This window comes from Stenotrophomonas maltophilia, from assembly GCF_013464485.1.
Lineage (GTDB): Bacteria > Pseudomonadota > Gammaproteobacteria > Xanthomonadales > Xanthomonadaceae > Stenotrophomonas > Stenotrophomonas maltophilia_AW.
This window is the reverse complement of record NZ_RAUX01000010.1, coordinates 113,089-228,431: the sequence shown is the minus strand read 5'-3', so window position 1 is coordinate 228,431 and position 115,343 is coordinate 113,089. Positions and strand designations below refer to the sequence as shown.

93 protein-coding genes (2 of these 93 only partly in view) are annotated in these 115,343 nt (G+C 66.7%); 57 read left to right on the top strand and 36 right to left on the bottom strand.

Annotation, left to right across the window (positions count from 1 at the left end; translation table 11 throughout):
- Positions 1–716, top strand: the final stretch of a protein-coding gene (locus D7Y61_RS05345) for a sensor histidine kinase (protein WP_180865408.1). It extends 754 nt beyond the left edge of the window; the window shows 716 of its 1,470 coding nt (coding positions 755–1,470); its start codon lies off the left edge, out of view; its stop codon occupies positions 714–716.
- On the opposite strand, the gene D7Y61_RS05340 is transcribed toward D7Y61_RS05345, so the two are convergent.
- Together D7Y61_RS05340 and D7Y61_RS05335 are read right to left on the bottom strand one after the other, a co-directional pair.
- Entirely contained in the window at positions 713–2,059 is a 1,347-nt protein-coding gene (locus D7Y61_RS05340) for an ATP-binding protein (protein ID WP_180865407.1), read from the bottom strand. The genes D7Y61_RS05345 and D7Y61_RS05340 overlap by 4 nt on opposite strands.
- Positions 2,056–2,745 carry a winged helix-turn-helix domain-containing protein gene (locus D7Y61_RS05335; protein ID WP_180865406.1) on the bottom strand — a complete coding sequence of 230 codons (690 nt, stop codon included), beginning with the start codon at positions 2,743–2,745 and terminating at the stop codon, positions 2,056–2,058. Before D7Y61_RS05335 ends, D7Y61_RS05340 begins: the two co-directional genes overlap by 4 nt.
- 349 nt (positions 2,746–3,094) lie before the next feature.
- Between D7Y61_RS05335 and asnB the strand changes: the two genes are divergently transcribed.
- On the top strand, positions 3,095–4,996 hold the full coding sequence (asnB, locus tag D7Y61_RS05330) for an asparagine synthase (glutamine-hydrolyzing) (protein WP_180865405.1): 1,902 nt from the start codon (positions 3,095–3,097) through the stop codon (positions 4,994–4,996).
- 361 nt (positions 4,997–5,357) lie between these two features.
- Here the strand turns inward: asnB and D7Y61_RS05325 are convergent, their stop codons facing one another.
- Both D7Y61_RS05325 and queD read right to left on the bottom strand, forming a co-directional pair.
- Positions 5,358–5,705 carry a phasin family protein gene (locus D7Y61_RS05325; RefSeq protein WP_180865404.1) on the bottom strand — a complete coding sequence of 116 codons (348 nt, stop codon included), beginning with the start codon at positions 5,703–5,705 and terminating at the stop codon, positions 5,358–5,360.
- Positions 5,706–5,819: 114 nt separating this feature from the next.
- Positions 5,820–6,182, bottom strand: a complete 363-nt coding sequence (gene queD / locus D7Y61_RS05320; protein ID WP_049444904.1) for a 6-carboxytetrahydropterin synthase QueD — start codon at positions 6,180–6,182, stop codon at positions 5,820–5,822.
- 192 nt (positions 6,183–6,374) lie between these two features.
- On the opposite strand from queD, the gene D7Y61_RS05315 reads away from it, so the two are divergent.
- Together D7Y61_RS05315 and D7Y61_RS05310 are read left to right on the top strand one after the other, a co-directional pair.
- Positions 6,375–9,014 carry a TonB-dependent receptor plug domain-containing protein gene (locus tag D7Y61_RS05315; protein WP_180865403.1) on the top strand — a complete coding sequence of 880 codons (2,640 nt, stop codon included), beginning with the start codon at positions 6,375–6,377 and terminating at the stop codon, positions 9,012–9,014.
- Between the two features lie 74 nt (positions 9,015–9,088).
- Positions 9,089–11,683 carry a M14 family zinc carboxypeptidase gene (locus tag D7Y61_RS05310; RefSeq protein ID WP_180865402.1) on the top strand — a complete coding sequence of 865 codons (2,595 nt, stop codon included), beginning with the start codon at positions 9,089–9,091 and terminating at the stop codon, positions 11,681–11,683.
- 519 nt (positions 11,684–12,202) lie between these two features.
- Here the strand turns inward: D7Y61_RS05310 and D7Y61_RS05305 are convergent.
- Complete coding sequence (locus D7Y61_RS05305; RefSeq protein ID WP_180865401.1) at positions 12,203–13,618, bottom strand: DEAD/DEAH box helicase; 1,416 nt, start codon at positions 13,616–13,618, stop codon at positions 12,203–12,205.
- Positions 13,619–14,223: 605 nt separating this feature from the next.
- On the opposite strand from D7Y61_RS05305, the gene D7Y61_RS05300 reads away from it, so the two are divergent.
- Both D7Y61_RS05300 and maiA read left to right on the top strand, forming a co-directional pair.
- Positions 14,224–15,213 (top strand): fumarylacetoacetate hydrolase family protein, encoded by a 990-nt coding sequence (locus tag D7Y61_RS05300; RefSeq protein ID WP_180865400.1) that lies wholly within the window; start codon positions 14,224–14,226, stop codon positions 15,211–15,213.
- A gap of 14 nt (positions 15,214–15,227) precedes the next feature.
- Positions 15,228–15,896 carry a maleylacetoacetate isomerase gene (gene maiA, locus D7Y61_RS05295; RefSeq protein WP_180865399.1) on the top strand — a complete coding sequence of 223 codons (669 nt, stop codon included), beginning with the start codon at positions 15,228–15,230 and terminating at the stop codon, positions 15,894–15,896.
- Positions 15,897–15,976: 80 nt separating this feature from the next.
- Here the strand turns inward: maiA and D7Y61_RS05290 are convergent, their stop codons facing one another.
- Positions 15,977–17,104 carry a PilT/PilU family type 4a pilus ATPase gene (locus D7Y61_RS05290; RefSeq protein ID WP_004154068.1) on the bottom strand — a complete coding sequence of 376 codons (1,128 nt, stop codon included), beginning with the start codon at positions 17,102–17,104 and terminating at the stop codon, positions 15,977–15,979.
- Positions 17,105–17,225: 121 nt separating this feature from the next.
- Between D7Y61_RS05290 and D7Y61_RS05285 the strand changes: the two genes are divergently transcribed.
- From D7Y61_RS05285 to D7Y61_RS05240, 10 genes are all read left to right on the top strand, one after another.
- Positions 17,226–17,591 (top strand): DUF4398 domain-containing protein, encoded by a 366-nt coding sequence (locus tag D7Y61_RS05285; protein ID WP_180865434.1) that lies wholly within the window; start codon positions 17,226–17,228, stop codon positions 17,589–17,591.
- Positions 17,588–18,472, top strand: coding sequence for a hypothetical protein (locus tag D7Y61_RS05280; RefSeq protein WP_180865398.1), 885 nt, complete (start codon positions 17,588–17,590; stop codon positions 18,470–18,472). The genes D7Y61_RS05285 and D7Y61_RS05280 overlap by 4 nt, the downstream gene beginning before the upstream one ends.
- 323 nt (positions 18,473–18,795) lie before the next feature.
- On the top strand, positions 18,796–19,032 hold the full coding sequence (locus D7Y61_RS05275; protein ID WP_180865397.1) for a YdcH family protein: 237 nt from the start codon (positions 18,796–18,798) through the stop codon (positions 19,030–19,032).
- 300 nt (positions 19,033–19,332) lie between these two features.
- Positions 19,333–20,703 carry a pyridoxal-phosphate dependent enzyme gene (locus tag D7Y61_RS05270; RefSeq protein WP_180865396.1) on the top strand — a complete coding sequence of 457 codons (1,371 nt, stop codon included), beginning with the start codon at positions 19,333–19,335 and terminating at the stop codon, positions 20,701–20,703.
- Positions 20,704–20,826: 123 nt separating this feature from the next.
- Complete coding sequence (locus D7Y61_RS05265) at positions 20,827–22,011, top strand: cystathionine gamma-synthase (protein ID WP_180865395.1); 1,185 nt, start codon at positions 20,827–20,829, stop codon at positions 22,009–22,011.
- Positions 22,011–22,805, top strand: a complete 795-nt coding sequence (locus D7Y61_RS05260; RefSeq protein WP_180865394.1) for an ABC transporter permease — start codon at positions 22,011–22,013, stop codon at positions 22,803–22,805. Before D7Y61_RS05265 ends, D7Y61_RS05260 begins: the two co-directional genes overlap by 1 nt.
- The gene (locus tag D7Y61_RS05255) at positions 22,795–24,150 is read left to right on the top strand and encodes an ABC transporter ATP-binding protein (protein ID WP_180865393.1); all 1,356 of its coding nucleotides are present in this window, start codon (positions 22,795–22,797) and stop codon (positions 24,148–24,150) included. Before D7Y61_RS05260 ends, D7Y61_RS05255 begins: the two co-directional genes overlap by 11 nt.
- Entirely contained in the window at positions 24,150–27,506 is a 3,357-nt protein-coding gene (locus tag D7Y61_RS05250; RefSeq protein ID WP_180865392.1) for a glycosyltransferase, read from the top strand. Before D7Y61_RS05255 ends, D7Y61_RS05250 begins: the two co-directional genes overlap by 1 nt.
- A 158-nt stretch (positions 27,507–27,664) precedes the next feature.
- Positions 27,665–28,135 (top strand): hypothetical protein, encoded by a 471-nt coding sequence (locus D7Y61_RS05245; RefSeq protein ID WP_180865391.1) that lies wholly within the window; start codon positions 27,665–27,667, stop codon positions 28,133–28,135.
- Between the two features lie 54 nt (positions 28,136–28,189).
- Entirely contained in the window at positions 28,190–29,185 is a 996-nt protein-coding gene (locus D7Y61_RS05240; RefSeq protein ID WP_345776225.1) for an acyltransferase family protein, read from the top strand.
- An 81-nt stretch (positions 29,186–29,266) separates the two neighbouring features.
- Here D7Y61_RS05240 and D7Y61_RS05235 read toward each other — a convergent pair whose 3' ends face one another.
- The 13 genes from D7Y61_RS05235 to D7Y61_RS05175 form a co-directional block, all read right to left on the bottom strand.
- Positions 29,267–31,180, bottom strand: a complete 1,914-nt coding sequence (locus tag D7Y61_RS05235; protein ID WP_180865389.1) for a hypothetical protein — start codon at positions 31,178–31,180, stop codon at positions 29,267–29,269.
- On the bottom strand, positions 31,177–32,310 hold the full coding sequence (gene rffA / locus D7Y61_RS05230) for a dTDP-4-amino-4,6-dideoxygalactose transaminase (protein WP_180865388.1): 1,134 nt from the start codon (positions 32,308–32,310) through the stop codon (positions 31,177–31,179). The genes D7Y61_RS05235 and rffA overlap by 4 nt, the downstream gene beginning before the upstream one ends.
- A 30-nt stretch (positions 32,311–32,340) precedes the next feature.
- Positions 32,341–32,967, bottom strand: a complete 627-nt coding sequence (locus D7Y61_RS05225) for a class I SAM-dependent methyltransferase (RefSeq protein WP_180865387.1) — start codon at positions 32,965–32,967, stop codon at positions 32,341–32,343.
- A 3-nt stretch (positions 32,968–32,970) separates the two neighbouring features.
- Entirely contained in the window at positions 32,971–33,336 is a 366-nt protein-coding gene (locus D7Y61_RS05220; protein ID WP_010480655.1) for an EamA family transporter, read from the bottom strand.
- Between the two features lie 4 nt (positions 33,337–33,340).
- On the bottom strand, positions 33,341–34,564 hold the full coding sequence (locus D7Y61_RS05215) for an acyl-CoA reductase (protein ID WP_180865386.1): 1,224 nt from the start codon (positions 34,562–34,564) through the stop codon (positions 33,341–33,343).
- A complete protein-coding gene (locus tag D7Y61_RS05210) occupies positions 34,561–35,667 on the bottom strand; it encodes an acyl-protein synthetase (protein WP_180865385.1) in 1,107 nt (368 codons plus the stop codon). Before D7Y61_RS05210 ends, D7Y61_RS05215 begins: the two co-directional genes overlap by 4 nt.
- The gene (locus D7Y61_RS05205) at positions 35,664–37,064 is read right to left on the bottom strand and encodes an AMP-binding protein (protein WP_180865384.1); all 1,401 of its coding nucleotides are present in this window, start codon (positions 37,062–37,064) and stop codon (positions 35,664–35,666) included. The genes D7Y61_RS05210 and D7Y61_RS05205 overlap by 4 nt, the downstream gene beginning before the upstream one ends.
- Positions 37,065–37,808, bottom strand: coding sequence for an SDR family NAD(P)-dependent oxidoreductase (locus D7Y61_RS05200; protein WP_180865383.1), 744 nt, complete (start codon positions 37,806–37,808; stop codon positions 37,065–37,067).
- Positions 37,809–37,810: 2 nt separating this feature from the next.
- Entirely contained in the window at positions 37,811–38,059 is a 249-nt protein-coding gene (locus tag D7Y61_RS05195; protein WP_180865382.1) for an acyl carrier protein, read from the bottom strand.
- Positions 38,056–38,814, bottom strand: a complete 759-nt coding sequence (locus tag D7Y61_RS05190; protein WP_180865381.1) for a GNAT family N-acetyltransferase — start codon at positions 38,812–38,814, stop codon at positions 38,056–38,058. Before D7Y61_RS05190 ends, D7Y61_RS05195 begins: the two co-directional genes overlap by 4 nt.
- Positions 38,811–39,794: a glycosyltransferase family 2 protein gene (locus D7Y61_RS05185; RefSeq protein WP_180865380.1), complete on the bottom strand. Its 984-nt coding sequence runs from the start codon at positions 39,792–39,794 to the stop codon at positions 38,811–38,813. The genes D7Y61_RS05190 and D7Y61_RS05185 overlap by 4 nt, the downstream gene beginning before the upstream one ends.
- A gap of 500 nt (positions 39,795–40,294) precedes the next feature.
- Entirely contained in the window at positions 40,295–41,236 is a 942-nt protein-coding gene (locus D7Y61_RS05180; RefSeq protein ID WP_180865379.1) for an electron transfer flavoprotein subunit alpha/FixB family protein, read from the bottom strand.
- Positions 41,236–41,982 carry an electron transfer flavoprotein subunit beta/FixA family protein gene (locus D7Y61_RS05175; protein ID WP_180865378.1) on the bottom strand — a complete coding sequence of 249 codons (747 nt, stop codon included), beginning with the start codon at positions 41,980–41,982 and terminating at the stop codon, positions 41,236–41,238. The genes D7Y61_RS05180 and D7Y61_RS05175 overlap by 1 nt, the downstream gene beginning before the upstream one ends.
- Before the next feature lie 288 nt (positions 41,983–42,270).
- Here D7Y61_RS05175 and rfbB point away from each other — a divergent pair, with 288 nt between their 5' ends.
- Genes rfbB through rfbD form a run of 4 tightly spaced genes read left to right on the top strand, consistent with a single transcriptional unit; the run spans position 42,271 to position 45,672 of the window.
- Positions 42,271–43,326 (top strand): dTDP-glucose 4,6-dehydratase, encoded by a 1,056-nt coding sequence (gene rfbB / locus D7Y61_RS05170; protein WP_180865377.1) that lies wholly within the window; start codon positions 42,271–42,273, stop codon positions 43,324–43,326.
- A 14-nt stretch (positions 43,327–43,340) separates the two neighbouring features.
- Complete coding sequence (gene rfbA / locus D7Y61_RS05165; protein WP_180865376.1) at positions 43,341–44,228, top strand: glucose-1-phosphate thymidylyltransferase RfbA; 888 nt, start codon at positions 43,341–43,343, stop codon at positions 44,226–44,228.
- Positions 44,225–44,782: a dTDP-4-dehydrorhamnose 3,5-epimerase gene (gene rfbC, locus D7Y61_RS05160; RefSeq protein WP_180865375.1), complete on the top strand. Its 558-nt coding sequence runs from the start codon at positions 44,225–44,227 to the stop codon at positions 44,780–44,782. The genes rfbA and rfbC overlap by 4 nt, the downstream gene beginning before the upstream one ends.
- Complete coding sequence (gene rfbD / locus D7Y61_RS05155; protein WP_180865374.1) at positions 44,779–45,672, top strand: dTDP-4-dehydrorhamnose reductase; 894 nt, start codon at positions 44,779–44,781, stop codon at positions 45,670–45,672. Before rfbC ends, rfbD begins: the two co-directional genes overlap by 4 nt.
- Positions 45,673–45,759: 87 nt before the next feature.
- Here rfbD and D7Y61_RS05150 read toward each other — a convergent pair whose 3' ends face one another.
- From D7Y61_RS05150 to D7Y61_RS05140, 3 genes are all read right to left on the bottom strand, one after another.
- Positions 45,760–47,163, bottom strand: a complete 1,404-nt coding sequence (locus tag D7Y61_RS05150; RefSeq protein WP_180865373.1) for a mannose-1-phosphate guanylyltransferase/mannose-6-phosphate isomerase — start codon at positions 47,161–47,163, stop codon at positions 45,760–45,762.
- 12 nt (positions 47,164–47,175) lie between these two features.
- Positions 47,176–48,522 (bottom strand): phosphomannomutase, encoded by a 1,347-nt coding sequence (locus D7Y61_RS05145; RefSeq protein WP_180865372.1) that lies wholly within the window; start codon positions 48,520–48,522, stop codon positions 47,176–47,178.
- Positions 48,523–48,618: 96 nt separating this feature from the next.
- On the bottom strand, positions 48,619–51,249 hold the full coding sequence (locus D7Y61_RS05140; protein WP_180865433.1) for a DEAD/DEAH box helicase: 2,631 nt from the start codon (positions 51,247–51,249) through the stop codon (positions 48,619–48,621).
- 158 nt (positions 51,250–51,407) lie between these two features.
- Here D7Y61_RS05140 and D7Y61_RS05135 point away from each other — a divergent pair, with 158 nt between their 5' ends.
- Genes D7Y61_RS05135 through D7Y61_RS05125 form a run of 3 tightly spaced genes read left to right on the top strand, consistent with a single transcriptional unit; the run spans position 51,408 to position 53,407 of the window.
- Positions 51,408–52,139 carry a CoA transferase subunit A gene (locus tag D7Y61_RS05135; protein WP_049434964.1) on the top strand — a complete coding sequence of 244 codons (732 nt, stop codon included), beginning with the start codon at positions 51,408–51,410 and terminating at the stop codon, positions 52,137–52,139.
- A gap of 1 nt (position 52,140) precedes the next feature.
- Positions 52,141–52,773, top strand: a complete 633-nt coding sequence (locus D7Y61_RS05130; protein WP_054170964.1) for a CoA transferase subunit B — start codon at positions 52,141–52,143, stop codon at positions 52,771–52,773.
- Between the two features lie 46 nt (positions 52,774–52,819).
- Positions 52,820–53,407, top strand: coding sequence for an alpha-ketoglutarate-dependent dioxygenase AlkB family protein (locus D7Y61_RS05125; RefSeq protein WP_180865371.1), 588 nt, complete (start codon positions 52,820–52,822; stop codon positions 53,405–53,407).
- 4 nt (positions 53,408–53,411) lie between these two features.
- Here D7Y61_RS05125 and D7Y61_RS05120 read toward each other — a convergent pair whose 3' ends face one another.
- The 4 genes from D7Y61_RS05120 to D7Y61_RS05105 are packed head-to-tail and all read right to left on the bottom strand — an operon-like array spanning position 53,412 to position 56,930.
- Positions 53,412–54,053 carry an ABC-type transport auxiliary lipoprotein family protein gene (locus tag D7Y61_RS05120; RefSeq protein ID WP_180865370.1) on the bottom strand — a complete coding sequence of 214 codons (642 nt, stop codon included), beginning with the start codon at positions 54,051–54,053 and terminating at the stop codon, positions 53,412–53,414.
- On the bottom strand, positions 54,050–54,976 hold the full coding sequence (locus tag D7Y61_RS05115; protein WP_180865369.1) for an MlaD family protein: 927 nt from the start codon (positions 54,974–54,976) through the stop codon (positions 54,050–54,052). Before D7Y61_RS05115 ends, D7Y61_RS05120 begins: the two co-directional genes overlap by 4 nt.
- A gap of 3 nt (positions 54,977–54,979) precedes the next feature.
- A complete protein-coding gene (locus D7Y61_RS05110) occupies positions 54,980–55,807 on the bottom strand; it encodes an ABC transporter ATP-binding protein (protein ID WP_180865368.1) in 828 nt (275 codons plus the stop codon).
- A 1-nt stretch (position 55,808) separates the two neighbouring features.
- Positions 55,809–56,930, bottom strand: a complete 1,122-nt coding sequence (locus tag D7Y61_RS05105) for an ABC transporter permease (protein WP_180865367.1) — start codon at positions 56,928–56,930, stop codon at positions 55,809–55,811.
- Positions 56,931–57,023: 93 nt separating this feature from the next.
- Between D7Y61_RS05105 and D7Y61_RS05100 the strand changes: the two genes are divergently transcribed.
- Positions 57,024–58,283 (top strand): threonine/serine ThrE exporter family protein, encoded by a 1,260-nt coding sequence (locus D7Y61_RS05100; RefSeq protein WP_180865366.1) that lies wholly within the window; start codon positions 57,024–57,026, stop codon positions 58,281–58,283.
- 123 nt (positions 58,284–58,406) lie between these two features.
- On the opposite strand, the gene D7Y61_RS05095 is transcribed toward D7Y61_RS05100, so the two are convergent.
- From D7Y61_RS05095 to D7Y61_RS05085, 3 genes are all read right to left on the bottom strand, one after another.
- Positions 58,407–58,790 (bottom strand): H-NS family nucleoid-associated regulatory protein, encoded by a 384-nt coding sequence (locus D7Y61_RS05095; RefSeq protein ID WP_005408004.1) that lies wholly within the window; start codon positions 58,788–58,790, stop codon positions 58,407–58,409.
- 223 nt (positions 58,791–59,013) lie between these two features.
- A complete protein-coding gene (locus D7Y61_RS05090; RefSeq protein ID WP_180865365.1) occupies positions 59,014–60,717 on the bottom strand; it encodes a proline--tRNA ligase in 1,704 nt (567 codons plus the stop codon).
- A 578-nt stretch (positions 60,718–61,295) separates the two neighbouring features.
- The gene (locus tag D7Y61_RS05085; protein WP_180865364.1) at positions 61,296–61,670 is read right to left on the bottom strand and encodes a DUF4124 domain-containing protein; all 375 of its coding nucleotides are present in this window, start codon (positions 61,668–61,670) and stop codon (positions 61,296–61,298) included.
- Between the two features lie 80 nt (positions 61,671–61,750).
- On the opposite strand from D7Y61_RS05085, the gene pssA reads away from it, so the two are divergent.
- Genes pssA through rimI form a run of 3 tightly spaced genes read left to right on the top strand, consistent with a single transcriptional unit; the run spans position 61,751 to position 63,530 of the window.
- Entirely contained in the window at positions 61,751–62,527 is a 777-nt protein-coding gene (pssA, locus tag D7Y61_RS05080; protein WP_046983850.1) for a CDP-diacylglycerol--serine O-phosphatidyltransferase, read from the top strand.
- The gene (locus D7Y61_RS05075; protein WP_180865363.1) at positions 62,524–63,036 is read left to right on the top strand and encodes a hypothetical protein; all 513 of its coding nucleotides are present in this window, start codon (positions 62,524–62,526) and stop codon (positions 63,034–63,036) included. The genes pssA and D7Y61_RS05075 overlap by 4 nt, the downstream gene beginning before the upstream one ends.
- Positions 63,033–63,530, top strand: a complete 498-nt coding sequence (rimI, locus tag D7Y61_RS05070; RefSeq protein WP_180865362.1) for a ribosomal protein S18-alanine N-acetyltransferase — start codon at positions 63,033–63,035, stop codon at positions 63,528–63,530. The genes D7Y61_RS05075 and rimI overlap by 4 nt, the downstream gene beginning before the upstream one ends.
- 104 nt (positions 63,531–63,634) lie before the next feature.
- Here rimI and D7Y61_RS05065 read toward each other — a convergent pair whose 3' ends face one another.
- The 4 genes from D7Y61_RS05065 to D7Y61_RS05050 form a co-directional block, all read right to left on the bottom strand.
- Entirely contained in the window at positions 63,635–64,456 is an 822-nt protein-coding gene (locus D7Y61_RS05065) for an EamA family transporter (protein WP_180865361.1), read from the bottom strand.
- A 150-nt stretch (positions 64,457–64,606) separates the two neighbouring features.
- A complete protein-coding gene (locus D7Y61_RS05060; RefSeq protein WP_180865360.1) occupies positions 64,607–67,435 on the bottom strand; it encodes a valine--tRNA ligase in 2,829 nt (942 codons plus the stop codon).
- 72 nt (positions 67,436–67,507) lie between these two features.
- Complete coding sequence (locus tag D7Y61_RS05055; RefSeq protein ID WP_014645876.1) at positions 67,508–67,933, bottom strand: DNA polymerase III subunit chi; 426 nt, start codon at positions 67,931–67,933, stop codon at positions 67,508–67,510.
- 82 nt (positions 67,934–68,015) lie between these two features.
- Positions 68,016–69,494, bottom strand: a complete 1,479-nt coding sequence (locus tag D7Y61_RS05050) for a leucyl aminopeptidase (RefSeq protein WP_180865359.1) — start codon at positions 69,492–69,494, stop codon at positions 68,016–68,018.
- A gap of 104 nt (positions 69,495–69,598) precedes the next feature.
- On the opposite strand from D7Y61_RS05050, the gene lptF reads away from it, so the two are divergent.
- The 3 genes from lptF (at position 69,599) to D7Y61_RS05035 (ending at position 72,734) form a co-directional block, all read left to right on the top strand.
- Positions 69,599–70,681 (top strand): LPS export ABC transporter permease LptF, encoded by a 1,083-nt coding sequence (lptF, locus tag D7Y61_RS05045; RefSeq protein ID WP_180865358.1) that lies wholly within the window; start codon positions 69,599–69,601, stop codon positions 70,679–70,681.
- Positions 70,678–71,784 carry an LPS export ABC transporter permease LptG gene (gene lptG, locus D7Y61_RS05040; RefSeq protein ID WP_180865357.1) on the top strand — a complete coding sequence of 369 codons (1,107 nt, stop codon included), beginning with the start codon at positions 70,678–70,680 and terminating at the stop codon, positions 71,782–71,784. Before lptF ends, lptG begins: the two co-directional genes overlap by 4 nt.
- Positions 71,785–71,861: 77 nt before the next feature.
- Positions 71,862–72,734 (top strand): hypothetical protein, encoded by an 873-nt coding sequence (locus D7Y61_RS05035; RefSeq protein WP_180865356.1) that lies wholly within the window; start codon positions 71,862–71,864, stop codon positions 72,732–72,734.
- Positions 72,735–72,835: 101 nt separating this feature from the next.
- On the opposite strand, the gene D7Y61_RS05030 is transcribed toward D7Y61_RS05035, so the two are convergent.
- Complete coding sequence (locus tag D7Y61_RS05030) at positions 72,836–73,327, bottom strand: RDD family protein (protein ID WP_180865355.1); 492 nt, start codon at positions 73,325–73,327, stop codon at positions 72,836–72,838.
- A 56-nt stretch (positions 73,328–73,383) separates the two neighbouring features.
- Here D7Y61_RS05030 and xerD point away from each other — a divergent pair, with 56 nt between their 5' ends.
- Both xerD and D7Y61_RS05020 read left to right on the top strand, forming a co-directional pair.
- Positions 73,384–74,361: a site-specific tyrosine recombinase XerD gene (xerD, locus tag D7Y61_RS05025; RefSeq protein WP_180865354.1), complete on the top strand. Its 978-nt coding sequence runs from the start codon at positions 73,384–73,386 to the stop codon at positions 74,359–74,361.
- A gap of 100 nt (positions 74,362–74,461) precedes the next feature.
- Positions 74,462–75,247 (top strand): DsbC family protein, encoded by a 786-nt coding sequence (locus D7Y61_RS05020; protein ID WP_180865353.1) that lies wholly within the window; start codon positions 74,462–74,464, stop codon positions 75,245–75,247.
- Positions 75,248–75,366: 119 nt separating this feature from the next.
- On the opposite strand, the gene D7Y61_RS05015 is transcribed toward D7Y61_RS05020, so the two are convergent.
- Positions 75,367–77,466 (bottom strand): glycosyl hydrolase family 18 protein, encoded by a 2,100-nt coding sequence (locus tag D7Y61_RS05015; protein ID WP_180865352.1) that lies wholly within the window; start codon positions 77,464–77,466, stop codon positions 75,367–75,369.
- 542 nt (positions 77,467–78,008) lie between these two features.
- Between D7Y61_RS05015 and D7Y61_RS05010 the strand changes: the two genes are divergently transcribed.
- The 18 genes from D7Y61_RS05010 (at position 78,009) to pncB (ending at position 106,674) form a co-directional block, all read left to right on the top strand.
- On the top strand, positions 78,009–78,620 hold the full coding sequence (locus D7Y61_RS05010; RefSeq protein WP_180865351.1) for a hypothetical protein: 612 nt from the start codon (positions 78,009–78,011) through the stop codon (positions 78,618–78,620).
- Positions 78,621–78,719: 99 nt separating this feature from the next.
- Positions 78,720–82,604: a phosphoribosylformylglycinamidine synthase gene (gene purL, locus D7Y61_RS05005; RefSeq protein ID WP_180865350.1), complete on the top strand. Its 3,885-nt coding sequence runs from the start codon at positions 78,720–78,722 to the stop codon at positions 82,602–82,604.
- 438 nt (positions 82,605–83,042) lie between these two features.
- On the top strand, positions 83,043–90,209 hold the full coding sequence (locus D7Y61_RS05000; protein WP_180865349.1) for an ESPR-type extended signal peptide-containing protein: 7,167 nt from the start codon (positions 83,043–83,045) through the stop codon (positions 90,207–90,209).
- A 158-nt stretch (positions 90,210–90,367) separates the two neighbouring features.
- Positions 90,368–92,221 (top strand): S8 family serine peptidase, encoded by a 1,854-nt coding sequence (locus D7Y61_RS04995; RefSeq protein ID WP_180865432.1) that lies wholly within the window; start codon positions 90,368–90,370, stop codon positions 92,219–92,221.
- A 136-nt stretch (positions 92,222–92,357) separates the two neighbouring features.
- Positions 92,358–94,079 (top strand): type II secretion system ATPase GspE, encoded by a 1,722-nt coding sequence (gene gspE, locus D7Y61_RS04990; RefSeq protein ID WP_180865348.1) that lies wholly within the window; start codon positions 92,358–92,360, stop codon positions 94,077–94,079.
- Positions 94,080–94,103: 24 nt separating this feature from the next.
- Positions 94,104–95,324 (top strand): type II secretion system protein XpsF, encoded by a 1,221-nt coding sequence (gene xpsF / locus D7Y61_RS04985; protein ID WP_180865347.1) that lies wholly within the window; start codon positions 94,104–94,106, stop codon positions 95,322–95,324.
- Positions 95,325–95,373: 49 nt separating this feature from the next.
- Positions 95,374–95,817 (top strand): type II secretion system major pseudopilin GspG, encoded by a 444-nt coding sequence (gene gspG, locus D7Y61_RS04980; protein ID WP_012479112.1) that lies wholly within the window; start codon positions 95,374–95,376, stop codon positions 95,815–95,817.
- A 6-nt stretch (positions 95,818–95,823) separates the two neighbouring features.
- Complete coding sequence (xpsH, locus tag D7Y61_RS04975; protein ID WP_180865346.1) at positions 95,824–96,318, top strand: type II secretion system protein XpsH; 495 nt, start codon at positions 95,824–95,826, stop codon at positions 96,316–96,318.
- Positions 96,315–96,740: a type II secretion system protein XpsI gene (gene xpsI, locus D7Y61_RS04970; protein WP_180865345.1), complete on the top strand. Its 426-nt coding sequence runs from the start codon at positions 96,315–96,317 to the stop codon at positions 96,738–96,740. Before xpsH ends, xpsI begins: the two co-directional genes overlap by 4 nt.
- Entirely contained in the window at positions 96,737–97,369 is a 633-nt protein-coding gene (locus D7Y61_RS04965; RefSeq protein WP_180865344.1) for a type II secretion system protein J, read from the top strand. The genes xpsI and D7Y61_RS04965 overlap by 4 nt, the downstream gene beginning before the upstream one ends.
- A complete protein-coding gene (locus tag D7Y61_RS04960; protein ID WP_180865343.1) occupies positions 97,366–98,229 on the top strand; it encodes a general secretion pathway protein GspK in 864 nt (287 codons plus the stop codon). Before D7Y61_RS04965 ends, D7Y61_RS04960 begins: the two co-directional genes overlap by 4 nt.
- The gene (locus tag D7Y61_RS04955; RefSeq protein WP_180865342.1) at positions 98,226–99,371 is read left to right on the top strand and encodes a PilN domain-containing protein; all 1,146 of its coding nucleotides are present in this window, start codon (positions 98,226–98,228) and stop codon (positions 99,369–99,371) included. The genes D7Y61_RS04960 and D7Y61_RS04955 overlap by 4 nt, the downstream gene beginning before the upstream one ends.
- On the top strand, positions 99,346–100,065 hold the full coding sequence (gene gspM / locus D7Y61_RS04950) for a type II secretion system protein GspM (protein WP_180865341.1): 720 nt from the start codon (positions 99,346–99,348) through the stop codon (positions 100,063–100,065). The genes D7Y61_RS04955 and gspM overlap by 26 nt, the downstream gene beginning before the upstream one ends.
- Positions 100,055–100,849, top strand: coding sequence for a general secretion pathway protein GspN (locus tag D7Y61_RS04945; protein WP_180865340.1), 795 nt, complete (start codon positions 100,055–100,057; stop codon positions 100,847–100,849). Before gspM ends, D7Y61_RS04945 begins: the two co-directional genes overlap by 11 nt.
- 9 nt (positions 100,850–100,858) lie before the next feature.
- Positions 100,859–103,066, top strand: coding sequence for a type II secretion system secretin GspD (gene gspD / locus D7Y61_RS04940; RefSeq protein ID WP_180865339.1), 2,208 nt, complete (start codon positions 100,859–100,861; stop codon positions 103,064–103,066).
- 664 nt (positions 103,067–103,730) lie between these two features.
- The gene (locus D7Y61_RS04935) at positions 103,731–104,582 is read left to right on the top strand and encodes a glycosyltransferase family 2 protein (protein ID WP_180865338.1); all 852 of its coding nucleotides are present in this window, start codon (positions 103,731–103,733) and stop codon (positions 104,580–104,582) included.
- The gene (locus D7Y61_RS04930; RefSeq protein ID WP_180865337.1) at positions 104,579–105,418 is read left to right on the top strand and encodes a glycosyltransferase family 2 protein; all 840 of its coding nucleotides are present in this window, start codon (positions 104,579–104,581) and stop codon (positions 105,416–105,418) included. Before D7Y61_RS04935 ends, D7Y61_RS04930 begins: the two co-directional genes overlap by 4 nt.
- 74 nt (positions 105,419–105,492) lie before the next feature.
- On the top strand, positions 105,493–106,674 hold the full coding sequence (gene pncB / locus D7Y61_RS04925; protein WP_180865336.1) for a nicotinate phosphoribosyltransferase: 1,182 nt from the start codon (positions 105,493–105,495) through the stop codon (positions 106,672–106,674).
- Between the two features lie 22 nt (positions 106,675–106,696).
- Here pncB and D7Y61_RS04920 read toward each other — a convergent pair whose 3' ends face one another.
- Positions 106,697–107,062, bottom strand: coding sequence for a hypothetical protein (locus D7Y61_RS04920; protein WP_180865335.1), 366 nt, complete (start codon positions 107,060–107,062; stop codon positions 106,697–106,699).
- Between the two features lie 457 nt (positions 107,063–107,519).
- Here D7Y61_RS04920 and D7Y61_RS04915 point away from each other — a divergent pair, with 457 nt between their 5' ends.
- From D7Y61_RS04915 to bcsG, 7 genes are all read left to right on the top strand, one after another.
- The gene (locus D7Y61_RS04915) at positions 107,520–108,059 is read left to right on the top strand and encodes a fimbrial protein (RefSeq protein ID WP_180865334.1); all 540 of its coding nucleotides are present in this window, start codon (positions 107,520–107,522) and stop codon (positions 108,057–108,059) included.
- 85 nt (positions 108,060–108,144) lie between these two features.
- Complete coding sequence (locus tag D7Y61_RS04910; RefSeq protein ID WP_180865333.1) at positions 108,145–108,873, top strand: fimbrial biogenesis chaperone; 729 nt, start codon at positions 108,145–108,147, stop codon at positions 108,871–108,873.
- 92 nt (positions 108,874–108,965) lie between these two features.
- Positions 108,966–111,530: a fimbria/pilus outer membrane usher protein gene (locus D7Y61_RS04905; protein WP_180865431.1), complete on the top strand. Its 2,565-nt coding sequence runs from the start codon at positions 108,966–108,968 to the stop codon at positions 111,528–111,530.
- The gene (locus tag D7Y61_RS04900) at positions 111,521–112,555 is read left to right on the top strand and encodes a fimbrial protein (protein WP_180865332.1); all 1,035 of its coding nucleotides are present in this window, start codon (positions 111,521–111,523) and stop codon (positions 112,553–112,555) included. Before D7Y61_RS04905 ends, D7Y61_RS04900 begins: the two co-directional genes overlap by 10 nt.
- A gap of 213 nt (positions 112,556–112,768) precedes the next feature.
- Positions 112,769–114,307, top strand: a complete 1,539-nt coding sequence (gene bcsE, locus D7Y61_RS04895) for a cellulose biosynthesis protein BcsE (RefSeq protein ID WP_180865331.1) — start codon at positions 112,769–112,771, stop codon at positions 114,305–114,307.
- Positions 114,304–114,483, top strand: a complete 180-nt coding sequence (bcsF, locus tag D7Y61_RS04890) for a cellulose biosynthesis protein BcsF (RefSeq protein WP_033836073.1) — start codon at positions 114,304–114,306, stop codon at positions 114,481–114,483. Before bcsE ends, bcsF begins: the two co-directional genes overlap by 4 nt.
- Positions 114,480–115,343, top strand: partial view of a cellulose biosynthesis protein BcsG gene (gene bcsG, locus D7Y61_RS04885; protein ID WP_258010236.1) — the 5' portion only. It continues 768 nt past the right edge of the window; only the first 864 of its 1,632 coding nucleotides appear in the window; the start codon lies at positions 114,480–114,482; the stop codon falls past the right edge of the window. The genes bcsF and bcsG overlap by 4 nt, the downstream gene beginning before the upstream one ends.

Genomic DNA, 115,343 nt, shown 5'->3' with positions numbered 1-115,343 from the left:
GTGAGCAATGGCAGCAGCTGCGCCAGCAGGACCTGCAGCGGCGCGAGCTGGTCGCCAATATTTCGCACGACCTGCGCACGCCGTTGTCGTCGCTGCATGGCTACCTGGAAACGCTGGCGTTGAAGGATGCCACGCTGTCGCCGGACGAGCGCGGCCGCTATCTCGGCATCGCCCTGGCGCAGAGTGCCAAGGTGGGTCGATTGGCACGCGCGCTGTTCGAGCTGGCGCGGCTGGAGCACGGCGAAGTGCGGCTGGAGTGGGAAGTGTTCGCGCTGCCGGAACTGCTGCAGGACGTACTGCAGAAATTCGAGTTGGCGGCGCAGGCGCGCAATCAGCGCATGCACGCGGATTTCCCGCCGGGCCTGCCGCTGGTGCGGGCCGATCTGGGCCTGCTCGAGCGGGTGCTGACCAACCTGCTCGACAACGCGCTGCGGCATGCGCCCGACGGTGGCCGGATCGAGGTGCGCCTGCGCGCGACGCCGGACAGCGTCGAGGTGAGCGTGGCCGATGATGGTCCTGGTGTTGCCCCTGCACTGCGCACGCAGCTGTTCCAGGCACCGGCCGCGCTGGGGGCGCGGCGTGGCGAGAACGGCGGGCTGGGCCTGCTGATCGTGCAGCGCATCGTGCAGCTGCATGGCCGCCGCATCGAGCTGCGTGACAGTGAGCGTGGCGCGTTGTTCGTGTTTGCGTTGCCGCGCGCGGAACCGGTGGTCTAGCGGGCGGCCTCGCATGCCGCGACACTGCTGCTTTCCAGCGGCAGGTGCAGGCGGATGCAGGCCCCGCCCAGTTCCGAGTCGGTCACCTCGACGTGGCCGCCGTGCTTGTCCGCCACCACCTGCACCAGCGCCAGGCCAAGCCCGAAACCGGGGCTGCCAGGGTCCAGCCGCACGTAAGGCTGCAATACCTGGCCGCGCAGTTCGGGCGCGATGCCGGGGCCGTCGTCCTCCACCAGCAGGCACAGCCAACCGTCGTCGATCGTGCTGGCGATGCGGATCTGCCGCCGTGCATAACGCAGGGCATTGCCGAGCAGGTTGCGCAGCGCCAGTTCCAGCATGTGCCGGTTGACGTTGACCAGGCCCGCCGGCGACAGCGCCTGCTGTACCGGCATTGGCAGCGGTGCGAACTGCGCCACCACGCCGCGTACCAGTGCGGCCAACTGCAGGCGTTGCCGGGTCAGCTGATGGCAGCGGCCGAGGGCGGCGTACTCGACGCCGGCATCGGTCAGATGCTGCAGCCGATCGACGTCGGTACGCAGGCCGCCCAGAGCATCACGCTGGATCTCGTCCAGCGCGGTGTCTTCCAGGTCGGTCAGGCCGAAGCGCATCCGTGCCAGCGGCGTACGCACCTCGTGCGCCACCGCCTGTGCCAGCACCCGCTGGCTTTCCAGCAGCTGCTGCAGCTGCTCGGCCATGTGGTTGAAAGCGTTGGCCAGCGGACGGACCAGCGCGGTGCCGGCGCGTGGCGCACGTGTGTCCAACTGGCCATCGCGCATCTGCCGGGCTGCCTGTGCCAGCTGCGAGACGTCGCGCCACAGCCGGTACACCATCACGTACATCGGCAGCGCCACCGCCACCATCAGGATCAGCAGCAGGATCGCCACGCCGGATACTTCGCTGTCCTGCCAGCCCTCATCGGGCAGCGCTTCGTCCAGTGGCCCCAGCATCACGGCGTAGTCGCTGTCGCCAATCCGCTGCAGGCTGCGCATGTGTTCCAGGTCGATCTGCACACGGCCGTTGTTGAACGGCGGTCGCTGGCTGGACGGCAGTTCCTTCACCGCTTCGGCCAGCGGCACCATGCGCAGCGCGTAGGCGAAGTCGGCATCCAGTTCGCGCGCCAGCGTCGGCCACTGCTCGCGCGGGGTTTCTGCGAAGCGGTGCTGCAGCAGGGCATGGGTGCCCCGCATTTCGGCCTGCAGGCCGGCTTCGGTGCGGTCCTCCAGCAGTGCATCCCAGGCCCACAGGCCGAGCACGATCAGCAGCAGGTGGGCGACCAGGAAGCCGATGCCGTAGCGCAGGAAGTGGAAGGCGTGGCCGCGCATCGCCGAAGGCGTGCGCTTCATCCCCATGCCGATCGGCTGAACAGGTAGCCACGGCCGCGCACGGTCTTGATCCGTTCCGGCTGTTCCGGGTTGTCGCCCAGCTTGCGGCGCAGGCGCGAGATACGGGCATCGATCGAGCGGTCGAGGCCATCGAAGGCGATCCCGCGCAGGCCGCGCAGCAGCGCGTCGCGGTCGAGGATCTGTCCCGCGTTGCTGGCCAGCAGGAACAGCAGGTCGAGCTCGGCGGTGGTCAGCTCCAGCTGGGCGCCCTGCAGGTGCACGTTGCGGGTGGACGGGTCGATGTTCAGTTCGCCGAAGCGCAGGCTGCCATCGCGCGGCTCGACCCGGCGGTGGCGGCGCAGGTGGGCACGCAGCCGGGCCAGCAGTACCCGCGGTTCGATCGGTTTGCCGATGTAGTCGTCGGCGCCCAGCTCCAGCCCCAGCACCTGGTCGATGTTGTCGGTACGGGCGGTCAGCACGCAGATGATGCCGTCATAGTGGGGCCGGATCTGCCGACACACTTCGAAACCATCCTGGTCGGGCAGGCCGACATCAAGTAGCACCAGCGCAGGCTTCTCGGCCAGGATCCGGGCTACCGCGCGCTCGCCGCTGCGCTCATGGGCCACCTGGTAGCCATGCCGTTGCAGATAGTCACTGACCATCGTACCCAGGCGGGCATCGTCTTCAACCAGTACGATATCCAGCACTTTCAAGGCCTCCGTGGGGCATACGTACCGCCACGGCACGAGCGCGGCGATGCTATCCCAGCCTTCAGGCCGCCCGGGTCCCGTGGGCGGGCGCCATTCAGCCGGGGTTGCTGGCGCACGGGCCGAGCCTCAGGCCCGGCAACAACTTGGCGTCCAGCATAGCCTGATGCTGTTACAAAACGTTACCTTTGTGATACGTCCTGTGACCAACGCTGACAGCAGAGCGACTGACGTGGGGCAGGGGGCGGGCCGAGCATGGAGTCTCCTCCGCTCCGCGTGCCGTTCCCATGTCGCTCGCCATCGTCCGTCTGCCGAACCCGTCCCGCCGCAGCCACTGCGGAGGTTCCCGATGAGCGGCGTGGTCGAGGCCTGGCTGCCACCGGCCGAAGATGAGCACCTGCTGCAGCAGCTGGCGCCGATGCTGCGCGCCCTGCAGCAACGCGGCCGGGGCCGCATTGGTTACTGGACCGACGCCGGGGCCGGCCTGGCGCTGGGCCATTGCCGGGCGCCTACGGACATGCCGTTGCAGCCGCTGAGCTCGGACTGCGGCCGCTATGTGCTGTGCCTGGATGGGCGGTTGTACAACCGCAGCGACCTGCAGGCGCAGCTGCGCGATCTGCCGCGTAGCTGCAGCGATGCACGGCTGCTGCTGCAGGCGATCGTCGAATGGGGCGTGGAGCGGACACTGTCCCGCATCGAAGGCGCGTTTGGCTTCAGCGTATGGGACCGCCAGTCGCGTGCGCTGTGGCTGGCACGCGATCCGGTGGGCGAGCGGCCGCTGTACTACGGCTGGTGCCAGGGCCAGTTCCTGTTTGCCTCGGAATTGAAGGCACTGCAGGCCTTCGCCGGCTTCTCCCCGAGCGTCGACCAGGATGCGCTGAGCCTGCTGCTGCGCCATGACTACGTGCCGGCACCACACACCATCTACCGCGGCATCCACAAGTTGGTGGCCGGCGCGGTGCTGCGCGTCGATCGGGATGACCACGCCGCCGGCGGTTCCAGCCAGGCGACGGAAGGGGGAACGCGCTACTGGTGTGCACGCGATGCGATGCAGCGTGCGCTGCAGGAACCCTTGCAGCCGGCGCCGAGCCTGGAGCAGGCCACCGACCAGCTGGAAGCGGTGTTGCAGAAGGCCATTGCTTCACGCATGCACTCGCCGTTGGCGTGTGGCGCGTTCCTGTCCGGCGGCACCGACTCGTCGCTGGTGACGGCGATGATGCAGGCCCAATCGACCTTGCCGATCGAGGCGTGGACGGTCGGTTTCGACGATCCCGGGCATGACGAGAGCGACTGGGCCTCGCAGGTTGCGCGGCATCTGGGCGTGCAGCACCACCTGCACCGCATGGACGCGCGCCAGGGCCTGGACCTGCTGCAGCGTCTGCCGCAGGTCTGGTGCGAGCCGTTCGCCGATGCCTCGCAGCTGCCGACCCTGCTGGCCAGCGAACTGTTGGGTGCGCGCAAGCCGGTGGCGCTGACCGGTGACGGCGGCGATGAACTGTTCTTCGGTCACCCCAGCTACGGCCGCGCGCTGCGCAATGCACGCCTGTGCGGTGGTCTGCCGGACTGGGTGCGTGACCTGGCAAGGCGCAGCGGCAACCGCATGAATGTCGAGCGGGGCCGTCTCGGCGGCTGGCGTGCACTGGTGGCCGAGGTCGCTGCCAACGACGTGGAAGGCCACTACCTGCAGCGCGTGACGCGCTGGCGGCAACCGGCACAGGTAGTGCTGGGCGCGCGCGAGCCGATGACGATCTTCCAGCAGCAGGACACCGCGCTGCCGGCCGAGGCGCGCATCCAGCTGCTGGATTTCCGCATGGATCTGGCCGAAGGCATCCTCGCCAAGGTCGACCGTGCCGGCATGGCGGCGGGCGTGGAAACGCGTGCGCCGTTGCTGGACATGGAGGTGGTGCGCCTTGCCTGGCGCCTGCCGCAACACCTGAAGTACCACGATGGTGAGCACAAGCTGATCCTGAAGCATCTGCTGGCGCGCTACCTGCCCGAACCGCTGGTGTACCGCCCCAAGCGCGGCTTTGGCCCGCCGATGGCGCGATGGCTGGCGGGTCCGCTGCGCGATTGGGCGGAGGCGCTGCTGGACCCGCAGCTGCTGCGCAACCAGGGCTGCTTCGATGCGGCACGGGTGCGCGCCATCTGGGAGGCGTTCCTGCGCGGTGAGCGCAAGTGGCACACGCACTTGTGGAACGTGCTGATGTTCCAGGCGTGGCACCAGCACTGGCACGGTGGCCGCGGGCGCTGAGCTTCCTTCGCGATGGGTTCTGCGTGGCGCAGGGCGGAGGCCCTTGCGTACCAATGTCCTCCGGCGCCTCATTGAAAGGCTGCCGCGAGCACTGCGCTTTACCTGCCGCAAGCCGAGCCTCGTCGGGGCGGGCAGGGGTCTGGGCAAAGTAAAGGAGGAGGGGACGGCCAACGGCCGGCGCCGGGGGACATTTGCCCAGGCCCCTGCCTGCCCCGGCGGGGCCCATCAGTTCGCAGAGAAGTGAGACGAAGAAGTGCCCTGCAATCCAGGCGCCAGGCAAAAAAAGACCCGGCAGAGGGAGGGATCTGCCGGGTCCGGATTGCGTGGGGGGAGGGACCCACGCAATGAGCATTGCGTCGCGTCAGGTGTTGCCCGCGTCCGCCGTTGATTCGTTGTAGCCCTGCACCAGTTCGGACCAGGCCTTGCTGGCCTGCAGGCCAAGACCGACCACGTCCTGCTGGGCCTGGCCCAGCCGCTGCAGGTTGTCCTGCCACAGTTGCGCGCCCTTGGAGAGCGTTCCGGCAGCATCCTCGCCGCGTGCCAGCTCGCCCAGCCAGCCGCCGGTCGCGGTCAGGTTGCGCTCCATCGCCTTCAGCTGCACGCCGAACATGCTTTCCGCGTTCTCCAATGCCAACCGGTTCGCGCGCGTTGCCGCGGCGGCGAGCTGGCGGGTGGCATCACTGAAGCGATCGCTGAAGGCGGCGGCCATGGCATCAGGGAGTGGCTTGATGCATTGCAGCATACGCGCTTGATGTCGCAATGCAACAAAAATAACAAAGGCGCCTCAGGCGCCTTTGGAAACCATTCAAGATCAATGGCTTGATCAGGCGGCCGGGCCGCGGTAACGGCAGCCGGACGTGCAGGTTTCGTGCACGGTGATCTCGCTCAGCGCCGGCAGGCTGGGCTTGAGTTCGTTCCAGATCCACACCGCCAGGTTCTCGCTGGTGGGGTTCTCCAGCCCGGGGATGTCATTGAGGTAGTGGTGGTCCAGGCGGTCATAGATCGGCTGGAAGGCCGCCTTCACGTCGCCGAAGTCCATGATCCAGCCGGTCTGCGCGCCGGGCTCGCCCTCGACCTTCAGTTCCACCCGGAACGAGTGGCCGTGCAGGCGCGCGCACTTGTGCCCCGGCGGCACGTTGGGGAGGCGGTGCGCCGCCTCGAGCATGAAGACTTTGAAGATTTCCATGGTGCGATTGTACGCCGCAGGTGGCCGGCCAGCCTGAGCGGATGTTGGTCTTTCGTGAAGTAAGTCTTTTCATCCGGATGAAGAGATGATAGCTTCTCTTATATCCGCATGAAGAGATGTTATTGGTCGAACCCCGGCCAGGCATGGATTACTGCGGAACTTCGTCGCCCTTTCCACCTCCCCCACATCGTCATGCCCAAGCACACCCTGCTCGTGGCGGCCCTGGCCGTCGCTCTGGCCGCGCCTTTGTCCGCTGCCGCCGAAACCTCCGCCGATGCCAGTGGCGAAGCCAGCACCCTGGCCGCCGTGCGCGTCACCGGTTCCAACATCAAGCGCACCGATACCGAGGCCGCCAACCCGGTACAGGTGATCGGCCGCCAGCAGCTGGAACAGACCGGCAAGGCCACCGTGGCCGACGTGCTGCGTTCGATCTCGGCCAACACCGGCAACGCCAGCAACGAAACCACCAACAACGGCTGGGCCTCCGGCTCGGCCGGCATCGGCCTGCGTGGCCTGTCGCAGAAGAACACACTGGTGCTGCTCAACGGCCGCCGCCTGGCCAACTACGGCTTCCCGGCCGGCGGCCTGTCCGACACCTTCGTCGATCTCAACGCGCTGCCGCTGGTCGCGGTCGAGCGCATCGAAGTGCTCAAGGACGGCGCCTCGGCCGTGTACGGCTCCGATGCCGTGGCCGGCGTGGTCAACATCATCACCCGGCAGAACTTCGAAGGCGCCGAGATTGGCGGCAGCTTCGGCGGTGCCGACCAGGGCGGCCTGCACGAGCAGAACCTGAAGTTCGTCGGCGGCCTCGGTGATCTCGACACCGATGGCTACAACATCCTCTTCAGCCTGCAGGGCTACAACCGCGAGCGCCTCGATCAGGACGAGCGCAACCTGACCAGCAGCGGCATCTACACCGACAAGCCCGGTGGCCGCTGGAACGGCTGGTCGGCCAAGGGCGCGCGATACCTGGTCAACGGCGTGTCGGTACCGATGCTCGATGCCAGCGGCAACTGCCCGGCCGGCACCACCCGCGTTGCCAGCGCACCGATCGATGGACTGGCCGGTGACACCTGCGGTTTCAACCAGGCGCCGTTCACCACGCTGATCCCCTCGACCAAGCGCTACCAGGCCTATGCCAACGGTACCTTCCGCCTGAACGACAACGTCGAAGCCTTCGGCGAAGTGCTGTACAGCCAGATCAAAAGTGCCGCATGGTTCGGCAGCAGCCCGTTCTTCACCCTGGAGAGCGGCCGCTTCGCATTGAACGCGAACAGCGGCCTGGCCGAGCCGGTGTCGTCGCTGCTGCCGGCCAACAATCCGTACAACCCGTACGGCCGTGCGATCCCGATCGAGTACACCTTCTTCGACCTCGGCGGCACGATCAAGACCAACCGCTCCACCGCCTACCGCGGTGTGTTCGGCCTGCGCGGCACCACCGCAAATTGGGACTGGGAAGTGGCCGCATTCGGCGCGCGCAGCAGCGAGCGCGAGAGCGTCTCCGGTGGTTTCGCCAATCGCTGGGCACTGGCCGATGCGCTGGCCTCGGGCAGCTACAACCTGCTGGATCCGGCGACGACGCCGCAGTCGGTGCGCGACTCGATCAACATCGCCACGCTGCGTCCGGCCGAATCCAAGCTGCAGGGCATCGACGCGAAGATTTCCGGCGGCCTGGGCCACACCTGGGCCGGCGAGATCGGCTTCGCTGCGGGTGCCGAGTGGCGCCGCGAGAAGCTCGATTCCAACAACCCGTGGCAGATCGATGCCGGCCTGCAGGTGCGCCCGGCGATCGCCGAAGTGCACGGCAAGCGCCAGGTCAGTGCGGCCTACGCCGAAGTGAACGTGCCGCTGGCCTCGACGCTGGAGCTGTCCGCCGCCGCGCGCGCCGACCACTACGACGATTTCGGCGATGCGTTCTCGCCGAAGATCGGCCTGCGCTGGCAGCCGCTGGACTTCCTGCTGGTGCGTGCGTCGGCCTCGAAGGGCTTCCGTGCACCGTCGCTGTCGGAGAACTCCAACAGCACCAGCATCGCCTACGGCAGCGTGGTCGACCCGCGTGATCCGGACGTGCCGGGTTCGCGCCAGAACCCGACCTTCTTCACCGTCGGCAACAACGAACTGAAGCCCGAGCGCACCAGGAGCGTGAACTTCGGCGTGGTGCTGTCGCCGTGGGCCAACACCAACCTGAGCGTGGACTACTACCGCATCCAGCTGGACAACCTGGTCGGCACCAACAACACCCAGACCCTGGTCAACGACAACGTGGCCGGTGCCGTGCAGCGCGACGAGCGCGGCAAGCTGCAGGCGGTCTACAACCGTTACCAGAACCTGAGCGAACTGAAGACCTCGGGCATCGACGTCGAACTGCGCCAGCGCATCCCGACCACTGCGCTCGGTGACTTCACCGTGTCTTCTGCCTACACCCACGTGCGCGACTACCGTCGCCCGACCGTGGTCGGTGGCCCGCTGGTGGACTACGCCGGCAGCAACCTCGGCGCGACCCTGCCCAAGGACAAGGCCACCACCACGCTGGACTGGAAGTATGGTGATTTCAACGCGGCCGTGACCTGGTACTACACCAGCGGCTACCGCCAGGAAGCGAGCACCGCGGCCAAGGCCGTGCAGACGCGCGTCGGCAGCTACAGCCAGTACGACCTGTACCTGGCCTACACCGGCGTGGACAAGCTGACCGTGTACGCCAAGGTGCAGAACCTGGCCGACAAGACGCCGCCGTACGACGCCTCGTTCCCGGGCATCCGCGCGCCGTACGACTTCAGCCAGTACGACCTGCGTGGCCGCTACTTCACGCTGGGCTTCGATTACCGCTTCTGATCCATCCGCCGCGGCCGGTCACCTGAAGGGACCGGCCGCGCGACTGTCTGCCGTTGTGTTCCAGGGGAGCTACTGTGTCCTTGCATCGCCGTGCCGTTCTTCCGTTGCTGATCGCCGCTGTCACTGTACTGTCCTGCCCGCAGCCAACGCAGGCACAGAGCGCGTACTTTTTCCCGCAGACCACCGAGGAGGCCGCGTTCGAAACGTCCATTCCCACGCCGGAACAGTTCCTTGGCTATCCGATCGGCAGTCGCTACACCCGGCACGACCAGCTGGTGGCGTACTTCCAGGAACTGGCGAAGCGTTCCGACAAAATCAGCGTGCGCGAGATCGGTCGCAGCTATGAAGGTCGCCCGCTGTTGATCGCCACCGTCACCTCGGCGGGCAACCACACGCGGCTGGAACAGCTCCGCCAGCAGCACGCGACCCTGGCCGATCCTGCGCAGCCGCGCAGCGCGGCCGGCGACAGCCCGGTGGTGGTGTGGCTGGGCTACAGCGTGCACGGCAACGAGACCTCCAGCGCTGAAGCAGCGATGCTGACCGCTTACTACCTGGTGGCCAATCGCAGCGCGGAAACCCAGCAATGGCTGCAGCAGGCGGTGGTGCTGTTCGATCCAGCGCAGAATCCGGACGGCCGCGACCGCGCCGCCAACTGGCACAACGCGTGGGCCTCCGATCCGGCTTCGGCCGACCCCGCCGACAAAGAACACGTCGAACCGTTCCCGCAGGGCCGCACCAACCACTACTTCACCGACCTCAACCGCGACTGGCTTGCGCTGACCCAGCAGGACTCGCGGCCGAAGGTGGAGGTGTTCCACCAGTGGTACCCGAACGTACAGATCGATTTCCACGAAATGGGCAAGGACAGCACGTACTACTTCGAGCCCTCGCCGAAGAGCATGCACAGCCCGTTGATCCCGGCGGCATCGTATGAATTCAACAGGACCCTCGCCAAGTACCACGCACAGGCGCTGGATGCGCTGGGTTCGCTTTACTACACCGGCGAGAACTTCGACAACTTCTCGCCGGTGTACGGCTCCACCTATCCGGACTTCCACGGCGCGGTCGGCGTGACCGTCGAGCAGGCCAGTTCGCGTGGCCGCGTGCAGGAATCGGTGAATGGCCTGCTGACGTTCCCGTTCACCATCCGCAACCAGGTCGCCACCGGGCTGGGCACGGTGCGTGGCGCGGTGACCGAGCGCGGTGGCCTGTTCGACCTGCAGAAACAGTTCTTCCAGAGCGCGCTGAAGCAGGCCGCGCAGCATCCTGTGAAGAGTTTCGTGTTTGGTGATGCGCATGACCCGGCGTTGACCCGCCGCCTGCTTGAGTTGTTGCTGTTGCATCGCATCGAGGTGCGCACGCTGGATCGCGCGGTGACCGTGGATGGCCAGCACTTCGCACCGGGCAGTGCCTACGTGGTGCCGGTGCAGCAGGTGCAGTTCCGCCTGGTGCATTCGATCTTTGCCGAGACGCCGCCGATCAAGGGTGATGTGTTCTACGGCAGCACCAGCTATGCGATCGCACCGGCGTATGGCGTGGCATTCATCGGCAGCCGCAGCCGCGTTGATGGTGGTACGCGCGTGACCACGCTGCCTGCGGAACAGGGGGCGGTACGCGGCGGGCAGGCCGGATTCGCCTATGCCATCGACTGGCGCGACTACAACGCCGGGCGCGCGCTGGCCGTGCTACAGCAGAAGGGATTGAACGCGCGTGCCGCCTTCCAGCCGTTCACCACCACGACCGCACAGGGCGAGGTCAGCTTCGCCGCCGGCAGCCTGGTCATTCCGGTCGCGGGGCAGTCGTTGCAGGGTGCGGCGCTGCTTGAGGCAGTGACGTCCGCTGCGCGCGAGGCGGGTGTGCAGGTGCATGCGCTGCCCAGCGGCCGCAGCCGCGAGGGCATTGACCTCGGCAGCGATGGCGTCAAGGCGCTGCGCAAGCCAGCGGTGGCACTGGTGATGGGGGAGGGTGTGGCCGCCACCGAGATCGGCTCGGCCTGGTTCCTGCTCGACCAGCAGCTGCGCCTGCCGGCCAGCAAGCTGGACCCGCAGCAGCTGGGCAAGGTGCCGCTGGACCGCTACACCACGATCGTGTTGTCCGGTGGCACCTACACTGGCGTCGATGCCACGGCGGTGGCTGCGCTGAAGCGCTGGGTGCAGGCCGGTGGTTCGCTGGTGACCTACGGCAGTGCATCGAAGTGGGCGATCGAACAGAAGCTGGCCGACGGCGAGAAGCTCGGCAAGGAAGAGGACGCCACTGACGAAAGCCGCCGCGCATTCGGCGACCAGCGTGACATCGCCGCGGTCGAGCGGGTCAGCGGCAACATCCTCAGCGCTGACGTGGATACCAGCCATCCGCTGGCCTTCGGTGTGCCGCGCCGGCAGCTGGCGATCAACAAGGAAAACACGGTGACGCTGCAGCCGAGCGCGAATCCCTTCTCGACGGTGGTACGCATCGACACACCGCCGCGGGTGAATGGCTATCTGTCCGAGCGCAACCGCGCGCGGGTGGCGGGCAGCGCGTGGCTGTTGGTGTCCGCGCAGGGGCAGGGCAATGTAGTGCTGTTCGCCGATGATCTGGCGCACCGCAAGTACTGGCACGGGACGGACCGGCTGCTGATCAACGCGATCTTCTTCGGGAATCTGGTGAATCCGAGTAAAGCGCGGAGTTGAGGCGTTTGCGCGCCTTTGTTGATGCGTGTGGGGGAGGCCGGGCGGGCAGCGCAGGACACGCTGTAAATACGTCCATGTAAGCTCGATCGGCGCATCCATGCGCCTCACGGTCCTGCGCAGCCCGCCCGGCCTCCCCTTGACAGTTTCCTGCGGGCGCGGACGCATCAAACCCCAAGGCGGGAGCGAGGGCAAAAGCAGCAACACTGGCTTTTGCCTTTGCCTTTGAATTTGAATTTGATCTTTCTTTTCCCGGCTACCCGGCGGGAGAGGAAGGCGCAGGCAATGCTTGAAGCGGATGGGCATGGGGGCAGCGCAGAACCGTTGGCGCCATGGATGGCGCCATCGAGCTTACATGGACGTATTTACGGCGTGTTCTGCGCTGCCCCCATGCCCATCCGCCCTCGGCACTGCCACCGCGTGCTCTATCGCCCGGTAGCCAGCAACAAAAAAGGACGGCGCGTCAGCGCCGTCCTTCGTTAAGCCCCCGCGCATCTGGAAGCAGCAACCATGCGAGCTGGATCAGCCGGCGCGACCGCCGCCGTTGCCACCCTGGCCGCGGCCACGGCCGCCACCATTGCCACCACCGCCACGACGCTGGCCCTGACCCGCACCGGCACGCTGCTGGCCATTGCCACCGCCCTCACGACGGCCGCCACCGGCCTTCTTCGGGCCGGCATGCGCATGGCGCGGTGCATCGCCGTGCGGACGGCGTGCGTGGCTCTTGCGCGGCGCGCGCTCGCCGGTGTCGTGCTCGGCCTTGCCCGGCGCACTGTTGCCCCAGCGGATCGGGGTCTGCAGTTCAAAGCCGGGCACATCACGGATGTCCATGTCGCGGCCGAGCAGGCGCACGATCGCGCGCAGCAGCTTCACTTCATCCTGCGCCACCAGCGAGATCGCTTGGCCGGTCGAACCGTTGCGGCCGGTACGGCCGATGCGGTGCACGTAGTCCTCGGCCACCATCGGCAGGTCGAAGTTGATCACCTTCGGCAGCTCGTTGATGTCGATGCCACGTGCGGCGATGTCGGTGGCCACCAGCACGGTCATGCGGCCGGCCTTGAAATCGCCCAGTGCACGCAGACGCTGGCCCTGGCTCTTGTTGCCGTGGATTGCCGCAGTCTTGATGCCCGACTTTTCCAGGAACGACGCCAGCTTGTCGCTGCCGTGCTTGGTGCGAGCGAACACCAGCGTCTGCTCGCGGCTGTCCTGCGCCAGCAGGTGCAGCAGCAGGTCGCGCTTGCGGCCGGCATCGACCGGGTGCACGCGGTGGGTGATGGTTTCGGCCACGGTGTTCTTCGGCGTCACCTGGATCTGTTCCGGGTTGCGCATGAACTCCAGCGCCAACTGGCGGATGTTGTCCTCGAAGGTGGCCGAGAACAGCAGGGTCTGGCGGTTCTGCTTCGGCAGCTTGGCCAGGATGCGCTTGATCGACGGCAGGAAGCCCATGTCGAGCATGCGGTCGGCTTCGTCCAGCACCAGCAGTTCAATGCCGGACAGGTCGATGCTGCGACGCTCCAGGTGGTCGATCAGGCGGCCCGGGCAGGCCACCAGCAGGTCCACGCCACGGCGCAGGATGTCCAGCTGGTTGCCCATGCCGACGCCGCCGTAGATGCAGGCGCTGGGAATGCGCAGATACTTGCTGTAGCCGCGCAGGCTGTCATGCACCTGGGTGGCCAGTTCGCGGGTCGGGGCCAGGATCAGCGCACGCGGCTTGCGCGGGCCGCTGCGCACTTCCTGCGAGGCGGTGCCCAGGTGCTGCAGCAGCGGCAGGCCGAACGCGGCGGTCTTGCCGGTGCCGGTCTGTGCGCCGGCCAGCAGGTCGCGACCGGCCAGCGCCAGCGGAATCGCCTGCTGCTGGATCGGGGTCGGGTTTTCGTAGCCCTGCTCGGCAAGCGCACGCAGCAGGAAGGGCGCCAGGCCCAGCGATTCAAAAGACATTGAGTTTGCTCCAAGTACAAGAAACGCCTGTCCGATTGGACAGACGGGGGCAGATCAAACTGATCGGCTGACTCGGAGCGTTCCCGTGAACCGCGCTGCGAGAAGTTGGGTGCAGCCGGCACGGAGCGCAGGCTGGAATGCGTGACGAACGGTGTCGGAGTGGGGGCGGGCGACGGGGCGGACCCCGGACGCCGGCGATCCCGAAGGGAAACGGACGGCCGCTGCAGACCCGCCTAGTCTAACCGATGGCTGAGACCTCGCGCAAAAAGCCCCGTTCAGGTAGGGGGCTCTCTCTGCAGGGCTGCGCCCTGCACCTGCAGAGGCCGAAGTAACGTCAACGTCAACGTCAAAAGCGGGTTCCCTGAGGGGGGGCGGGGTGGGTCCGGTGGCGGGAGACGCCGCAATCCGACACCGCCCCGGCAACCCACGGAAAGGCCGCTGTTGCTGTTGCTTCGGCTGTTGCCCTGGCTTGAAGCAGGTGCAGGGTGCAACCCTGCCGAACCCCCCACTACGGTAGGGTGGGCCGATGCCGCGCTGCAGCTTGGCGTCGCCGCAGATTTGATTACACTTGAAACTTGTTTGCCCACGACTCCGGACACCCACCCATGAAGCTTGGTTCTTTGAAGGAAGGCGGCCGCGACGGCACCCTGATCGTCGTCTCGCGTGACCTGCGCCACGGCGTGCGCGCCACCGGTATTGCCGCCACCCTGCAGCAGGCCCTGGAGGACTGGAGCCACATCGCGCCGCGCCTGAACGCGCTGTACGAATCGCTCAATGCCGGCGACGCCGACGGCGTGTTCGATCTGGATGTGCAGGCGCTGGCCGCGCCGATGCCGCGCGCCTATGAATTCGTCGACGGCAGCGCCTACCTGCCGCACGTCGAGCGCGTACGCCGCGCCCGCGGCGCCGAAGTGCCGGAGAGCTTCTACACCGACCCGCTGATGTACCAGGCGACCAGCGCCGGCTTCTACGGCCCGCGCGATGCGGTCAAGGTGGTCAGCGAGGACTACGGCATCGACCTGGAAGCAGAGATCGTGGTGATCACCGACGACGTGCCGATGGCGGCCACCCCTGAACAGGCGGCGGGCCACATCCAGCTGGTCGGCCTGGTCAACGATGTCTCGCTGCGCAACCTGATTCCCGGCGAGCTGGCCAAGGGCTTCGGCTTCCTGCAGTCCAAGCCGCGTTCGGCGCTGTCGCCGGTGTTCGTCACCCCTGACGAGCTGGGCGCTGCCTGGCAGGACAGCAAGGTGCACCTGCCGCTGCTGACCCACATCAACGGGCAGTGGTTCGGTGCGCCGGAAGCCGGCGTGGACATGCAGTTCAACTTCGCCCAGCTGGTCGCGCATGCGGCCAAGACCCGCCCGCTGGGTGCTGGCACCATCGTCGGCTCGGGCACCATCGCCAACGAAGACACCAGCAAGGGTGCATCGTGCTTCGCCGAGCAGCGCGTGGTCGAAACCCTGCGCGATGGCAAGCCGAGCACGCCGTTCATGTCGTTCGGCGATGTGGTGCGTATCGAGATGCTCGATGCCGCCGGCAACAGCATCTTCGGTGCCATCGAACAGCGCATCGAACAGGCGGCCAAGCCCTGAGCATGGAGGTGGCGATGGACATCCTGGTTGACGACGGCATCGTGCTGTACACCTACTGGCGATCCAGTGCCGCCTACCGCGTACGCATCGGCCTGGAGCTGAAGGGCCTGGCCTGGGAGGCCCGGCCGGTGCACCTGGTGCGCGACGGTGGCGAGCAGCACCTTGACGCTTATCGCGCACTCAATCCGCAGCAGCTGGTGCCGACCCTGCTGCACGAGGGGCACACGCTTACCCAGTCGCTGGCGATCGTCGAGTACCTGGACGAGCGCTTCCCTCAGGTGCCGCTGCTGCCGGCCGATGCCGCCGGCCGTGCGCGGGTGCGTACACTGGCCCAACTGGTGGCCTGCGACATCCACCCGATCAACAACCTGAGGGTGATGCAGTACCTGGAGCGCAGCCTGCAGCTGCCGGCCGATGCCCGCACGCAGTGGACCCTGCACTGGATCGCCGAGGGCTTCGCGGCGATGGAGACGATGCTGGCCAACAGCCGCGACACCGGCGCCTTCTGCCACGGCGACCGCCCCGGTCTGGCCGACCTCTGTCTGTTGCCGCAGCTCTACAACGCACACCGCTTCGGTCTGGACCTGACGCCTTATCCAACGCTGCGCCGGATAGAAGCAGCGTGCCAGGCGCTGGATGCCTTCGAACACGCGCGCCCGGAAAACCAGCTCGACGCCGCGTAAACCAAAAAAAAGGGGACGGAGGGGATTAAGTCGTTTGTGCCATAAACGACTTAATCCCCTCCGTCCCCTTTTTCGTGCTGTCAGAAGCCGTGGGTGATGCTGGGCGCGCCAGCAGAGAAATCGGCGTACGGGTCGTGCTCGCCGCTGCTGCCTTCGGACAGGCGGAACTTCAGGGCCAGGCCATCGCGTGAGTCGGCCGCGCGCAGCGCCTCCTCTTGATCGATGACGCCAGCCTTGGCCAGCCGGAACAGGCACTGGTCGAAGCTCTCCATACCTTCCTCCAGCGAGCCTTCCATCGCCGCCTTGATCTCGTGCACCTGGCCGCGGCGGAGCAGGTCGCGGATCATCGGCGTGTTGATCAGCACCTCGGTGGCCGGCAGGCGACGGCCTTCCTTGTTCTTCACCAGACGCTGGCTGATCACCGCACGCAGGTTCAGCGCCAGGTTCATCAGCACGTTCTTGTGCGCGCTTTCCGGGAAGAAGTTGAGGATGCGCTCGATGGTCTGGTCGGCGTTGTTGGAGTGCAGGGTGGCCAGGCACAGGTGGCCGGTTTCGGCAAAGGCGATCGCCGCCTCCATCGTTTCCGCGTCCAGGATCTCGCCGATCAGAATCACATCCGGCGCTTCACGCATCGCGTTCTTCAGCGCGTTGTGGAAGGCATGCGTGTCCAGCCCGACCTCGCGCTGGTTGACGATCGACATCTTGTGCTTGTGCAGGTACTCGATCGGATCCTCGATGGTGAGGATGTGACCGGTGGTGGTGCTGTTGCGGTGGTCGATCATCGACGCCAGCGAGGTGGACTTGCCGGAGCCGGTGGACCCCACCACCAGCACCAGCCCGCGCGGGGTCATGATGACGTCCTTCAGCACCTGCGGCAGGTTCAGCTCCTCGATGCTCGGGATGCGGCTGCGGATGGCGCGGATGACCATGCCGACCTCGCCACGCTGCTTGAACACGTTGACGCGGAAGCGCCCGGCATCGGGCAGGGCGATGGCCATGTTGAGCTCCAGCTCGCGCTCGAACTGCGGCACCTGGCCTTCGTCCATCAGCGAGTAGGCGATCTTCTTGACCATGCCCGGCGGCAGGCCGGTGTTGCCCAGCGGATAAAGCTTCCCTTCGATCTTGATGTAGACCGGTGCTCCGGTGGTCAGGAACATGTCCGAAGCGTTCTTTTCGGTCATCAGCTTCAGGAAGTAGCCGATATCCATTGCGAATTTTCCCCAACGAAACGGCCGACGCCCGTTGCCAGCACGGTGTCGGCTTGACGACAATGGCCGTGAACCGACAACCGGTACGGCCTCCCCAATGAAACGACCTAGCTTCGCACGAATGCGCCATGGCCTGTATGTGATGGCGTTTGCATTCGCACTGTCTGCCCCCGCATGGGCGCAGGACGCCGCACTGGAACTGGCACAGGCCCGGCAGGCGGTCGACAAGGCCACCCAGGCCGATGCCGACCAGTACGCCTCGGACCTGATCGGGCTGGCCCGGCAGGGGCTGGAACAGGCGCAGCGCGCCGCCGGCGACCGCCGTGAGCGCAAGAACGCCCCGGCAATGGCCCTGCGCGCCGCTGCCGATGCCGATCTGGCCCGCGCCCGCAGCGAGGAGGCCACCGTCACCGCGCAGCTGCAGCTGCGTCGCAACGAGGTCAACCAGCTGCAACGCCAGCTGTCGACCGGGGAGGACCGCCGGTGAAGCCGATGACCGCCGCAACCCTGGCCGCGCTGCTGGCGCTGCCGAGCCTGGCCATGGCCGCCGATAACCCGATGGTGGCGCAGCTGAGCCAGCGCCTGATGGCCATCCAGGCCAATCCCGACACCGCCGAGCTGGGTGCCTTCGAGCGCATGCAGGCCCAGCAGGCCATCGCCACCCTGGACAAGGCCAAGCGCCGCGATCAGGAGCTGGCCACCTATCTGGCCGAGCGCCGGGTGGAAATCGCCGAGACCGCCGTGCGCACCGCGCTGGCCGCACGTGAGGTCGACCGTCTTGATCGCACCCGCAGCGACCTGCTGATCGAGGCCAGCCGCCGCGACGCCGCCCGTGCCCGCCAGGAGGCCGAACAGCTGCGCATGCAGGCGCAGATGCAGGCCGAGGAGGCCGAGCGCCTGCGCCAGGCTGCCGAGGCCGAGACCCTGGCCCGCCAGGACGCCGAGAACGCCCTGACCAGCGTAGCCGGCAAGCAGCAGCAGCGCCTCAGCGCCGCCCAGCAGAACGCGGCCAAGCTGGCCCGCGAGGAAGCCGAGCTGGTGTCCGGGCAGAAGCTGCCGGGCTCGAAGTTCGACGGGCGCGGTGAGGTCTTCACCTTCAGCGGTGATGCCTTTGCCGCCGGGGCCTCCAGCCTGTCCGGTGGTGCCCGCAACCAGGCCAGGGCACTGGCCGAGTACCTGAACATCGGCAAGAAGGGCCGCCTGCGCATCGAGGCTTACGACAGCGCCAATGGCGTCGGCCAGAAGCGCGCCGAGGCGCTGCGTGACGCCCTGGTTGCTGGGGGTGTCGCGAGCAACCGGATCCAGCTGAGCGGCAAGAAGGCCGCCTCTACCCGGGCGCGCTCGGCCGAGGTCATCATCGCCCCGTAATTGATTGATATTGTTTGTTTTTCGTTGCGATGAGCATTCAGCCTGAACCCCGCCCCGGCGGGGTTCGGCCTTTTTGACGCGGGGGCTTGAACCCCGCCTTGAGCAGGCGTAGGGTCAATCGTCCGGGACGCAATGCCGCGGACCGGACGATGGGAGGGCCGGGCCGATGCAAGCAGGGCGCGAACCGCAGCAGACCGACGTGCGCAGGCCAGTGCCGCAGGTCGTTGCAGGCGTCCAGGTGGCCATCGACCGGCGCTCCTCCATGAACAACGCCCCGTGCCTTGCGGCCGGGGCGTTCGTGTATCTGTCGAAGGAGGTCCATCATGTTTGAAGATCAGCCCCAGAGCGAGATCGACGCCCGTCGCGCGCGTGATCCGGAGTTCAGGGCACTCCATGACCAGCACCGCAAGTTGAACAAGAAGTGCATGGATGCGGAGTTGGGTGTACTCCCGATCGATGATGTCACCCTGGGTCGCATGAAGCGCGAGAAGCTGCTGGCCAAGCAACGACTTCTGCGAATGTACGCAACACCGCTTACAGCACCATCCCCCACGCTTTGACGCACCCCGTCACGCCCGGAACGGCGTGGCACGGCCATCGATGGCCCCGCCGGGCGCTCCTGCCCTGGCATCGCGGCACCGCCGATGAGGCGGCCGCGCCAAGGCACCACAGGCCGTGGTGCCTTGGCCTGCAGGCACAACTCACCGATGCGGGCGGTACTGGTCTCCTCGTCGATCCGGGGCCGTCCGCATCTCTTTTTCGCGGCGGGCATACCGCTGCTCTGCCGACCTGACTTTCATCGCCATCCGTCGGATAATCATCGGTCCGGCCCTGCGTGGCGCGAACCGAAAGTCCTCCGAATGCCCATCCATTCTTCCGTCCTCGAACTCATCGGCCAGACCCCGATCGTCAAGGCCCAGCGCCTGGACACCGGCGTCTGCGAGCTCTACCTGAAGCTGGAGAGCGCCAACCCGGGCGGATCGATCAAGGATCGCATCGGCCTGTCGATGATCGAGGCGGCGGAGAAGCGCGGCGACCTGAAGCCCGGTGCCACCCTGGTCGAGGGCACCGCCGGCAACACCGGGCTGGGCCTGGCGCTGGTGGCCCAGCAGAAGGGCTACAAGCTCATTCTGGTCGTTCCCGACAAGATGAGCCGGGAAAAGATCTTCAATCTGAAGGCGATGGGCGCCGAAGTACGCCTGACCCGCTCGGACGTGGCCAAGGGCCACCCGGAGTACTACCAGGATCTGGCCAAGACCATCGCCGAGCAGACTCCGGGCGCCTACTTCATCAACCAGTTCGGCAACCCGGACAACCCGGCCGCACATGAATTCGGTACCGGCCCGGAGATCCTGGAGCAGATGGGCGGTGATCTCGATGCCATCGTGTTCGGCTGCGGCAGCTCGGGCACCATGACCGGCCTGTCGCGTGCCTTCGCCAAGCTGTCGCCGAAGACCGAGCTGGTGCTGGCTGACCCGGTCGGCTCGATCCTGGCCGAGTACATCAACGACGGCAACCTCAACGACAAGTCGGGCAGCTGGCTGGTAGAGGGCATCGGCGAGGACTTCCTGCCGTCGATCTCCGATTTCAGCCGGGTGAAGAAGGCCTATGCCATCAGCGACGCCGAGAGCTTCCACACCGCGCGCGAACTGCTGGGCAAGGAAGGCATCCTGGGTGGCTCGTCCACCGGCACCCTGCTGGCCGCCGGCCTGAAGTACTGCAAGGAGCAGACCACGCCGAAGAAGGTGCTGGTGCTGGTGCCGGATACCGGCAACAAGTACCTGTCGAAGATGTACAACGATTACTGGATGCTGGATAACGGCTTCCTGCAGCGCCCGCAGCATGGCGACCTGCGCGACCTGATCCTGCGCCCCTATGGCCAGCGCGACACTGTCGTGATCGGCCCGAACGATCTGCTGACCACCGCCTACCAGCGCATGAAGCTGTATGACGTGTCACAGTTGCCGGTGATGGAGGGTGACCAGTTGGTCGGCATCGTCGACGAAAGCGACGTGCTGCTGCACGTCTATGGCGATGAGGCACGCTTCCGTGACAGTGTTGCCACCGCGATGGTCAGCAAGCTGGACCGGCTGGACGTCAAGTCGCCGATCGAAGCCCTGCTGCCGGTGTTCGACCGTGGCCAGGTGGCGATCGTGATGGACGGTGATGCCTTCCTGGGCCTGATCACCCGCATCGACCTGCTGAACTACCTGCGCCGCCGCGTGCAGTAACTCGCTGATCGCTGCAGATCGCCGCTGAATTCCGGTTTATTCGCGTCAAAGCTTGTTAAGGCTGCGCTGATAGACTCCCGATCCTTTGACGGCGCCGTACGCCGGCGCCATTCAGGAAACGATATGTCCCACTCCTCCTCACCCGAGCGCGCGCTTGCCCTGGCCACGCTGGCCATCCATGGCGGCCAGTCGCCCGACCCCAGCACCGGCGCGGTGATGCCGCCGATCTACGCTACCTCGACCTATGCGCAGTCCAGCCCGGGCGAGCACCAGGGCTTCGAGTACTCGCGTACCCACAACCCGACGCGCTTCGCCTACGAGCGCTGCGTTGCGTCGCTGGAAGGCGGCACCCGTGGCTTTGCGTTCGCTTCGGGCATGGCGGCCAGCTCGACCGTGATCGAGCTGCTGGACGCCGGCAGCCACGTGGTGGCGATGGATGACATCTACGGCGGCAGCTTCCGCCTGTTCGAGCGCGTGCGTCGCCGCACCGCCGGGCTGGACTTCAGCTTCGTCGACCTGACCGATCTGGTCGCATTCGAGGCATCGATCACGTCGAAGACGAAGATGGTCTGGATCGAGACCCCGACCAACCCGATGCTGAAGATCGTCGACATTGCCGCAGTCGCCGCCATCGCCAAGCGCCATGGCCTGATCGTGGTGGTCGACAACACCTTCGCCTCGCCGATGCTGCAGCGCCCGCTGGAACTGGGTGCGGACCTGGTGCTGCATTCGGCCACCAAGTACCTCAATGGCCACTCGGACATGGTCGGCGGCATGGTGGTGGTGGGCGACAACGCCGAACTGGCCGAGCAGATGGCCTTCCTGCAGAACTCGGTGGGTGGCGTGCAGGGCCCGTTCGACAGCTTCCTGGCGCTGCGTGGCCTGAAGACCCTGCCGCTGCGCATGAAGGCGCACTGCGCCAACGCGCTGGCCTTGGCCCAGTGGCTGGAAAAGCACCCGGCGGTGGAAAAGGTGATCTACCCGGGCCTGCCTTCGCACCCGCAGCATGAACTGGCCGGCAAGCAGATGGCCGGCTACGGCGGCATCGTCTCGATCGTGCTCAAGGGCGGGTTCGAAGCGGCCAAGCGTTTCTGCGAGAAGACCGAACTGTTCACTCTGGCCGAGTCGCTGGGCGGCGTGGAAAGCCTGGTCAACCACCCGGCGGTGATGACGCACGCCTCGATTCCTGTCGCCCGCCGCGAGCAGCTGGGCATCAGCGATGCGCTGGTGCGGCTGAGCGTGGGCGTGGAGGATCTGGGGGATCTGCAGGTGGATCTGGAGCGGGCGCTGGTGCAGCAGGCCGGCTGATGGGAATCCTCTCGGTTTTCGGCAAGCATCGTTCGCTGACGTTCGAACTGAGCCAGCGCGAAGTCCTGGGCCGCTATCGTGGCGCCAGTTTCGGCCTGTTGTGGTCGTTGATCAGCCCGTTCCTGATGCTGCTGGTCTACACCCTGGCCTTCGGCTTCGTGATGAAAGGCCGCTGGCCGGGATCGACCGGATCGACCACCGACTTTGCACTGATCCTGTTCGCGGGCCTGACCGTGCACGGATTCTTCGCTGAGTGCTTCACCCGCGCTCCACAGCTGATCGTAGCCAACACTGGCTACGTGAAGCGTGTGGTGTTCCCGCTGGACATCCTGGTGTGGAGCATGACCTTCTCGGCGCTGTTCCACCTGTTGATGAACATGGTGGTGCTGCTGCTGCTGCAGCTGGCGATCAAGGGCAGTATCCCGGCCACTGCCATCCTGCTGCCGGTGGTGGTCATCCCGCTGGTGATCCTCACCGCGGGCGTGGGCTGGATCGTCTCGTCGCTGGGCGTATACCTGCGTGACATCGGCCAGATCGCCGGGGTGATGGCGGCGGCGATGCTGTTCCTGTCCTCCGCCATCGTGCCGGTCGAATCGGTGCCGGAAAGCTATCGCATCGTGTTCGAGCTGAACCCGCTGACCTTCATCATCGACCAGGTGCGCGAAGTCGTGATCTGGGGCCGTCTGCCCGACTGGGCCGGCCTTGGTCTCTACACCCTGATCGCCTGTGCGGTGGCGCTGCTGGGCCATCGCATGTTCAACAAGCTGCGCGTGGGGTTCGCCGATGTCCTCTGAGCTGACCGACGGCGACATCGTCATCGATGTGCAGGGCGTGGGCAAGTCGTATCACATGTACGAACGGCCCTCGCACCGGCTGTTGCAGGCCCTGGCCGGCAAGCGCAGGTCCTTCTACAAGGATTTCTGGGCGCTGCGTGGCGTCAGTTTCTCGATCCGCCGCGGGCAGACGGTGGGCATTGTCGGCCGCAACGGCTCGGGCAAGTCCACCCTGCTGCAGATGATCGCTGGCACCCTCAACCCGACCGAAGGCCGCATCACCGTCAAAGGGCGGGTCGCGGCGCTGCTGGAGCTGGGTAGCGGCTTCAATCCGGAATTCACCGGGCGCGAGAATGTCTACCTCAATGCCACGATCCTCGGCCTGAGCCGGCCGCAGATCGAAGCGCGCATGGACAGCATCCTGGCCTTCGCCGACATCGGTGAATTCATCGACCAGCCGGTGCGCAGTTATTCCAGCGGCATGTCGGTACGCCTGGCCTTTGCCGTCATTGCCCATGTCGATGCCGACATCCTGATCATCGACGAGGCGCTGGCCGTCGGTGATGCCTTCTTCTCGCAGAAGTGCATGCGCTTCCTGCGCGAGTTCCAGAAGAACGGAACGCTGCTGTTCGTCAGCCATGACGCGGCCGCGGTGACCAACCTGTGCGAAAGCGCGGTGTGGCTGCAGCACGGACAGATGCGCCTGTCGGGCACGTCACAGGAAGTGATTGAAGCGTACATGACCGAGCAGCACGTGGTGGGCCGTCGCGAGGCGGGCGCGGATGACGTGGTGGTCGAAAAGAAGCAGCGACGCCTGGTTACCGATGCACCGGACTTCCGCCTTGAGGCGCTGCAGGCAGCCGGTGCCAGCAACCGCATCGCGTTGTTCCAGTTCGATCCGGACAATGTCGGGCAGGAGTTTGGTGCCCAGGGTGCGCGCATCGTCGATGTGGCGCTGAACGATGAGGCGGGGGCGCCGCTGGGCATGGCCGAGGGAGGCGAGCTGGTCCGCCTGCGCATCCGTGTCGAGCTGATGCAGCCGCTGGACAGCCTGATCGTCGGCTTCTACGTCAAGGATCGCCTGGGCCAGCGCCTGTTCGGCGACAACAGCTACTTCGCCTGCAAGGACAGTCCCGTGGGCGGCCAGGCAGGTGAAAGCGTCGTCGCCTCGTTCCTGTTCCGCATGCCGGTGATGCCGTCCGGCTCCTACATGATCGATGCTGCGGTGGCCTCCGGCGACCAGCACGATCACACCCAGCAGCACTGGATCCACGACGCGTTGGAGTTCCGCGCGATCGACGAGACGATGCGCTTCGGCCTGGTGGGTCTGCCCATGCTGGCCATCGATGTCACCAAGGAATCCTGATGATCGAGTTCACCGGCGAACGTTTCGTCCCTACCGAACAGGGTGTCATCCGTCAGGAGCACCTGCACCGGTATGCGTGGTGCCTGCCCCTGGTGGAAGGCAAGGACGTGCTGGATGTGGCCAGCGGTGAAGGCTATGGCAGCGCGATGCTGGCCAGCCGCGCGCGTTCGGTCACGGGCGTGGATATTTCCCATGACGCCGTTGCGCATGCTGCGGAGCGCTACGTCGACCGCACCAACCTGCAGTACCTGCAGGGCTCGGCTGCGGCGATCCCGCTGCCCGATGACAGTGTTGATGTCGTGATCTCGTTCGAGACGATCGAACACCTGTACGAGCAGGAAGAGATGATGTCCGAGATCCGCCGCGTGCTGCGGCCGGATGGCGTGATGATCATGTCCTCGCCGAACAAGGAGGTCTACTCCGACCGCGCGGGCTACCACAACGAGTACCACGTGAAGGAGCTGTACCTGGGCGAGTTCCAGGCGCTGGTCTCACGGTATTTTCCTGCTGCGCGACTGTGCGGGCACCGCATGTCGGTCTGTTCGACGATCACCCTGCTGGATGACAGCCCGGCACAGCCGGTGTACCAGGCGTTGACCGATACCGGCGAAGGTGTGCAGGAGCGTGCGGCGGTCATCCCCGATGCGGTCTACTTCGTGGTTGTGGCGGCGGCCGATGCTTCGCTGCTGCCGCAGTTGCCCGCGTCCATCCTGTATACCGAAGCCGAAGACCTCTACGCCCATCACCATGAAGTAGCGCGCTGGGCGCAGGCACAGGATGCCGAAATCGGTGAGCTGCGCGGCCATGTGGTACGCGAGCAGGGTGTGGTGGCTCAACTGCATGGCCAGCTTGATGCGGCGCAGGACGCACTGGCGGGCGAGATGGCCAGGGCCGACCGCCTGGAAAAGGCGATGGCCGAAATCTGGGAGGCACGCGCGCAGCTGCAGCAGCAGATCAACGCTGTTTCCGGCCTGACCGATGCCGCGCGCAGCGCCCTGCAGGAGCAGCATGCGCAGATCGAGCAGCTGATGCAGCGTTCCGGGGTCACCCAGCCGGCAACGGCAGGGGGGCTGGCGACGGGAGGGGAGCCGCAGGATGTTTCAGCGGTACTGGAGTCGTATCGCGCCGAGCTTGAGTCGCTGCAGGCCCTGACTGCCTCGCTGATCGCCTCCCGCTCCTGGCGCATCACCAAACCGATCCGCTTGGCGGGCCGCGTGCTGCGAGGCGAGTGGCACGCGGTGTTGCAGTCATTGCGAAATTCCGGGTTGGCTCGTCATCCCTTGATGAAGCCCTTCGTTCCGATGGCCAAGCGCATGCTGCTGAGCCAGGCAGCAGCGGTTCCTGCGCCGATGGATGGGCTGCTGCTGGACGAAGTACGCCGCGACCCGCAGGCGGTGCAGCAGGGGCTGCGCTTTGCCGAGGCCGTGGATCCGGTCGTCAGCATCGTCATACCCACCTACGGCAACTACGAGCAGAGCCTGGCCTGCGTGGCCTCGATCGCGCGCGTGGGTGCACGCGTATCGTTCGAGGTTCTGGTACTGGAGGACGTTTCCGGTGATGCGCGGATCGATGCGCTGGGCAGTATTCCGGGCCTGCGCTATCACGTCAATCCGAAGAACCTCGGTTTCCTTCGCTCCTGCAACCAGGCGTTGACGTTGGCCAAGGGCCGTTACGTCTACCTGCTCAACAACGACACCGAAGTGCGGCCGGGCTGGCTGGATGCCTTGGTGGACGTTTTCCAGACACATCCGGATGCCGGCCTGGTGGGCTCCAAACTGGTCTACCCGGATGGCCGCCTGCAGGAGGCCGGTGGCATCGTCTGGTCAGATGGCAGCGCGTGGAATTTCGGGCGCCTGCAGGATCCATCCCTGCCGGCCTATGGCTATCTGAAGGAAGCCGACTACGTCTCCGGTGCCTCGATCATGCTGCCGATGCAGCTGTTCCAGGAGCTCGGTGGCTTCGACGAGCATTTCGCCCCTGCCTACTATGAAGACACCGACATCGCCTTCCGTGTGCGCGAGCGTGGGTTGAAGGTCTACATGCAGCCGGCATCGGTCGTGGTGCATTACGAAGGCGTGTCCAGCGGCACTGATGAGGGCAGCGGGGTCAAGGCATGGCAGGCGGTCAACCGCGACAAATTCCTCGCGCGCTGGATGCCGACCCTGGAACAGGGCCAGTTCGCCAATGGCGAGCATGTGTTCCTGGCGCGGGACCGTTCGCGCAACAAACGCCACGTGCTGGTGGTGGACCACTATATTCCACAGCCTGACCGTGACGCAGGCTCGCGCGCGACCTGCCAGGTGATGCATACCCTGCTGGAAGAGGGATGCCAGGTCACGTTCTGGCCTGCCAATGCCTACTACGATGACCAGTACGCGCCGCCACTGCAGCGCAAGGGCATCGAAGTGATGCATGGCAGTGGCTGCGTTGGCGTGGCTGGGTTCGAGGCGTGGATGGCCGCCAATGGCCAGTATCTGGACGTGGTCATCCTCAACCGGCCCCATGTCTCGGCTGAGCTGGTAGCCAGCGTGCGCCGCCACAGCAGCGCCACCCTTGTCTATTACGGGCACGACATCCATCACCTGCGCATGCAGCAGCAGTTGCAGCTGCAGCCGGACGACGATCTGGCACGTGAGGCCGCGCGCACCCGTGATTTTGAGTATGCCCTCTGGCAACAGGCGGACGTGGTGCTGTATCCGTCCGCGGACGAAACCACCCATGTACGTGCGTGGCTGGCCAGCCATGCACCGTCGGCACGGACGCGTGCCGAGACCATCCCGCTGTACGCCTATGAACCTGTTGCCGATGCCGATGTGCCGGGCCCGGAGCAGCGCCGCGACATCCTGTTCGTGGCCGGCTTCGCGCATGCGCCCAATGTGGACGCAGCACAGTGGTTTGTCAGCGAAGTGCTGCCCCGGGTGCAGGCACAGGTGCCCTCGGTCCGGTTGAGCCTGGTCGGCTCCAGCCCGCGTCCGGAAATCCAGGCGATGGCGTCTGATCGCATCGACGTGACCGGATACGTCAGCGACGATGCCCTGGCCGGTTGGTACCGGCGTGCACGCGTGGCCGTTGCACCATTGCGCTTCGGCGGTGGGGTCAAGGGCAAGGTGCTGGAAAGCCTGCGCAATGGCCTGCCATGCGTGACCACCTCGATTGGCATGCAGGGCCTGGGCGATGCATCGGCGTTCATGCCCACCGCTGAGGACGCTGAAGGCATGGCTGCGCAGATCGTGTCGTTGCTGGGCGATGATGCGCGGTGGCAGCAGGTGTCTGATGGCGGCCGTGCATTCATTGCACAGCACTACTCCGATGATGCGCTGCGGCGAATCCTGACCGCTGCTGTTGCGGCACGCTGAAGCACCGTTCCGTTCCCCACCGTCATTGACGTCGGCGGGGGACGAGGCCAACCGTCGGGCCCGCGGGGGATGTGAACGCGGGCTTTACGCTGTAGGGCGCATGGGTAAGAATGCCTCGTTTCCGCCGCCCTCCGGTGGCGATCGGTAGGGAGCATTGCATGGGGATTCAATCGCGCACGTTGCTGGCATGCGTGCTGGCGCTGGCCCTGGCGGCCTGTTGTGACGAGGCCGGTCGCCGTCGCGCGGGTGCCATCGGAACCACGTCCGAGGCGCCGGGCATGCAGGCTGCTGTGACCGACGCGTCCGTTGCCGGCATGAGCCTGGTTCATGCCAGTGTTGCAGGCATGGTGGTCGAACCCAGGGTGCTCAAGCTGGATTGCAGCGGCGCGGCCGGTGCGTCCGCCGAAGTGCAGGTGGCGTGGAAGTCCGAGGTTCCGAATGCCGCCTTCGTGCAGATCACGGTTGGCAGCCTCACGCAGACACCCAAGGTCTGGGTGGAAGGTACGGCTGCGGGCACGGAGGCCACCGGACCGTGGATCAATGACGGTTCGGTATTGACCTTCAGTGACGGCAACGGCAATACCCTCGCCACTGTTCGCGCGGTAGCCACCGCATGCCCGTCCCGTTGACGGCATGCTGACCCTGCGCCCTTGTTTTCTGCCCATTGGAGCAGTTCCTTGAAAATGCCTGTGTTTGGATTCGGCGCAAGCCGGTTCGTGCTCGCGTCGTTGGTGGCGGCGTCCCACTTGTGGTCGAACATGCCGCATGGCTACGCGGCCTACGCGGTGTGGGCATTCTTCGTACTCAGCGGCTTCCTGATGACGCTGGTGTTGACCACCAAGTACGGCTTTGATCGCGCCGGCCTGAAGGCCTACGCATTCAACCGTTTCATGCGGATCTTCCCGCTGTACTGGCTGGCGGCGATCATGGGCCTGCTGACGCTCTGGTATTACGGCAGCGTCGGCATCGACCTGCGCCCGATCAATGGCGAGTTCCACATGCCCCGTGGCCTGCAGGACTGGGCGTACGTGATCACGCTGTTCCCGGGCATTACCCGGGGTGGCCTGCCGGTTCCGGTGGCGAATGCGCTGGCCATTGAAGTGGGCTTCTATCTGCTGATGCCGATGATGGCAACCTCACGTGGTGCGGCTGCGCTTGGTGTGGTTATCGGCGCCCTCATCAATCTCAAGCTTGGCATCCATCAGGACAGCTTTGGCGAGCGGTATGCCACGTTCCTGCCTTGCCTGTTGCCGTTCGCGACCGGCGCCCTGGTCTGCCATTACCGTGAATCGCTGGCGAGCATCCGCATGCCGGCCATCAGCTGCGCAGCCTGGTTGCTGCATGGCGCGGTCTGGTTCTTCGTGCCGAGCTGGCCATGGGACTGGGGCCTGTACGCGTCATTGCTGCTTTCAGCGTGGATGGTGGTGTCACTGCACCAGCAACGTGGCGGCAAGCTGGACAAGATGCTGGGCGACCTGAGCTATCCGATCTATCTGATCCACACCACGGTGGCTGCCTGGTTCGTCTGTGCCTGCGGATTCACCCGCCCGTTCACAACCTTCTTCCTGCCAGCGTTCGCGGCCACGGTCGCGCTGTCGTGGTTGATCGTCGTGTTGATCGATCGCCCTTTGTCGCGGCTGAAGCGCAAGCCGCCCGCGCACGTGGTTGAAGCGCGCTGAGAAAGGGCCAGTATCAGGAAGAGTGAAGCAAGCCGGTGCGGTGAAGTCCGCACCGGCCTTTTTTTGGGCCGGTGTTCTGGCTCAGCGTGCTGGGGAGCCGATCGCGCAAGGAGGCAGATCGAGCTGCTGCTGGGCCAGGACACCTTGGCTGTCCGAGCGGACCAGCGACAGTACCGAGTGATCGGGAAGCGCATGCTCCACGGTCAGCGCTGGCTCCGCCGCAGCGGTGCTGGCCAGCAGCGTGCGTTGCGCACCGACCGAATCGACCCACAGCTGGGCGCCGAACGGTGCCAGGTCACGGGTGTCCAGATGGATGCGAACCGGCTGCGCTGCGGAGGTGCCACCGGCGCAGCTCCCGGACAGTGGCTCGGCCAGCAGTGAGGCCTTGACCGGTGCGCCCGCGATTCGACGGTCGAAGCGCTGCTCCTGTACCGCCCCGGGGCCGAAACCGGGCACCGTTGCCAGTGACGGGTACAGGCGGTTGCGGATCTGGAAGCGGTTGGAGAAGACATTCAGCTGCTTGTCCACCAGCAGCGAGATCAACTTGCCCCGCTCTTCCTCGGGGTAACCGCACACCGTCATGATGTCGGGGCAGGCGGTCGGTGGTGTGCGCGGATCGGTGGCCAGACGCTGCATGGCCAAGGCAGTGTTCTGCCAGTAGGGAATCAGGTAATGCGGCAGCTTCCAGTTATAGCGCGACGCCTGCCATTGCACGGCCAGCAGGCCGACGACCAGCAGCAGGATGGCACCCTGCTCGACGCGCCACGCCTTGGGCGATGCGTGCGCCGAAGCCGGCGCGGATGCATCGGGACGGGTCAGCCGGTAGTGGAACATCACTGCGATGGCGACCAGGTTGATCTGATAGGACATCACATAGCGGGGCTGATGCAGGTAGTTCCAATCGAACGCCGGCACACGGCTGAGGATGATGCCGGCGGTCAGTGCATACGCAACCAGCATCAGGAACGTGGCCATCGCCAGGGTCCGGTTGTAGGTACGCCTCCGCCAGGCACCGGCTACGGTTACCCAGAAGAACACCTGCAGGGCCAGGACGGCGCCGGCGCAGACCATGACCGCTGTCTGCGTGGCCTTGGGGAATCGAGCCGACAACAGTTCCAGATGGATCAGGCCGTCCGAGAACGGAATCAGCAATCCTTTCAGCGCATCGGCGGTCAACAGTGATTCGGCAAGGCCACGGCTGGGCAGCATGGTGGCGCCCGTGCCTGCCCGCATGGCAACCCACCACAGGAAACCCCGGACCAGGATCAGGGCGACCACCGCAGCAACGAGGGCGATTGCCTTGTCGCGCCGCGAGGCGGTGAGCAGCGGCACGCAGGCGAGTGCGGTTGCGATCACCAGGACCAGCGCGATCTCATCGGTACACAGCCCCAGCAACAGCGTGGCGGCAAACACGAGCCACGGCCGGGCCTGCTGCAGCTGGGTCATCACCAGCGAGAAATACAACGCACCCAGCAGCAGCGGGATGTATCCCAGCGTCGCCAGCGGCCAGGTGAAGATGTTGGAGCTGTTGAGCGACAGGCCCAGCGCGAAGACCAGGCCGATGCACAACCAGGCGTACGCATTGCGCATCGGGCTGGCCAGTGCGTGGCGTGGCATTTCACGTGCCACGGCACAGCACCAGGCGATGCCGATGAGGATGCCGATCAGGCCTTCAACACGGAAGTCCATGTCGAAGTACTTGGTGTGGAACAGCAGTACCAGTTTCTGCAGCGGTTGTGCGTGGTCGCCCACGCCACGCTGCATGAACAGATCCAGGAAGGTCAGCGAGCCGTCGAAATAGCGCGGCAGGAAACTTTCCAGGAAATACCAGGCATCGGACTGCACCAGCGGTGTAGCGACAGCATCACTGAACAACAGCGCATTGCAGGAGGCAGCGATTGCAAGCAGCACGCCGAACGCGCGCAGCATGAACGCGAGCGACCCGATGCCAGGCGGGGTCAGCAGCCTGGCGGGTGCCTTGTGGGCCTCACTCATGCGTACTGCCTCAGTGCCGCGTCGGCTGCCTCCATGACCGCGTCCAGTTGCGGTTCCACGCCGATCCACAGCGGCATGCGCACCAGCCGCTGGCTGATGTCATCGGTGACGGTCATCGGCGAGCCGGTGCGGCCGTAGGCCGTGCCGGCCGGCGAGGAGTGCAGGGGGATGTAGTGGAACACGGTCTGCACGCCCTGCGCCTTCATCTCCTGGATGAACTGGCTGCGCACTTCCAATGACGGCAGCAGCATGTAGTACATGTGCGCATTGTGGCTGCAGTGCGCCGGAATCGTCGGACGGGTCAGGCGCCCTTCTGCTTCGTGCGCCGCCGCCCAGTGGTGGTAGCGGTCCCAGATCGCAAGGCGGCGTCGGGTGATGTCTTCGGCCGAGTCCATCTGCGCAGCCAGGAATGCAGCAGTGATCTCACCGGGCAGGAAGGAGGAGCCCAGGTCCACCCAGGTGTACTTGTCAACCTGGCCGCGGAAGAAGCGGCTGCGGTTGGTGCCCTTCTCGCGGATGATCTCGGCGCGCTCGGCATGCTGGCGGTCGCGGCACAACAGTGCGCCACCTTCACCGGAAATGATGTTCTTGGTCTCGTGGAAGCTCAGTGCGCCCAGATCGCCAATGGTGCCCAGTGGGCGCCCCTTGTAGGTGGACATGATGCCCTGCGCGGCATCTTCCACCACTGCCAGGCCATGTCGAGCCGCGATGTCCAGGATTGCATCCATCTCGCACGAGACGCCGGCGTAGTGCACAACACAGATGGCCTTGGTGCGCGGCGTGATGGCTGCTTCGATGAGCGTCTCATCGATGTTGAGGGTATCGGCGCGGACATCGACGAAGACCGGTACCGCACCGCGCAGCACGAAGGCGTTGGAGGTGGAAACGAACGTGTAGGACGGCATGATCACTTCGTCGCCCGGAACCAGGTCCAGCAGCAGGGCCGCCATTTCCAGCGCTGCGGTGCACGAATGCGTCAGCAGTGATGCCTGGGCGCCGGTGCGCTCGTTCAACCAGGCGTGGCACTGCTTGGTGAACGGGCCGTCGCCGCTGAGATGGCCATTGGCGTGGGCGTGAGTGATGTTGACCAGCTCCTGGCCAGTCATGTACGGCTTGTTGAACGGAATCACTGCTGCTCCTGAACGTGGCTGGGCCGCAGCTCAGCGCACGCATTCCATGATGTAGTGGGTGTAGGGTACGTACAGCATATCGCCCCTGACCCGGCCGGATACCGTCGAGAATTCGGCTTCGGCCAGGGCCCGATAGGCGTCGGGGGTGCGGATGCTCTGCCCGCGGTCACGGGCGATCAACGCGTGCGCGATGGCCGATTGGCCTTCGACATACGCACCGTCAAGAGAGATGAAGCGGCCACCGGGCTTGAGCGCCGCGCGCGCGGTGCGCATCAGCGCACGGGCGCGGTCGTCGTCGAGGTGGTGGAGGATGCCGATGGCCAGTACCAGATCGGCCTGCTGTTGCTCGCCGCCGGCCAGCTGGTAGTCGGCCACGTCCATGCACTCGAAACGTGCACGTCCGCCAAAACGCTGGCGGGCTGCCTGGATGTAGGCTTCGGACAGATCGAAGCCAACGTAGTGCAGGCCGCCGGGCATCTGGCTGAAAAGTTCACCGGTGCCACAGCCGATATCCAGGATGCGGTCACCGGTACGCGGCCGTATGTGATCGCGGATCAGCCGGGCGCGGGAGCGGCGTGCGCCCAGCATGTTCTGTAGCAGGTCGTAGACCGCGGGGTGTGAAAGCACTGCGTGCAACCCATCGGTCTTCTGCGACATGGTTCAGGCTCCGGAACGAGACAGTACGATGACGCCGAGGATGATCAGGGCGGTGCCGGCGATCTTATGCGAGTCAAAGGACTCGCGGAAGAGCCATACCGCCAGGGTCGCGACCAGCGGGAAGCTCAGCGCGGTGAAGGGATAGGCCTTGCTCAGGGGCATCCGGCCAATGGCTGCCATCCAGCACAGCGAAGCACCGAAAGCCGCTGCAAAGGCGCTGATCACCCAGGGATTGAGCAGCAGGGTGATGACCGCGCGCGGATTCAGCCCGTCAATGGTCGCGCCGGGGTTGAGGCTGACCTGCCACTTCAGCATGAGCTGGCCGTAGACGGTCAGCAGGATGGTCAGGGCAATGAAAACGTAGCTCATCAGGTCAGGTCGCTGGCAGGGTGATCTTGCGGGTGAGGACGTCGATCAGGTCGGTGCCGTCCCAGACCGGGTGGAAATCCAGGGCGCGGCCGAAGGGCACCACGCGATCGATGGCGCGGTTGCCAAGGCTGGACAGGAAATCGCGCAGTGCCGAAGTACTGAAGCCATGCTGGACCAGCGTCTGGTCGCGGTCGTCGAGCTGCGGCGCCAATGCAGACAGGGCTGGCAGGTCGATCTCGACCACCAGGCCGTGGCCGGACTGGATCTCGCGGATTCCGCCATCGGCGCGCGCCGCTTCCAGACGCAGGGGATACAAGCCGATGGCGTCGGCCGAACGCACGCCATGACCGGTCGCGGCCAACAGGTTGGCATCGGTGACCCGGGCCATCAGCGCTGCGGGCTCATCTTCCAGGCCTGCAGCCTGGCTGCGCACGGCCGGCCAGAACCGTGCCTTGGCCGCTGCGATGCCTGTTTCTTCACCCACCCAGTACAGCGTGCGCGGTGAAGAGCACGCTTGCTGTCCGAACCACAGCACGTCGTTGCAGAAGCGCCTGGCAAGTTCCTGAAGATCAGCATCGGTGCCTTCCACCAGCGCGTCCGCGCGCATCACGGCCACGCCGAACCGGTCGGGGAAGGCCAGTTCGACGGCCAGCGGAGCGATCGGCAACGAGCGGATCTTGGCGACCGTTGCGTCGCCACCCCAGATGATCCGTGCGTGGCAGCGGTGGGAAATGGCCGTGGTGATCGCATCGTCGTGCGGATAGGTCAGCAGCACGGCACGTTCCAGAACCTGCGGGTGCAGGCCCTCGCGATGCATGTCGTGCAGGATGGAGACAAGCGCATCGCGCTGGGTACTCTGCTTCTGCGACAGGCGCGCCACGTTGGTGTTGCCCGACAGTACCGACATCAACCAGGCATAGGCGAACAGCACGTCGACGTTGGCCGGTGCCAGGTGGAAAACTAGGCCGCGGGCCAGGTCCAGTTCGGTCGCGCGGGTGCCGATGCGCTGTGAGAGCTGGTTGACAGCCGCACCGCGGAACCAGTGGCCCAGGGTCGCCAGTTCCGGATGCTGGCGCAGTTGCGGAAGCGCAAATACGCGGCGGGAAAAATCAGCAACGAATTCGCGCAGTGGTGCGCTGAATGGCAGAAGGGGGGGCAGCGCGGACAGGCGCGCCAGCTCCGCGTCCAGCGAGGCATCCGGGTGGATCGAGAAGAGCAGTCTGGTCATGCGTTGGGCACCGTGCGGGTATCGCTGCAGCCGCGGACTTCCACGTTCTTGATACGGCCGAGCACGGCGAAGTGTTTGCCGTGGCGACCGCAAGGGCAATCGTCTTCGCCGTGGATCACGCCGAGATCTTCGGTCAGCAGGCTGTGGCCGGGATAGCTTTCGGGCAGCAGGCTCAGCACCTGGATCACACCGGTGGTGCCGTGCGGCACCGGGTGCAGGTCCTGCAGGTCGCGGACGACCACGTCGGCATAGGCCGGCGCGTGCAGGTGGCCATGCTCGCATTCGAAGAAGATCGAGCCGACCTGTTCAACCATGCCGTAGTAGTTGTGAACGCGTTCGATGCCGAAGGTCTGCGACAGCGCGGCCTTGTAGGCAACATTGTCGACCTTCTGCTCATCCATCTTCTTCCAGCCGCCACCGTGCACCAGCATGCTACCGGCCGGGAAGCGGATCTGCCGGCCATCACGGCGTGCGGCCTGCACGAACGACTGCCAGACGATGAAGGTGAAGCCGAACAGCAGCACCGGCTCATCCGGATGCGCCTGCAGCCATTGCTCCAAGGCCGTCCAGTCCGGTTGCAGGTCTTCGTCCAGCAGATACAGATGGTCGCGGCCGAAATTGGAGAAGCCGAGGATGCCTGCGGCGCGTGCGTTGAAGCGGCTGCGATCACGCAGGAAGCTGGAATCGTCCACCACCAGCATGCGCAGGCGTCTGTTACCCGCGAAGTGGGAGAAGATGCGGGTCAGTGCACGGGTCTGGGCGCGCGCGGTGTCGGCATCGAGGAAGATGCGGGAAACCGCAGCGCCGGTGGTGCCACTGGACACCAACGTGCGTGACACCTTGTCGTCGTCGATGCTCTTGAGGTCCAGCAGCTTGAACATGCGTACCGGCAACCACGGCACCTGTTCCAGGCTGTCTGCATCGCCGGCAGGCCAGAGTCCATCGAGGATGGAGGCGTAGGGCAGGCCGTGCTCGCGGTGATGGGTGGTCAGCCGATTGAGGCCGTCAAGCAGCCAGGCGCGCTTGTGGGCACGATCGAGACCGAAGACGTCGACTTCCAGGGCGGCCGCAGCTGTGGCGGCCGGGGGAGCGGGCTGGGTCACCTTGCAGTTCCTTGTCCGGCCGTCTGCCGGAGACGCTGGTAGTCCACCTTGCCGCTGGCCATCAGCGGCAGCGCGTCCAGGTGGAGGGTACGGACATGGCCGCCGAAGAGCTTGTAGCGTGCCTGCACCAGTTGGCGCACGCGCTCCTGCTCGGCAACTTCGTGGCCGTGGCTGAAGGCCACCAGGTCATCATCGTCGCCCGAGCACACGATCTGCTGGCCGAGCGCAGTCGACAGCATGGCCTCGACTTCGTCGAGGTTGACCCGGTTGCCTGAAATCTTGAGGAAGCGCTTGGCACGTCCGGTGATGTAGTGGAAACCGTCTTCGTCGACGCGGGCCAGGTCACCGGTGCGCAGGACGCCGTGCAGTTCGTCACCGGTGGCCAGGTCGGCGCGCGTGGTGGCATATCCCATCATCACGTTGGGACCGGAATACACCAGCTCGCCCGTCGCCTCGTCAACCTGCATGTGGCCGCCGGGTACGGCAATGCCAATGCTGCCGACCTTGTCCAGGATCCGTGCCGATGGCACATAGCTGATCCGCGGCGATGCTTCGGTCTGCCCGTACATGACGAAGAATTCCAGGCCGTGATCGCGGCTGGACGAGGCAAAGTGGGCGACCAGTTCGTCGCGCAGGCGGCCGCCTGCCTGGGTGAGCATGCGCAGGCTGGGCAGCTGCAGGCGGGCAAGGCCCATCCGGCGCAGGATCTCGAAGGTCGCCGGAACGCCCGACAGCGAGGTGATGCCGTGGCTGCGCGCGCTGTCCCAGAACTCGCGGGTCATCAGGCTGTCCTCGCTCAGGACCACCGAGCCGCCAGCGGCAAGGTGGCTGTTGAGGATCGACATGCCGAACGAGTAGGCCAGTGGCAGCGTCGTGATCGCACGATCATCGGCGCGCAGGCCCAGGTACTGGACGATGGCATTGGCGTTGGCGTCCAGGCCCGCAGCGGACAATCGCACCAGTTTTGACGAGCCGGTACTGCCGGAGGTGCTCAGCAGCAGCGCCAGATCGGCGTGTGGTACCTCGTTGGCGGGACCCGCGCCGCGCAGGTGCAGGGCCAGTGCCTGGCCCTGATGCACGGTCTGGTAGCCCTCCGGTGCAGGACCGGCGGTGGCGACCCAGTCAGGCTGGTAATGCGCCACCAGCGCCGCCAGCAGTTCCGGGTCGGTATCGGGCTGCAGCAGCAACGGAACCTGGCGCCTGCTGCGCAGGGCGCCCAGGTAAAGCGCCACGGCCTCGCCATGGCTGGGCATGCACAGCAGGCCCATGCCGCGTCCTTCGGGCAGCCGCGCGGCGTACTGGTCGGAAAGGCGGGCCAGCGACGCGAAGTCCAGCGTCTGCCCGCCATCGATCAGCGCGACCCGCGACCCGTGTTGTTCAAGGTTCCAGAACGGCATTCAGACCACCATTTGTCCGTCGATGCCAATCACCTGCCCGGTGACATAGGCGGAGGCATCACCCAGCAGGAAGCCGACCAGTTCGGCCACCTCCGCAGGGGTGCCGGCGCGCCCCATCGCAATCGACGCGACACGCTTGGCGTGCGCGGCCTCCGGCATGCTGCGTGTCATGTCGGTATCGATGAAGCCTGGCGAGACCGCATTGACGCGGATTCCGCGGGGGGCCAGTTCCTTCGACGCCGATCGGGTGGCACCGACCAGTGCGGCCTTGCTGGCCGCATACAGGCTGAGCCCGGCAGCACCGTTGACACCCATGATCGAGACCAGGTTGACGATGCTGCCCTTGCCGGCGCGCGCCATCAGCCGCGAGGCGTACTGCATCGCCATCAGGGGCGCCTTGACGTTGACAGCCAGGACCTGGTCGATGTCCTCGGCGCGGATCATGCCGAGCAGGCCTTCGTGCAGCACGCCTGCATTGTTGACCAGTCCATCCAGGCGGCCGAACCGGGCGAAGATCTGCTTGAACAGGCCCGCGATGGCATCGGCATCGGTCAGGTCGAGCGCGGCACAGAGCGCAGCCGGTGCGCCCAGCGCCTGGATCTGTGCATCCAGCGCGGCCAGTGCCTGTTCATCGCGGGCCACCAGTACCAGCTGCGCATGCCGCGAGGCCTGCTGCAGCGCGATCTCGCGACCGATGCCGCGCGACGCACCGGTGACCAGAATGACGGGCGCGGCGCCGGCCATGCTCAAACGGCTGCGCCGTGCTTGCGCAGGATCTCGCGCGCTTTGCCCACCGAGCTCATGTCGATCACTTCATCCATGTCGATCATCACGCCGAAGGCTTCTTCCAGTGCGGCCACCACCGACATGTGGGCGATCGAATCCCACTGAGGGATGGTGTTGTAACGCAGGTCGTCGCTCACGCTGTCGGCGGCGATGCCCAGCACGCGGGCGAACACGGCAACGACCTGATCATCGGTAACGGTATCGTTCATAGGAATTTCCTGAACCCAAACAGGGTGCTGTTGAAATGGAAGCCAAGGCGGGCATACAGATTGATGATGCCCGTATTCGCGGCGGAAACCAGGGTCGTGCAGTGCGGGATGCCACGCGCGCCCAGCGACTCGAGCGCGGTGATCCACAACGGAAGGGCCAGCATGGCGTAAGGCCCCGAAGCGCCGGTCAACAAAAGTTCGCAGTTGCTGCGGTCTGCAGCAACGCGTTCGGCATGGAAGCCGATGACGCGGCCGCGCGATTCGGCCACGTAGGCCAGGCCCCCGGTGACCATGTCTTCGATCCAGTTGGCGGTGCGCAACGCGGCCCGCTGCGGATCGATGGCGGGATCTTCCAGGAAGCGGCCGTGCGCGAAGTCGGTGGTGGCAATCTGCCGCAGTTCGGCTACATCGGCAGCGGTCGCGGGGCGCAGCGTCGGCAGCATGCCGCGCGGAACCTGGGGCAGGTTGGCGAAGCCGCTGCGCGAAACGGTCAATGAGGTCTCAACGAAGGCGAAACCCTGCTGGAGCAGGGCCGCCTTGGCCACCGGCTGCGTGGCATCAATGCGGCCGAACAGGTAGTGCACCGAGTGGGTGGCGCACCAATGGCCCAGCTCGGCCAGCAAGGGGGCTGCCTGTGCCGCGGTTGCGACGTCCAGTGTGGTCACCTCTGCGGTGACGAAGCCCAGGGCGCGCTCGTCCCAAGGGGTCAGGCGCGCGGCGATCCGTCCTTCACCGTTGTCGATGAGCAGGTTCATCGGGCTTCCTGTGCATCGTTCACCGCGTCGGCAACGATGTAGTAAGGGCGCTTCTGCACATTGCGGAAGACCTGCCCGACATACAGGCCGACCACACCCAGGCAGAACATCACCAGGCCGCCGATCAGCCACACCGAACCGATGATGGATGTGTAGCCAGCCACTTCGATATCACCGTCCCACCAGCGCAGCAGGCTCAGTGCCACCAGTACGAAGGCGACCAGCGAACAGGCGATTCCGGTGCCGGCCACCATGCGTAGCGGCTTTTCCGAGTAGCCCAGCGCAATGTTGGTGGACAGGGTGAGCAGCTTGCGCAGGGTGTAGGAGGTCTCGCCCACGGTACGGGCCTGGTGCTGGACCGGCAGCTTGCCGGTACGGAAGCCGGCCCATTTGACCATCAACGGGAACGAACGATCGCGTTCGGGCATTCTGCATACGGCATTGATGACCTTGCGATGGTAGATGCCGAAGTTGGCCGTGCTGGGGTCCTGCGGCACGCCGGTGAGCCAGCCCAGCAGGCCGAAAAAGGCCCACGATGACAGCCGCTTGAGTGCCTTGTCCTGACGTTCCAGGCGTTGGGCGAACACGACATCGAGCTGTTCTTCGTTGGCCTTGCGGTACAACGCGGGAATTTCGCGGGGGACGTCCTGCAGGTCGCAGTCCATCACTACCGTCCAACGGCCACGTGCGTGTTCGATGCCGGCCGAAATGGCCGAATGCTGGCCAAAATTGCGCGACAGGCGCAGGCCACGCAACCAGGGTCGGGTCGCGGCCAGTTCGGCGATCCGGGCCCAGGCGCCGTCCGGGCTGGCGTCGTCCACCAGGATCATCTCAAAGCGGACACCCAAGGTTGCGATCGCGGCCTCGACCTGGTCCACGAGGTCTTCCAGGCATCCCTGGCAGCCATAGACAGGCGCTACGACCGAGATTTCCAATGGGAGTTCTCCACCGTACGGCGGAGAGGGCGTCGCTTCTGTCATGGCGTAGTGGACCCTTGCGCGCCCTGCCTTGGCACGTGAATGACACCGCGTTGCTGTGCGAGGGGGCGACACGGGGTCTCCCGGCCTTCCGCCGCGCGCCACGGTCAGTGTCGGCAGTCGTCGATTATAGCTTTACCGGTTGCATGCACAGCGGCCCATCGCCATTCATGCGGCTACCCAAGGCGGGGCGCTGCGGCCCCATCGCGTGGCCCGCTCGCGGGGCGGTCGCCGCCGCCGCCAACGGACGTGGCGTGGACCGAAGCGGGTGTCAAAGCCAGAACCGGAAGGGCCCATATCTCGGGATGAGGGAGGGGCCGTCAAACCCCCTCCTTCATTCATCTACATGATTGCTGCATGACGTGCCAGGCTGTTCCGGCTGCAATGGGCAACGCCCAGCATGCGGCAACCGGAACTCGGCCCAACGTACCCTGGAACAACAGAACCCCGGTGGAGCGGGTGCTCCAGCCGGGGGGCCTGCAGCTGCAGGGATGGTGCCTGCGTCAGCCCAGCGCGGCTTCCAGCTCCGGCAGGATCGCGAACAGATCCCCCACCAGGCCGATATCGGCGATCTCGAAGATCGGCGCATCGCCATCCTTGTTGATCGCGACAATCGTGCCGGCGTCCTTGATGCCGGTCAGGTGCTGGATGGCACCGCTGATGCCGACGGCCACGTACAGTTCCGGTGCGATGATCTTGCCGGTCTGGCCGACCTGCAGGTCGCTGGGCACGTAGCCGGCATCGACCGCGGCACGCGAGGCACCGACGGCAGCACCGAGCTTGTCGGCCAGCTGGAAGATGACCTTGAAGTTCTCTTCCGAGCCGACGCCACGGCCACCGGAGACCACGCGCTTGGCGGCCTGCAGGTCCGGGCGGTCGCTGGCACCGGCGGCGAGGCCGATGAAGCGGGTGTGGGTCGGCAGCGCAGCATCCACGCTCGCCGCTTCAATGGCAGCGCTGCCGCCCTGGGCGGCTTCCGGCCACGACGCGGCGCGTACGGTGGCGACCACGATCTGGTCGGCCGGGGCTTCCACGGTGATGATCGCGTTGCCGGCGTAGATCGGGCGCTTGAAGGTGTGGCTGCCTTCGACGCTCATCAGGTCGGACACCTGGTTGACGCCCAGCAGGGCAGCCACGCACGGCATCAGGTCCTTGCCGAAGGTGGTGGACGGGCCGAACACGTGGGTGTAGCCCTTGGCCAGCTGCGCGATCTGCGGTGCCAGCACCTGGGCGATGGCCTGCGCGTTGGCGGCGTTGGCCACGGTCAGGACCTTGGCGACGCCGGCGATCTTCGCCGCTTCAGCGGCAACGGCGGCCGGGTCGGCGGCCAGCACCAGCACGTCGATGCTGGCACCGCCGATGGCGGCGGCGGCGCTGACGGTCTTGGCGGTGGCGGCGTTGAGCTTGCCGTCGTGGTGTTCGGCGATGACGAGAATCCTGCTCATTACAGCAACCCCTTCTGCTTGAGTGCGGCAACCAGTTCAGCCGCGTCCTTGACCATCACGCCCTTGCTGCGCTTGGACGGCGCGGCGTACTGGGTGGTCTTGAAGGTGTCGGCAGCTTCAACGCCGAGGTCGGCCAGCTGAAGGGTCTCCAGCGGCTTGGCCTTGGCCTTCATGATGTCCGGCAGCTTGATGAAGCGCGGCTCGTTCAGGCGCAGGTCGGTGGTGACCACCGCCGGCAGGTCCACTTCCAGCGTTTCCAGGCCGGCGTCGACCTCGCGGGTCACCGTGGCCTTGCCATTGGCAATCTCGAGCTTGCTGGCGAAGGTGGCCTGCGGGCGGCCCCAGATCGTGGCCAGCATCTGGCCGGTCTGGTTGGCATCGTCATCGATGGCCTGCTTGCCGAGGATCACCAGGTCCGGCTGTTCCTTCTCGATCAGCTTGAGCAGGGTGCGTGCGGCGGTCAGCGGCTGGATGGCCTGGTCGGTGACGACGTGAATGGCGCGGTTGGCGCCCATGGCCAGGCCGTTGCGCAGGTGCGCCTGGGCGTCGGCCGGGGCGATGGTGGCGACCACCACTTCCGTGGCGATGCCCTTGTCGCGCAGGCGCAGGGCTTCTTCCAGGGCGATTTCATCGAAGGGGTTGGGGGACAGCTTGACGCCGTCGGTGACCACGCCGGAACCGTCCGGCTTGACCTGAATGCGGACGTTGTAGTCCACCACGCGCTTGTACGCGACGAGGATTTTCATCTGGTACGGGGTCCTTGTAGTGCCGGCCGCTGGCCGGCTCACATTTGCTGGAGATCATCCGGTCCTGGAACAGCAACCGGTTCGGGGGTGGGACCCCGATTCTAGCTGGCTTGATGGGACCATGCGAATGCGTATGGTCCTTCGCATCACCTGCTGCGCCGCAGCAATCCAGTCGAGCGGGGTTCACCTGCGTGATCGCCCGCTGCGGGAAGCCCGTTGTATCCTTCAACGTTGCATTGTCGCGGCCATGAAGGCCCGACCCACGAATCACCATCAGGAGAACAGGTAGTGCCCACATGGCTTGTCACCGGCGGCGCCGGATTCATTGGCGGTAACTTCGTTCTTGAAGCCGTCGCCCGCGGCATCAAGGTCGTCAACCTCGACGTGCTGACCTACGCCGGCAACCTGAAGACCCTGTCCAGCCTGGACGGCAACCCGGATCACGTATTCGTGCAGGGCGACATCGGCGACCGTGATCTGGTCACCCGCCTGCTGGCCGAACATCAGCCCGACGCCGTGCTGAATTTCGCCGCCGAGAGCCACGTGGACCGCTCCATCGACGGCCCGGGCGCTTTCATCCAGACCAACGTGGTGGGCACTCTGGGCCTGCTGGAAGCGGTCCGTGACTACTGGAAGGCGCTGCCGGCAGAACAGGGCGCGGCCTTCCGCTTCCTGCACGTGTCCACCGACGAGGTGTACGGCACCCTGGGCGAGACCGGCAAGTTCAGCGAAACCACTCCGTATGCGCCCAATTCGCCGTACTCGGCGTCGAAGGCCGCGTCGGACCATCTGGTGCGTGCGTTCCACCACACCTACGGGTTGCCGGTGCTGACCACCAACTGCTCCAACAACTACGGCCCGTACCACTTCCCCGAGAAGCTGATCCCGCTGGTGATCGCCAAGGCGCTGGCCGGCGAACCGCTGCCGGTGTATGGCGACGGCAAGCAGGTGCGCGACTGGCTGTTCGTGTCCGATCACTGTGAGGCGATCCGCACCGTGCTGGCCAAGGGCCAGGTGGGCGAGACCTACAACGTGGGCGGCAACTCGGAAAAGCAGAACATCGAAGTGGTGCAGGCCATCTGCGCACTGCTGGACCAGCGCCGCCCGCGCGCGGACGGCCAGCCGCGCAGCAGCCAGATCACCTACGTCACCGACCGCCCCGGCCATGACCGCCGCTATGCGATCGATGCCTCCAAGCTGAAGAACGACCTGGGCTGGGAGCCGGCCTACACGTTCGAGCAGGGCATCACCTTCACCGTCGACTGGTACCTGGACAACCAGGAATGGGTCAACGGCGTGCTGGACGGCAGCTACCGCCTGCAGCGCATCGGCACCGCGGCCTGAACCCAGGAGACGACATGACCCAGCGCAAGGGCATCATCCTCGCCGGTGGCTCCGGCACCCGCCTGTATCCGATCACCAAGGGCGTCAGCAAGCAGCTGCTGCCGGTGTACGACAAGCCGATGATCTACTACCCGCTCAGCGTGCTGATGCTGGCGGGCATCCGTGAAGTGCTCATCATCAACACCCCGCACGAGCAGGCCCTGTTCCAGCAGCTGCTGGGCGACGGTTCGCAGTGGGGCATGGACATCCAGTACGCCGTGCAGCCGAGTCCGGATGGCCTGGCACAGGCCTACCTGATCGGCCGTGATTTCGTGGCCGGCAAGCCGAGCTGCCTGGTGCTGGGCGACAACATCTTCCATGGCCATGGCCTGCGCGAGGTGCTCAAGCGCGCGGACGAGCGCGTGGACGGCGCCACCGTGTTCGGTTACTGGGTGAATGACCCGGAGCGTTACGGCGTGGCCGAGTTCGACAAGACCGGCAAGGTGATCGACCTGGTCGAGAAGCCGGAGAAACCGCGTTCCAACTACGCGGTGACCGGCCTGTATTTCTACGACGGCAAGGCCAGCGATTACGCGGCCGAGCTGAAGCCGTCGCCGCGCGGCGAGCTGGAGATCACCGATCTCAACAAGCGCTACCTGGCCGAGGGCAACCTGCACCTGGAAGCGCTCGGCCGCGGCTATGCCTGGCTCGATACCGGTACCCACCAGTCGCTGCTGGAAGCGTCCAACTTCATCGAGACCATCCAGACCCGGCAGGGGCTGCAGGTCTGCTGCCCGGAGGAAATCGCCTTCGGCAAGGGCTGGATCAACGCCGAGCAGCTGGAAGCGTTGGCCGCACCGCTGATCAAGAATGGCTACGGCCAGTACCTGCACACGCTCGCACTGCGTGGAGTCGTTCCGTGAAAGTGATTGAAACCAAGTTGCCCGGCTGCGTGGTGATCGAGCCGGCCGTGTTCGGCGATGCCCGCGGTTGCTTCTTCGAAACCTGGAATGCCGAGCGCTTCGCCGCGCTGGGTCTGCCGGACCGTTTCGTGCAGAGCAACGTATCGACGTCGGCGCAGGGCGTGCTGCGCGGCCTGCATTACCAGTGGCCGCGCCCGCAGGGCAAGCTGGTCAGCGTGCTGGAAGGCGAGGTGTACGACGTTGCGGTCGACATCCGCCGTGGCTCGCCGACCTTCGGCCAGTGGGAGGCGGTAGTGCTGAGCGCTGAAAACAGGAAGCAGTTCTGGATTCCGGAAGGCTTCGCCCATGGCTTTGCCGTACTCTCCGAGCGCGCGTTGTTCAGTTATCTGTGCACGGATGTATACGTCAAGGAAGCCGATGCAGGTATCCGCTGGAACGATGCCGACATCGCCGTGGATTGGCCGATCAGCGCGCCGGTGCTGTCGTCCAAGGACGAGAACGCTCCCTTCCTGAAGGACATTGCTGAAGACCGCCTGCCGGTCTACGTGCCATGACCGTGCTGGTGTTCGGTGGCAATGGCCAGGTCGGTCAGGAGCTGCTGCGCGCGCTGACGCCGCTGGGCAAGGTGGTCGCGACCACCCGCAGCGGTGTCCTGCCTGATGGCAGCCCCTGCGAAACCGCTGATTTCGGCCAGCCTGCCAGCCTGCCAGCCCTGCTGGACCGGCTGCAGCCGTCGCTGGTGGTCAATGCGGCCGCCTACACGGCGGTGGACCGTGCCGAGCAGGAGGTCGATGCGGCCTTTGCGGCCAATGCGCAGTCTCCGGGTGTGATCGCACGCTGGTGCGCAGCGCACGGCGTGCCATTCGTGCATTACTCCACCGACTACGTGTTCGATGGCCAGGGCACCGCGCCGTACCGCGAGGGCGAGCCGACCGCGCCGCTGGGGGTGTATGGCACCAGCAAGCGTGATGGCGAGGATGCGGTGCGCGCGGCCGGCGGTCGCCACCTGATCTTCCGCACGGCCTGGGTGTATGCCTCGCATGGGGCCAATTTCCTGCGCACCATGCTGCGCGTGGGAGCAGAACGCGAACAGTTGCGGGTGGTGGCCGATCAGATCGGTACCCCGACGCCGGCCGCGCTGATCGCGGATGTCACCGCGCAGGTGCTGCAGCATCCGGGCCACTTGTCTGGAACGTGGCATCTGACGGCCAGTGGCCAGACCAGCTGGCATGGGTTTGCCGAGGCGATCTTCGCCGAAGCGCTGGCTACCGGCGTGTTGGCGAAGGTGCCGGCGGTCGAGGCGATTCCCAGCTCCGAGTATCCAACGCCGGCCAAGCGCCCGGCCTGGTCGGTGCTGGACAACCGCAGGCTGCAGCAGGATTTCGGCATCGTGCTGCCGGCGTGGCAGGACGGGTTGAAGCGGGTGATGGCGGAGATTGCCTGACCGGGTAGGCGACCACCATTGGTGGTCGCGTGCATCCACAGTGTGCCGACCAATCGTCGGCACACACTCCAGCCGGCGGGCGTCGGGTCAACTGCGCCCGTAGGTGTCCTCGAAGCGCACGATGTCGTCTTCGCCGAGATAGCTGCCCGACTGCACTTCGATCAGTTCCAGCGGCAGCTTGCCCGGGTTGCGCAGGCGATGGGTCACGCCCAGTGGAATGTACGTGCTCTGGTTCTCGCTGAGCAGGATCACGTCGTCGCCACGGGTCACTTCGGCGGTGCCACTGACCACGATCCAGTGTTCGGCGCGATGGTGATGCATCTGCAGGCTCAGCGTGCCGCCGGGCTTGACGGTGATGCGCTTGACCTGGAAACGCTCGCCGTTGTCGATCGAATCGTAGGCGCCCCACGGGCGGTAGACCTTGCGATGCCAGGTGGCCTCGCTGCGACCGTCGGCCTTCAGCTGCGCCACCACGGTCTTGACCTCCTGCATGCGGTCGGCCCTGCCAACCAGCACGGCGTCGTCGGTTTCGACCACGATCACATCGTCCAGGCCCACCAGCGCCACCAGGCGCTGTGCATAGGCATACGTATTGCGGCAGTCGATGGCGATCACATCGCCCTGGTGTGCATTGCCATCACCGTCCTGCTGCGAGACATCGCGCAGGGCTGTCCACGAGCCGACATCGTTCCAGCCGGCGTCCAGCGGAATCACCACGGCGTCTTCGGTCTTTTCCATCACGGCATAGTCGATGGAATCGGAGGGAACGGTGGAGAACGCCTCCTTGTCGAGGCGGGTGAAATCCGAATCGCGACGGGCCTGCTGCCAGGCCTGGCGGCTGCCGGCCAGCATGTCGGGCTGGAAGCGCTCCAGTTCCTGCAGGTAACGCGAGGCCTTGAACAGGAACATGCCGCTGTTCCAGTAGTACTGGCCGCTGCTGACATAACCGGTGGCGGTCTCCAGGTCGGGCTTCTCGACGAAGCGCTCGACCGCGCGCAGGCCCTGGCCTTCGGCGGCCTTGATGTAGCCGTAGCCGGTTTCCGGGCCGGTCGGCACGATTCCGAAAGTCACCAGCTTGCCGGCTTCGGCAGCACTGGCCGCAGCCTGCACGGCCGCGCGGAAGGCCGCCTCATCGGTGATCACATGGTCCGAGGGCAGCACCAGCAGCAGCGCATCGGCGCCCTCGCGGGTGGCTTCCAGTGCTGCAACCGCGATGGCCGGAGCGGTGTTCCGACCGACGGGTTCCAGGATGATCGCTGCCGCCGCTGCACCGACCTGCTGCAGCTGTTCGGCGGCCACGAACCGGTGCTCTTCATTGGCGATCACCAGTGGGCCGTGCGCGGCAATAGGGGCGACACGCTGCCATGTGGCCTGCAGCATCGTCAGGTCCCCGGCCAGCGGCAGGAACTGTTTTGGATACGCCTCGCGCGACAGTGGCCACAGGCGGGTGCCGGAACCACCGGAGAGGATGACGGGCTGGATGTTGCTCATGGTCGTCCTCGCTTACTGCTGCAGAAGAGTGGAGATTTCGTCGGTGCGCGCCTGCATCAGCGATGCATCGCCACGTGCCTCGACGTTCAGGCGCAGCAAGGGTTCGGTGTTGGAGCTGCGCAGATTGAAGCGCCAGCTGCCGAAGTCGGCACTGACACCGTCGGTGTGATCCAGTGTGGGCGACTGCGCGGCGAAGTGCTCCATGACGCGCGCTACAGCGGCCTTGGCGTCAGCCACCTTGAAGTTGATCTCACCGCTGCACGGGTATGCCGCCATGCGATCTTCCACCCAGTCGGCCAGCGAGCGGCCGCTTTCGGAAACCAGCTGGGCGATCAGCAGCCACGGAATCATGCCGGAGTCGGCGTAGGCGAACTCGCGGAAGTAATGGTGTGCGCTCATCTCGCCGCCATATACCGCGTCTTCGGCGCGCATCTTCTCCTTGATGAAGGCGTGGCCGCTCTTGCACAGCACTGGCACGCCGCCGGCTGCTTCGACCATCTCCACGGTGTTCCAGACCAGGCGCGGGTCGTGCACGACCTTGCCGCCCGGCTGGCGGGCGAGGATGGCCTTGGCCAGCAGGCCGACCAGGTAGTAGCCCTCGATGAAGCGGCCGGTGTGGTCGAAGAAGAAGCAGCGATCGAAATCACCGTCCCAGGCAATGCCGAAGTCCGCACCGTGCTCGCGGACGGCGTCGGCGGTAGCCGCGCGGTTCTCCGGCAGCAGCGGATTGGGGATGCCGTTGGGGAAGTTGCCATCGGGCTCGTGGCAGATGCGGATGAACTCGATCGGCAGGTGGGGCGCCAGCAGGTCGATGATGGCACCGGCGCCACCGTTGCCGGCGTTGGCCACGATCTTCAGAGGCGTGAGCTTGCTGCGGTCGATGTAGCTCAGCAGGTGCTGGATGTAAGCGCTCTTGTCGTGCTGGGCAACCTGTCCGGCACGCATCGGCTGGGCCTCCGCCGTATCGGCGGCGACGGCGTCGGAGATTGCGAACAGGCCGGTATCGGAACTGATCGGTCGCGCATTCTCCTTGACCAGCTTCATCCCGTTGTAGTCCATCGGGTTGTGGCTGGCGGTGACCATCACGCCGCCCGCCGCAGCCAGGTGATCGGTCTGGAAATAGACCTCTTCGGTGCCGCACAGGCCGATGTCGATCACTTCGCGACCCGCTCCCCTCAGGCCAGCCGCCAGCGCGTCCTGCAGTGCAGGGCTGGTCAGCCGAACGTCGTGGCCCAGCACCACCGGGCCCGGAGCAAGCTGCGCATCCAAGGCCGTGCCGATACGGCGGGCCAGGTCTTCGTTCAGTTCCTCCGGCACGCGGCCGCGGATATCGTAGGCCTTGAAGGCGGGTAAGGGCATCGATCAGATCCTTTGTAAGCTCAGCCCTTGATTGTAGTCCTAGTCCCGTATGGGAATCGTTTCCATCGGGAAACGCCACCTGACTGGCCGTTGCGGTCAGGTCTGCCGCTGCCGCCCGCCTGCCCTTCGAGCGCGCTTGGCGGGCAGGCCCGGTAGCGGCGCCAACAGTGCCTGCACATCTTCCTCGCTGAAACGAGGCCCTGCGCTGCCGCCGCCTTCGAGGATCGACTCGGCCAGCAGGGCCTTGCGTTCCTGCATCTCGGCGATCCGTTCTTCGATGCTGCCTGCGGCGATCAGACGGTAGACGAACACCGGCTGCTGCTGGCCGATGCGATGGGCGCGGTCGCTGGCCTGGTTTTCGGCGGCGGGATTCCACCAGGGATCGAAATGGATGACGGTGTCGGCGGCGGTCAAGTTCAACCCGACGCCACCGGCCTTCAGGCTGATCAGGAACACCGGCACCTCGCCCTGCATGAAGCGCCGCACCGGTGTGGCCCGGTCCTGGGTGTCGCCGGTCAGGGTCACATAGGCCAGCCCCAGGTCTTCAAGCGCCTGCGCGATCAGCGCCAGCATGCCGGTGAACTGTGAGAACACCAGGATCCGTCGGCCTTCCTCGACCATCGACGGCAGCATGTCGCGCAGCAGCTCCAGCTTGGCCGAACCGGCATTGCGTGCCGGGGCGTCACCCGGCAGCAGGCGCGGATCGCAGCAGACCTGGCGCAGCTTCAGCAAGGCATCCAGCACCACGATATGGCTGCGCGCCAGCCCGCTGCCGCTGATGGCCTCGCGCACCTGTTTCTCCATCGCCGCACGCACGGTTTCATAGAGATCGCGTTGGCCGCCCTCCATCTCCACCGCGCGGGTGATGAGCGTCTTCGGCGGCAGCTCCGATGCGACCTGGTCCTTGCGCCGGCGCAGGATGAAGGGGCGCAGCCGCTGCGCCAGCAGCCGGGCACGGCGCTGGTCGCTGCCACGCTCGATCGGGTGGCGCCAATGCTGGTTGAACTGCTTTTCGCTGCCGAGCAGGCCGGGCAGCAGAAAGTCGAACTGCGTCCACAGCTCGCCCAGATGGTTCTCCAGTGGCGTGCCGGTCAGGCACAGGCGATGGCGGGCCTGCAGCGTGCGCAGGGTAATGGCCGCACGCGACTTCGGATTCTTCACCTGCTGGGCTTCATCCAGAATCAGCAGATGGTAGACATGTGCCTGCAGCGCCTGCTCGTCGCGCCACAGCAGGGGGTAGGTGGTCAGCACAAGATCGTGCCCGGGGATCGCCTCGAACAGTGCTTCACGCGCCGGTCCGTGAAGGGTCAGCACGCGCAGGCCAGGGGTGAAGCGTGCCGCTTCGCTCTGCCAGTTGTGCAGCAGCGAGGTCGGCACCACCAGCAGTGCCGGCTGGTCCAGGCGGCCGCTTTCCTTTTCGACCAGCAGATGCGCCAGCGTCTGCAGGGTCTTGCCCAGCCCCATGTCATCGGCCAGCACACCGCCCAGCCCCTGCTGGCGCAGGTACTGCAGCCACGACAGGCCATCACGCTGATAGGGACGCAGCGTCGCCACCAGCCCCGCCGGTGGCGGCACTTCACCCAGTGCGGGTGCCTGTATCAGGCGCTGCACCAGCGCCTGGGTATCGTCGCGGCCCCGGAACTGCAGGCGCGCCGTGTCCTGCAGCGCCTGCAGGCGGCCACGGTCAAGCGCTGACAGGCGCAGCGGCGCGCCACGCTGGGCGAACAGGTCCGCCAGCAGGGCCATGATCGGCTTCAATCGCGCGGCCCGCAGTGCCAGGCGGGTGTTGTCGCCTGCCATCAACAGGATGTTCTCGTCATCGCCGATGGCGTCCAGCTGGCCACGCATCCAGCGGGGATCGGACTGCAGCACCTGCTGCAGCAGCGGAACCATCGACACGTTGCGGCCTTCCACCTGGATGTCCAGACCCAGGTTGAACCAGCCCGCATCCGCCGGGTCCGCCTGGATGTCCAGGTCGATCTCATCCACCCGGGTGATGCGATGGCGGAAATCGTCATCCGTCTCCACCTTCCAGCCCAGGGCTTCCAGGCGCGGCACGTCATCCAGCAGGAACCGTGTCCAGTCATGGGTGCGCAGCTGGAACTGCGGGCCAGCGCCATCCAATGACGCCCGCGGGTCCGTGTCGCGATGCAGTCCCACCGTGCGCAGCTCGGCCTCGCGCCGTGATTCCTCACCCAGGTCACGCGGCAGCAGGGCGAGCTGCCCCTCCGGATCGTGTGCGAACAGGCTCGGATCATCCAGGAACCGCACGTGCTCGTCGTATTCGAAGGCTACGGTCGCGATATCGGCCCACTGCGACGGGTCGCGGCGGCCGAGCCACGGCGGACGGAACTCGACCGTGTGCAGGCGCAGGACGGGCGTCATCGAACGGATCAGCAGCGTTGGCAGTGTGCTGCTGTCGTCGGGCATGGGGGGCGTATGGTCGATCTGCTGCAGCATCTGCGCCAGTACAGCCGCCACGTGCAGGCAGTCGTGGCCGAGCGGGCAGGAACACCGGTTGCGCAGCAGGCTGCGCGGATGGCGAAGGCTGGCGGCCAGGTCGATCTCCACCCGGTAGGAGTACTTGGCCGGGATCTTTACCTCAGCGACCAGAATGTCACCGAACAGACGCATGCTGTGGACTTCCGACAGGCAATGGTCGCTCATTTCCAGCGTGCGGCCTTCCATCCAGCGGAGCAGATCTTCTTCGGTGTAGGTATGGGCCATCAACGAGGGTGGGGCGGGCACGGGGCCGGCCATTGGCAGGGGAACCCGGCATTCTACGGAACCCTGTGCGATGCCCGTGCAATGCTGCGGCGCATCCAGGCGCTTGGCCGCCCTCCAGCTAGAATGCGGTCATCCTCAACGTGCAGGGTAGTACAGCAATGCAGCAATCGACTTCCACCGGCAAGCGCAGCAAGCGCTTCGCCAGTGCGGCGGAGGCCCTGCAAGGGGTGGTCGCCGATGGCCAGACGCTGGCCGTGGGCGGCTTCGGCCTGTGTGGCATTCCCGAGGCATTGATCGCCGCGCTGCGCGACAGTGGTGCCAAGGGCCTGACCGTGATCTCCAACAATGCCGGCGTTGATGGTTTCGGTCTGGGCCAGCTGCTGGAAACCCGGCAGATCAAGAAGATGATTTCGTCCTATGTGGGCGAGAACAAGGAATTCGAGCGGCAGTTCCTGGCCGGCGAACTGGAACTGGAGTTCAACCCGCAGGGCACCCTGGCCGAGCGTCTGCGTGCCGGCGGCGCGGGCATCCCGGCGTTCTTCACCGCCACCGGCTATGGCACGGTGGTGGCTGAAGGAAAGGAAACCCGCGAGTTCGACGGCAAGCACTACGTGATGGAAACCGCGCTGCGCGCCGACGTGGCGCTGGTCAAGGCGTGGAAGGCTGATGAAGCGGGCAACCTGGTGTTCCGCAAGACCGCGCGCAACTTCAACCCGGCCTGCGCGATGGCCGGCAAGGTCTGCATCGTGGAAGTGGAGGAGGTGGTGCCGGTCGGCGCGATTGATCCGGACCAGGTGCACCTGCCGGGCATCTACGTACACCGCATCGTGCACAACCCGCATCCTGAAAAGCGTATCGAACAGCGCACCATCCGCGCGGAGGGCAACTGACATGGCGTGGACCCGCGATGAGATGGCGGCACGTGCCGCCCGCGAACTGACCGATGGTGCGTACGTGAACCTGGGTATCGGCCTGCCGACCCTGGTTGCCAACCACATCCCCGAAGGGGTGGACGTATGGCTGCAGTCGGAAAACGGCCTGCTCGGCATCGGTCCGTTCCCGACCGACGCCGAAGTGGACGCCGACCTGATCAATGCCGGCAAGCAGACCGTCACCGCGCGTGCCGGTGCCAGCTACTTCGGCAGCCACGACAGCTTCGCGATGATCCGCGGTGGCCATGTGAACCTGGCTATCCTCGGCGCCATGCAGGTCACCGACAAGGGTGACCTGGCCAACTGGATGGTGCCTGGCAAGATGGTCAAGGGCATGGGCGGCGCGATGGACCTGGTGGCCGGCGTGCAGCGCGTGGTGGTGCTGATGGAGCACACCGCCAAGAACGGTGAGCACAAGATCCTGACCGAATGCACGCTGCCGCTGACCGGTGTCGGCGTGGTCGACCGCATCATCACCGACCTGGCCGTGTTCGACGTGACCGATGCCGGCCTGCAGCTGGTGGAGGCGGCGCCGGGTGTCAGTGATGACGAGCTTAAGGAAAAGACCGGCGTCGCGTTCCAGCGCGGCTGAGAGTGCAAGGGCGGCCAAGCGCCGCCCTGTTCCTTGAGGGATCGCCATGCTGTTCCCCCACGACCTGCCCCATGCCGACGTCCAGCACCTGCCGGGCTGGCTGGCCGCAGCCGATGCCGACCGGCTCCTGTCCGCCCTGCAGGCCGAAGTCCGCTGGGAGGTCCATCGCATCCGCATGTTCGGCAACTGGGTGGATTCGCCGCGGCTGAGTTGCTGGATCGGCGATCCGCAGGCGCGCTACCGCTATTCCGGTGCTGAATTCGTGCCGCACCCCTGGCTACCCGCGTTGCAGGCCATGCGCGGGCGCCTGCAGGCGGAGGGCATCGGCCGCTTCAATAGCGTGCTGCTGAACCGCTATCGCGGCGGCGGTGATTACATGGGTTGGCACAGCGATGACGAGCCCGAACTGGGGCCGGCCCCGGTGATTGCTTCGCTGAGCCTGGGTGCGATGCGCCGCTTCCTGCTGCGCCGGCGCGATGACCCGGCGCGGAAGGCCGAGTACCTGCTCGGCCATGGCGATCTGCTGGTGATGGCGGGGCAGACACAGCGCTTCTACCAGCACGCGCTGCCGAAGATGGCACGGGTGCAGGGTGAACGTATCAACCTGACGTTCCGCTGGATTACGCCGCGCTGATCGGTCAGCGCGCGACGGTCGGCTGGTCGGCCTGCCCGCTTGTCAGTGTCCAGCCCACCACGTCCTGTGCCAGCTGCTGCAGGCCGCGCTCGAACGCGGCGGCAACCGCCGGCACGTCGGTACTGCCGACCGGCTGTGCCTGGCGGAAGGTGCGGGCGGCCACCACGCGCTGGTCGGCCACGTGGATCAGCTTGGCGTTGACCTCGATCACCACGGTGGGCGTGGCCTGGCCCAGGTAGTCCGATTCAAAGCGGCGCACATCGGTGGACAGCTTGTAGTCGGCACGGATGCCGGCACTGCTGCGCGCCACGCCACGGATGCGGCCGGAGTCCTCGAAGCCGCGCAGCAGGGTGTCCTCGATCATGTCGGTGGCCGGCTGTGCCCAGCTGGCGCCCTTGTAGATCTCCAGCTGCGACGGCGTCGGCCGCACGTTGATACGCGGGCTGTCGACCATGCGCGCGGCGCTGGGCTTGGCCAGCACCAGCTGCCAGCCCACCTGTGGCCACGCCGGGTCGGCCTTCACCTGCACGGACGGCGAGTACAGCGTCACTGCGGTTTTCTCGCTGCTGCCAAGGATGGAGCAGCCGCCCAGCAGGGCGACCATTGAAGCGGCCAGCAACAGGCGCGGAAGGGTGGTCGGGCTCATTTGGGTTCGAACTCCTTCGGTGCGTCGCGGCCCAGCAGGTAGCGCGCGGGGTTGTTCTCGAGGCGGTCGCTGACCCGGCGCAGGTCGCGGATCAGGCCGCGCAGTTCGGTCAGCGTCGGGCCCAGCTGGCCGAGGCCGTCGTTGGCGAAGCTGTTGATCGCGGCGCGGTTCTCGCCAAGGATCGAGTCGGCATTGCCGGCGGCCGAATCCAGCTTGCCCAGGGTGGCGTCGAGCTTGTCGATGATGCCCGGCAGCTGCTGCACCAGGTTCTTGTCCAGGCGCTCGATGGTGCCGTTGGTGGTCTTCAGCGTGGTGTCCAGGCTGCGCGCGGCATCGCGCGCGCTGAGCAGCAGCGCCTGGGTGCCCTGGTCGCGGTCGGCCAGGCCGCCGCTGATCGTCTCCAGATTGGCCAGCGTGGCATTGATCGAGGCCACGTTGCGGTCGCTGAGGATCTGGTCCATGCGTTCGACGATGCGGTTGGCCACGTCGGTGATGTTCTGCAGCGCCGACGGCGTGGTCGGAATGATCGGGGCCGGGTCCTTGTTGACCGTGGTCAGCGCCGGCGACTGCGGCGTGCCGCCGCTGAGCTGGATGATCGACGGGCCGGTCAGGCTGGTGATCGCCAGCTTGGCACGGGTATCGGTCTTGACCGGGGTGGTCGAGTTCAGGCGGATGCGTGCGACCACCTGGCGCGGGTCGTCCGGCACCAGGTTCAGTTCGATGATCGAACCCACCGCGATGCCGTTGTACTGCACCGGGCTGCCCACCGACAGGCCGGTCACGGCCTCGCGGAACACCACGCGGTATTCCTGCCAGGTACGGTCGGAGGAGTACTTGGCCGCCCACAGGCCAAAGGCCAGCAGGGCCAGGCCGGTGATCAGGGTGAACGCGCCGATCAGCACGTAGTTGGCTTTGGTTTCCATGGCTCAGGCACTCTCGATCTGTTCGCCGCGCGCGGCACGCGCACGGGGTCCGTGGAAGTACTCCTGGATCCACGGATGGTCCAGTTTCTCGATCTCCGGCAGTGGCGCGTTGGCCACCACCCTGCGATCGGCGATTACCGCCACCCGGTCGCAGATGGCGTACAGCGTGTCCAGGTCGTGGGTGATCAGGAACACGGTCAGCCCCAACGCTTCCTGCAGGGTCTTGATCAGGCGGTCGAACGCGGCCGCACCGATCGGGTCGAGCCCGGCGGTCGGTTCGTCCAGGAACAGCAGCGGCGGGTCCAGCGCCAGCGCACGGGCCAGGCCCGCACGCTTGCGCATGCCACCGGACAGCTGCGAGGGCAGCTTGTTGATCGCATCGGCGGGCAGGCCGGCTAGCTTCACCTTCAGCAGTGCCAACTCGTAATGCCAGCGCTCGGGTAGTTCGCGATGGTGCTCTTTCAGCGGCACCTGCACGTTTTCGCCCACGGTCAGCGAAGAGAACAGGGCGCCGTCCTGGAACAGCACGCCGGTGTTGCGCTCGATGTGCAGGCGGCTCTCGGCGTCGTCGGCGCGTGCGTCGCGGCCGAGGACTTCGATCTGCCCCGCATCGGGCGTGCGCAGGCCAAGGATCGAGCGCATCAGCACCGACTTGCCGGTGCCCGAGCCACCGACAACGCCCAGGATCTCGCCGCGGCGCACGTCCAGGTCCAGGTCTTCGTGCACGGTCTGGCTGCCGAAGCGGTTGAGCAGCCCGCGCACGCGGATGGCCAGGTCGTGGCCGTCACCGTCCTGCATGGGGAGTTCCTCGGGCGTCGGATGCGTGCTCATGTCACCAGTCCATGTGCATGAACCACAACGCCGCGAAGGCGTCGATGATGATCACCAGCGAGATCGTCTGCACCACGCTGGAGGTGGTGCGCTCACCCACCGACTGCGCGGTGCCTTCGACCTTCAGTCCTTCCAGGCAGCCGATCAGGCCGATCACCAGTGCAAACACCGGTGCCTTCGACAGGCCAACCAGCATGTGCCGGACTTCCATCGTCTCGTGCATGCGCGCGATGTACATCTGTGGCGGGATATCCAGGTCGAACGCACCCACGGTGATGCCGCCGGCCAGGCCGGCGACCATCGCAATGAAGGTCAGCAGCGGCAGCGTAACCAGCAACGCCAGCAACCGTGGCAGCACCAGCAGGTCGATCGGATCCAGGCCCAGCGTGCGCATGGCATCGATTTCCTCGCGCGCCTTCATCGCGCCGATCTGCGCGGTGAATGCACTGGCAGTGCGGCCGGCCAGCACGATCGCGGTCAGCAGCACCGCGAACTCGCGCAGGAAGGCAATGTTGACCAGTTCCACCACATAGATCTCGGCGCCGAAGTCGCGCAGGATGGTCGAGCCGAGGAAGGCGATCACCGCACCCACCAGGTAGGACAGCAACGCAACCAGCGGTACCGCGTCCAGCCCGACCTGCTCCATCTGGTGCACGGTGGCGGTCAGGCGGAACCGGCGGGGTTCCTTGACCAGCCGGGCCGCCTTGACCAGGTTCTCGCCGAGGAAACTGCACAGCGCCTTGATGTTGTGGCCGGTGGCGTGGACGCTGACACCCAGACGTTCCAGTGCGGCCAATACGCCGAAATCGCGCTTGGGCCTGGGCCGGTCGTCGGCCACTTCCTCGATGGTGCACACCAGTGCCTGATGATCCGGGCGGAACTTCAGTGCGTCTTCGCCAAGGTCGGCGCGATGGGCCACGCGCAGTACCTGCAGCACGCCTGCCGAATCCATCTTCTCGATGCCGGTGGCGTCGATGCCGGTCAGCGTGTCGGGAACGCCGCGCAGGACTTCAGCCGCGGCCAGCGCGGTCTTCAGGGTCCAGGTGCCGGACAGGCGAATCACGCCCGGGTCATGGGCATCCTGTTCGAGCTGGGGGGCGTGGTTCGGGGTCACTTGGGCCATTCGGGTCGCAGCATAACCGTTCTGTATCGGGCATCGCGTCGAACCCGGATGAATTTATCCAGTGCGGCCCGGCAGTAGGTAATACTACGGCGCATGTCCGCAGACGCTCACACGATCCCCACGCCCCAGGCCACCTACGCACAGCGCGTGGCCTTTGTTTCCGAGATCGCCGGACGCCTGCACAGCTACGGCACCACGGCCCAGCGCCTGGAAACGGCCGTGGTGGCACTGGCCCGCCAGCTCGATCTGGATTGTGAACCGTGGTCGAATCCCACCGGTATCATCCTCAGCTTCAGCGACCCGGCGCAGGCGATCGGCTCCAGCGACATCACCCGCGTGATCCGCCTGGCACCCGGCGAGAACGACCTGCACAAGCTCAGCGTCGCCGACCACATCGCCGAAGAAGTGGCCAACGGCCGGATGAGCATTGCCCAGGGCCACACCGCGCTGCGCCAGCTGGACAAGGATCCGGGCCGGCGCGGCAAGCTGCGCACCATCCTTTCGTTCACCCTCGGCGCGGCCGGCGTGGCCGGCATGTGGAAGCTACCGTGGCTGGACATCGCCACCGCCGGTGTCATTGGCCTGATGATCGGCCTGCTCGGCATGGTCACCGACCGTCGCCCGGCCAGCCGCGAAGCGGCCGAGGCACTGGCGGCGCTGTTGGCCGGCATGGTCGCGACCCTGGTCGCGTCTTTTGTCGGCGCACTCAACCTCAACACGGTGATCATTGCCTCGCTGGTGGTGCTGCTGCCGGGCATGTCGCTGACCAATGCGGTCAATGAACTCGCCAGCCAGCATTGGGTCTCCGGTACCGCGCGCTTCGCCGGCGCGTTGACCACCATCATGAAGCTCAGCGTGGGCGCGATGATCGCGGTGACCCTGGCCGATGTCCTGGGCCTTGATCCGGTGATCCGGGCCGCGCGGCCGCAGGGGCCGTGGGTGGAGTGGGGCTCGCTGCTGACCGCAGCATTCGCTTTCGCGATGCTGTTCAAGGCCAACCGCCGCGATTACCCGTGGGTGATCGCGGCCTCGGTGGCCGGCTATGCCATCTCCAAGTTCGGTGGCCATGCCTGGGGCGCGCCGGCCGGCATCTTCCTGTCGGCCATGCTGCTGACCGCCGGTGGCAACCTGTTCGGCCGCCTGGTCGGCCGCCCGGGTGCGATCATCCGCCTGCCCGGCATCATCATGATGGTGCCCGGCAGTACCAGCCTGCGTGGCGTGCTGACCCTGGTCCAGCAGCAGGATGTCGGCGCTGGCCAGAGCGTGTTCCTCACCGTGCTCAACGTGGTGATGGCGCTGGTGGCCGGCCTGCTGTTCGGCAACCTGCTGATGCCCGCTCGCAAAACCCTGTAGGTGTGGACCATTGGTCCACACACCGGGAGGGGGTGCTTCTTGTGGGTGTGGACCTTGGTCCACACACCTTCAATGAAAAACGCCGGCTTCCGCCGGCGTTTTTCATTCCAACCTGATCCGGCCTCAGGCCTTCTTGATCAGGAAGTCTTCCGGCTTCTTGTTGCCCTTGGCGGTCAGCTCGGCCATCCAGCGCGGCTGCTTGCCACGGCCGGTCCAGGTTTCCTTCGGGTTGGCCGGGTTACGGTACTTCGGCGCAACCTTGCCCAGCTTGCGGCCGGCGGTCTTCGACGGCGCCTTGGCTGCCGGGGCGGCCTTGCGCGCGCGCGGGGCAGGGGCGCCGCCGAACAGTTCTTCGATGGTGTAACCCTCGGTCTTGGCCAGCTTGGTCAGCTGGGCCCGGACCTTGGTGATCGGCCGGCGCTTGGCGACGATGGTCTGCTGTTTCTTGGCGGTACGGATCAGGGCGCCCAGCTCGCGTGCCGACAGGCCGGTCAGGTCAATGCTCATTTACGGTTACTCCGGAAACTAATATGTGGACGGGACGAGCCAGTCCATGGCGTCGCGGCACAGAATAAAGATGAATTAATCCCAGCACAAATGCAGGAGGGTCATGGCGTGGCGGCGTCCCGGCTGCATTGCGTCGATTTTGACCGGATTATGTCCGCTGCAATATCGATCCCATGGATGGGGGACAAAAAAAAGACCGGGGCATGCCCCGGTCTTTCCCCGATCAACCCTGCAGGCGCTGCAGCAGGGTGGCCTTGTCCAGGCTTTCCGCTTCGCTGGCGCGGCGCGAGCGGTACTCGTAGGTACCGGCGGCCAGGCCGCGCTCGCTCACCACCACGCGGTGCGGAATGCCGATCAGTTCCATGTCGGCGAACATCGCACCCGGGCGCAGGCCACGGTCATCCAGTGCCGCATCCAGGCCCGCGTCGCGCAGTTCCTGCAGCAGGTTGCCAGCGGCATCGGCCACGGCAGCGTCGCCCTTCGGGTTGATCACGCACACCACCACCTGCCACGGCGCCATCGCGTCCGGCCAGATGATGCCGGCATCGTCATGGTTCTGTTCAATCGCGGCAGCCACCACACGCGAGATGCCGATGCCATAGCAGCCCATCGCCATCACCGCGGCCTTGCCGTTCTCGTCCAGCACGGTGGCATCCAGTGCTTCGGCGTACTTGCGGCCGAGCTGGAACACGTGGCCGACTTCGATGCCACGGGCGATCTTCAATTCGCCACCGTCCAGCGCGCGGTCACCGGCACGCACGTTGCGGATGTCGGCCACTTCCGGTTCCGGCAGGTCGCGGCCCCAGTTGACGCCGGCCAGATGGAAACCTGCTTCGTTGGCACCCACGACGAAGTCGGACATGGCCGCCACTTCGCGATCGGCGACCACGCGGATGGCCCTGGCCGGAGCGACCGGGCCGAGGAAGCCCGGCACGCTGCCCAGGTGATCGGCGATTTCCGCTTCGCTGGCAAAGCGCTGCTCGTCCAAGCCGGCGACCTTGGCCAGCTTGATTTCGTTGACTTCATGGTCGCCGCGCACCAGCACCAGCACGAACTGCTGTGCGTCGCCTTCGCCGGCGACCAGCGCCACCGACTTCACGGTGCGCTGCAGGTCGATGCCGAGCAGGGCCGCGACGTCCTCGCAGGTCTTCTGGGTGGGGGTGTCGACCTTGCGCATGGCTTCGCCGGCGGCCGCACGCGGGGCCGGATCGGCCGCAATGGCCGCTTCCATGTTCGCTGCGTAATCCGAGCCGGTGGAGAACACCAGCGCGTCCTCGCCGGAATCGGCGATCACGTGGAATTCCTGCGAGGCATCGCCACCGATCGCACCGGAGTCGGCCTGCACCATGCGGAAATCCAGGCCGAGGCGGGTGAAGATGCGGCTGTAGGCCGACTTCATGTTCTCGTACTCGCGCACCAGGCACTCATCGTGGAGGTGGAACGAGTAGGCGTCCTTCATCAGGAACTCGCGCGAACGCATCACGCCGAAACGCGGGCGGATCTCGTCGCGGAACTTGGTCTGCACCTGGTAGAAGTTCACCGGCAGCTGCTTGTAGCTGGACAGCTCGCTGCGCGCGAAGTCGCAGGCGGCTTCTTCGGCGGTCGGGCTGTAGCAGAACACCTGGTCCTTGCGGTCCTTGATCTTCAGCAGCTGCGGGCCGAACTTCTGCCAGCGCCCGGTCTGCTCCCACAGTTCCTTCGGCTGGATGGTCGGGATCTGGAATTCCACGGCACCGGCCCGGTCCATTTCCTCACGGACGATGCGCTCGACCTTGCGCAGCACACGCAGGCCCAGCGGCGACCAGGTGTACAGGCCCGATGCCAGCTTGCGGATCATGCCCGCACGCAGCATCAGCCGGTGGCTGGTGAGCTCGGCGTCGCTGGGGGTTTCCTTGGTGGTGTGCAGGTGGAACTGGGAGAGGCGCATCGTCGGCTTCGGATAACGGCAGAGACGCCTATTCTGCCAGCCCGGCCGGGGTGGGGGGTACTGGCAGGGCTGCGCCCTGCACCCGCCTCAAGCAACGTCAACAGCAACGGCAACAGCGGGCTATACGTGGGATGGCGGGGTGGGTCCGGTTGCGGGGGGCGCCGTAAACCCGTCCCTGGGGGCTTGGCAGCCGCATCCATGCGGCTGACACCTCCGCAACCTGACCCACCCCGCCTTCGACAGTTTTCCGCGATCTGTCGGAACGACGTATTGCCTTGGTGGGTGTCGACCTTGGTCGACACATCTGTCAGATATCGAATGAGTCATCCACGCATGGCGTGGACCTACTGTGTCGACCAAGGTCGACACCTACCAACAGCCGCCGGAATCTGTCGAAGGCGGGGCACTGTGGGTTTGCGGGGTGTGAGCCGCATGGATGCGGCGACCAAGCCCCCATGGACGGGTTTACGGCGTCCCCGCAAACCCACAGTGCCCCGCCATCCCACGGAATGCCGCTCTGGCTTTTGCTTTTGCTTTTGCATTGAGCAGGTGCAGGGCTGCAAGCCCTGCCGATACCCTCACTCCGCCGGGCAGTACGCCTTGATGGCGGCTTCCGCCAATCCCTTCTGCGCGCTGCGCTGTTCCGGGGTCAATGGGGTATCGGCCTTGCCGTCGCCATTGGTGTCCTGCATCACCTGGCCGGAGCCGTCCAGCAGGGCCAGGTTGGCACGGGCGGTGCTGCACTGCTCCGGCACCGGCGCGGCCGGGGTTTCGGCGCTGGCCGCGGGCTGCGGGCTGCGTGCCTGCTCGCGGGTCTCGAACTTCTTGCCGGCCGGCGGGGTCTCCGAGTACTGGGTCACGCCATTGGCGTCCTTCCATTTATAGACTGGGCCGGCCACGGCGCTGGCACTGGCCAACAGCAGCAGGCATCCAAGGCAGTACAGGGCGCGCATGGCAAACTCCATGGAATGGGCGTAGAACGCCGATTGCAGCATTGGCGCCGAGCACTGGCAAGTCGATTAAACTGGATTCCATGGACCCGATCACACCGCCGCCGCGTTCGCGCACGATTTACCTGCTGCCCAACCTGTTCACCACCGCTGGCCTGTTCGCCGGCTTCTACGCGATCATCGCCGCGGCCAACGGGGATTTCGTCAATGCCAGCATCGCCGTGTTCGTGGCGGCGGTGATGGATGGCCTGGACGGGCGCGTGGCGCGCCTGACCGGTACCAGCAGCGAGTTCGGCGTGCAGTACGACTCGCTGGCCGATCTGGTCAGTTTCGGCATGGCCCCGGCGCTGGTGATGTACCACTGGTCGCTGTCGTGGCTGAAGTTCGATGACCCGCTGCTCGGGCGGGTCGGCTGGGCGGTGGCGTTCCTGTATGCCGCCTGCGCGGCACTGCGCCTGGCCCGCTTCAACACCCAGGTGGCGGTGGTCGACAAGCGCTGGTTCGTCGGCCTGGCCAGCCCGGCTGCGGCCGGCCTGATGATGTCCTTCGTCTGGGCCTTCGCCGATGGCAACCTGGGCTGGGACGGCAACCAGCTGCGCTACGTGGCGCTGGCGGTGACGATCGTCGCGGCGTTGCTGATGGTCAGCCGCATCCGCTTCTGGAGCTTCAAGGGCGGTGCCGCCAAGGGCGGCCGTTCCGATCGCGTGCCGTTCCTGGTGCTGGCACTGGTGCCGGTGGCGATCGCCATCGCGGTCATTGATCTGCCGCGCGTGCTGTTCGCGGTGGGCATCCTGTACGCCTTGTCCGGTCCGGTGATGTGGGCCGTGCAGCGCCTGCGCAAGAAGCCCGAGGCCGCGTGAGCCAGGACCTGCCCGTGCTGTGGTCACCGGCCCAGCAGGCCTGGCTGCAGGCCATGGGCTACACCGTGTATCACGACGGCCAGCTGGCCGCCGAACTGGACGCCGCGTTGCAGTTGAGCGTGGCCGAAGCCGAGGCGGCCGCCGCGCCCCCAGCGGAATCGACGCGGGTCGGCGTTGCATCTCCATCGCTGGAACCCCGCGGCGAATCCGCTCCGGCATCCCGCCAGGAGCGCCCGGCATCGCCGCGTCGCGAGACCCCCGTCACTGCACCGGATACCGCGCCGGCACCGGTCCGACCGCTGCCGGGTGGCAATGCCCGGCAACCGGTGGTGCGGCTCCCGGATCGCCTGCAGATCGCACTGCTGCGTGCCTCCGGCTGCAATCCCAACGATCCCGCCACGCAGGCGCTGATGGACAGCTGGCCGCTGGACCAGCTGCGCCAGGATCCGGCCGCCAAGCGCGCGTTGTGGCCGCAGTTGCGTGCCCTGCGCAAGCGGGGCGGTGCATGAGCGCGGTCAGCCAGCCCGGCCCGGTCAGCCTGCGCGCATTGCGCGAAAGTGACCTCAATGCGGTGATGGCCATCGAGGTGCGCGGCTATCCGTTCCCGTGGACCCGCGGCATCTTCGTCGATTGCCTGCGTGCCGGTTATCCCGGTCTGGCAATGGAGCGCGACGGCGAGTTGATCGGCTACGGCGTGCTCAGCATCGCTGCCGACGAGGCCCATGTGCTCAACGTCTGCATCGATCCGCTGGCGCAATCGCGTGGGCTGGGTCGTCAACTGCTGCGCGCACTGGTGCAGTTGGCGGGCAACCGGGGTGCGCAGCGCGTGTTCCTGGAAGTGCGTCCGTCCAACACACCTGCGCTGGCGCTGTACCACAGCGAAGGCTTCAACGAGATCGGCCGCCGTCCACGCTACTACCCGGCGGCACAGGGCCGCGAGGATGCGGTGGTGATGGCCATCGAGCTGGTCGACGGTGACCTGCAGGCGATGCCGCCGCTGTAACGGAGAAGGGCTGCCGGCCAGCGGCTGGCACTACCGATGGATCTCCGCCGTCATCGACACATCACCTGCCGTGATAGATGCCAACCTTGGTTGGCACGGTCTGCTCACGCCAGCCGCAATGCCAATACCCCACCCACAATCAACGCCGCCGCCAGCCAGCGCGCGCGCGGTATGCGTTCGCGCAGCAGGAACACCGAGATCAGCAGCGCGAACAGGATCGATGATTCGCGCAGCGCCGAGACCATCGCCACCGGCGCCTGGGTCATCGCCCACAAGGCCATCGCGTAGGACGCCGTGGTGCCGACGCCGCCGGCCAGACCCAGCGGCCAATGCTGCCGCGCATAGTCCAGCACCGCGCCGCCGCGCGTGTACAACGCCCACAACGGCAGGGGAATGCCCGACAGCAGGAACAGCCACAGCGTGTAACTGAGTGCGCTGCCGGACTGGCGCGCGCCCTGCGCATCGACCAGGGTGTAGGTGGCGATCATCGCCGCGGTCAGCAGTGGCAAGCGCAGTTGGCCACCGCGCGCACCCAGTGCCATGCACAGGATGCCGGTGCTGACCAGCACCACGCCCAGCCATGCCGCCGGTGGCAGCTGCTCGCCCAGCAGGGTGCCGGCCAGCGCAACCAGGATCGGCGCGCTGCCACGCATCAGGGGATAGGCCAGGCTCATGTCGACCTGCTGGTAGCAGCGTGCGACCAGGCCGTAGTACGTCACCTGCAGCAGCACCGACGCGCCCAGCCACGACCAGCTGTGCGCGGCCGGGAACGGCAGGAAGGGCAGGGCGGCCGCCGACAGCAGCGCGGCGCTGCCGGTGACCAGTACGGTGCCGAGGAATTTGTCCGGCCCGCGTTTGACGATCGCATTCCAGCTGGCGTGCAGGGCCGCAGCCGCGAGGACCAGCAGGAAAATGGAAAGAGGCATCGGGCGATGATGCCATGCGGGTGAAACGTTCCGGATTTGGTGGGTGCCAACCTTGGCTGGCACATCGCTCAGTGCGGACCAAGGTCCGCACCCACCAGAGCGGAGGCGGGGTAGGTGCCAACCTTGGTTGGCACGCACCAGAGCGCGGTGTTACAGCTTCGCGCGCTGCTCGCGCAGGCCGGCCAGCTGGGTATTCCAGTCGGCCAGTCGCACGCGTTCCTGCTCGACAACCGCCGGCGGTACCTTGTCGGTGAACTTGGCCAGCTTGGTCTCGCTCTTTTCCTTTTCGGCGTCGACGCGGGCGATTTCCTTGTCCAGGCGCACGCGCTCGGCGTCGAGATCGACCAGGCCTTCCAGCGGCACCAGCAGCTTCAGTTCACCAACGATTGCGGCAGCGGCCGGCGGTGCGCTTTCACCTTCGGCCAGCCACTGGATGCTGTCCAGCTTCAGCAGGAACGACAGCGAGGCGCTGAAGCGTTCGATGCGCAGTCGGTCCTGTTCCAGGCCACCCTGCAGCCGCAGCGGCACCAGCTTGGACGGGGCGACGTTCAGCTCACTGCGCACGCGACGCACCGCACTGATCACCGCCTTCAGCCATTCCACGTCGGCCTCGGCCTGGGCGAAATCGCCTTCGAACTCGGCCGCGGTCGGGTACGGGCGCAGCGACAGCGTGGTTTCGGCCAGGCCCAGGCGCGGGGCCAGCTGCTGCCACAGCTGTTCGGTGATGAACGGGGTCAGCGGATGCAGCAGGCGCAGCAGCGCTTCCAGCACGTACAGCAGGGTGTGCCGGGTGCTTTCGGCATCGGCGGCGTCGGCACCGTTCAGGGCCGGCTTGCTCAGTTCCAGGAACCAGTCGCAGAACGCGTTCCATGCGAACTCGTACAGGCACTGCGCCAGCAGGTCGAAGCGGTAGGCGGCGAAATGGCCCTGTGCTTCGGCAGTGGTGGCCGCCAGGCGCGAGAGGATCCAGCGCTCGGCATCGGTGCGCGGCTTGGGCACGCCGGTGAACGCTGCGCCTTCAGTGTTCATCAGCGCGAAGCGGCTGGCGTTCCACAGCTTGTTGCAGAAGTTCTTGTAGCCTTCGGCACGGTTCATGTCGAACTTGATGTCGCGGCCGTGGGTGGCCAGCGCGGCGATGGTGAAGCGCAGCGCATCGGCACCGTGGGCGGCGATGCCGTCCGGGAATTCCTTGCGGGTGGCCTTCTCGATCTTCTCCACCATCTTCGGCTGCATCAGGCCACCGGTGCGCTTGGCGACCAGGTCGTCGATGGTGATGCCGTCGATGATGTCCAGCGGGTCGAGCACGTTGCCCTTGCTCTTGGACATCTTCTGGCCCTGGCCGTCGCGGATCAGGCCGGTGAAGTAGACGTCCTTGAACGGGATCTTCCCGACCAGGTTGTCGGTGGCCATGATCATGCGCGCCACCCAGAAGAAGATGATGTCGAAGCCGGTGATCAGCACCGACGACGGCAGGTAGCGGTCGAAACCACGCTCGGCCATGGCCTGCTCGTTCGGCCAGCCCAGGGTGGAGAACGGCCATAGCTGCGAGGAGAACCAGGTCTCCAGCACGTCGCTTTCCTGGTTCAGCACCACGTCGCTGCCCAGGTTGTTCTTCGCGCGCACTTCGTCTTCGCTGCGACCGACGTAGCAGCTGCCGGTGGCGGCATCGAACCACGCCGGGATGCGGTGGCCCCACCACAGCTGGCGGCTGATGCACCAGTCCTGGATGTTGTTCATCCAGTGGCGGTAGGTATTGATCCAGTTCGGCGGAACGAATGCGATGGTTCCGTCCTCGACCAGTTCCAGGCCACGCTTGGCCAGGTCGTCCATCTTCACGAACCACTGGTCGGTCAGGTACGGCTCGATCACCTGGCCGGTACGGTCGCCGCGCGGCACCTGCAGCTTGTGCGCCTTGGTCTCGACCAGGATGCCCAGGTCTTCCAGCTCGGCCAGCACGGCCTTGCGCGCGGCGTAGCGATCCAGGCCCTGGAAACGCTCCGGTGCGTTCTCGTTGAGCGCCGCCACCGGGGTGAACAGGTTGATCATCGGCAGGCTGTGGCGCACGCCCACTTCATAGTCGTTGAAATCGTGCGCCGGGGTGACCTTGACCACGCCTGTGCCGAACGCACGGTCCACGTAGTCGTCGGCGATCACCGGCACGCGGCGGCCGGTCAACGGCAGCACCACGCTCTTGCCGATCAGGTGGGCGTAGCGCTGGTCTTCCGGGTGCACCATCACCGCGGTATCGCCCAGCAGGGTTTCCGGACGGGTGGTGGCCACCACCAGGTAGTCGCGGGTTTCGCGCAGGGTTTCCACGCCGTCGGCATCGCGCTCGACGTGCTCGTAGCTCAGGCCTTCATCCAGCGTGTAGGCGATCGACCACAGGAAGCCATCTTCCTCGGCGCTCTCCACTTCCAGGTCGGAAATGGCGGTCTTCAGCACCGGGTCCCAGTTGACCAGGCGCTGGCCGCGGTAGATCAGGCCCTGTTCGTACCAGCGCACGAAGGCTTCGTTCACCGCGGCCGACGGCTGCGGGTCCATGGTGAAGGTGCTGCGCGACCAGTCGGCGGAGGTGCCGAGGCGGCGCATCTGGCGCTCGATGGTGTCGCCGGACTGCTGCTTCCACTCCCAGACCTTGCCGATGAAGCCTTCGCGGCCCAGCGAATCGCGGGTCTCGCCCTTGCCTTCCAGTGCCAGGTTGCGGCTGACCACCATTTCGGTGGCGATGCCGGCGTGGTCGGTACCGACCTGCCACAGCGTGTCGTAGCCGCGCATGCGGTGGTAGCGCACCAGCGCATCCATCAGCGTCTGCTGGAACGCATGGCCCATGTGCAGCGTGCCGGTCACGTTCGGTGGCGGCAGCAGGATGGTGTACGGCTCGCCCGTGCCGGACGGCTTGAAGTGGCCGGCCTTCTCCCAGGCCTCGTAGAGGTCGGTCTCGAAGGACTTCGGGTCGTAGCTGGAGGCGAGTTGGGTCATGCGGGGGAACCAGGAGGTAATCGTTGAAGGATCAGGGCGCGGCGGCGGCCCATCAAGGGGGCCGGGGCGCGCTTACATGTCGTGCTTGTTCAGGTCGTACCCGGCGGCCTTGTACTGGCGCCAGCGTTCGCGCAGCGGTTCGCGCGCTTCCGGATCGGCCGGGACCACTTCCAGCACGCGTTCGCACTGGCCCAGCCAAGGCTCATCGCGCAGGTTGATGACCAGCGGGCGCGCCGGCGCGTCGGTGCCCGGCACGGCGATCAGCACCAGGGCCTCTTCCTCGTCCATGTCCTCGCCGGCAATCTGATGCGGGATGTAGGCATCGTTGTCGAACGCCCACAGCAGCTCGTCCAGCTCCTCGGCCTGGGCCTGGTCGCGGGCCAGCACCAGGGTGAACAACCCGGCGTCGTTGGCCTTGCGCGCCAGTTCGCAGACCAGCCGCAGCGGCTCGGTCAGGAAACGGGGCTTGGCGATCAGGTAGAAGTCGGCGCGGGGCATGGCAGGGTCCGGGTCAGGCAGGGGCCCGGTCGTGCCGGGCGAGGCCCTGGCCGGCGGGGGCCGGCCAGGGTCGGGTACGGCATCAGGCGCGGGCGGCCTGGTCCAGCAGCCACTGGCTCAGCAGGCCGACCGGGCGGCCGGTGGCCATGCCACGCTTGCCTTCATCGCTGGCCACGCCGGCGATGTCCAGGTGCGCCCAGCGCTGGCCTTCGGCGAAGCGCGACAGGAAGCAGCCGGCGGTGATCGCACCGGCCCAGCGGCCGCCGATGTTGTAGACGTCGGCGAAGGTCGAATCCAGCATCGGCTGGTACTCGTCCCACAGCGGCAGGCGCCAGGCGCGGTCGAACACGTGCTCGCCGGCGGCCAGCAGCTCGTTGGCCAGGTCGTCGTGCTTGCTCATCAGGCCGGCGGTCTGGTGGCCGAGGGCGACCATGCAGGCACCGGTCAGGGTGGCGACGTCAACCAGCGCGGCCGGCTCGAAGCGCTGCGCGTAGGTCAGCGCGTCGCACAGGATCAGGCGGCCTTCGGCGTCGGTGTTGCCCACTTCGATGGTCTTGCCCGACATCGAGGTGATCACGTCGGACGGACGGTAGGCGTTGCCATCGATGGCGTTTTCAACGGCAGGCACCACCACGACGAGGTTCAGCGGCAGCTTGGCCTTCACGGCCGCGACGAAGGTGCCGATGACGTTGGCGCCACCGCACATGTCGTACTTCATCTCCTCGATGCCGCCCTGGGTCTTCAGGTTGACGCCACCGGTATCGAAGGTGATGCCCTTGCCGACCAGCACGTAGGGCTTGGCGTCGCCAGCGCCGGTCCACTTCAGCACCACCAGGCGCGGACGGTTGGCCGAGCCGCGGGCCACGGCCAGCAGCGAGCCCATGCCCAGCGCTTCCATCTGGTGCTCGTCGAGGATCTCGGCTTCGGCACCGTCGTGCTCGCCGGCGAACTTCACGCCCACTTCAGCCAGGTAGGCCGGGGTGCAGTAGTTCGGCGGCAGGTTGCCCAGTTCGCGGGCGAACTCGACACCGGCGGCGATGGCGTGGCCCTGGGCCAGCGCCTGTGCGTCGTCACCGGCGATGGCCAGCTGGGTCAGGCCGGCGTCGTCGGCCTTCTTCTTGCCCAGGGTGGCGGTGTAGCGGTAGGCGGCGTGATCGGCGGCGATCACTGCCTGGCGGATCGCCCAGGCGGCGTCGCGGTCCTTCACTGACACTTCGGACAGGGTGAACAGTGCGCTGCGTGCAGCACCGGCCTTCAATGCGCGCACGGCGTCGCCGACGGCCTTCAGGTACTGCGGCACGCCGAAGCGGGCAGCATCGCCCAGGCCGACCACCAGCACGCGCGGGGCGGTCACGCCCGGCAGGTCATGCAGCAGGGTGGTGGCGCCGGTCTTGCCGGACAGGTCGCCACGCTCGGCGAGGGCGGCCAGGCGGCCACCACTGGCGGCGTCCAGGGCCTGCGCGGCCGGGGTCAGGGTATGGTCGGCATAGGCGCCAACCACCAGGCAATCAACGGTGGCGGCGGCCGGAGCAACGTGGTTCAGGGTGAATTCGAGGGCCATTGAGCAGATTCCATTGGCGAGTCCGTACAATCGCAGGCCGTTTACGCCCAGACAGTAGACTGGGCGGCACCGCGAACGAACCCCAGAGTTTAAACCACCGCCCCATGTTGAAGCTCGACCGATACCTGCTGGGCGATTTCGTCCAGAGTTTCCTGGCTACCCTGATCGTCCTGCTGGTGGTCAGCGTGGGCGGCGTGCTGGTGGACATCCTCGGCAACATCGCCGACGGACGCCTGCCGGCCAAGCTGCTGTTCTCCCAGCTGGGTCTGCAGTTCATCGCCTACCTGCCGCTGATCCTGCCGCTGGCACTGATGCTGGGTCTGCTGCTGGCGGTCGCCCGCCTGTACCGCGACTCGGAAATGGCGGTCATCACCGCCATTGGCGTGGGCCCCAAGCGGCTGCTGCGGCCACTGCTGATGCTGGTGGTGCCGGTGGTGCTGCTGGTTGGTGCCTGCTCTCTCTGGCTGGGCCCCTGGGCTGGGCGGGTGGCCGAGCAGATGATCATCGAGGCCAACCGCAGCGTGCTGATGGCCGGGCTGGAGCCGGGCCGCTTCACCCCGCTGCCCAATGGTGGCGTGGTCTACCTGTCCTCGATCTCGCCCGATGGCACCCAGCTGGGCAAGGTGTTCATGCAGCTACAGAAGGACGACCGCCTGGAGGTGGTGTCGGCCAATGGCGGCCGCATGTTCTTCGAAGGCACCCGCCAGCGTTTCCTGGAGCTTGATGACGGCCACCAGGTGGAGGGGCCGGTGGCCGGTGGGCTGGATTACCGGCTGGCGACTTTCGCGCGCAACGATGTGGCGCTGCCTGATGGCGCGCAGACCCGCACCGAGGATGACCCGGAACTGATGCCGACCCTGGACCTGATCGGTGACGCGCGCCCGCAGGCGCAGGCGCAGCTGCACCGCCGCCTGGCACCGCCGCTGATCGCGCTGGCGTTCGCCCTGCTGACCGTGCCGCTGGGCCGCAGCTCGCCGCGCCAGCAGCGCTACGGCCGCATGATGCTGGCGCTGTTGGCCTACATGGTCGGCACCAACCTGATGTTCATCGGCAGTGGCTGGATCGCCAACGGCAAGATCCCGCCCGCGCTCGGCCTGTGGTGGTTGACCCTGCCGCTGCTGGCGCTTGCGATCTGGATGTATGCACGTGATGGCCGTCTGGGCCGCCCGAAGGGAGCACGCGCATGAGGCTGCGTCCGATGCGTTTCGACCTGTACCTGGGCCAGTCGGTATTCACCACGGTGCTGCTGACGTGGGCCGTGCTGGTCGGCCTGGACGTGGTGATGGCGTTCTCCGGCGAGTTCAAGGACATCGGCAAGAACGGCTACACGCTGGGCCATGCTGCCGCGTGGGTGCTGTATACCGTGCCGCGCCGTGCCTACACGATGTTCCCCACCGCTGCGGTGATCGGTGCGCTGATGGGCCTGGGCCAGCTGGCCGCGACCTCGGAGCTGACCGCGCTGCGTGCACTGGGCCTGTCGCGCAAGCGCCTCAGCGTTTCAGTGGCGATCGCGCTGTCGCTGCTGACCGCGGTGATGGTGCTCAGCGCCGAGACGCTGGGCCCGTGGGGCCAGGACCGTGCCGATGCGCTGAAATCCAGCGCCAAGTGGGGGCGCGATATCGCCACCAGCCGTTACTCCGGGTTGTGGGCGCGCGAAGGCGACACCTTCCTCAACGCGCAGAGTGGCGAAGAGCAGCTGGTCGGTGACAAGGGCACGCGCCTGATCCTGCGCGACGTGCGCCTTTACCGCATTGCTGAAGACGGCCGGATCGCCTCGCTGACCCATGCGGCCACCGTCGAGCATGACAAGGATGGCTGGGTATTGACGGGCGTGCGCCGGGACACCTTTGGTGAACGCTCGGCCACGCGTGAGGAAGTGGCGCGCGAAGCGTGGAATTCTTCGCTGGATCCGGCGGCGCTGGCCACCGGCATCGCCAAGCCGCGCAACCTCAGCGTGGCCGAACTGAGCACCAGCATCGCCTATCGCCAGCGCAACGGGCTGGATGCGCGCGACTTCGAGGATGTGTACTGGAGCCGCTGGTTCTATCCGTTGAACGTGCTGGCGCTGTGCCTGGCGGCGGTGCCGTTCGCGTTCGGTTCACTGCGCAGTGGCGGCATGGGCAAGCGCCTGTTCCTGGGCATCCTGTTCGCGCTGGCGTTCTGGCTGCTGCAGCTGTTCTTCGGCCGCATGGCCGGCGCGTTGAAGTTCGATTACCGCATTGCCTATGCGCTGCCGCCGATCGTGATGCTGGCGGTGTCGGGGTTGCTGTTCCGGCGGAAATCGGGCTGATCGTGATTGTTGTAGAGCCGAGCCCATGCTCGGCTGTCTCCGCTTCACTTCAAGGACGCTTCACTTCAAGGATGAACATGACCCTCTACCGCCTTCTGCCGTACATCGCGGCCGTACTGCTTTCCGCCGGCTGCAGCCGCTCTGCGGTCGACTTCGAGATCGACAATCCGACCGACGCACCGCTTACCCTGTCGATCGATGATCAGCAGCACGTCATTGCGCCGCACACTGCGGTGCCCATCAGCCTGGAGCCTGGCCAGTACCGCCTGCAGAGCGGGAAGATCGGCAACGTGCGCATGGTGGTCTATGCCGGTGGCATCGGTGGCCTGATCAACCCGACGCTGGGCGAGTACGTGATCGTCACCGAGCAGTACGTCACCAGCAAGACCAACTCCGGTGGGCTGGTGTCGAAAGTCGAGTTGAATGACGTGGAGATCGAGGGTCCCTACGTGAAGGCGACCGGTCTGTTGATTCCACGCCGCTGGGATGTGGGCCTGCTGGGCGAACTGCCCAGCATGGTGGTGTCCAACAGCCCGGATACTTCCTCCGATTACCGGACCAAGCTCTACAACGTGCCCGGATTCTTCGCATACCTCGACGCAGAGGACGATCTGCGGGCCGCGTTCGGACCTGATGGCTACAAGGCACCGGATGCGAAGGTTGAGTTCACCCCCGCTACCCTGCCGGAGCTTCCGGCTGCCTTCGAAGACAAGGGCAAGCCGATGCGCGACCTGTATGCGCAGTACCTGGCTGCCAGCGATGCCGGTGAGCAGAAGCGCCTGAAGAAGGCCAGCCTGAAGCTATGGCAGGACTTCGTGACGGCCCAGGGGAAGCTGAACGGCAAGATCCCGGTACCCGATGGCGTCAAGGCCACGAAGTTCTCGTCGCAGTTCTTCGATCTCTGGGCGCAGCCAGCGGTGATCCTGCCGGACCCGGCACCCGCAGGCTGATCGCAGCGTTGATCGTGTAGAGCCGAGCCGATGCCCGGCTGTTGAGTGCAACCGCGGAACGCAGCCGAGCGTAGCGTAGGCTCGGCTCTACAGGTCGTGCATCAGTGCTTCGGCATCCGCAACAGGCGGGTGCCGCTGGCGCGGTCGTGCCAGGTCAACCGCTGGCGGTCGATCCACGCCCACCAGAATCCCAGGCCGCCCAGCAGCAGCGACAGCGTGCCCACCGCAAAGCGCAGCCACAGTTGGCCGCGCCGCAGCGGCGCGCCATCGCTCGATTCCAGCTTCAACCGCCAGGGACGCATGCCCAGCGTCTGCCCGCCGCGACGCCAGCTGGCCGTCGCATACCATCCCGTGACCGCCCAGCACACGGCCCACAGCAGCCACTGCCAGGTACTGAACGGCGCGATGTTCTCGCGCTGTGCGTGGCCGCTGAATGTGTAGGCCAGGGTGAACAGCGTGCCAGCGAGCATCCATAGCGCCAGCACCGGCAGCGCGTCGTAGACCATTGCCAGCAGGCGCCACAGCAGCAGTGCGCGTGGGCGGGGCAGGTCGCTGGCGGCCGCAGGGGCCGTATCGATGGCGGGGCGGGACATGCGCCGAGCATACGCAATGCTGGCCGCATCCGCAGTGGCCCTCGTATCCTGCACGCATGGCCTCTGTTTCCACCCCCGCCGAACGTCGCCAGCTGGTGCAGCAACTGCCCGAGCTGCGCGCCGACGACAGCGCGCGCATCCAACGTTTCCTCGATGCGATCTGGGCCGAGAATGGACTGGCCCGCGCCAGCCTCGACAGCTACCGGCGTGATCTGGAAGGGCTGGCGCGCTGGATGGACGGGCGTGATGGTGGCCTGGCCGGCATCGAGCGGCCTGGCCTGTTCGATTACCTGGCCTGGCGCACCCGTCATGGCTGGTCGCCGCGCAGCAATGCGCGCCTGCTGTCGGCATTGCGCGGGTTCTTCGCCGATGGCGTGCGCCGCGGCGAACGCAGTGAGGACCCCAGCGCGCTGCTGGATCCGCCCAAGCTGCCGCGGTTGCTGCCCAAGGCACTTGCCGAAAGCCAGATTGACGCACTGCTTGCGGCACCGGACATCGACAGCCCACTGGGCCTGCGCGACCGTGCCATGCTGGAGCTGATGTATGCCGCCGGACTGCGCGTGAGCGAACTGGTGCTGCTGCCGGCAACTGCCGTCAACCTGCGCCAGGGCGTGCTGCGGGTCACCGGCAAGGGCAGCAAGGAGCGGCTGGTGCCGCTGGGCGAGGAATCCCAGCATTGGCTGGAGCGTTACCTGCAGCAGTCGCGGCCCCAGCTGGTCGGCAAGGGCAAGGTGCAGGCATTGGCGGATGGGCAGGCGCCGTTGTTCGTCGAGCCGACGCTGCACGCGCTGACCCGGCAGGCATTCTGGCACCTGGTGAAGCGCCACGCGCAGGTGGCGGGCATCGACCCGGCGCGGATCAGCCCGCATGGCCTGCGCCACAGCTTCGCCACCCACCTGCTCAATCGTGGCGCCGATCTGCGCGCACTGCAGATGCTGCTTGGCCACAGCTCGTTGTCGACCACCCAGATCTATACCCTGGTGGCGCGCGAGCACCTGCAGAAACTGCACGCCCGGCATCATCCGCGCGGTTGAGCGGTGGCCTGAACCCAGGCCCCGGGCGGTGCGCGGCGTCGCGGCCCGGTGCCGGTGGCTGTGTCAGAATCCGAGGTCTTCTTCTGCCGCGGACCGTTCCATGCTCCGATTTGCCATCGCCGCCGTGTTCGGTGCGCTCAGCCTGACTGCCTGTGCCCAGCCGGCACCGCCTGCTGCCAAGGCCCCTGCCACCGCTGCGGCCAAGGCCAGCCCGGCCGCCAACGCTTCGGCCGACCAGGCCGTGCGCACTGCGCTGACCGCGCTGAATCCCGGTTTCCAGGTGGATTACATCGGCGCAGCGCCGTTCCCCGGTTTCCGCGAGGTGGTCGTTTCCGGCCAGCTGCTGTACGTGTCCGATGACGGCCGCTACCTGTTCCAGTCGCAGCCGTACGACACCCGGGCCAAGGGGCCGGCCAACAGCGAAGGCCTGCTCGGTTACCGCCGTGACCTGCTGGCCAAGGCCAATCATGGTGACCGCATCGTGTTCGCCGCGCCGAACGCGAAGTACACGGTCAGCGTGTTCACCGACATCGAGTGCGGCTACTGCCGCAAGCTGCACCAGGACATCGCCGAGCTCAACCGCAACGGCATCACCGTCGAGTACCTGGCCTTCCCGCGCATGGGGCTGGGCAGCAAGGACTACACCGACATGATCTCGGTCTGGTGCGCGGCTGATCGCCGCCAGGCGCTGACCAACGCCAAGCGTGGTGGCAGTGTGCCGGCCAAGAACTGCACCAACCCGGTGGCCATGCAGTACGCACTGGGCCAGCAGCTGGGCGTGAACGGCACGCCGGCGATCTTCGCGCCGGACGGTACCCAGCTGGGCGGTTACCTGCCGCCGGCACAGCTGCGTGCGGCGCTGGACAAGCTGTCCGAGAAGCGTTGATTGCCGTCGACCATTTTCTGTAGAGCCGAGCCCATGCTCGGCTGCGGAAACATCAGCCGAGCATGGGCTCGGCTCTACAGGTAGGAAGCCGGGGGCGCGCTGCACCCCCGGCCTTTTTTTTACTTCAAGCCATCACTGACCGCCTTGGTCAGCGTGCCCTGTGCATCGTCCCCACTGAACTCCCAGACGAACGCGCCGCCCAGGCCCTGGGTCTTCACGTAGCCCATCTTGCGGGTGATGTTGGCCGGGGTGTCGAAGCTCCACAGCGTGCTGCCGTTGTAGATCCAGGTGGCACCGGCGGTGTTGTCGGTGTAGCCCGGCCACGCCAGGTTCTTCAGCACCTTCCAGTCTTCGATGCCGGCCTCATACGTACCCGGGGCGGCGCCGCTGGCGGCCTGGTACAGACCGTTGTTGGCGTTGGCCACACCGGTCCAGCCACGCCCGTAGTAGCCGATGCCCAGGTTGAGCTTGGCGGCAGGTACGCCACGGCTGATGAAGGCCTCGATGGCGTCGTTGCTGTTGTACAGCTTCTGGTCGCCGGTGGACGGATCATTCGGCGAATCGAACAGCGCCGACTGGTGATTGGTCTTCGCATCCCACGCACCGTGGAAGTCGTAGGTCATCACGTTGATGTAGTCCAGATACGGGTGGTAGGCGGCCGGATCGGTGACGCGGATCTTGTCGATGCCTGCACCCACCGCCACCGTCAGCAGCAGGCCCGGACGCACCGCATCGAGCTGGCGGCGGAACTCGGCCATCAGCGCGGTGAAGTTGGCGTTGTCTTCCGGCTTGCCGCATTCGATGCCGCACGCCACCGGGTATTCCCAGTCGACGTCGATACCGTCGAACACGCCCAGCGCGGCACCGGCACCACCTGCACCGTCGGTCACCGGCAGGTTGCCCTTGATGTAGGCATCGATGCACGAGGCGACGAAGGCCTGGCGGTTTTCCGGGCGTGCCGCGCTGGAGAAGCCGCGCGACCAGGTCCAGCCACCCAGCGAGATCAACACCTTCATGCCCGGGTACTTGGCTTTGAGCTGCTTGAGCTGGTTCCAGTTGCCGCGCAGCGGCTGGTCCCAGGTATCGGCGCTGCCGCTGACGCTCTCGGCGGCGCTGAACGCCTTGGTGTAATCGGCGAAGGCATCGCCACCGGCACCGCTGTTGGGGTCCGACGGTTGGGTGACGCCCACTTCGCAGCGGTTGTTGCGCACATTGCCGAAGGCGTAGTTGATGTGGGTCAGGCGCGCGGCTGAGCCGCTGCTGTCGATGTTCTTGACCCGGTAATTGCGGCCGTAGATGCCCCACTGGGTGAAGTAGCCGATGACCCGCTTGCCGGTGGTGCCGCCGTCGCCGGCCAGCGTGGTGGCGCTGATCTCGGTGCCTTGTGCCGACGCGTTGCCGGCGTTGTCGCGGGCGCGCACGCGGTAGCGGTAGGTGGTGGAGGCGGTCAGCCCGCCGTCGACAAAGCTGGCACTGGACGGTGAACCGACCAGGCTGCCGTTGCGGTACACATCATAGCCGGCCACGCCGCTGCCGCCGGTGTTGTCGGTGGACGGGCTCCAGTTGAGCGCGATGCTGTTGGCGGTGCGGGTGCCGACCGCCAGCCCGCCCGGCACGCTGGGCGCGGTGGTATCGCCACCGGCGGCGTTGACGGTGATGGTGATGGTGGCCGTGCTGCTGGTGGCGTTGTTGTTGTCGGTGGCCACCGCGCGCAGGGTGTGGCTGCCGGCGCTGGCATTGGCCCAGCTGGCGGCGTACGGCGCACTGGTGGCCACGCCCAGCGTGCTGCCGTCGCGGAAGAACTCGACCTTGGCGACGCTGCCGTCCGGATCGCTGGCGTTGGCGGTCACGTTGACCGTGCTGCCTGCGCTGAAGGTAGCGCCATTGGCCGGCGAGGTCAGGCTGACTACCGGCGGCTGGTTGGCGCCACTGCCATCGCAGGCACCGAGGTTGGTGTAGTAGGGCGCCCCGGCCGGATGGTCCGGCGGCGCGTTCCAGATGTCCTGGTTCGCCCGATAGAGGACGCCTCCTTTCTGCAGGGTATCGCCGGCCCGGTAGATCTTGGCCTGGTCCCACTGGGCCACCCCCGCACAGCTGGCGGCCTGCGCCAAGCCGGGCAGGGCGGAGGTACCGGCGGCCAGGGCAAGCAGCCAGGCCAGGCGGCGGGGACGACAGCTTCGGGTCGCACGTTCGGCACTGCGCACAATCGGGTCGTACATGGGTAAGTCTCCGATCAAAGGGCGCGCGGGCCCCGATGGCGCCGCGCGTGACGCAGGTCCGGGCGTCGCCCGGGAAGGCGACGGAGGGGGCGGACGGAGGTACCTGGGAGGCCGGGGAGAGAGTCCGGCACCAGGTGGGGACAACGTTGTCATCAATTGTGTGGTCAATCCGTGAGCAAGCGCATGGTTCGGTGATCTGGCGGAGAGCGGCGCTGGCGCACGGTCGGCAGCCATCGGCGGAGCCCCTCGTGGCTGGGGCTTTCCGCGAACAGCGGATTTCTGGGGTTGGCCGGGTGGATGGGCTACGCAGGGGACGCCGTGAATACGTCCCTGTAGGCTCGGGCGCGCCATCCATAGCGCTTACGCCCCTGCGCAGCCCACCCACCCGGCCACGGACAGGTTCCTGCGCGGGCAGCCACGGAAGACAGAACAAGAAGATCAAAAGCAGAAGCCGGTCGCTTCGCTCTTCAATGCCTGATTTCTGGCATTTCTCTGGTTGCCGGGCAGCGGCCGTCATGATGGCCTGCCCGAACCGTTGACGGATGACGGTGGCGAAGCGGTCTGGCAGGCGCTATCCGGTCTGGGGCGCTACCCTTCAGGACGTGCGCAAGGCGGTTCTCATCGAGGAACAGAGCCTCGAGTTCCGCGCCAGGCGTTTCCGTTCCGGTGGCACTTCATTCAAGATTTTTCCCAGGATGACCAATCGAATCGTTGTTGAAACCCATGTGAGGACGGGTGGGCAGTTTGTCGACTTCTTTGACTATCAAGGAAGGTTCAATACCAAGGACTCCATCGAAGGAGCGCTGGTCCTTACGATTGATGGCACGCCGCTTATCGACAAGAGCATGTTTGATTACGTCGATGACCTGTGGAGCTATCTGTCGGAAGGATTGCTGCAGGTCAGTGAAGGCAGATCGTTCAGCTGCTTTTTTCCTGACCAGCCCATCGAGGTCAAGCTGACCCCCGGCAAGCATCGACTGCAGGTGAGCGTCACCTGCCACAGTGAGGTTTCTGTTGCAGTCGACAAGGATGAATTTGTCAGGGTCATGAGCGAGCACGCACGCAGGTTCTTCACCCGGTTGCAGGCGTTGGAGCCTCGCGCCAACGGTACCTGCACCTACGCATTGGGATACCTGAACAGGATTCGTCGGTAGTTGCCGGCACAACCACGGGGGCCGGGCGCCGCCCCGCCGAAGCCCACCCCCGCTTCCGGTACAATGTCGGGCCCGTTTCCCAACTACGGTTCCCCGGACATGATGGTCCTTGAGGGCGCGCCCGCCCTGTCGCCGTTCCGCCGCGAACGTCTTGAATCCCGCCTGCAGTCCATCGCTCCCTCCCTGCGCATCAGCGGTGCCTGGCACGTCTACTTCGTGCAGCCCGAAGGCAGTGCCGCTCCCGACCTTGCCACCCTGTGCCGCATCCTCGAAGCTGCGCCGCAGGCCGAGGCTGTGGCCGAAGGCGCGGTCAGCCGCATCGTGGTGCCGCGCCTGGGCACGCTGTCGCCGTGGTCGAGCAAGGCCACCGAACTGGTGCGCGGTGCAGGCCAGCCGGTCAGCCGGGTCGAGCGCGGCCTGCGCATCGACGTGCAGGGCTGGCCGGCCGATGCCGCCGCCCAGCAGGCGCTGGTCAAGGCGCTGCACGATCCGATGACGCAGTCGGTGCTGGAAACCGTGGAACAGGGCCAGGCGCTGTTCTCGACGCCGGCCCGGGGCGAACTGGAACGTGTGCCGGTGGACCAGCTGGAAGCGGCCAACCAGCGCCTTGGCCTGGCCATGGCGCAGGACGAGATCGACTACCTGCGCGAACGCTTCACCGCGCTGGGCCGCTCGCCCTCGGACGTGGAACTGATGATGTTCGCGCAGGCCAATTCCGAGCACTGCCGGCACAAGATCTTCAACGCCAGCTGGACCATCGACGGCCAGGAACAGGACCGTTCGCTGTTCCGGATGATCAAGAACACCCACCAGCAGACCCCGCAGCACACGCTCAGCGCGTACAGCGACAACGCCGCGGTGATCGAAGGCCATCCGGCCTCGCGCTACCGCCCGGACCCGGCCACGGGCGAATACCGCCGCGAGCCGCAGGTGCCCAGCGCGTTCCAGATCAAGGTGGAAACGCATAACCACCCGACCGCGATCGCGCCGTTCCCGGGTGCCTCGACCGGCAACGGTGGCGAGATCCGCGATGAAGGCGCCACCGGCCGTGGCGGCAAGCCCAAGGCCGGCCTGTCCGGTTTCTCGGTCTCGCACCTGCGCATTCCCGAGCTGCCGCAGCCGTGGGAAGCCCCGCGCGCGCTGAACCCGCGCATGGCGCCGGCACTGGAAATCATGACCGACGGCCCGCTCGGCGGCGCCGCGTTCAACAACGAGTTCGGCCGCCCGAACCTGCTCGGTTATTTCCGCAGCTTTGAACTTCCCGAAGGCGCCGATCTGGTCCGCGCCTACGACAAGCCGATCATGCTGGCCGGTGGCCTGGGCGCGATCGATCGCATCCAGGTCGACAAGATCAAGCTGCAGGCCGGTGATGCGGTCATCGTGCTGGGCGGCCCGGCCATGCTGATCGGCCTGGGTGGCGGTGCCGCCAGTTCGGTGGCCTCCGGCGAAAGCGCCGAAGACCTGGACTTTGCCAGCGTGCAGCGCGACAACCCGGAAATGGAACGCCGCTGCCAGGAGGTCATCGACCGCTGCGTGGCGATGGGTGCCAACAACCCGATCAAGTTCTTCCACGACGTCGGCGCCGGTGGCCTGTCCAACGCCATCCCCGAACTGCTGCACGACTCCAATGTTGGCGGCGTCATCGACCTGGGCAAGGTGCCCACCGATGATCCGTCGTTGTCGCCGATGCAGCTGTGGTGCAACGAATCGCAGGAGCGCTACGTGCTGGGCGTCGCCCAGGAACGCCTGGCCGAGTTCGCCGCGCTGTGCGCGCGTGAGCGCTGCCCGTTCGCCGCAGTGGGCGTGGCCACCGCCGAAGAACACCTGGTGGTGGCCTACGGCGCCGTGCCGGGCCACACCCCGGCCGACGCACCGATCGACCTGCCGATGGACGTGCTGTTCGGCAAGCCGCCGAAGATGCACCGCGATACCGCGCACCCGCCGGCCCCGCGCTGGCCGGCGCTGAAGACCGGCGGGCTGGACCTGCAGGAAGCCGGTCTGCGCGTGCTGGCGCACCCGACCGTGGCGTCGAAGAACTTCCTGGTCACCATCGGTGACCGCAGCGTGGGCGGTCTGACCGCGCGCGAACAGATGGTCGGCCCGTGGCAGCTGCCGGTGGCCGACGTGGCCATCACCCTGGCCGACTTCGACGGCGTGGCCGGCGAAGCCATGTCGCTGGGTGAGCGCACGCCGCTGGCCCTGCTCGATGCCGCCGCTTCGGCGCGCATGGCCGTGGGCGAAGCGCTGACCAACCTGTGCGCGGCGCCAGTGGATGCGTTGGATGAGATCAAGCTGTCGGCGAACTGGATGGCTGCTGCCGGCCACCTGGGCGAAGACGCGCTGCTGTACGACGCGGTGAAGGCGGTGGGCATGGAGCTGTGCCCGCAGCTGGACATCAGCATCCCGGTGGGCAAGGACTCGCTGTCGATGCAGGCGCAGTGGCACGACCAGGGCGAAGCGCACAAGAGCGTGTCGCCGGTGTCGCTGGTCATTTCGGCGTTCGCGCCGGTGGCCGATGTGCGCCAGCAGCTGACCCCGCTGCTCGACCGCGAGGTGGACAGCGAGCTGTGGCTGATCGGCCTCGGTGCCGGCAAGCAGCGCCTGGGCGGTTCGATCCTGGCCCAGGTGCATGCCGACCACGGTGACCTGCCGGCCTTCGCCGGTGCTGCCCCGGACCTGGACGACCCGCAGCGCCTGCGTGGCTTCTTCGAACTGATCCGCGATGCGCGCCAGGCCGGCCTGCTGCTGGCGTATCACGACCGCAGCGACGGCGGTGCCTTCGCCGCCCTGTGTGAAATGGCCTTCACCTCGCGCCTGGGCCTGGACATCACCCTGGACGCCTGGGGCGATGATCCGTTCCGCAGCCTGTTCAATGAAGAGCTGGGCGCAGTGGTGCAGATCGCGCGCGAAGACCGCGCGGCGTTCGCCGATCTGGTTGAGCGTCATGCACTGATCGAATGCGCGCAGCGCATCGCCAAGCCGACCACCGCACCTGTGGTGCGCGTGTCGCTGGGCGGCGAGAACCTGGCCGAGTGGCGCTGGGAAGCGCTGTTCGACGCCTGGTGGTCGGTCACCCACGCCATGCAGAAGCGCCGCGACAACCCGGAAAACGCCGACGCCGAACGCGAGGTCGCGCGTGCCTTCAATGCGCCGGGCCTGAAGCCGAAGCTCAGCTTCGACCTGGCCGAGGACGTGGCTGCTCCCTTCATCAACACCGGTGCGCGCCCGCGTGTGGCTGTGCTGCGCGAGCAGGGCGTCAACGGCCAGATTGAAATGGCCAACATCTTCGAACGTGCCGGCTTCCGCGCGTTCGACGTGCACATGAGCGACCTGATCGAAGGTCGCGTGGCCCTGCAGGACTTCACCGGCCTGGTTGCCTGCGGCGGCTTCAGCTACGGCGACGTGCTCGGTGCCGGGCGTGGCTGGGCGACCTCGATCCTGGAGCGCAGCGCGCTGCGCGATGCCTTCGCCGCGTTCTTCGCGCGCGAGGACAGCTTCGCGCTGGGCGTGTGCAATGGCTGCCAGATGATGAGCCAGCTGAAGGACATCATCCCCGGTGCCGAACACTGGCCGCAGTTCCGCCGCAATGCCAGCGAGCAGTTCGAAGCCCGTACCGCGCTGCTGGAAGTGGTGGAATCTCCATCGATCCTGCTTCGTGGCATGGCCGGTTCGCGCCTGCAGGTGGCAGTGGCGCATGGCGAAGGGCAGGCGGTGTTCGACAACGCCGTCGACCAGGCCGCAGCCCGGGTCTCGCTGCGTTACATCGATGGCCACGGCAACGTGGCCAGCCAGTACCCGCTGAACCCGAACGGTTCGCCGGACGGCATCACCGGCCTGACCAGCACCGATGGCCGCGTCACCATCATGATGCCGCACCCGGAACGCACCCCGCGCGCGTTCAACATGAGCTGGGCCCCGGCCGAGTGGCAGGGCGATTCGCCATGGATGCGCATGTTCCGCAACGCGCGGGTGTGGTGCGGTTGATTGCATCACATCGCGCAGGCATCAGTGCCACCGCGTATGGAAAAACCCGCCGTTGATCGGCGGGTTTTTCTTTGCGTGCGTGAAAGTCCTGATGTGCCCGCTAGTTACATGGATTTTCAGGCGACGATGTATCGTCACGCGCGGCTAACAAAATCATTTTATAAACAGGCGAAATAGTGAACTGTTTCACGGCAATAGGATTTGTCGTGTCAAAGTCTTGACGATCTGCAAAGTTGCCGTTAACACTTGAACCCCGTTTCAGAAGCATTCATTTCGCAGTAACCGGTTGGCGCACGCGCTCGGTTTTCTTTCGCTGCGCGCCGTTCGGCAATACCCCGCAGTAAATCACGCGAATAGACGCCCCCAGGGGACGTTGGGCCGGAAAGCCCAGCGGTGGCGTTGCTTTGCCCAAAACCAGTCCAATCAGGAGCCGTACCGATGAATCGGATTTATCGCAAGGTCTGGAACAAAGCACTGGGTCAGTTGGTGGTGGCCTCGGAACTGGCTTCCTCCGACAGCAGCAGTGGCGCGGTGGTCGACCAGCGCCGCGATGCGACGCAGGCCACCCCCGCATTGTTGGCGGTGGCACTGGGCCTGATAGTGGGACTGGGCATGGGGGGCACCGCCAGCGCGCAGTCGGTGCAGATCGGCGGTAGTGCCACCTGTGTGGCATTCAGCGGCAAGCTCCTCGAAAAGTGCCTGATCGAAGGCTCGGCCACGGCCAAGGGCAGCAACGCAGTGGCGATCGGCAGCAACAGCAGTGCCAGTGCGGCCAACAGTGTCGCGCTGGGTGCGGGCTCCAGGGCCACGCGCGCCAACACCGTCTCCGTCGGCGATGCCGGCAAGGAGCGGCAGATCACCAACGTTGCCGCAGGTACCCAATCCACCGATGCGGTGAACAAGGCACAGCTGGATGCGCAGGCGCGTGCCACGCAGGCTGCGCTGGCCGATGTGGCCGCAGACGGCAGCCGCTACTTCAAGGCCGACGGCGCAGGCGATGACAGCGACGCGGCGAAGATCGACGGCGAGGGGGCCCTGGCGGCCGGCGCCGGTACGCAGTCGCTGGCCAACGCCACCACCGCCATCGGCACCCAGGCCATCGCTGCAGGCATCGGTGCCAGCGCGTTCGGCCAGGGGGCCCTTGCGATCGGTGATGCCAGCGTAGTGGTCGGGCAGAGCGCGGCGGCATTCGGCCTTGGCGACACCGCCGTCGGTGCCAGCGCGTACGCCGCAAGCGAAAACGGTGCAGCGACCGCGCTCGGTGCACTCTCCGAAGCCACCGCCGATGGCGCCACCGCTGTGGGTGGCGGTGCTGTAGCGATGGGCCCGGGCAGTACTGCACTGGGTCGCGGCGCCACCGCCGCCAATGAAGCCTCGATCGCAGTGGGTGCATTCAGCACAGCCGTGGGTGAATACAGCACCGCGCTGGGTTCGAACTCTGCTGCGGTCGCCACCGGCAGCGTGGCGCTCGGCGCCGGCTCGCTGGCCGATCGTGTCGATAGCGTGTCCGTTGGTGCCGCCGAATACGGCCTGACCCGCCAGATCACCAGTGTCGCCGCCGGCACCGAAGATACCGATGCGGCCAACGTCGGCCAGTTGAAGGGCGTTGCCGCGGTGGCCGATGCCACCGCCAAGCACTTCCAGGCCACCGGCAGCGGCAACAGCGATGCCGGTGCACTGGCGGAGGGTGACGACGCGCTGGCAGCCGGCGAGGCCGCCAATGCCCTCGGTAACGGCACCACGGCGGTGGGTGCCGGCGCCACCGCTGTTGCGCAGAACGCCACTGCGGTGGGTAACAACGCGCTGGCCTCGGGCCAGAACAGCGCAGCATTCGGCAACAACGCGCAGGCCAACGGCCCCGGCAGCGTTGCCGTGGGTGGCGCCGCAGTGGATGCCAACGGCAACCCGTTGATCACCAGCGGCGGCGTACCGGTGGAAACCGGCGCCACCAGCGCGGGCGTGGGTGGCACCGCCGTCGGCGCCAGTGCCGAAGCCAGCGGCTTCGCCGCGTCGTCGTACGGTGTCGGGGCCTATGCCGCGGGTGCGCAGGCATCGGCGTTCGGTGCCGTGGCCAATGCCATCGGCGACTACTCCACCGCACTGGGCACGCAGAGCAATGCCACCGGCACCAGCAGCGTTGCCATCGGTGGCCCGGCCGATCTGATTCCAGGCCTGGGCTTCTTCGTGCAGACCCAGGCCAGCGGTGAAGCTGCGACCGCCGTGGGTGCCGGCGCCATTGCCAGCGGTGACCGTGCCGTGGCCAACGGCAGCCTCACCGAAGCTTCCGGTGCCGAAGCTACTGCGGTGGGCTACTTCGCCTACGCACCGGGGGAAAACGCCAGTGCGCTTGGCGCGCAGACCTGGGCCAGCGGTGCGCAGAGCACGGCCGTGGGCTACTACGCCACCGCGCGCGGCGCCAACAGCGTTGCGCTGGGCGCGAACTCCGAAGCCATGCGTGCCAACAGCGTGGCTGTCGGCAGCGCCGGCAACGAGCGCCAGATCACCAGCGTCGCTGCGGGCAGTGAAGCCACCGATGCGGTGAACAAGGCGCAGCTGGACGCGGTGGCGAACACTGCCGACAGCACCGCGCGCTACTTCCAGGCCCAGCCGGAAGCAGGCAGTGACGCAGGCGCACTGGCCGACGGCGAGGGCGCCATCGCCGCCGGTTCGTCGAGCAATGCGATCGGTGCCGGTGCGGTTGCGCATGGCGCGGCCGCGTCGGCCATCGGCGATGACAGCGTGGCGGTGGGCCGCAACAGTGCGGCCACCGGCAACGGCGGCGTCGCCATCGGTGGCCTGGGCCAGGCCTACGACGAATTCAACCAGCCGATCATCGGCGCCGACGGCACGGCGCAGCAGGTCGGTACCACCGCGGTTGCCGACGCAACAGCGGTCGGCAGTGGTGCGCAGGCGACCGGCGCCGCCAGCAGCGCCTTCGGCAATGCTGCCAGGGCCAGTGGTGACAACAGTTTCGCCGCAGGCGGCAGGTCACGTGCAACCGGCGCCTACGCGGTGGCGGTCGGTGACAGCGCATTCGCCAGCAGCGATGACAGCACCGCCATGGGCGGCTACAGCTGGGCTACCGCCAGTGGTGCCAGCGCTTTCGGTTCCGGCGCATGGGCCACCGCCACCAATGCCTCCGCCTTTGGCAACGCGGCGTGGGCCAGCGGCAGTGGTGCCACCTCCATCGGCTACAACAGCTGGGCCAACGGCACCAGTTCCACGGCGGTCGGCCGCGGCGCCTTCGGCTATGGCGACAACAGCGTGGCGCTGGGCTTCCAGGCGCTGGGCAACAGCCTCAACAGCATCGCCATCGGTACCAACACCGTGGCCGGTGGTGAGAGCGCGATCGCGCTCGGCGCAGGCAGCAACGCCAGTGCCAGCAATGCCGTCGCGCTCGGCGCCGGCTCGGTCGCCAACCGTGCGCGTACGGTATCGGTAGGCAGCTCCGGCAACGAACGCCAGGTCACCAACGTTGCCGCTGGTACCCAGGCCACCGATGCAGTGAACAAGGCACAGCTGGATGCCGTGGCCAGCACTGCCAACACCACCAGCCGCTTCTTCCAGGCCAGCGGCAATGGCGATGACGTAGCCGGCGCACTGGTGGAGGGGGACAACGCACTGGCTGCTGGCGATGCCGCCAATGCCATCGGCAATGGCGCCACTGCGCTGGGCAGCGGCGCCAATGCGCTGGCCAACAATGCACAGGCGATCGGCTTCAATGCGCTGGCCACCGCTGCCAACGCCAGTGCCGTGGGCGCCAATGCACAGGCCACCGGTGAATACGCCACCGCGCAGGGCGCCGAGAGTGAAGCAAGCGGCGAGCAGAGTGCCGCGTTCGGCGCCGCGAGCATTGCCAGCGGCGCGGGCAGCACCGCTACCGGTGTGCTGTCCGAGGCCTCCGGCGAGGAAGCGGTGGCCGTGGGTTACTTCAGCAATGCCAGCGGCGATGCGGCCACTGCTGTCGGTAGCGAGAGCGTGGCCAGCGGCACCGCGTCGGCGGCCTTCGGCATCGGTGCCGAGGCCACCGGTGGATACAGCACCGCCATCGGCGGCTTCGCGCAGGCCTCGGCCTTCAACGCCACCGCCTTCGGCAACTTCGCCAACGCTTCCGGCTCAAACAGCGTGGCGCTGGGCGGCGATTCGGAGGCTTCCGGGGCCTACAGCACCGCTGCCGGCCAGGGCAGTCTGGCAACGGGCACCAACAGCGTTGCGGTGGGTGGCTCACTGTTCGGCCTGCTGGCCACCGAGGCCTCGGGCAACTATTCCACCGCCGTCGGTGGCGGTGCCTGGTCCGGCGGCATCAACAGCACCGCGCTGGGCAACGCTGCCGAATCACGCGGCGCCAACAGCGTGGCGCTGGGCGCCGATTCGATCGCCGATCGCGACAACACCGTGTCGGTGGGCGGCGGCGGCAACACTCGTCAGATCACCAATGTGGCTGATGGCACGCAAGGCAACGATGCGGTCAACAAGAACCAGCTCGATGCCGTGGCCACAGCTGCAGAAAAGACCAGCAGGCAGTTCCAGGCCAGTGGCAATGCCGATGGTGAAACCGGCGCACTGGTGGAGGGTGACAACGCTCTGGCCGCAGGTGATGCCGCCAACGCCATCGGCAACGGCGCCACCGCACTGGGCAGTGGTGCCAACGCGCTGGCGGCCAACGCCACCGCCGTCGGCATCGATGCACTGGCCACCGGCAGCAACGCCGCTGCACTGGGCAGCACGGCGCAGGCTACCGGCGAAGACAGCCTGGCCCTGGGCAGCGGTGCCAGCGCCAGCGAGGTCGGCGCAAGCGCGGTGGGCGCGCGTGCACAGGCCAGCGGTGCCTACAGCACGGCCACAGGTACCGAAGCCAATGCCAGCGGCGGGCAGGCGCTCGCCAGTGGTTTCCGCAGCACGGCTTCGGCTGATGGCACCACCGCAGTGGGTGGCTATTCCGAAGCCAGCGGTCGCCTCGGTACTGCCCTGGGCTACGGTTCGGCAGCCAGCGGTGCCAACACCACGGCAGTCGGTTTCGGCGCCGCCGCGGCCGGTACCGGTGCCGTCGCCGTGGGCCAGTCCAGCGAGGCCAGTGGTGAGGAGAGCGTGGCCATCGGTGGTAGCACCTTCTTCGGCCTGATCCCGTCGCGTGCCAGCGGCACCGGTGCGGCAGCCTTTGGTGCGGGTGCGTGGGCCACCGAAGACTACGCCACGGCCATCGGCTGGAACTCGTGGGCGGCAGGCAGCAGCGCCATCGCGCTGGGTGCAAACGCCACCGCCAATGGCAGTAACAGCGTCGCGCTCGGCGCCGGCTCCAAGGCTGACCGTGACAACACCGTGGCCGTCGGCAAGGCCGGTGGTGAGCGCCAGGTGACCCACGTCGCGGCCGGCACCGAAGCCACCGATGCGGTGAACAAGGGCCAGTTGGATGCGGTCGCCAGCGTCGCCGACAAGACCAGCCGGCAGTTCCAGGCCAGCGGCAATGCCGATGGCGAGGCCGGTGCACTGGTCGACGGCGACAACGCACTGGCTGCCGGCAACGCGGCCAACGCCATCGGCAACGGCGCCACCGCGCTGGGCAGCGGTGCCAATGCCATGGCCGCCAATGCCACCGCGGTAGGCTTCGACGCGCTGGCCACCGGCAACAATGCGGCGGCACTGGGTAACGCGGCCGAAGCCGGAGGTGCCGACAGCGTAGCCCTGGGCAGCGGTGCCAGCGCCACCGAACTGGGTGCCAGCGCCACCGGTGCCGGTGCCCAGGCCAAGGGCGCCTACAGTACTGCCAGCGGTGCGCAGGCCATCGCCAGCGGCACCCAGTCGCAGGCCAGTGGTTTCCGCGCCAGTGCCTCGGCCGATGGTGCCTCTGCGCTGGGCAGCTATGCCGAGGCCAGCGGTCGCCTGGCGACCGCGGCCGGCTACGGCAGCCAGGCCGCCGGCGCCAATGCCACGGCGGTGGGTGTGAGTGCAACCGCCAGTGCCGCAGGTAGCGTGGCGTTGGGCGCAGGTTCGGTCGCCGACCGCGCCAACACCGTATCGGTGGGCAGCAGCACCAGTGATCGCCAGATCACCCGTGTCGCTGCCGGTACCGAACGTACCGATGCGGTCAACCGCGGCCAGCTGGACGCCGTTGCCGCTACCGCCGATGGCACGGCGCGTTACGTCAAGGCCACCGGCGCGGGCAGTGCCAGTGCCAGCGGTAACGATGCTGCGGCCATCGGGTCTGCGGCCAGCGCCACGGGTGCACGCAGCAATGCGCTGGGTGCCAACGCGGCGGCCATCGGCAACGGTGCACTTGCATTGGGCACCAGTGCCGGCGCGTCCGGTGCCAACTCGGTAGCGCTGGGTGCGGGCTCGCGTGCACTGGATGCCAACGTGGTATCGGTCGGTGGCGGCAATGGCACCGACGGCCCGGCCACGCGCCGCATCGTCAACGTGGCCGACGGCCGCATCGCTGCCGGCAGCAGCGATGCCATCACGGGCTCGCAGCTCAACGTCACCAACCAGCGTGTCGGCGCAGTGGAGACCCGGGTGGGAGATTTCGATTCGCGCATCGCCACCGTGGAAACCACGGCGGCCAGCGCGGTCGGCTATGACGACGCCAGCCGTGACCGCCTGACCTTGTCCGGCTTCCAGGGCACCACCATCGACAACGTCGGGGCAGGCAGCATTGCCGCCGGCAGCCGTCAGGCCATCAATGGCGGACAACTGTTCCAGTCGCTCAGCGATGCGGCCAGTTTCCTCGGTGGCGGTGCCAGCGTCGGCATGCAGGGTGTGTTCGTGGCGCCCAACTACGTGATCCAGGGCGCCACCTACAGCAACGTCGGCGATGCGCTGGGCGCGCTGGACCGCAAGGTCAGCGAAATCGACCGTCGCACGGCCGGTGGCACGCGTGCCGGGACCGCCAGCCTGCGCGCAATGAGCACTCCGCTGGATGACAGCCCGCTGGCCAGCGCCGCTGATGCACCTGCAACGGCCGGCACGGCGCGCGTGCAGGGCACGCCCACTGCCGCCGCTGCCGGTGCAGGCATCCCGGTCGGCACCCCGGCGTCGGGCCTCAATGCCGTTGCCATGGGCGAGGGTGCCGTCGCCAGCGGCGCCTCGTCCACCGCCATCGGCCAGGGGGCCAGCGCAACCGCTGCGAACGCGGTGGCGCTGGGCCAGGGCTCGGTTGCCGATCGTGCCAACACGGTCTCGGTGGGCAGCGAAGGCAATGAGCGCCAGGTCACCAATGTCGCCGCCGGCACCACGGCCACCGATGCGGTCAACAAGGGGCAGCTGGACCGTGGCATGGCCACGGCCAACAGCTACACCGACAGCCGCGTCCAGGCCGTGGCCGACAGCTTCGATGTGTTCAAGGGCGAAATCGATGGTCGCCTGCGGCACATGGATCGCCGCATCGACCGCCAGGGCGCGATGAGCGCTGCGATGCTCAACATGGCCACCAGTGCCGCCGGTATCCGCACCCAGAACCGTGTCGGCGTCGGCATCGGTTTCCAGGGCGGCGAATCGGCGTTGTCGCTGGGTTACCAGCGCGCAATCAGCGATCGCGCCACGGTCACCTTCGGTGGTGCGTTCAGCAGCGACGACAGTTCGGTTGGCGTCGGTGCCGGCTTCGGCTGGTAAGCCACTCCATTGCGCCGGCGGCCACCCACGCCGGCGCAGCATCTGCAATGAGGGCCTGGGGGGAGGTCACGGCAATCCCGGCTGGGCCGGCCGGGAGTCGTCAAGGAATGATGGCCGCAGTGTTGGTTCGATCCATGACCCAGAAGAGGAATTTCGACGTGATCAAGAAGCAGAACCTTCGCATCAATGTGCTTGCCGCCGCTGTGCTGTCGATGACGGCCGTCGGTGCCGTCCACGCCGCCGGCCTGCCGACCCGTGAACCGGTGCGCCAGGCCAGCACCGCGCAGCCGGGAGCCGAGCGCATCATCGTCAAGTACCGCGCCGGTACCGCTGCAGCCAGTGACCGTTCGGCCAAGCTGTCCACCGTGCAGTCCGCATTGACCCGTGCCAGCCTGTCCGGCGGTATGTCCCGTGCAAGCACGCTCGGCCCGCAGGTGGTACGCAAGCTGGCAACCGGTGCCGATCTGGTCCGTGTGCAGGGCCGCCTGGCCCCGGCCGAACTGCAGCGTGTGCTGAAGGAACTGCAGGCCGATCCGTCGGTGCAGTACGCCGAAGCGGACGTGAAGCTGCGCCGCACCGAGCTGCGCGCCGGCAACGTGCAGCCGGCACTGGTACCCAACGACCCCTTCTACCAGCAGAACCAGTGGCACCTGCACAATGCGGTCGGCGGCATCAACGCACCGGCCGCGTGGGACGTTTCGCAGGGTGAGGGCATCGTGGTGGCGGTGATCGACACCGGCATCCTGCCGCAGCATCCCGACCTGGTCGGCAACCTGCTGGAAGGCTACGACTTCATCAGCGACGCGGAGACCTCGCGCCGCCCGACCAATGATCGCGTACCGGGTGCACAGGACTACGGCGACTGGGTCGAGAACGATAACGAGTGCTACGACGGCTCGCTGGCCGAAGACAGTTCCTGGCATGGCACGCACGTCGCTGGCACCGTGGCTGAGCAGACCAACAACGGCGTCGGCATGGCCGGCGTTGCCTACAAGGCCAAGGTACTGCCGGTCCGCGTGCTGGGCAAATGCGGTGGCTACCTGTCCGACATCGCCGATGCCGTGGTGTGGGCGTCCGGTGGTACCGTCGCGGGCATTCCGGCCAATACCAACCCGGCCGAGATCATCAACATGAGCCTGGGCGGCAGCGGCCCCTGCGGCAGCGCCTACCAGGACGCCATCAATGGTGCGATCTCGCGTAGCACCACCGTGGTGGTGGCCGCCGGCAACGAAGCCGACAACGCGTCCAAGTACCGCCCGGCCAGCTGCGAAGGTGTGGTGACCGTGGGTGCCACCCGCATCACCGGTGGCATCACCTACTACTCCAACTACGGTACCCGCGTGGACCTGTCCGGTCCGGGCGGTGGTGGCAGTGTCGACGGCAACCCGGGTGGCTACATCTGGCAGACCGGCTCCAATGCGGCCACCACGCCGGAATCCGGCACGCCGGGCTACATGGGCATGGGCGGTACCTCGATGGCCTCGCCGCACGTGGCCGCCGTTGCCGCACTGGTGCAGAGCGCGCTGATCGCCAAGGGCAAGGATCCGCTGACCCCGGCGGCGATGCGTACCCTGCTGAAGGAAACCGCACGTCCGTTCCCGGTCACCATTCCCGCTGCCACCCCGATCGGCACCGGTATTCTTGATGCGAAGGCCGCGCTGGCCAAGGCACTGGAAGAGCCGTGCACCGAGAACTGCGGGCCGGTGGCGACGCCGCTGACCAACAAGGCCGCCGTTGGTGGCCTGAACGGTGCTGCGGGCAGCAGCCGCCTGTACAGCTTCGAGGCCGCGGCCGGCAAGCAGTTCAGCGTCATCACCTACGGCGGCACCGGCAACGTCTCGGTCTACATTGCCCAGGGGCGTGAGCCGAGCGCCAGCGACAACGACGCGAAGTCCACCCGGCCGGGCACGTCCGAGACGGTGCGGGTGAACAAGCCGGTGGCGGCAACCTACTACATCAAGGTAGTGGGCGAAGCGGCCTACAACGGGGTGAGCATTCTTGCCACGCAGTAAGCACGCGCTGCTGTAGTTGAATGGGCGAAGCCCGTCACTGCATGTGACGGGCTTCGTCTTTTTACGAAAGGTGGTGGAGGGGCGGCGGAAATCATGGCTTAACTGCTAAAGTCGAGCCGATTGACAGGAGAGTCACGTGAACGCGCTTGCTGCAACTGCTGCCGACAACGCTGAAGGTCGCATCCTGGATGCGCTGCTGGCGCGTGGTCGGCTGAAGGAAAGCGACCTGGCGCGGGCGCGGCCGCTGCACGCCGAGGCGGGCGGCAGCCTGCTGGGCCTGCTGGTGCGGCTGGGACTGGTGTCCGAGCGCGATCAGGCGCAGGCCAGTGCCGAGGTGCTGGGCCTGCCACTGCTTGAAGGCAAGCAACTGCCGGAAGCGCCGCCGCAGGGCCTGGCCGAGGGCCTGCCGCTGTCGTTGCGCTTCCTCAAGCAGTTCCACGTCTGCCCGCTGGCGTTGGATGAACAGGGCGTGCGGTTGTGGCTGGCCGACGCGCACGATCCGTACCCGCAGCAGGCCGTGCAGCTGGCGCTGGGTGTGCCGGTCACGCCGGTGCTGGGCATGCGCGCGGAAATCGACGACCTGGTTGAACGCTGGTTCGGCCAGGGCCGCAGCGCGATGGGCGCGATCGTGGAAACCGCCGATGGTGAAGGCGGTGCGGTGGACGACATCGAGCATCTGCGCGACCTTGCATCGGAGGCACCGGTGATCCGCCTGGTCAACCTGGTGATCCAGCGTGCGGTGGAACTGCGCGCTTCGGACGTCCATGTGGAGCCGTTTGAGAGCCGGCTGAAGGTGCGTTACCGCGTCGATGGCGTGTTGGTGGAGGGCGAAAGCCCGCCAGCCAACCTCACTGCCGCAGTGATCAGCCGCATCAAGATCATGGCCCGGCTCAACATCGCCGAGCGCCGCCTGCCGCAGGATGGCCGCATCATGCTGCGCGTGCAGGGCAAGGAACTGGACCTGCGTGTAAGTACCGTTCCAACCGCACATGGCGAAAGCGTGGTGATGCGCCTGCTGGACCGTGAAACGGTGGTCTTCGACTTCCACCGGCTCGGCTTCACCGACGCGTTCCTGCCGCAGTTCCGCAAGGTGCTGGAACAGCCGCACGGCATCCTGCTGGTGACCGGCCCGACCGGCTCGGGCAAGACCACCACGCTGTATACCGCGCTGAGCCAGCTCAACACCGCCGACGTCAAGATCATCACGGTGGAAGATCCGGTCGAGTACCAGATCGAAGGCATCAACCAGATCCAGGCCAAGCCGCAGATCGGGCTGGATTTCGCCAACGCCCTGCGCAGCATCGTGCGCCAGGACCCGGACATCATCATGATCGGCGAAATGCGCGACCTGGAAACCGCGCGCATCGCGATCCAGTCGGCGCTGACCGGCCACCTGGTGCTGTCCACCCTGCACACCAACAATGCGGCCGGCGGCATCACCCGCCTGCTCGACATGGGCGTGGAGGACTATCTGCTCACGTCCACCATCAACGGCATCCTGGCCCAGCGCCTGGTGCGCCGGCTGGAGCCGACCCACGCCGAACGCTATGAAGCCTCGCCGGAGGAGATCGAGCGTTTCGAGCTGCGCCGTCTGCAACCGGAAGGGCCGATCCACCTGTACCGTCCGAAGCCTTCGGCACTGGCGCCGACCGGCTACCTGGGCCGCACCACCATCATGGAATTCCTGGTGATGAACGACGCGCTGCGCCGCGCGGTGATGCGCCGCGATGGCATGGGCGAGATCGAACGCATCGCGCGCGAAGCCGGCATGCGCACCATGTACGAGGATGGCCTGTCCAAGGCGCTGAGCGGGCAGACCACCATCGAGGAAGTGCTGCGCGTGACCGAGGAAAGCTGATGCGCGCAGGACGCCGGGGCTGACATGCCGAACTTCCGCTACAAAGCGCTGAATCCGCACGGCGAGATCTTCGACGGGCAGATGGAAGCAGCCAGCGAGGCCGAACTGATCGCGCGCCTGCAGGACCAGGGCCATCTGCCGATGGAGACCCAGCTGGCAGATGGCGGTGCGATCGGTGGCAGCAACTGGCGCAACCTGTTCCGCCAGCGGCCGCTGCAGGGCGCGGCATTGCTGCAGTTCACCCAGCAGCTGGCGACCCTGCTGGGTGCAGGCCAGCCGCTGGATCGCGCGCTGTCGATCCTGCTCGGCTTGCCCGAAGACGAACGCTCGCGGCGCGCCATCACCGACATCCGCGATGTGGTGCGCGGTGGCGCGCCGCTGTCGACCGCGCTGGAGCGCCAGCATGGGTTGTTCTCGCGTCTGTACGTGAACATGGTGCGTGCCGGTGAGGCCGGCGGCAGCCTGCACGAGACCCTGCAGCGTCTGGCCGACTACCTCGAGCGCAGCCGTGCGCTGCAGGGCAAGGTGATCAACGCGCTGGTCTATCCGGCCATCCTGCTGGTAGTGGTGGGCGGCGCGCTGCTGTTCCTGCTCGGCTACGTGGTGCCGCAGTTCGCGCAGATGTACGAGAGCCTGGACGTGGCGCTGCCGTGGTTCACCAATGCGGTACTGCAGCTGGGCCTGTTCGTGCGCGACTGGTGGGTGCTGCTGCTGGTGGTGCCGGCGGTACTGGTGCTGTTCTTCGAGCGCAAGGCACGGCAACCGGCCTTCCGGTTGGCGCTGGATGGCTGGCTGCTGCAGCGTCGCGGCATCGGCCGCCTGCTCGGTGAACTGGAAACCGCGCGGCTGGCACGCACGCTGGGCACGCTGCTGCGCAATGGTGTCCCCCTGCTGGGTGCCCTGGGTATCGCTCGCAACGTGCTGGGCAACCGCGCGCTGGCCGCCGATGTGGAAGCGGCCGCAGACGAAGTGAAGAACGGTGCCGGCCTGTCGCTGGCATTGTCGCGTGGCAAGCGCTTCCCGCGCCTGGCGCTGCAGATGATCCAGGTCGGCGAGGAATCCGGTGCCCTGGATACCATGCTGCTGAAGGCTGCCGATACGTTTGAACAGGACAGCGCCCGCCGCATCGACCGCCTGCTGGCTGCCATGGTCCCCGCGATCACGCTGGTGCTGGCCTCGGTGGTCGGTGCGGTGATCGTGGCCGTGCTGGTACCGCTGTACGACCTGACCAATGCCATCGGTTGACGATGGTTCCCTACGCAACCCCGACACTTCGCAACTGAAAGGACCGACCATGATTGCTTCCCGTCGACCAATCCGCCTTTCCTTCACCGCCGCACGCAACCAGTCGGGCATGAGCCTGCTGGAGATCATCATCGTCATCGTGCTGATCGGCGCGGTGCTGACCCTGGTTGCCAGTCGCGTGCTGGGCGGTGCTGATCGAGGCAAGGCCAACATCGCCAAGGCCCAGGTGCAGACCGTCGCCTCCAAGGTCGACAACTACCAGATCGATACCGGCAAGCTGCCCGGCTCGCTCAACGATCTGGTGACCGCACCGGCCGGTGTGGGTGGTTGGCTGGGCCCGTACGCAAAGCCGGCCGACCTCAACGATCCGTGGGGCCACGCCCTGGAATACCGCGCGCCGGGCGAAGGCCAGCCGTATGAACTGATCAGCCTGGGCAAGGACGGCAAGTCCGGTGGCAGCAGCGTCGACGCGGACATCCGCTACCAGCCGTAATCGGGCATGACGCATTTCCTGCCGCGCCGGCTGCCTCGCCCGCGCCTGCACGGCAGGCGCGCAACGGGCCTGTCGCTGCTGGAAATGCTGCTGGTGATCGCGCTGATCGCGGCGATCGGCTTGATCACTGCCGCGGGGCTGTCGCGCGGCTTTGCCGGCATGCAGCTGCGCAGCGCCGGCAAGGACATCGCCAATCAGCTGCGCATGGTGCGCGCGCAGGCGATCGCCCGCGGTGAGCCGCAGCGCTTCGTGATCGAGCCTGCGCAACGCCGTTGGGAAGGCGCGAACCAGCGCAAGGGCGATGTGCCGGCACAGCTGCAGGTGCAGTTCGAGGGCGCCGCGCAGCTGGCCACCGCGCCGGGGCAGGGCGTGATCGAGTTCCATCCCGATGGCGGCTCCAGTGGTGGTCGCATCCGCCTGCAGCGCGACGGTGCCGAATGGCGCGTCGACGTCGGCTGGCTGACCGGCGAAGTCCGCTCCGGCCCCTGGCGGGTGCCATGAAACGGCGTGCACGTGGCTTCACCCTGCTGGAAGTGATCATCGCCTTCGCCCTGCTGGGGCTGGCGCTGACCTTGCTGCTGGGCAGCCTGTCAGGTGGCGCGAAGCAGGTCCGCGAGGCCGAGCTGCGCACGCGTGCGGTGCTGCATGCGCAGTCGTTGCTGGCCGAAGCCGGTGTTGCCTCGCCATTGCAGGTCGGCAGCCAGCAGGGTGACTGGGAACAGGGGCGCTATCGCTGGTCATTGCAGGTGCAACCCTGGGTAGAGCCGCGTGCTGGAAACATGGTGCAGGCGCAGACGCAATCGCCGGGCGCACCCTGGCTGGCCGAGCTGCAGCTGCAGGTCCGCTGGGGCGAGGGTGAACGCGAGCAGCTGCGCTGGCGCAGCCTGCGCCTGCTGCCGCCGGACCTGGAGCGCGCGCGATGAAGCGCACGGCCTCAGGTTTCACTCTGGTCGAAGTGATGTTGGCCACGGTGCTGCTGGCCGGTGGCCTGGCGTTGGCGTTCGCAAGCGTGCGGTCGGCGATGGCGGTCAGCCAGCGTGGCGAGCAGATTGCCGCCGAGAGCGAACGCATGCGTGCGGTCGAGGCCCTGCTGCGGCGACAACTGGCCGGTGCGCTGCGCACGCCGCTGGAAGTGCCCGATCCCACCCGCGAGCCGATCTTCTTCCAGGGCGAAGAGCAGCGCATGCTGTTCGCCGCCGATCTGCCCGGTTATCTCGGCCGCGGTGGGGCGTACCTGCATGCATTGCAGGTGGACGGCCGCAGCGGCCAGCAACGCCTGCTGCTGGACCTGGTGTTGCTGCAGGAAGGCGAGCGCATTGCCGAGAATCCGCCGCGCCCGCCGGAGGTACTGGTGGAGAACCTGAAGTCGGTGCAGCTGCGTTATCGCGGCATCGATGCCAGCACCGGGCAGGTGACCGATTGGATGCCGCGCTGGGATGACACCCGGCGCCTGCCGATGCTGGTGGAGATCCAGATCGTACCGGCCAAGGGCGCTGCCTGGCCCACGCTGGTGGTCGCTCCGCGCGCGGGCGGCAATGGAGGTGCACGGTGAACCGGGCACGCGGCGCGGCACTGGTGCTGGTGCTGTGGTTGATCGCACTGATGACCGCACTGGTTGGCGCGTTCGCGCTGAGTGCACGGGTCGAGCACCTGCAGCAGCGGGTGCTGGACGACGATGCGCGCGGCCAGGAACGTGCACGGGCCGGCCTGGAGTACGCGCTGCTGCGCCTGTCCGCCGACCCGCAGCGGGCCCCCTGGCGTGCCGATGGACGCACCTATCGCTGGGCGTTCGATGACACCCGCATCGAGATCAAGGTGCTGGACGAGAACGGCAAGATCAACTTGAATCTGGCCGATGTGACCCTGCTGACGGCATTCCTCAAAGCATTGGGGGAAGACGAGGGCGCGGCGCGGCAGATGGCCGGCGCCATCGTCGACTGGCGCGATGAAGACAGCCTGTTGCAGCCGGGAGGCGGTGCGGAGGCACCGGACTATGCCGCGGCTGGATTGCCCTACGGCCCACGCAACAAGCGTTTCGAGACGCTCGGCGAGCTGCAGCGCGTGCTCGGGATGCGCGGACCGCTGTACAAGGCGATGCTGCCGCACCTGACCCTGTACAGCCGCCAGGCGCGGCCGGATCCGCAGTTCGCCAGCGCGCCGGTACTGACGGCTCTGGGCCTGGATGCGGAGACCGTGCTGGCCCAGCGCGCCCAGCAGGAGCGTGATGCAGATTCCGCTGTCGATGCGACAACGCTTGCCAGCGGCAGCGGCACCTATAGTATCGAGTCTCGTGTCATCGACGGCAGCGGACGCCGCTCGGTGTTGCAGGCAGTGGTACGCAACGGCTCGGGCGGGGTTCCCGGGCGGTCCTACACAGTGCTTCGCTGGGAGCAGGGAATGACAGCAAGATGACGGCTTGGCAGGACAGTGTGCGGCAGGTGCAGGGCCGGATCGGCCCCGGAGCCGGCCGTTTCCTGCGCTGGTGGCGGCAATCGCTGCTGGCGTGGGTGCCGGCCCGTTGGCAATGGGCGCTGGGCTGGGCGCAGGCACGCCTGCTGCTGCAGCGCGAAGGTGACCAGCTCCAGGTCTGGCGCGAGGCTGGCGAGCGGCGTGAACCGGTGGTCCGGTTGCCGTGGCCGCTGTCGCCGGCCGAACTGGACCGCCTGCTGGAGCCACGTCTGCGCAGCCTGCCAAGGGTATGGCTGCTGCCGGCCAGCGAAGTACTGCGTCGTCATCTGCGGCTGCCCGCCGCTGCCGCCGATCGCCTGCGGGCGGTGGTGGGTTTCGAGATCGACCGCCAGACGCCATTCGAAGCCAGCCAGGTCAGCTACGACGTGCGGGACCTCGGTGGTGCGGGTGAGGGCCAGCTGCAGGTCGAACTGATCGCCTGGCCACTGCGCCAGCTTGAAGCGTGGCGGACCAGCGTGGGCGAGTGGGCCGATGCACTGGCCGGTGTCGATGCCATCGACGTCGACGGAGACCCCCTGCAAGTGAATCTGCTGCCCCCGGCGCAGCGCCAGCTGCGGGCGGATCCGATGCGGCGCTGGAACCTGCTGCTGGTGCTGGCCGCAGCGGTGATGCTGGTGCTGGCCGGCCTGCAGCTGCTCGACAACCGTCGGGCGGCCGCCGATGAACTGCGTGCCCAGGTGGAGCGCAGTGCGGGCAGTGCGCGTGGCGTGGCCAGTGAACGTGCGCAGCTGCAGGCACTGATCGATGGTGCCGCGTTCCTGGAAAAGCAGCGCAGCCAGCGCGCCGGAACGGTGGAAATCTGGAATGAACTGACCCAGCGCCTGCCGGAGGGCACCTACCTGGAAAAGCTGGCCATCGAGAACAACAACCTGCAGCTGATCGGGCTCAGCCGCGAGGCGTCGCAGCTGGTGCAGCTGCTGCAGGACGCACCGCAGTGGCGCAAGGTCAACCTGACCGGCGTGCTGCAGGCCGACGGCGCCGCCAGCGGTCGTGATCGTTTCACCATGACCGCCGAACTGCAGCCGTTGCCGGCGGCAGCCCCGGTCCGGGAGGCGGCCGATGCCGATGCCAAGCGCACGCCGTGACCGCTGGCTGGCACTGGCGCTGCTGCTGGCAGTGCTGGGTCTGGCCTACCTGCTGCTGGTGCACCCCTGGTTCACCCAGCCGCTGCGCGAAATCGATGCCGACGTGGCCGCCCTGCGCGAGCGCGAACAGCGCGTGCAGGCGCAGCTGCAGCAGCAGCCGCAGATCGAACAACGCCTGCGCGCCACCCGCGAGGCACTGCAGCAGCGGCCGGGTTTCCTGCGCGAAGCCACCGCCGAAGCCGCTGCCGCTGCGTTGGGTGCCCGATTGCAGGATGCGGTGGCGATGGCCAGCCCGGGCAACCGCAGCTGCACCATCAGCAACCGCACGCCACTGACCGACAACCGCCGTGACGCCGAATTCGTGCGCGTGGCCATGCAGGTGCGCCTGCGTTGCGGTGTGTCTGAACTGGCCACGGTGCTGCACAGCCTGGAAACCGGCAGCCCGCGCCTGTTCGTCGACAATCTCAACCTGATCGCGCAGCGCTTCCAGCAGTCGCCGAATGAATCCGGGCTCGGCCTGGACGTGTCGTTCGAACTGGCCGGTTACCTGCTGCCCGGTGCCGCTGCCGATGGTGCTGCGACGGCACCTGCAGCCGAACCGGGCGCGGCGCCGCAACCGCCTTCGACCGCACCTGCGCCCGCAGCCGCACCGGCTGCACCGGAAGAAGGGCAGGAGGTGGCTGATGAAGCTTGAGCAGATCAGCCTGCGCACCGGTTTCCTGCTGGCACTGGCCGGCTGGGCGGCAGCGGTCTGGCTGGCCACCGGCTTCGGTCTGGGCAGCCAGCTGCCAGAGGCGGATGGCGATGCCGATGCGGTGCCTTCGTTGCCGGTGCTGCAGCCCCTGGGCGCCGAACGCATGGCCAGCGCCGACAGCTACAGTGCCATCGGCGAGCGACCGCTGTTCGCCGAGGACCGCAGGCCGAAGCCCTACCTGCTCGGTGGCAGTGAGCCCGCCGCCAGCGCCGCGCTGCGACTGACCGGCGTGCTGCTGGCCGGTGACTTCGGCATGGCCACCTTCAGCACCGAACAGAACCGCTCGCTGCGCCTGCGCCTCAACGGCGAAGCCGTGGACGGCTGGCAGCTGGTGGCACTGCAGCCACGCCAGGCCACCGTGATCGGTCCGGGTGGCAACCAGGTGCTGGAACTGGCGGTGTTCAATGGGCAGGGGGGAGAGCCGCCGACCGTGCTGCGCGGTGCCAATGGTGCGCCGCCGGCCGGCGCGGTGGTCGTACCGCCGCCGCCTGGCGCTCCGCCGGCACCGCCTCCGGCGGCTGCGGCCACCGTACAGGCAGCGCCCGCGGGCAACCCGCCATCGCCCCCGGCCGCGGCTGCCACACCACCTGCCAGCAACAACGGCCCCAGCGAAGCGCAGATGCAGGCCATCCGTGAACGCATCCAGGCCCGTCGTCGCCAGCTGCAACAACAACAACAGCAGCAACAACCGTCGCCGCCCCCGGGCGATGGCACCAACCGATAGAGTGAATGCATGAGCCTGCGTTTTCTTCCCTGGTCCTTTGCCCTCGCGCTGCTGGTCGGCTGCAGCACCGTGTCCGCGCCGCATGTGCAGCGCAAGGGCAACCTGTCGCCCACTGCCGAGGCCGGGCAGGCCGCTGAGGTGGCCGCCGATGCCGCACGTGATGCCCAGAGTGCTCCGCAGGCGGTGATCCGTCGTGGCACCGGCACCATGATCAATCGTGAAGCAGCCCGCGCGCCTGCGCCGGCCCTGCATGGCGCCAGCACCGGTGAGGCAACCTTCAACTTCGAAGGCGAGTCGGTGCACGCGGTGGTCAAGGCCATCCTTGGCGACATGCTGGGCCAGAACTATGTGATCGCACCGGGCGTGCAGGGTACGGTCACCCTGGCCACGCCCAAGCCGGTATCGCCAGCGCAGGCGTTGAACCTGCTGGAAATGGTGCTGGGCTGGAACAACGCGCGCATGGTGTACAGCGGCGGCCGCTACAACATCGTCGCCGCCGACCAGGCGTTGGCAGGCACGGTTGCGCCAAGCACGGCGCCGGCAGCCAGTGCGCGTGGCTTCGAGGTGCGGGTCATCCCGCTGCAGTTCATCTCCGCCACCGAAATGAAGAAGGTGCTGGAGCCGTATGCGCGGCCCAATGCCATCGTCAATGTCGACAGTGGCCGCAACGTGATCACGCTGGGCGGCACCCGCGCCGAGCTGGAAAACTACATGCGCACCGTCGAGATCTTCGACGTCGACTGGCTGTCGGGCATGTCGGTGGGCGTGTTCCCGATCCAGTCGGGCAAGGCCGAGCAGGTCGCCGCCGACCTGGAGAAGGTGTTCGGCGAGGAGAGCAAGACCCCCAGCGCCGGCATGTTCCGTTTCCTGCCGTTGGAGAACGCCAACGCCGTGCTCGTGATCACCCCGCAGGTGCGTTACCTGGACCAGATCCAGCAATGGTTGGACCGTATTGATACTGCTGGGGGCAGCGCACGCCTGTTCTCCTATGAACTGCGTTACATCAAGGCGCGCGACCTGGCCGAACGGCTCAGTGAAGCCTTTGCCAGCAGCGGCAATCGCGGCGGCCCCAGCCCCGCCTCGCTGGCCCCTGGCGCGATGCCGTCGCAGCTGGGCAGCGATGGCGACCGGAGCATGGACGGCAGCAGCAACGGCAGCAGTTTCGGTTCGGCCCCGGGCAGCAGTTCCAGCGGGAGCGGGAGCGGTGGCAGCATGAACCTGCCACAGCGCCAGCCTGGCAACGTCAGCGTCAGCCTGGAAGTGGAAGGTGACAAGGTGGGCGTCTCGGCGGTGGAGGAAACCAACACGCTGCTGGTGCGCTCGACTCCGCAGGCTTGGCGTTCAATCCGTGAAGTGATCGAAAAGCTGGACGTCATGCCGCTGCAGGTGCACATCGAAGCCCAGGTGGCCGAAGTCTCGTTGACCGGCGACCTCAAGTACGGTGTGAACTGGTTCTTCGACAACGCCGTGGCCGGGCGCGCACTGACCGGCGCCTTGGCCGGCGTGACCCTGCCGCCGGCGGCAGGCGGGTCGTGGAGCAGCTTCGCCGGTGCCGCCACTGGCGGCGAAGGCCTGGGTTGGGCGTTCACCGGCCACAACGGCGCGGCGGTGGTGAGCGCACTGGACAAGGTGACCGATGTGCGCCTGCTGCAGACGCCTTCGGTGTTCGTGCGCAACAACGCCGAAGCCACACTCAACGTGGGTGACAAGGTGCCGATCAACACCACCACGGTGAACACCGGTATCGGCACCGGCACCTACAGCTCGGTGCAGTACATCGACACCGGCGTGATCCTGAAGGTGCGCCCGCGCGTGACCCGCGATGGCACGGTGTTCCTCGACATCGTGCAGGAAGTGAGCAGCGCCTCGGAGGTGCCGGAGAACTGCAACCCGACCGAGCGGAACTGCAACCCGCGCATTTCCACCAAGAAGCTGTCGACCGAGGCGGCGGTGCAGAGTGGCGACACCATCATGCTGGCCGGCCTGATCACCGACTCGGCCACGGATGGCAGCAGCGGCATTCCCGGCCTGAGCCGGATTCCGGTGGTGGGGGCGCTGTTCGGGCAGAAGAGCCGCAACAGTCGCCGTTCGGAGGTGATCGTGCTGCTGACCCCGAGCATCGTGCGCAACGGCCAGGAAGCACGCACGCTGACCGACGAGTACAGCCAGCGCTTCCGCGCGATGGAACCGCTGAACCAGCCGCGCGCGAAGAAGTAAGGGGTATCGGCCGGGCTGTGCCCGGCACCCGCAGAGGCCAGAGCCAGAGCCCAAGCAACAGCAACAGCGGGTTTCTGGAGGAGGGCGGGGCGGTGTGGGTTGTCAGGACACGCCGTAAACCCCCAGACCGGCCCATCCGCTGGCGGCTGTGCGTTCGGGCGCTTGCGAAGCAGTGCTTCGCAAGCAAAGCGCCCTCACCCCTGGGGGCTCGATGGCACCATCCGTGGCGCCAACGGTCCTGCCAATCCACACCGCCCCGCCTTCGACAGATTCCGGCAGCTGTGGGTAGGTGTCGACCTTGGTCGACACGCTGGATCCACGCCATGCGTGGATGACTCTCCATCGAAATCGAATATTTCGAGATCCGAAATATCTGAGCCGAGCATGGCTCGGCTCTACAGAAAGCAAGGCCCGACAGATCGCAGGAATCTCTCGAAGGCGGGGTGGGTCCGGTTGCGGGGGCGTGAGCGCCATGGATGGCGCGACCGAGCCTACAGGGACGTATTCACGGCGTCCCCCGCAACCGGACCCACCCCGCCATCCCGCGGACGGCTGGCTTCTGCTGTTGCTTCGGCTTCGGCTCTGGCCTCTGCGGGTGCCGGGTGCAACCCGGCCGATACCCTCCCGGTGCTAGGCTGTGACCACCGACAACCACGGAGGCGGGATGGGGGCGATCGTGTTGTTGCCGCTGTGCGTGGACGATGCTGCGCTCGACCGCTGCCTGGCGGCGCTGGATGCCGGCACTGCGCCGGGAACTGCAGTCTGGTTGGCCGACGATGCGCAGACCGGGCCGCGTGCACAGGCGGTGGTGGAACACTGGTTGGCGCATACGCCACTGCAGGCCGAGTACACCCGCCGCGCGCGGCCGCTGGGAGAGGTTGCCCACCTGGACGAGATGCTGCGCGCCTGTGATGGCATGGATGTAGCGGTGCTGGCACCGGACAGCGTGCCCGCGCCGGGCTGGCTGCAGCAGCTGCAGGACGCCTTCGCCCGCGATGCTTCCATCGCGACCGCAACCCCGTGGTGCAATGCAGGCGAAACCGCTGCGTGGCCACGGCTGGGCGAGATCAATCCGGAACCGGACGATGCTGCGCTGCTGGCGCAGACCTGCGCAGGCCTGCCAACGCTGCACCCGGAGTTGCCGTCGGCGGTCACCCATGCGGTGCTGGTGCGCGGCAATGCGCGCCGTCGTGCCGGTGGCCTGGACGTGGACAGTTACGCTGGCTGGAACGCCGCGCTGGTGGACCTCAGCCTGCGCATGGCTGGCCTGGGCTGGCGCAACGTGTTGTGCGAGACGGCCTTTGTCAGCCGGGCTGGCGAGGCGGTCAGCCGCGAGGGTGATCTCGAGGCACTGGCCGCACGCTGGCCGGGCTGGGTGCCGCGACTGGCGGATTTCCTGATGCACGACCCGCTGCATCGGGTGCGCACCGACCTGCAGCAACGCATGCGGCAGGCGATAATGCCGAAGGAACAGGGCGACCTGTTCGTCCCGTCTGCGTCGGAGCCTCCCGTTTGAATGCTGCCATTGCCGCCATCGTCGTCACCTACCAGAGCGGCAGCACCATCGATGCCTGCCTCTCGCGCCTGCGCCAGGCGCAGGACGTGGCCGAGATCCGAGTGATCGACAACGGCTCGCTGGATGGCACGCTGGACATCGTGCAGCGGCATGCCAGCCATGATCCGCGCGTGCGCTTCGTCGGCAACCCGGACAATCCCGGCTTCGCCGCTGCCAACAACCAGGGTGTGGCCGATTCACACAGCCCATGGCTGGCCTTCATCAACCCGGATCTGATGGTCGAGCCGGAGACGTTGGCCGCACTGCGCAGCCGCGCGGAAATACTGGGCAACTGCCTGCTCGGCGTCGAACAGGTGGACGAGCAGGGACAGGCCGACGAAGCCGTGCGCCGCCGCGACCCGGATTTCCTGATGATGCTGCGTTCACCCGGCAAGGGCTCGAAGCTGGCGGTGCCGCGGGATCCGCATCAGGCCCTGCAGCAGGTGCCGGCGCTGTCCGGCGCGCTGCTGATGATGCCGCGCGCACTGTTCGATTGCATTGGAGGCTGGGACGCCGGCTATCGGCTGCATGCCGAAGACCTGGACCTGTGCCGGCGTGCGCGCGAGGCGGGGGCAGTGGTGGCGATCGCCAATGACCTGCAGGTCACCCACGTTCGTGGCGTCTCCAGCCGCTCGCGGCCGTTCTTTGTCGAATGGCACAAGCACAAAGGCCTCTGGCGCTATTTCCAGAAGTTCGAAGCGAAGCAGCGTTCGTTGCCGGTGCGGGTGGCGGTGTGGGGCGCGATCTGGGCGCACGCCCTGATGCTGGTGCCGCGCCTGCTGCGCCGGTCGTTGTAGAGCCGAGCCCACGCTCGGCTCTACGGAAGGCAGGCGCGCCCACGGTTCACTCCGCCGGGCGCATAATCCGGCCCATGCCTATCATCCAGTCCCTGCTCGACACCGACCTGTACAAGTTCACCATGATGCAGGCGGTGCTGCACCAGCACCCCGGCGCGCAGGTGCAGTACCGGTTCAAGTGCCGTACGCCCGGCATCGACCTGGCCCGCTACATCGACCAGATCGACGAAGAGATCGACCACCTGTGCAGCCTGCGCTTCAGTAGCGCGGAACTGGACTACATGCGTGGCCTGCGCTTCGTGAAGCCGGACTTCGCCGACTTCCTCGGCCTGTTCCATCTCGATCGCAAGTACATCCAGCTGCACGCCTCGAAGACCGTGCCCGGCGAAATCGAGCTGGACATCACCGGCCCGTGGCTGCACACCATCCTGTTCGAAGTGCCGCTACTGGCGATCATCAACGAAGTCTGGTTCCGCAACACCACCACGGCGGACTTCGCCGAGGGCGAGCGCCGGCTGCAGGCGAAAGCAGCACTGCTGCGTGATACCCCAGGGTTTGAACAGTGCCGCATTGCCGACTACGGCAGCCGCCGGCGCTACTCCCGCGACTGGCACGCGCGCCTGCTGCCGCTGCTGCGTGATGCGCTGGGCCCGCAGCTGGTCGGCACCAGCAACGTGCACTTCGCCCGCCTGTATGGCATGACCCCGCATGGCACGATGGCGCATGAGTACCTGCAGGCGTTCCAGGCGCTCGGCCCGCGCCTGCGTGATTCGCAGGTGGCGGCACTGGACTCATGGGCACGCGAATACCGTGGCGACCTGGGTATCGCACTGTCCGACGTGGTCGGCCTGGATGCGTTCCTGCGCGACTTCGACATGTACTTCTGCAAGCTGTTCGACGGCGTCCGCCATGACTCCGGCGATCCGTTCGACTGGGGTGACCGCATGCTGGCGCACTTCCAGCAGCGCCGTGTCGACCCGCGCAGCAAGGTGCTGGTCTTCAGCGATGGCCTGGACATCGCCAAGGTGATGCGCCTGTACGATTACTTCCGTGGCCGGTGCCAGGTCGCGTTCGGCGTCGGCACCCATCTGACCAATGATCTGGGCCCGACGCCGCTCAACATCGTCATCAAGATGGTCCGCTGCAACGGCCAGCCGGTGGCCAAGCTCAGCGATTCGCCGGGCAAGAGCATGTGCGACGACCCGGGCTACCTGGCCTATCTGCGCCAGGTCTTCGAGCTGCCGCAGCCGGCGTGACCACGCCGGCCCTCATGGACGCTTACAGGTAGTCGACCACGACCAGGTAGGCGCCCTGCAGCGGCTGCTGCTTCGAGGCCTGCACGCTGTAACGCTCGGAGAAGGCGACATCGCCGGCGCGCAATGCGCTGGCCGACACCGACAGCTTCTGGCCCTGGCGCTTGCCGTCGCGCAGCGTCGCGGCCTGGCCGTCAGCCAGTGCCGTTACCGCCACCGTCGAGCCCTTGGCCGACGGCGGGCAGGCCGCCAGGCTCAGCTCGCCCTGGGACAGGTTCGTCGTGCAGCCCGGCTCGGCGATACGGCCACTGAAACGGATGCTGCCGCTGCTGGCCTGGGCCAGCGCACTGACGGACATCAGGGCCACGCACAGCAGAATGGAGTTCCTCATGACACGTTCTCTGGTTCGGTGTGTCCTAGTTAGCGACAGCTTCGATCCGCCTTTAATAGGGAAAATTCGAATCTGCTAGGGCCATCACCAAGAAAGAGTGATGCGCATCAAAGAAGCCGATTCCACCTGAAAATGGCCTGTTTCCGCGCATGCCGAACACGTCACCAGAAGCGTCATCTACGGTCGTTAGTGACCCGATCCGGGCGCCGTCAAATCCCCCACGCCCTTGCTCCTATAAATTCGCCTAGCACGTCACATTTCGGGCGTCAATGAATTGACGTTCAGAAAAATAATGAGACGCGCATCACATTTGTGCATATACTTGCGTCACGGATTCAGGGGGAGGTATGTCCGAGTCCGGCCACAGGTGAGACGCAAGGATGGGTCTTGTTAGCCCGGCAGTGCTCCTTGCTTCCTCCTCTACTTCCATCTCTTCAGTAGGGTTAGGTAAAAGCGAATGCACAAGATCAACCTCATCGCCGCTCTGATGCTGGCCGCCGCTCCGCTGGCCGCCAACGCCGCCGACGGCACCATCACCTTCAATGGCAAGGTGACCGACAAGACCTGCACCATCTCGACCCCGGGCGGCAAGGACTTCGCCGTCAACCTGCCGACCGTGTCCAAGAACACCCTGGCCACCGCCGGTGCCGTTGCGGGCCGTACCCCGTTCGCCATCAACCTGAGCAAGTGCAGCGCCGGCAACGTCGCCACCTACTTCGAGCCGGGTTCCACCGTTGATTTCAACAGCGGCCGCCTGGTCAACCAGGCTTCGGCCAACGCTGCCACCAACGTGCAGCTGCAGCTGCTGGGCTCGAACAACACGTTCCTGCCGATCAAGGCGGCTGGCACCGGCCTGGCCCAGGACAACTCGCAGTGGGTGACCGTGGCCGGCGACGGCACCGCCAACCTGAACTACTACGCTGAGTACTACGCCACTGCCGCCGCCACCCCGGGCGACGTCACCAGCAGCGTCAAGTACACGATCATCTACAACTGATCGTTGTCGTACCTGCATTGGCCGGCGCCTGCGCCGGCCAATGCGCCGCGGCCCCTGGCCACACCCCTCGAGCGTAGTACTTCCGATGAAAGCATTCTTTCCCCGGGCGCTGCTGCTGGCAGCGTTCACGCTGCCCTTCTGCCAGAACGCTCTGGCCGGCGTGGTGGTCAATGGCACGCGTGTGATCTATCCCGCGCAGGCGCGCGAAGTCACCGTGCAGGTCGACAACGTGGGCGACTCGCCCGCGCTGGTCCAAGCCTGGATCGACAGCGGCGACGCCAACCAGACCGCTGATACCAGCGATGCCCCGTTCGTGCTGACGCCGCCGATCGCGCGCGTTGAACCGGGCCGCAGCCAGGCGTTGCGTGTGATCTTCTCCGGTGCGCAGCTGCCGGCCGACCGCGAGTCGGTGTTCTGGCTCAACGTGCTGGACGTGCCGCCGTCGCCGGACAACGCCGACAGTGGCGAGCAGAACTACCTGCAGGTCGCGTTCCGCTCGCGCCTGAAGCTTTTCTACCGGCCGCAGGGCCTGAAGGGTGTCGCCAACGACGCACCGTCAGCACTGCGCTGGACCCGCAATGGCGACCGCCTGCGGGTGGAGAACCCGAGTCCCTTCCACGTGACGCTGGCCGAAGTGCACGCCGTGACCGGCAGCGCTGAGAAGGCCGTTGAAGACAAGGGCGCGATGGTCGCGCCGAAGCAGAGCCTGGAGTTCGCCGCACCGGCGGGCACCGACCAGGTGCGCTTCATCACCATCAACGATTACGGCGGCCGGGTGGAGCACACGATCCGCCTCGGCAGCACCGGGGGCTGAACGCGCCGCGTGGGCCGTGGGCCTGCGCATCCCGCCACCGCCGCCGTGCGGCGAATTGAAGGAATGTCAGTGTGATCGGAAACAGATTGACATTGTCGATCCATCAGGCGCTTTGCCTGCTGGTCGCTGGCGTGGCCTGCCCAGGATGGGCGCTGGCTGCACCGGCCAATCTCGGCGAACAGGCGCTGATGGCGCAGAGTGGTGCCGCCAATGCGCGTGCACCGGAATCGGCCCAGTTCAATTCCAGCTTCCTGTCTGGCCAGGCCAAGCAGGTCGACCTGGCGGCCTTCAGCAACGGCAACCCGATGGTGGCCGGCACCTACCGTGTCGACGTCTACGTCAACGGTGGCTGGCAGGGCCGTCGCGATCTGCAGTTCAAGGCCGACGAGCAGGGGCATGTCGATGCCTGCCTGCCGCTGCCGATGCTGGAAGAAATGGGCGTGGACAGCGAGGCCGTGCTGCTGCAGCAGGACCCGTCCGTGCCGACCGACACGACCACCTGCGTGCCGGTCCAGCAGCGCATGGCCAATGCCTATGGTGTCTATGACAGCGGCAACCTGCGCTACGACCTGAGCATCCCGCAGGTGTTCCTGCGCCGTGAGGCACGCGGCTACGTCAACCCGGCGCTGTGGGACCGTGGCATCAATGCCGGCTTCGTCGGCTACAGCTTCAATGCCATCGACAGCGACAGCCGTGTCGAAGGTGGCCAGCGCAACCGCAGCGCCTACCTCGGCCTCAATGCCGGCCTGAACCTGGGGGGCTGGCAGTTCCGCCACGACTCCAACCTGACCTGGACCGAGGGTGACGGCCGCCACTGGCAGAGCATCGCCACCTACGCCCAGCGTGGCATCCCGCAGGTGCGCGGCATGCTCACCATCGGTGAGGCCTACACCACCGGCGAACTGTTCGATTCGATCGGTTACCGCGGCGCCAGCCTGGCCAGCGATGACCGCATGCTGCCCGATTCGCTGCGCGGCTACGCGCCGGTCGTGCGCGGCATCGCCGAGACCAATGCGCGGGTGGAAGTGCGCCAGAACGAGCAGCTGATCTACTCCTCCACGGTGTCCCCGGGCAGCTTCGTCATCGACGACCTGTACCCGACCGGTTACGGCGGCGACCTGGAAGTGAGCGTGATCGAAGCCGATGGCCGCCGCCGCGAGTTCAAGGTGCCGTTCGGTTCGGTGCCGCAGATGCTGCGCGAAGGCGTGTCGCGTTACTCGCTGACCGCCGGCCAGGTGCGCAACAAGCTTCTCGATGATGAGCCGTGGCTGGTGCAGGGCACCTACCAGCGTGGCATCGGCAACCAGCTGACCCTGTACGGCGGCACCGCACTGAGCGACGGCTACCTGTCGCTGCTGTACGGTGTTGGCCTGTCCACGCCGGTCGGCGCGTTCGCTGCCGACGTCACCCACGCACGCACCACGTTCGACCACTACGGCAACCACACCGGTGCCAGCGTGCGCTTGAGCTACAGCAACATGATCGGCGAGACCGGGACCAACCTGACCCTGGCCGCCTACCGCTATTCGACCGAAGGCTTCTACAGCCTGCAGGACGCGCTGTACGGCCGTGATTCGGACAAGCGCGGCATCGACCCGACCACCCGTGGCCGCCAGCGCAGCCAGTTCCAGGTGACCCTGAACCAGCCGTTGGGCCGTCGGGGGGGCGCGTTGTACGTGACCGGCTCGGTGCGCGACTTCTACGACCGTTCCGGCACTTCCAAGCAGTACCAGGTCGGCTACAACAACGCCTGGCGTTCGGTGAACTACGGCTTCTCGGCGCTGCGCACCGAAGAGGGCGTACTCGGCCGCTCGGATACCCAGTACCTGCTGTCGATGAGCGTGCCGCTGGGCCGTGGCACCCACCCGGTGTCGTTCAGTGCCGACCTCGGCGTGCGCGACCGCGGGGGCTACGACAACAGCCGCGTTGGCATCACCGGTTCGGCCGGCGTGGACAACAACTTCAGCTACGGCGCGGCCCTGTCCGATTCCCGCGAGGGCAGCACCACCGCGATCGGCAACGTCGAATACCGCAGCCGCTATTCCGCATTGAACGCCAGCTACAGCCACTCGCGTGACTTCCGCCAGGCTTCGGTGGGTGCCAATGGCAGCGTGGTCGTGCATCCGGGTGGCTTCACCTTCACCCCGCAGCGTGGCGACACCATGGTGCTGGTCGAAGCACCGGGCGCGCGCGATGCGATCGTCAGCAACGCCCCGGGCCTGCGTGTTGATGGCCGCGGCTACGCCGTGGTCCCGTACGTGTCGCCGTACCGCCTCAACACCGTCACCCTCGACCCGCAGGGCATGGCCCACGACGTCGAGCTGGAAAGCACCAGCCAGGCGATCGCGCCGTTCGCCGGTGCCATCAGCTACCTGCGCTTCGATACCCGCAAGGGCAACGCGCTGCTGATCCAGGTGCGCAACCCGGATGGCCGCACCATGCCGTTCGGTGCGCAGGTCAAGGACGAGCAGGGCCAGCCGGTGGGCATGGTCAGTCAGGGCGGCCGCCTGTACGTGCGCAGCGAGCAGACCCAGGGCCGCCTGCTGGTGGAGTGGGGCGCCGGTGCCGACCAGCGCTGCACCGTCGATTACCAGGTTCCGGCGGGCGCCGATGCGTCCAAGACCGGCTTCATCCCGCTGGAGGCAGCATGCCGATGATTTCTTCCCGAGGCCGCAAGGCGCTGGCTGCCGTGGCCGTGCTCGGTGGTGTGTTGCTGGCGCAGCAGGCCAGTGCTGCGTGCCGCATCAGCTCCAGCTGGTTCACGGCCCAGGACGTCACCATGGACATGGGCCAGATCGTGATCCTGCCCAGCACACCGGTCGGCGGCGTGATCAAGGAAATCAGCGAGTCGATCACCCAGCGCGAGCGTGTGGCCAGCTGCGACTGGAACGGTGGCCGTTCGATCGGCGAGTACGTCAACGCGGCACAGAAGCGCCCGGTTCCTGGTTTTGCGAATACCTATGAAACCGACGTCCCCGGTGTTGGCATCAAGCTGTTCCGAGATTCCGGGTCGATCCAGGTCTACTACCCGCATCAGCTGAGCTTTGGCGGCGGTAGCACCGTTACGCTTATTGGTGGTCGCTTCCGTATCCAGCTGATCAAGACCGCCGCGCAGACCGGTTCCGGCGTGATCGCGCCCAATGGGCGCTTCACCACGTACTACTTCGACGGTGACAGTGCCAGCCGCCCGGTGCTGACCTCCACCTTCAAGGGCTCGGGCACCACCGTGGTCAGTCCGACCTGCGAAGTGCAGGCCGGCAGTCGCAACATTGCCGTCGACTTCGGCAGCGTGCCCAACACCAGCTTCACCGGTGTCGGTTCCAAGGCGGTCAATCGCGACTTCGAGATCCGCCTGAACTGCCAGGGCAGCAATGTTGCGGCCTACCAGAGCAAGATCGGCATCCGCCTGGATGCCGACCAGGACAGTTCGAACATGCCGGGCGTGCTGAAGCTGAGCGCCGCCAGCAACAGCGCCACCCGCATCGGCATCCAGATGGTCCAGCGTGATGGCACCACCGAGCGCGAAGTCCGCTTCGGCCAGACGATCAACGTGGGCACCACCGCACCGGGAACCAGTGTCATGGCGCTGCCGCTGCGCGCCCGCTACGTGCAGACCCAGGCCGGTACGGTGGGTGCGGGTGTCGCGAACGGCCAAGCGACATTCACCATCCAGTACGAGTAGCAGGCGTTTCCCATCGCTGAGTTTCGAGCCTCACGTCGCCCGTTCCGCGGGCGGCGTTGACTGCGTCTTGATCCCGCAAACGTGAAGATCAGAGCTATCATTTCCGTACAGAAACATGAATGTGATGTACGTCATGGAAATGACCTCAATTTCACCGCATCGCCTCCGCCGCCGGGCTGTCCGCCCGGCTGAGGGGCCTTGAAAGGATCCGGCGTGCCAGCGACCCACCTTGCCATTGCCGGATTGCCCACCGAGTTCGTCGAGATGCGCAGCGGGGGCCTGTACTGGGTCGTGGCCGCCGGAAGCGCGCCAACGGATCTGCTCGGTGCCGGTGTGCTGGCCACCGCCGACGCACTGGACGAGGCCGTGCTGGTCACGCTGGGCCGGGGTACTGAACCGATGCTGGCAATGTTGCCGGCCGACCAGGGGCCGGCCCGCCTGCGACTGTTCCAGCGCTCCCACCACGGCATGCAGCAGGCGCTGCGCGGACTGACCGGCGATCTGCCGCGCACGGCTTCGGCGCGGACCCGGCTCAGCGTGGTGCAGTTCCCGGTGGCGGCGCTGGACGGCTGGGACGATGCCCGGCTGGCGCGCTGGTGCCAGCAGCTGCAGGACTGGGCCGCGCAGGCGCAGCAGGTGCTGCTGTTGCTGTGCCATGGCGAAGTGGCGACGCTGGCGCCGCGCCTGCTGCCGTTGAACCGCAGCTGCGCCGGCGTGGCCCAGCTGCATCCGCATCGCGGCGCCCTGCAGCTGCTGCTGCACTACTGGTCCAACAGCCATGGTGTGGTGGCGCAGCGATCGTTCGGGGTGGAGCAGGAGAGCCACGGTCTGCGCCATCTGGCCCAGGCCGATGCCGGCCAGATGGCGGCCGGTTCTGCCAGCGGCAGTGACCGCGACGTGTTCCTGGCCCAGACCGAGGTACTGGAAGGTGCGCCGCCGTTGTCGGCAGCCTGGCGCCTGTATGACGGCTGGGGCGGATTGCTGCCGGCCGCGCTGCAGGCGCGCGAGGCCACCGTGGTGCTGGCCATCGACGAGAACGCCAAGGTGGATGCACTGGCCCGCCTGCTGCACCGGCTGCGCCGCGAACGCGGCAATGCACTGAAGCTGGTGGTGCGCGAGCTGCAGCCCTGCCTGCGCTATGCCGATGAGCGGCTGCTGATGCAATGCGGCTGCAGCCTGGTGGTGCCGGCCGACACGCCTTTGCCGCGTCTGTTGACCCTGCTGGAAACCGTGCAGCGCCAACGTTGGCAGGGCCAGCTGGCTGAAGATCCGGAGCCGTTGATCCGTGCACATCGGCCACCATCGGTCAGTGGCCTGGTCAACGCCGCACGCTTCCGCCAGATCGCCGGCGAACGCATCGACCAGGACGGCAGCGCGGTGGAAAGTGCCGTTCTGGCGCTGCAGCCGGTGGCCGGCCTGCGCCCCGAGCAGACCCTGCAGCAGCTGCACATTCGTCGCCAGGGCGATCTGGCCTGTGTCTATCGCGGGCAGGTGCGGCTGTTCCTGTTCGGTTGCCGCCGTGATGCGGTCGAGCAGGCCCTGGCCAATCTGTTCCGCCTGCCTTGGCGTGAACTGTTCGATGGCTACCAGCGTCTGGCCGAGTACGACATTGCAGCGATGAACGCCCGCAGCAGCGATCCGGAGGCCGAGGTACTGCCCGAAGCGCCTGCGGTCCTGCCGGCCGTGGCCCCGGCGCTCGAGGCGCCCGTGTTCACCACCCCGAAGCCACTGCGACTGGGAGACCGCGCATGACCACTGACCAGCAACTCTGGACCCTGATCGTCGCCTGCGCGCTCGTGATGATTCCCTTCGGCGCCATGCTCGGTACGCTGTGGCGCGGGCTGCGCCGCCGTGTCGCGCGCTGGCTGCCACCCCGCCATCTGCGCCGCGCCGGTGTACGCCAGCGTGCGCCGCGGAGGGCTGCATGAGTCCGCAGATGGCACCCGCATCTCCCTTCGCCTGGGCCGACCTGCGTGGCTGGAACCTGTACTTCCTGTCCAAGGTGGTCCTGGCCTGGATGGGCGCGCTGGATCTGAAGATCCTGCCCAACCTGCTGTTCCTGGGCGCGCTGCTGATTCCGCTGCGCTGGCGCTGGGCACGCATCGCGCGCACCGTCGTCGCGGTACCGGTGGGCGTGGCGCTGTACTACCACGACACCTGGTGGCCGCCGTTCCGGCGCCTGCTGGTGCAGCCGGGCGTGCTGGACTTCTCGGCCGACTATTGGCTCGAGTTGGCCCAGCGCTTCATCAACTGGCAGATGGTGGCGGTGCTGGTGATGCTGCTGCTGGCCTACGTGCTGCTCAAGCCATGGCTGCGCATCACCACCCTGAGCGTGCTGGGCATGCTCGGCCTGGCTGTGATGGCGATACCGATGCCGGCCGGTTGGAACTGGGGGCAGGGCACCGCCACCGCAGCCACCGCCAGCGCCGGCGGCCCTTCAGGTGGCAGCCTGCCGCCGGCCAACAACGAGTCGCTCAATGCGTGGTTGGCCAGCTTCTACCAGCAGCAGGCCAGCCTGAAGACCACTTTCCCGGCACCGGGCAGCGGCGCACCGTTCGACGTCATCATCCTCAACATCTGTTCGCTGGCGTGGAGCGATCTGGATGAAGTGGGGCTGCGCCAGAACAACCTGCTTGATCACATGGACGTGGTGTTCGACGACTTCAACTCGGCAACCGCCTACAGCGGCCCTGCAGCGATCCGCCTGCTGCGCGCCAGCTGTGGCCAGACCTCGCATACCGGGCTGTTCGATCCGGTGCCGGCCGAGTGCCAGCTGTTCTCGAACCTG

Bases quoted from the DNA above. Each gene is read 5' to 3' on its own strand.
- D7Y61_RS05340 (WP_180865407.1), bottom strand. From the start codon at position 2,059: ATGAAGCGCACGCCTTCGGCGATGCGCGGCCACGCCTTCCACTTCCTG.
- asnB (WP_180865405.1), top strand. From the start codon at position 3,095: ATGAGCGGCGTGGTCGAGGCCTGGCTGCCACCGGCCGAAGATGAGCAC.
- D7Y61_RS05325 (WP_180865404.1), bottom strand. From the start codon at position 5,705: ATGGCCGCCGCCTTCAGCGATCGCTTCAGTGATGCCACCCGCCAGCTC.
- queD (WP_049444904.1), bottom strand. From the start codon at position 6,182: ATGGAAATCTTCAAAGTCTTCATGCTCGAGGCGGCGCACCGCCTCCCC.
- D7Y61_RS05315 (WP_180865403.1), top strand. From the start codon at position 6,375: ATGCCCAAGCACACCCTGCTCGTGGCGGCCCTGGCCGTCGCTCTGGCC.
- D7Y61_RS05305 (WP_180865401.1), bottom strand. From the start codon at position 13,618: ATGTCTTTTGAATCGCTGGGCCTGGCGCCCTTCCTGCTGCGTGCGCTT.
- D7Y61_RS05300 (WP_180865400.1), top strand. From the start codon at position 14,224: ATGAAGCTTGGTTCTTTGAAGGAAGGCGGCCGCGACGGCACCCTGATC.
- maiA (WP_180865399.1), top strand. From the start codon at position 15,228: ATGGACATCCTGGTTGACGACGGCATCGTGCTGTACACCTACTGGCGA.
- D7Y61_RS05290 (WP_004154068.1), bottom strand. From the start codon at position 17,104: ATGGATATCGGCTACTTCCTGAAGCTGATGACCGAAAAGAACGCTTCG.
- D7Y61_RS05285 (WP_180865434.1), top strand. From the start codon at position 17,226: ATGCGCCATGGCCTGTATGTGATGGCGTTTGCATTCGCACTGTCTGCC.
- D7Y61_RS05275 (WP_180865397.1), top strand. From the start codon at position 18,796: ATGTTTGAAGATCAGCCCCAGAGCGAGATCGACGCCCGTCGCGCGCGT.
- D7Y61_RS05270 (WP_180865396.1), top strand. From the start codon at position 19,333: ATGCCCATCCATTCTTCCGTCCTCGAACTCATCGGCCAGACCCCGATC.
- D7Y61_RS05265 (WP_180865395.1), top strand. From the start codon at position 20,827: ATGTCCCACTCCTCCTCACCCGAGCGCGCGCTTGCCCTGGCCACGCTG.
- D7Y61_RS05260 (WP_180865394.1), top strand. From the start codon at position 22,011: ATGGGAATCCTCTCGGTTTTCGGCAAGCATCGTTCGCTGACGTTCGAA.
- D7Y61_RS05255 (WP_180865393.1), top strand. From the start codon at position 22,795: ATGTCCTCTGAGCTGACCGACGGCGACATCGTCATCGATGTGCAGGGC.
- D7Y61_RS05250 (WP_180865392.1), top strand. From the start codon at position 24,150: ATGATCGAGTTCACCGGCGAACGTTTCGTCCCTACCGAACAGGGTGTC.
- D7Y61_RS05245 (WP_180865391.1), top strand. From the start codon at position 27,665: ATGGGGATTCAATCGCGCACGTTGCTGGCATGCGTGCTGGCGCTGGCC.
- D7Y61_RS05240 (WP_345776225.1), top strand. From the start codon at position 28,190: ATGCCTGTGTTTGGATTCGGCGCAAGCCGGTTCGTGCTCGCGTCGTTG.
- D7Y61_RS05235 (WP_180865389.1), bottom strand. From the start codon at position 31,180: ATGAGTGAGGCCCACAAGGCACCCGCCAGGCTGCTGACCCCGCCTGGC.
- D7Y61_RS05225 (WP_180865387.1), bottom strand. From the start codon at position 32,967: ATGTCGCAGAAGACCGATGGGTTGCACGCAGTGCTTTCACACCCCGCG.
- D7Y61_RS05220 (WP_010480655.1), bottom strand. From the start codon at position 33,336: ATGAGCTACGTTTTCATTGCCCTGACCATCCTGCTGACCGTCTACGGC.
- D7Y61_RS05215 (WP_180865386.1), bottom strand. From the start codon at position 34,564: ATGACCAGACTGCTCTTCTCGATCCACCCGGATGCCTCGCTGGACGCG.
- D7Y61_RS05205 (WP_180865384.1), bottom strand. From the start codon at position 37,064: ATGCCGTTCTGGAACCTTGAACAACACGGGTCGCGGGTCGCGCTGATC.
- D7Y61_RS05200 (WP_180865383.1), bottom strand. From the start codon at position 37,808: ATGGCCGGCGCCGCGCCCGTCATTCTGGTCACCGGTGCGTCGCGCGGC.
- D7Y61_RS05195 (WP_180865382.1), bottom strand. From the start codon at position 38,059: ATGAACGATACCGTTACCGATGATCAGGTCGTTGCCGTGTTCGCCCGC.
- D7Y61_RS05190 (WP_180865381.1), bottom strand. From the start codon at position 38,814: ATGAACCTGCTCATCGACAACGGTGAAGGACGGATCGCCGCGCGCCTG.
- D7Y61_RS05185 (WP_180865380.1), bottom strand. From the start codon at position 39,794: ATGACAGAAGCGACGCCCTCTCCGCCGTACGGTGGAGAACTCCCATTG.
- D7Y61_RS05180 (WP_180865379.1), bottom strand. From the start codon at position 41,236: ATGAGCAGGATTCTCGTCATCGCCGAACACCACGACGGCAAGCTCAAC.
- D7Y61_RS05175 (WP_180865378.1), bottom strand. From the start codon at position 41,982: ATGAAAATCCTCGTCGCGTACAAGCGCGTGGTGGACTACAACGTCCGC.
- rfbA (WP_180865376.1), top strand. From the start codon at position 43,341: ATGACCCAGCGCAAGGGCATCATCCTCGCCGGTGGCTCCGGCACCCGC.
- rfbD (WP_180865374.1), top strand. From the start codon at position 44,779: ATGACCGTGCTGGTGTTCGGTGGCAATGGCCAGGTCGGTCAGGAGCTG.
- D7Y61_RS05150 (WP_180865373.1), bottom strand. From the start codon at position 47,163: ATGAGCAACATCCAGCCCGTCATCCTCTCCGGTGGTTCCGGCACCCGC.
- D7Y61_RS05145 (WP_180865372.1), bottom strand. From the start codon at position 48,522: ATGCCCTTACCCGCCTTCAAGGCCTACGATATCCGCGGCCGCGTGCCG.
- D7Y61_RS05140 (WP_180865433.1), bottom strand. From the start codon at position 51,249: ATGGCCCATACCTACACCGAAGAAGATCTGCTCCGCTGGATGGAAGGC.
- D7Y61_RS05135 (WP_049434964.1), top strand. From the start codon at position 51,408: ATGCAGCAATCGACTTCCACCGGCAAGCGCAGCAAGCGCTTCGCCAGT.
- D7Y61_RS05130 (WP_054170964.1), top strand. From the start codon at position 52,141: ATGGCGTGGACCCGCGATGAGATGGCGGCACGTGCCGCCCGCGAACTG.
- D7Y61_RS05125 (WP_180865371.1), top strand. From the start codon at position 52,820: ATGCTGTTCCCCCACGACCTGCCCCATGCCGACGTCCAGCACCTGCCG.
- D7Y61_RS05120 (WP_180865370.1), bottom strand. From the start codon at position 54,053: ATGAGCCCGACCACCCTTCCGCGCCTGTTGCTGGCCGCTTCAATGGTC.
- D7Y61_RS05115 (WP_180865369.1), bottom strand. From the start codon at position 54,976: ATGGAAACCAAAGCCAACTACGTGCTGATCGGCGCGTTCACCCTGATC.
- D7Y61_RS05110 (WP_180865368.1), bottom strand. From the start codon at position 55,807: ATGAGCACGCATCCGACGCCCGAGGAACTCCCCATGCAGGACGGTGAC.
- D7Y61_RS05105 (WP_180865367.1), bottom strand. From the start codon at position 56,930: ATGGCCCAAGTGACCCCGAACCACGCCCCCCAGCTCGAACAGGATGCC.
- D7Y61_RS05100 (WP_180865366.1), top strand. From the start codon at position 57,024: ATGTCCGCAGACGCTCACACGATCCCCACGCCCCAGGCCACCTACGCA.
- D7Y61_RS05095 (WP_005408004.1), bottom strand. From the start codon at position 58,790: ATGAGCATTGACCTGACCGGCCTGTCGGCACGCGAGCTGGGCGCCCTG.
- D7Y61_RS05090 (WP_180865365.1), bottom strand. From the start codon at position 60,717: ATGCGCCTCTCCCAGTTCCACCTGCACACCACCAAGGAAACCCCCAGC.
- D7Y61_RS05085 (WP_180865364.1), bottom strand. From the start codon at position 61,670: ATGCGCGCCCTGTACTGCCTTGGATGCCTGCTGCTGTTGGCCAGTGCC.
- pssA (WP_046983850.1), top strand. From the start codon at position 61,751: ATGGACCCGATCACACCGCCGCCGCGTTCGCGCACGATTTACCTGCTG.
- rimI (WP_180865362.1), top strand. From the start codon at position 63,033: ATGAGCGCGGTCAGCCAGCCCGGCCCGGTCAGCCTGCGCGCATTGCGC.
- D7Y61_RS05065 (WP_180865361.1), bottom strand. From the start codon at position 64,456: ATGCCTCTTTCCATTTTCCTGCTGGTCCTCGCGGCTGCGGCCCTGCAC.
- D7Y61_RS05060 (WP_180865360.1), bottom strand. From the start codon at position 67,435: ATGACCCAACTCGCCTCCAGCTACGACCCGAAGTCCTTCGAGACCGAC.
- D7Y61_RS05055 (WP_014645876.1), bottom strand. From the start codon at position 67,933: ATGCCCCGCGCCGACTTCTACCTGATCGCCAAGCCCCGTTTCCTGACC.
- D7Y61_RS05050 (WP_180865359.1), bottom strand. From the start codon at position 69,494: ATGGCCCTCGAATTCACCCTGAACCACGTTGCTCCGGCCGCCGCCACC.
- lptF (WP_180865358.1), top strand. From the start codon at position 69,599: ATGTTGAAGCTCGACCGATACCTGCTGGGCGATTTCGTCCAGAGTTTC.
- lptG (WP_180865357.1), top strand. From the start codon at position 70,678: ATGAGGCTGCGTCCGATGCGTTTCGACCTGTACCTGGGCCAGTCGGTA.
- D7Y61_RS05035 (WP_180865356.1), top strand. From the start codon at position 71,862: ATGACCCTCTACCGCCTTCTGCCGTACATCGCGGCCGTACTGCTTTCC.
- D7Y61_RS05030 (WP_180865355.1), bottom strand. From the start codon at position 73,327: ATGTCCCGCCCCGCCATCGATACGGCCCCTGCGGCCGCCAGCGACCTG.
- xerD (WP_180865354.1), top strand. From the start codon at position 73,384: ATGGCCTCTGTTTCCACCCCCGCCGAACGTCGCCAGCTGGTGCAGCAA.
- D7Y61_RS05020 (WP_180865353.1), top strand. From the start codon at position 74,462: ATGCTCCGATTTGCCATCGCCGCCGTGTTCGGTGCGCTCAGCCTGACT.
- D7Y61_RS05015 (WP_180865352.1), bottom strand. From the start codon at position 77,466: ATGTACGACCCGATTGTGCGCAGTGCCGAACGTGCGACCCGAAGCTGT.
- D7Y61_RS05010 (WP_180865351.1), top strand. From the start codon at position 78,009: ATGACGGTGGCGAAGCGGTCTGGCAGGCGCTATCCGGTCTGGGGCGCT.
- purL (WP_180865350.1), top strand. From the start codon at position 78,720: ATGATGGTCCTTGAGGGCGCGCCCGCCCTGTCGCCGTTCCGCCGCGAA.
- D7Y61_RS05000 (WP_180865349.1), top strand. From the start codon at position 83,043: ATGAATCGGATTTATCGCAAGGTCTGGAACAAAGCACTGGGTCAGTTG.
- xpsF (WP_180865347.1), top strand. From the start codon at position 94,104: ATGCCGAACTTCCGCTACAAAGCGCTGAATCCGCACGGCGAGATCTTC.
- gspG (WP_012479112.1), top strand. From the start codon at position 95,374: ATGATTGCTTCCCGTCGACCAATCCGCCTTTCCTTCACCGCCGCACGC.
- xpsH (WP_180865346.1), top strand. From the start codon at position 95,824: ATGACGCATTTCCTGCCGCGCCGGCTGCCTCGCCCGCGCCTGCACGGC.
- xpsI (WP_180865345.1), top strand. From the start codon at position 96,315: ATGAAACGGCGTGCACGTGGCTTCACCCTGCTGGAAGTGATCATCGCC.
- D7Y61_RS04965 (WP_180865344.1), top strand. From the start codon at position 96,737: ATGAAGCGCACGGCCTCAGGTTTCACTCTGGTCGAAGTGATGTTGGCC.
- D7Y61_RS04955 (WP_180865342.1), top strand. From the start codon at position 98,226: ATGACGGCTTGGCAGGACAGTGTGCGGCAGGTGCAGGGCCGGATCGGC.
- gspM (WP_180865341.1), top strand. From the start codon at position 99,346: ATGCCGATGCCAAGCGCACGCCGTGACCGCTGGCTGGCACTGGCGCTG.
- D7Y61_RS04945 (WP_180865340.1), top strand. From the start codon at position 100,055: ATGAAGCTTGAGCAGATCAGCCTGCGCACCGGTTTCCTGCTGGCACTG.
- gspD (WP_180865339.1), top strand. From the start codon at position 100,859: ATGAGCCTGCGTTTTCTTCCCTGGTCCTTTGCCCTCGCGCTGCTGGTC.
- D7Y61_RS04935 (WP_180865338.1), top strand. From the start codon at position 103,731: ATGGGGGCGATCGTGTTGTTGCCGCTGTGCGTGGACGATGCTGCGCTC.
- pncB (WP_180865336.1), top strand. From the start codon at position 105,493: ATGCCTATCATCCAGTCCCTGCTCGACACCGACCTGTACAAGTTCACC.
- D7Y61_RS04920 (WP_180865335.1), bottom strand. From the start codon at position 107,062: ATGAGGAACTCCATTCTGCTGTGCGTGGCCCTGATGTCCGTCAGTGCG.
- D7Y61_RS04915 (WP_180865334.1), top strand. From the start codon at position 107,520: ATGCACAAGATCAACCTCATCGCCGCTCTGATGCTGGCCGCCGCTCCG.
- D7Y61_RS04910 (WP_180865333.1), top strand. From the start codon at position 108,145: ATGAAAGCATTCTTTCCCCGGGCGCTGCTGCTGGCAGCGTTCACGCTG.
- D7Y61_RS04900 (WP_180865332.1), top strand. From the start codon at position 111,521: ATGCCGATGATTTCTTCCCGAGGCCGCAAGGCGCTGGCTGCCGTGGCC.
- bcsF (WP_033836073.1), top strand. From the start codon at position 114,304: ATGACCACTGACCAGCAACTCTGGACCCTGATCGTCGCCTGCGCGCTC.